The sequence below is a fragment of the Cocleimonas sp. KMM 6892 genome (assembly GCF_035798195.1).
In the GTDB taxonomy this organism is placed as follows: domain Bacteria; phylum Pseudomonadota; class Gammaproteobacteria; order Thiotrichales; family Thiotrichaceae; genus Cocleimonas; species Cocleimonas flava.
Window position 1 is genome coordinate 865,072 of record NZ_JAPFBV010000001.1, and the last position, 115,343, is coordinate 980,414.

General features: G+C 40.3%; 95 protein-coding genes (2 of these 95 only partly in view). 55 read left to right on the forward strand and 40 right to left on the reverse strand.

The window, feature by feature from the left end:
- On the forward strand, positions 1-550 hold the 3' portion of the coding sequence (locus OO007_RS03955; protein ID WP_131904710.1) for an aspartate/glutamate racemase family protein. Its footprint begins 167 nt before the window's first position; 550 of the gene's 717 nt are visible here — the last part of the coding sequence; the start codon falls outside the window, past its left edge; the stop codon is at positions 548-550.
- A 21-nt stretch (positions 551-571) separates the two neighbouring features.
- Complete coding sequence (locus OO007_RS03960; RefSeq protein WP_131904711.1) at positions 572-928, forward strand: DUF1304 domain-containing protein; 357 nt, start codon at positions 572-574, stop codon at positions 926-928.
- A 35-nt stretch (positions 929-963) separates the two neighbouring features.
- Here the strand turns inward: OO007_RS03960 and OO007_RS03965 are convergent, their stop codons facing one another.
- Positions 964-1,344 carry a YbaN family protein gene (locus OO007_RS03965; protein ID WP_325807830.1) on the reverse strand — a complete coding sequence of 127 codons (381 nt, stop codon included), beginning with the start codon at positions 1,342-1,344 and terminating at the stop codon, positions 964-966.
- A gap of 47 nt (positions 1,345-1,391) precedes the next feature.
- Positions 1,392-2,111 (reverse strand): glutamine amidotransferase-related protein, encoded by a 720-nt coding sequence (locus OO007_RS03970; protein ID WP_325807831.1) that lies wholly within the window; start codon positions 2,109-2,111, stop codon positions 1,392-1,394.
- A gap of 233 nt (positions 2,112-2,344) precedes the next feature.
- On the opposite strand from OO007_RS03970, the gene OO007_RS03975 reads away from it, so the two are divergent.
- The 3 genes from OO007_RS03975 to OO007_RS03985 all read left to right on the forward strand — a co-directional run bounded on the left by OO007_RS03975 (position 2,345) and on the right by OO007_RS03985 (position 7,086).
- Positions 2,345-3,076 carry a fimbrial biogenesis chaperone gene (locus OO007_RS03975; protein WP_325807832.1) on the forward strand — a complete coding sequence of 244 codons (732 nt, stop codon included), beginning with the start codon at positions 2,345-2,347 and terminating at the stop codon, positions 3,074-3,076.
- Positions 3,077-3,142: 66 nt separating this feature from the next.
- Complete coding sequence (locus tag OO007_RS03980; RefSeq protein ID WP_325807833.1) at positions 3,143-6,400, forward strand: hypothetical protein; 3,258 nt, start codon at positions 3,143-3,145, stop codon at positions 6,398-6,400.
- Positions 6,401-6,597: 197 nt separating this feature from the next.
- Positions 6,598-7,086 carry a hypothetical protein gene (locus OO007_RS03985; protein WP_325807834.1) on the forward strand — a complete coding sequence of 163 codons (489 nt, stop codon included), beginning with the start codon at positions 6,598-6,600 and terminating at the stop codon, positions 7,084-7,086.
- A 95-nt stretch (positions 7,087-7,181) separates the two neighbouring features.
- On the opposite strand, the gene OO007_RS03990 is transcribed toward OO007_RS03985, so the two are convergent.
- Positions 7,182-7,448 (reverse strand): YcgL domain-containing protein, encoded by a 267-nt coding sequence (locus OO007_RS03990; protein WP_131904717.1) that lies wholly within the window; start codon positions 7,446-7,448, stop codon positions 7,182-7,184.
- A complete protein-coding gene (locus tag OO007_RS03995) occupies positions 7,445-8,080 on the reverse strand; it encodes a hypothetical protein (protein ID WP_325807835.1) in 636 nt (211 codons plus the stop codon). The genes OO007_RS03990 and OO007_RS03995 overlap by 4 nt, the downstream gene beginning before the upstream one ends.
- Before the next feature lie 439 nt (positions 8,081-8,519).
- Between OO007_RS03995 and OO007_RS04000 the strand changes: the two genes are divergently transcribed.
- From OO007_RS04000 to hglS, 12 genes are all read left to right on the forward strand, one after another.
- Positions 8,520-9,287: a DeoR/GlpR family DNA-binding transcription regulator gene (locus OO007_RS04000; protein ID WP_131904719.1), complete on the forward strand. Its 768-nt coding sequence runs from the start codon at positions 8,520-8,522 to the stop codon at positions 9,285-9,287.
- A 140-nt stretch (positions 9,288-9,427) separates the two neighbouring features.
- Complete coding sequence (gene glpD, locus OO007_RS04005; protein WP_325807836.1) at positions 9,428-10,924, forward strand: glycerol-3-phosphate dehydrogenase; 1,497 nt, start codon at positions 9,428-9,430, stop codon at positions 10,922-10,924.
- A 40-nt stretch (positions 10,925-10,964) separates the two neighbouring features.
- Entirely contained in the window at positions 10,965-12,044 is a 1,080-nt protein-coding gene (locus OO007_RS04010; protein ID WP_325807837.1) for an ABC transporter ATP-binding protein, read from the forward strand.
- Positions 12,044-13,132, forward strand: a complete 1,089-nt coding sequence (locus tag OO007_RS04015) for an ABC transporter ATP-binding protein (protein ID WP_325807838.1) — start codon at positions 12,044-12,046, stop codon at positions 13,130-13,132. Before OO007_RS04010 ends, OO007_RS04015 begins: the two co-directional genes overlap by 1 nt.
- Positions 13,133-13,135: 3 nt before the next feature.
- Positions 13,136-14,017, forward strand: coding sequence for a carbohydrate ABC transporter permease (locus OO007_RS04020; protein ID WP_131904723.1), 882 nt, complete (start codon positions 13,136-13,138; stop codon positions 14,015-14,017).
- 2 nt (positions 14,018-14,019) lie between these two features.
- A complete protein-coding gene (locus OO007_RS04025) occupies positions 14,020-14,892 on the forward strand; it encodes a carbohydrate ABC transporter permease (RefSeq protein ID WP_279388021.1) in 873 nt (290 codons plus the stop codon).
- 23 nt (positions 14,893-14,915) lie between these two features.
- On the forward strand, positions 14,916-15,197 hold the full coding sequence (locus OO007_RS04030) for a DUF2160 domain-containing protein (protein WP_131904724.1): 282 nt from the start codon (positions 14,916-14,918) through the stop codon (positions 15,195-15,197).
- Positions 15,198-15,268: 71 nt separating this feature from the next.
- The gene (locus tag OO007_RS04035) at positions 15,269-16,990 is read left to right on the forward strand and encodes an ABC transporter substrate-binding protein (RefSeq protein WP_325807839.1); all 1,722 of its coding nucleotides are present in this window, start codon (positions 15,269-15,271) and stop codon (positions 16,988-16,990) included.
- Between the two features lie 129 nt (positions 16,991-17,119).
- On the forward strand, positions 17,120-18,634 hold the full coding sequence (gene glpK / locus OO007_RS04040; RefSeq protein WP_325807840.1) for a glycerol kinase GlpK: 1,515 nt from the start codon (positions 17,120-17,122) through the stop codon (positions 18,632-18,634).
- An 11-nt stretch (positions 18,635-18,645) separates the two neighbouring features.
- Complete coding sequence (locus OO007_RS04045; protein ID WP_325807841.1) at positions 18,646-19,407, forward strand: SDR family NAD(P)-dependent oxidoreductase; 762 nt, start codon at positions 18,646-18,648, stop codon at positions 19,405-19,407.
- Between the two features lie 132 nt (positions 19,408-19,539).
- Positions 19,540-21,048: a YifB family Mg chelatase-like AAA ATPase gene (locus OO007_RS04050; protein WP_325807842.1), complete on the forward strand. Its 1,509-nt coding sequence runs from the start codon at positions 19,540-19,542 to the stop codon at positions 21,046-21,048.
- Between the two features lie 104 nt (positions 21,049-21,152).
- On the forward strand, positions 21,153-22,493 hold the full coding sequence (hglS, locus tag OO007_RS04055) for a 2-oxoadipate dioxygenase/decarboxylase HglS (RefSeq protein ID WP_325807843.1): 1,341 nt from the start codon (positions 21,153-21,155) through the stop codon (positions 22,491-22,493).
- A 2-nt stretch (positions 22,494-22,495) separates the two neighbouring features.
- Here hglS and OO007_RS04060 read toward each other — a convergent pair whose 3' ends face one another.
- The 5 genes from OO007_RS04060 to nirB all read right to left on the reverse strand — a co-directional run bounded on the left by OO007_RS04060 (position 22,496) and on the right by nirB (position 30,565).
- Complete coding sequence (locus OO007_RS04060) at positions 22,496-25,495, reverse strand: FimV/HubP family polar landmark protein (protein WP_325807844.1); 3,000 nt, start codon at positions 25,493-25,495, stop codon at positions 22,496-22,498.
- 473 nt (positions 25,496-25,968) lie between these two features.
- Positions 25,969-27,222: a diaminopimelate decarboxylase gene (lysA, locus tag OO007_RS04065; RefSeq protein WP_131904731.1), complete on the reverse strand. Its 1,254-nt coding sequence runs from the start codon at positions 27,220-27,222 to the stop codon at positions 25,969-25,971.
- Between the two features lies 1 nt (position 27,223).
- Positions 27,224-27,409 (reverse strand): LPS translocon maturation chaperone LptM, encoded by a 186-nt coding sequence (lptM, locus tag OO007_RS04070; RefSeq protein ID WP_325807845.1) that lies wholly within the window; start codon positions 27,407-27,409, stop codon positions 27,224-27,226.
- 379 nt (positions 27,410-27,788) lie between these two features.
- Positions 27,789-28,106: a nitrite reductase small subunit NirD gene (nirD, locus tag OO007_RS04075; protein WP_131904733.1), complete on the reverse strand. Its 318-nt coding sequence runs from the start codon at positions 28,104-28,106 to the stop codon at positions 27,789-27,791.
- 23 nt (positions 28,107-28,129) lie between these two features.
- Positions 28,130-30,565, reverse strand: a complete 2,436-nt coding sequence (nirB, locus tag OO007_RS04080) for a nitrite reductase large subunit NirB (RefSeq protein ID WP_325808053.1) — start codon at positions 30,563-30,565, stop codon at positions 28,130-28,132.
- A 555-nt stretch (positions 30,566-31,120) separates the two neighbouring features.
- Between nirB and OO007_RS04085 the strand changes: the two genes are divergently transcribed.
- Positions 31,121-31,930, forward strand: a complete 810-nt coding sequence (locus OO007_RS04085) for a formate/nitrite transporter family protein (protein ID WP_325807846.1) — start codon at positions 31,121-31,123, stop codon at positions 31,928-31,930.
- Positions 31,931-32,077: 147 nt separating this feature from the next.
- Positions 32,078-33,805 carry a bifunctional protein-serine/threonine kinase/phosphatase gene (locus tag OO007_RS04090; RefSeq protein WP_325807847.1) on the forward strand — a complete coding sequence of 576 codons (1,728 nt, stop codon included), beginning with the start codon at positions 32,078-32,080 and terminating at the stop codon, positions 33,803-33,805.
- 325 nt (positions 33,806-34,130) lie between these two features.
- On the opposite strand, the gene cynS is transcribed toward OO007_RS04090, so the two are convergent.
- The 3 genes from cynS to OO007_RS04105 all read right to left on the reverse strand — a co-directional run bounded on the left by cynS (position 34,131) and on the right by OO007_RS04105 (position 38,504).
- The gene (gene cynS / locus OO007_RS04095; protein WP_442784327.1) at positions 34,131-34,574 is read right to left on the reverse strand and encodes a cyanase; all 444 of its coding nucleotides are present in this window, start codon (positions 34,572-34,574) and stop codon (positions 34,131-34,133) included.
- Between the two features lie 112 nt (positions 34,575-34,686).
- Positions 34,687-35,466 (reverse strand): PP2C family protein-serine/threonine phosphatase, encoded by a 780-nt coding sequence (locus OO007_RS04100; RefSeq protein WP_325807849.1) that lies wholly within the window; start codon positions 35,464-35,466, stop codon positions 34,687-34,689.
- 338 nt (positions 35,467-35,804) lie between these two features.
- Positions 35,805-38,504 carry a molybdopterin-dependent oxidoreductase gene (locus tag OO007_RS04105; protein ID WP_325807850.1) on the reverse strand — a complete coding sequence of 900 codons (2,700 nt, stop codon included), beginning with the start codon at positions 38,502-38,504 and terminating at the stop codon, positions 35,805-35,807.
- 394 nt (positions 38,505-38,898) lie between these two features.
- Here OO007_RS04105 and OO007_RS04110 point away from each other — a divergent pair, with 394 nt between their 5' ends.
- The 4 genes from OO007_RS04110 (at position 38,899) to OO007_RS04125 (ending at position 43,492) form a co-directional block, all read left to right on the forward strand.
- Positions 38,899-40,248, forward strand: coding sequence for a CmpA/NrtA family ABC transporter substrate-binding protein (locus OO007_RS04110; protein WP_442784329.1), 1,350 nt, complete (start codon positions 38,899-38,901; stop codon positions 40,246-40,248).
- A gap of 157 nt (positions 40,249-40,405) precedes the next feature.
- Entirely contained in the window at positions 40,406-41,308 is a 903-nt protein-coding gene (locus OO007_RS04115) for an ABC transporter permease (RefSeq protein ID WP_442784330.1), read from the forward strand.
- A 57-nt stretch (positions 41,309-41,365) separates the two neighbouring features.
- Complete coding sequence (locus tag OO007_RS04120) at positions 41,366-42,265, forward strand: ABC transporter ATP-binding protein (RefSeq protein ID WP_325807851.1); 900 nt, start codon at positions 41,366-41,368, stop codon at positions 42,263-42,265.
- A gap of 282 nt (positions 42,266-42,547) precedes the next feature.
- Positions 42,548-43,492 (forward strand): PDC sensor domain-containing protein, encoded by a 945-nt coding sequence (locus OO007_RS04125; protein WP_325807852.1) that lies wholly within the window; start codon positions 42,548-42,550, stop codon positions 43,490-43,492.
- Between the two features lie 687 nt (positions 43,493-44,179).
- Here the strand turns inward: OO007_RS04125 and OO007_RS04130 are convergent.
- Positions 44,180-45,463 (reverse strand): ammonium transporter, encoded by a 1,284-nt coding sequence (locus OO007_RS04130; protein ID WP_131904738.1) that lies wholly within the window; start codon positions 45,461-45,463, stop codon positions 44,180-44,182.
- Between the two features lie 68 nt (positions 45,464-45,531).
- Positions 45,532-45,870 carry a P-II family nitrogen regulator gene (gene glnK / locus OO007_RS04135; RefSeq protein WP_131904739.1) on the reverse strand — a complete coding sequence of 113 codons (339 nt, stop codon included), beginning with the start codon at positions 45,868-45,870 and terminating at the stop codon, positions 45,532-45,534.
- Positions 45,871-46,202: 332 nt separating this feature from the next.
- On the opposite strand from glnK, the gene glnL reads away from it, so the two are divergent.
- The 3 genes from glnL to OO007_RS04150 all read left to right on the forward strand — a co-directional run bounded on the left by glnL (position 46,203) and on the right by OO007_RS04150 (position 49,589).
- A complete protein-coding gene (gene glnL, locus OO007_RS04140; RefSeq protein WP_325807853.1) occupies positions 46,203-47,279 on the forward strand; it encodes a nitrogen regulation protein NR(II) in 1,077 nt (358 codons plus the stop codon).
- Positions 47,280-47,343: 64 nt separating this feature from the next.
- The gene (gene ntrC / locus OO007_RS04145; RefSeq protein ID WP_325807854.1) at positions 47,344-48,756 is read left to right on the forward strand and encodes a nitrogen regulation protein NR(I); all 1,413 of its coding nucleotides are present in this window, start codon (positions 47,344-47,346) and stop codon (positions 48,754-48,756) included.
- Positions 48,757-48,812: 56 nt separating this feature from the next.
- The gene (locus OO007_RS04150; RefSeq protein WP_207906943.1) at positions 48,813-49,589 is read left to right on the forward strand and encodes an alpha/beta hydrolase; all 777 of its coding nucleotides are present in this window, start codon (positions 48,813-48,815) and stop codon (positions 49,587-49,589) included.
- Between the two features lie 114 nt (positions 49,590-49,703).
- Here the strand turns inward: OO007_RS04150 and OO007_RS04155 are convergent, their stop codons facing one another.
- The 9 genes from OO007_RS04155 to urtA form a co-directional block, all read right to left on the reverse strand.
- On the reverse strand, positions 49,704-50,765 hold the full coding sequence (locus OO007_RS04155) for an AAA family ATPase (protein WP_325807855.1): 1,062 nt from the start codon (positions 50,763-50,765) through the stop codon (positions 49,704-49,706).
- Between the two features lie 44 nt (positions 50,766-50,809).
- On the reverse strand, positions 50,810-51,856 hold the full coding sequence (locus tag OO007_RS04160) for an aliphatic amidase (RefSeq protein ID WP_131904741.1): 1,047 nt from the start codon (positions 51,854-51,856) through the stop codon (positions 50,810-50,812).
- A 116-nt stretch (positions 51,857-51,972) separates the two neighbouring features.
- The gene (locus tag OO007_RS04165) at positions 51,973-52,326 is read right to left on the reverse strand and encodes a zinc ribbon domain-containing protein (protein WP_325807856.1); all 354 of its coding nucleotides are present in this window, start codon (positions 52,324-52,326) and stop codon (positions 51,973-51,975) included.
- A gap of 19 nt (positions 52,327-52,345) precedes the next feature.
- Positions 52,346-53,578, reverse strand: a complete 1,233-nt coding sequence (fmdA, locus tag OO007_RS04170) for a formamidase (RefSeq protein WP_131904743.1) — start codon at positions 53,576-53,578, stop codon at positions 52,346-52,348.
- A 74-nt stretch (positions 53,579-53,652) separates the two neighbouring features.
- Positions 53,653-54,342, reverse strand: a complete 690-nt coding sequence (gene urtE / locus OO007_RS04175) for an urea ABC transporter ATP-binding subunit UrtE (RefSeq protein WP_325807857.1) — start codon at positions 54,340-54,342, stop codon at positions 53,653-53,655.
- Positions 54,343-54,396: 54 nt separating this feature from the next.
- Entirely contained in the window at positions 54,397-55,143 is a 747-nt protein-coding gene (urtD, locus tag OO007_RS04180) for an urea ABC transporter ATP-binding protein UrtD (RefSeq protein WP_131904745.1), read from the reverse strand.
- Between the two features lie 57 nt (positions 55,144-55,200).
- Positions 55,201-56,352 (reverse strand): urea ABC transporter permease subunit UrtC, encoded by a 1,152-nt coding sequence (gene urtC, locus OO007_RS04185; RefSeq protein ID WP_131904746.1) that lies wholly within the window; start codon positions 56,350-56,352, stop codon positions 55,201-55,203.
- A gap of 50 nt (positions 56,353-56,402) precedes the next feature.
- Complete coding sequence (gene urtB / locus OO007_RS04190; RefSeq protein ID WP_325807858.1) at positions 56,403-57,326, reverse strand: urea ABC transporter permease subunit UrtB; 924 nt, start codon at positions 57,324-57,326, stop codon at positions 56,403-56,405.
- Positions 57,327-57,455: 129 nt separating this feature from the next.
- Positions 57,456-58,718, reverse strand: coding sequence for an urea ABC transporter substrate-binding protein (gene urtA, locus OO007_RS04195; protein ID WP_131904748.1), 1,263 nt, complete (start codon positions 58,716-58,718; stop codon positions 57,456-57,458).
- 235 nt (positions 58,719-58,953) lie between these two features.
- Between urtA and OO007_RS04200 the strand changes: the two genes are divergently transcribed.
- The 15 genes from OO007_RS04200 (at position 58,954) to OO007_RS04270 (ending at position 74,805) form a co-directional block, all read left to right on the forward strand.
- The gene (locus OO007_RS04200; RefSeq protein WP_325807859.1) at positions 58,954-62,364 is read left to right on the forward strand and encodes a hybrid sensor histidine kinase/response regulator; all 3,411 of its coding nucleotides are present in this window, start codon (positions 58,954-58,956) and stop codon (positions 62,362-62,364) included.
- Complete coding sequence (locus tag OO007_RS04205) at positions 62,361-63,269, forward strand: response regulator transcription factor (RefSeq protein ID WP_131904750.1); 909 nt, start codon at positions 62,361-62,363, stop codon at positions 63,267-63,269. The genes OO007_RS04200 and OO007_RS04205 overlap by 4 nt, the downstream gene beginning before the upstream one ends.
- A 264-nt stretch (positions 63,270-63,533) precedes the next feature.
- Entirely contained in the window at positions 63,534-63,746 is a 213-nt protein-coding gene (locus OO007_RS04210; RefSeq protein WP_325807860.1) for a hypothetical protein, read from the forward strand.
- A 3-nt stretch (positions 63,747-63,749) separates the two neighbouring features.
- Positions 63,750-64,640, forward strand: coding sequence for an urease accessory protein UreD (locus OO007_RS04215; RefSeq protein WP_325807861.1), 891 nt, complete (start codon positions 63,750-63,752; stop codon positions 64,638-64,640).
- Positions 64,641-64,764: 124 nt separating this feature from the next.
- Positions 64,765-65,067, forward strand: a complete 303-nt coding sequence (ureA, locus tag OO007_RS04220; RefSeq protein ID WP_131904752.1) for an urease subunit gamma — start codon at positions 64,765-64,767, stop codon at positions 65,065-65,067.
- Positions 65,068-65,085: 18 nt separating this feature from the next.
- Positions 65,086-65,391: an urease subunit beta gene (locus tag OO007_RS04225; RefSeq protein ID WP_131904753.1), complete on the forward strand. Its 306-nt coding sequence runs from the start codon at positions 65,086-65,088 to the stop codon at positions 65,389-65,391.
- 42 nt (positions 65,392-65,433) lie between these two features.
- Positions 65,434-67,137, forward strand: coding sequence for an urease subunit alpha (gene ureC, locus OO007_RS04230; protein ID WP_325807862.1), 1,704 nt, complete (start codon positions 65,434-65,436; stop codon positions 67,135-67,137).
- Positions 67,138-67,162: 25 nt separating this feature from the next.
- Complete coding sequence (ureE, locus tag OO007_RS04235) at positions 67,163-67,690, forward strand: urease accessory protein UreE (RefSeq protein ID WP_325807863.1); 528 nt, start codon at positions 67,163-67,165, stop codon at positions 67,688-67,690.
- On the forward strand, positions 67,659-68,360 hold the full coding sequence (locus OO007_RS04240; RefSeq protein WP_325807864.1) for an urease accessory protein UreF: 702 nt from the start codon (positions 67,659-67,661) through the stop codon (positions 68,358-68,360). The genes ureE and OO007_RS04240 overlap by 32 nt, the downstream gene beginning before the upstream one ends.
- A gap of 45 nt (positions 68,361-68,405) precedes the next feature.
- Positions 68,406-69,029: an urease accessory protein UreG gene (gene ureG, locus OO007_RS04245; protein ID WP_131904757.1), complete on the forward strand. Its 624-nt coding sequence runs from the start codon at positions 68,406-68,408 to the stop codon at positions 69,027-69,029.
- A 316-nt stretch (positions 69,030-69,345) separates the two neighbouring features.
- Positions 69,346-70,353: an ABC transporter substrate-binding protein gene (locus OO007_RS04250; RefSeq protein WP_325807865.1), complete on the forward strand. Its 1,008-nt coding sequence runs from the start codon at positions 69,346-69,348 to the stop codon at positions 70,351-70,353.
- A 136-nt stretch (positions 70,354-70,489) separates the two neighbouring features.
- The gene (locus OO007_RS04255) at positions 70,490-71,518 is read left to right on the forward strand and encodes an ABC transporter ATP-binding protein (RefSeq protein WP_325807866.1); all 1,029 of its coding nucleotides are present in this window, start codon (positions 70,490-70,492) and stop codon (positions 71,516-71,518) included.
- Complete coding sequence (locus OO007_RS04260; protein WP_325807867.1) at positions 71,515-73,176, forward strand: ABC transporter permease subunit; 1,662 nt, start codon at positions 71,515-71,517, stop codon at positions 73,174-73,176. The genes OO007_RS04255 and OO007_RS04260 overlap by 4 nt, the downstream gene beginning before the upstream one ends.
- Positions 73,176-73,952 (forward strand): DeoR/GlpR family DNA-binding transcription regulator, encoded by a 777-nt coding sequence (locus OO007_RS04265; RefSeq protein WP_325807868.1) that lies wholly within the window; start codon positions 73,176-73,178, stop codon positions 73,950-73,952. Before OO007_RS04260 ends, OO007_RS04265 begins: the two co-directional genes overlap by 1 nt.
- A gap of 46 nt (positions 73,953-73,998) precedes the next feature.
- Positions 73,999-74,805 (forward strand): inositol monophosphatase family protein, encoded by an 807-nt coding sequence (locus OO007_RS04270; protein WP_325807869.1) that lies wholly within the window; start codon positions 73,999-74,001, stop codon positions 74,803-74,805.
- 16 nt (positions 74,806-74,821) lie between these two features.
- Here the strand turns inward: OO007_RS04270 and OO007_RS04275 are convergent, their stop codons facing one another.
- The 5 genes from OO007_RS04275 to OO007_RS04295 form a co-directional block, all read right to left on the reverse strand.
- Positions 74,822-75,082, reverse strand: coding sequence for a hypothetical protein (locus tag OO007_RS04275; RefSeq protein ID WP_325807870.1), 261 nt, complete (start codon positions 75,080-75,082; stop codon positions 74,822-74,824).
- A gap of 198 nt (positions 75,083-75,280) precedes the next feature.
- Complete coding sequence (gene lepB / locus OO007_RS04280; RefSeq protein WP_131904764.1) at positions 75,281-75,967, reverse strand: signal peptidase I; 687 nt, start codon at positions 75,965-75,967, stop codon at positions 75,281-75,283.
- A gap of 49 nt (positions 75,968-76,016) precedes the next feature.
- On the reverse strand, positions 76,017-77,606 hold the full coding sequence (gene gshA / locus OO007_RS04285) for a glutamate--cysteine ligase (protein WP_325807871.1): 1,590 nt from the start codon (positions 77,604-77,606) through the stop codon (positions 76,017-76,019).
- Positions 77,607-77,730: 124 nt separating this feature from the next.
- Positions 77,731-78,459 carry a hypothetical protein gene (locus OO007_RS04290; protein ID WP_325807872.1) on the reverse strand — a complete coding sequence of 243 codons (729 nt, stop codon included), beginning with the start codon at positions 78,457-78,459 and terminating at the stop codon, positions 77,731-77,733.
- Positions 78,460-78,610: 151 nt separating this feature from the next.
- Positions 78,611-79,183, reverse strand: coding sequence for a LemA family protein (locus OO007_RS04295; RefSeq protein WP_131904767.1), 573 nt, complete (start codon positions 79,181-79,183; stop codon positions 78,611-78,613).
- A 297-nt stretch (positions 79,184-79,480) separates the two neighbouring features.
- Between OO007_RS04295 and OO007_RS04300 the strand changes: the two genes are divergently transcribed.
- A complete protein-coding gene (locus tag OO007_RS04300; RefSeq protein ID WP_325807873.1) occupies positions 79,481-81,964 on the forward strand; it encodes an immunoglobulin-like domain-containing protein in 2,484 nt (827 codons plus the stop codon).
- A gap of 51 nt (positions 81,965-82,015) precedes the next feature.
- On the opposite strand, the gene OO007_RS04305 is transcribed toward OO007_RS04300, so the two are convergent.
- Entirely contained in the window at positions 82,016-83,872 is a 1,857-nt protein-coding gene (locus OO007_RS04305; protein ID WP_325807874.1) for a thioredoxin domain-containing protein, read from the reverse strand.
- An 84-nt stretch (positions 83,873-83,956) separates the two neighbouring features.
- Here OO007_RS04305 and aroC point away from each other — a divergent pair, with 84 nt between their 5' ends.
- From aroC to OO007_RS04320, 3 genes are all read left to right on the forward strand, one after another.
- Entirely contained in the window at positions 83,957-85,057 is a 1,101-nt protein-coding gene (gene aroC / locus OO007_RS04310) for a chorismate synthase (protein ID WP_325807875.1), read from the forward strand.
- A gap of 266 nt (positions 85,058-85,323) precedes the next feature.
- Entirely contained in the window at positions 85,324-87,336 is a 2,013-nt protein-coding gene (locus tag OO007_RS04315) for a sodium-translocating pyrophosphatase (protein ID WP_325807876.1), read from the forward strand.
- 295 nt (positions 87,337-87,631) lie between these two features.
- Positions 87,632-88,219 (forward strand): DUF302 domain-containing protein, encoded by a 588-nt coding sequence (locus tag OO007_RS04320; protein WP_131904772.1) that lies wholly within the window; start codon positions 87,632-87,634, stop codon positions 88,217-88,219.
- A gap of 101 nt (positions 88,220-88,320) precedes the next feature.
- On the opposite strand, the gene OO007_RS04325 is transcribed toward OO007_RS04320, so the two are convergent.
- Positions 88,321-88,797 carry a hypothetical protein gene (locus OO007_RS04325; RefSeq protein ID WP_325807877.1) on the reverse strand — a complete coding sequence of 159 codons (477 nt, stop codon included), beginning with the start codon at positions 88,795-88,797 and terminating at the stop codon, positions 88,321-88,323.
- Between the two features lie 225 nt (positions 88,798-89,022).
- On the opposite strand from OO007_RS04325, the gene OO007_RS04330 reads away from it, so the two are divergent.
- Positions 89,023-90,864 carry a diguanylate cyclase gene (locus OO007_RS04330; RefSeq protein WP_325807878.1) on the forward strand — a complete coding sequence of 614 codons (1,842 nt, stop codon included), beginning with the start codon at positions 89,023-89,025 and terminating at the stop codon, positions 90,862-90,864.
- Positions 90,865-91,053: 189 nt separating this feature from the next.
- Positions 91,054-92,682, forward strand: coding sequence for an FMN-binding glutamate synthase family protein (locus OO007_RS04335; RefSeq protein WP_131904775.1), 1,629 nt, complete (start codon positions 91,054-91,056; stop codon positions 92,680-92,682).
- A gap of 109 nt (positions 92,683-92,791) precedes the next feature.
- Here OO007_RS04335 and OO007_RS04340 read toward each other — a convergent pair whose 3' ends face one another.
- The 3 genes from OO007_RS04340 to OO007_RS04350 all read right to left on the reverse strand — a co-directional run bounded on the left by OO007_RS04340 (position 92,792) and on the right by OO007_RS04350 (position 96,510).
- Positions 92,792-93,676, reverse strand: a complete 885-nt coding sequence (locus OO007_RS04340; RefSeq protein WP_325807879.1) for a DMT family transporter — start codon at positions 93,674-93,676, stop codon at positions 92,792-92,794.
- A gap of 77 nt (positions 93,677-93,753) precedes the next feature.
- The gene (locus OO007_RS04345) at positions 93,754-94,284 is read right to left on the reverse strand and encodes an acyl-CoA thioesterase (protein WP_131904777.1); all 531 of its coding nucleotides are present in this window, start codon (positions 94,282-94,284) and stop codon (positions 93,754-93,756) included.
- A 189-nt stretch (positions 94,285-94,473) separates the two neighbouring features.
- Positions 94,474-96,510: an NADH:flavin oxidoreductase gene (locus tag OO007_RS04350; protein WP_325807880.1), complete on the reverse strand. Its 2,037-nt coding sequence runs from the start codon at positions 96,508-96,510 to the stop codon at positions 94,474-94,476.
- Positions 96,511-96,689: 179 nt separating this feature from the next.
- Here OO007_RS04350 and OO007_RS04355 point away from each other — a divergent pair, with 179 nt between their 5' ends.
- Complete coding sequence (locus OO007_RS04355) at positions 96,690-97,592, forward strand: LysR substrate-binding domain-containing protein (protein WP_131904779.1); 903 nt, start codon at positions 96,690-96,692, stop codon at positions 97,590-97,592.
- Between the two features lie 65 nt (positions 97,593-97,657).
- On the opposite strand, the gene ybaK is transcribed toward OO007_RS04355, so the two are convergent.
- Complete coding sequence (ybaK, locus tag OO007_RS04360) at positions 97,658-98,128, reverse strand: Cys-tRNA(Pro) deacylase (RefSeq protein ID WP_325807881.1); 471 nt, start codon at positions 98,126-98,128, stop codon at positions 97,658-97,660.
- A gap of 24 nt (positions 98,129-98,152) precedes the next feature.
- A complete protein-coding gene (locus tag OO007_RS04365) occupies positions 98,153-99,862 on the reverse strand; it encodes a hypothetical protein (RefSeq protein WP_325807882.1) in 1,710 nt (569 codons plus the stop codon).
- Positions 99,863-99,973: 111 nt separating this feature from the next.
- Here OO007_RS04365 and OO007_RS04370 point away from each other — a divergent pair, with 111 nt between their 5' ends.
- The 6 genes from OO007_RS04370 (at position 99,974) to OO007_RS04395 (ending at position 108,295) form a co-directional block, all read left to right on the forward strand.
- Positions 99,974-102,382, forward strand: a complete 2,409-nt coding sequence (locus OO007_RS04370) for a DNA polymerase II (protein WP_325807883.1) — start codon at positions 99,974-99,976, stop codon at positions 102,380-102,382.
- A 516-nt stretch (positions 102,383-102,898) separates the two neighbouring features.
- Positions 102,899-104,458, forward strand: a complete 1,560-nt coding sequence (mmsA, locus tag OO007_RS04375; protein ID WP_325807884.1) for a CoA-acylating methylmalonate-semialdehyde dehydrogenase — start codon at positions 102,899-102,901, stop codon at positions 104,456-104,458.
- A 280-nt stretch (positions 104,459-104,738) separates the two neighbouring features.
- Positions 104,739-106,046, forward strand: a complete 1,308-nt coding sequence (locus tag OO007_RS04380; protein WP_131904784.1) for a TRAP transporter large permease — start codon at positions 104,739-104,741, stop codon at positions 106,044-106,046.
- A gap of 57 nt (positions 106,047-106,103) precedes the next feature.
- Positions 106,104-106,601 carry a TRAP transporter small permease subunit gene (locus OO007_RS04385; protein ID WP_325807885.1) on the forward strand — a complete coding sequence of 166 codons (498 nt, stop codon included), beginning with the start codon at positions 106,104-106,106 and terminating at the stop codon, positions 106,599-106,601.
- Between the two features lie 153 nt (positions 106,602-106,754).
- Positions 106,755-107,804 (forward strand): TRAP transporter substrate-binding protein, encoded by a 1,050-nt coding sequence (locus tag OO007_RS04390; RefSeq protein ID WP_131904786.1) that lies wholly within the window; start codon positions 106,755-106,757, stop codon positions 107,802-107,804.
- A gap of 89 nt (positions 107,805-107,893) precedes the next feature.
- Positions 107,894-108,295 carry a universal stress protein gene (locus OO007_RS04395; RefSeq protein WP_131904787.1) on the forward strand — a complete coding sequence of 134 codons (402 nt, stop codon included), beginning with the start codon at positions 107,894-107,896 and terminating at the stop codon, positions 108,293-108,295.
- Positions 108,296-108,864: 569 nt separating this feature from the next.
- Here OO007_RS04395 and OO007_RS04400 read toward each other — a convergent pair.
- The 5 genes from OO007_RS04400 to OO007_RS04420 form a co-directional block, all read right to left on the reverse strand.
- On the reverse strand, positions 108,865-110,796 hold the full coding sequence (locus OO007_RS04400; RefSeq protein WP_325807886.1) for an ABC transporter permease subunit: 1,932 nt from the start codon (positions 110,794-110,796) through the stop codon (positions 108,865-108,867).
- Positions 110,797-110,798: 2 nt separating this feature from the next.
- Positions 110,799-111,593, reverse strand: coding sequence for an ATP-binding cassette domain-containing protein (locus tag OO007_RS04405; RefSeq protein WP_131904789.1), 795 nt, complete (start codon positions 111,591-111,593; stop codon positions 110,799-110,801).
- A gap of 337 nt (positions 111,594-111,930) precedes the next feature.
- Positions 111,931-112,905, reverse strand: coding sequence for a taurine ABC transporter substrate-binding protein (locus OO007_RS04410; protein ID WP_207906947.1), 975 nt, complete (start codon positions 112,903-112,905; stop codon positions 111,931-111,933).
- A 479-nt stretch (positions 112,906-113,384) separates the two neighbouring features.
- Positions 113,385-113,648, reverse strand: coding sequence for a cupin domain-containing protein (locus OO007_RS04415; protein WP_325807887.1), 264 nt, complete (start codon positions 113,646-113,648; stop codon positions 113,385-113,387).
- Between the two features lie 61 nt (positions 113,649-113,709).
- The gene (locus OO007_RS04420) at positions 113,710-115,002 is read right to left on the reverse strand and encodes an NAD(P)/FAD-dependent oxidoreductase (RefSeq protein ID WP_131904791.1); all 1,293 of its coding nucleotides are present in this window, start codon (positions 115,000-115,002) and stop codon (positions 113,710-113,712) included.
- Positions 115,003-115,250: 248 nt separating this feature from the next.
- Here OO007_RS04420 and OO007_RS04425 point away from each other — a divergent pair, with 248 nt between their 5' ends.
- A protein-coding gene (locus OO007_RS04425; RefSeq protein ID WP_325807888.1) for a helix-turn-helix domain-containing protein crosses the window boundary here: on the forward strand, positions 115,251-115,343 show its 5' end (the start). Its footprint extends 747 nt past the window's final position; only the first 93 of its 840 coding nucleotides appear in the window; it begins with the start codon at positions 115,251-115,253; its stop codon lies beyond the right edge, outside the window.

Below are 115,343 nucleotides of genomic sequence, written 5' to 3' on the forward strand. Positions count from 1 at the left end.
ATGGGATGAAACAGCTGAAATACTAAAAGCTGCTGCTCAGGGATTAGAAAAAGCAGGTGCTGATTTTATACTGATATGTACCAACACAATGCACCTTGTTGCGCCGCAAATACAACAAGGTATTTCTATTCCGCTTTTACATATTGCTGATGCGACGGCAGAAGAAATTGTAAAACAAGGCCTTAATAAAGTTGCTCTCTTAGGCACTGGTTTTACCATGGAGCAGGATTTTTACAAAGGCCGTTTGATTAGGGAGTATGGCTTGGATGTGATGGTTCCAAACGAGCAAGATCAACAAATCATTCATCAAATTATTTACGATGAGTTATGTTTGGGAAATATCGCAGATTCATCAAGACAGGAATATTTGCGGATTATTGATTCCTTAGTCGAACAGGGTGCTGAAGCGATTATTCTTGGGTGTACTGAAATTACATTGCTAGTTAAACCGGAACATACAACTGCCCTACTTTTTGATACAACAAAAATTCATGCACTTAAAGCTGTTGAAAAGGCTTTGTTAGGCTATTGTAAGACTGACGTTAAATAAATTTTTCACTGAGTAGTCTTTATGCAAATGCTAGCCATAGGTTTTACCGCACTGGTAATCGTTCTACACATCTATTTTTTAGTCCTGGAAATGTTTCTATGGGATAAACCAATGGGCCGAAGAGTATTTGGTTTAACTCAGGAATTTGCTACCCAATCAAAAGCAATGGCGGCCAACCAGGGTTTATATAATGGTTTTTTAGCAGCTGGATTAATCTGGGGTTTAAGCCTCGGTGAAAGTGGGCGCTCTATTGTTATATTCTTTCTTACTTGTGTGATAGTTGCGGGAATATTTGGCGCACTGACAGTGAGTAAGAAGATTGTTGTGTTTCAGGCACTACCTGCGTTTATTGCTTTGGTATTTACTTTGTTGTTATAAAAACTGCTTTAAAGTAGGGGGGTGGCTTAAGTAAATTAGGGATCTTGTTTTGGTTGTTCAGGTCTTGTGACTAACCAGATAGCAATTACACTTAAGACAACAGCTACCCCTGCTCCGGCCATAAAGGCTGGCTTTGCAAAGAACTGAAACAAGATGTAGCTAATAGACATGCTAACAACGGCCGCTATTTTACCCTTTCTTGAAACCACGCCATGCAGCATGAAAGCTTCTATCTGAGAGCCATACTTAGCGTTGTCATACACTTTTTGCATGAGCTCAGGCGCACCGCGAGACCAGAGCCAAACGGCAATAATCCAAAATACAACTGTCGGAAGTAATGGCACAAACATCCCAAGAAAGCCAATAGCAAAGCTTAGCCAACCCAAAACTATATAGGTGTATTTTCTCAGTTTCATGTAGTTAGCGGGTTTATCCTAATGAAAGATAGATAGTAGATTGTTAATTATGCACGAGAGTTCTTAATAAAATCTACCATCCAGGAACCAACGGTTTTACCATCGACCTCTTTCTTTAATGACTCAATAGCGGCATTAGTGGTGTCTTCACCAATGCGATCTAATCGATTTGTAATTAAAGTTTCTAAATATTCTTTTGAAAATTCAGGGTGTCCTTGAAACGTAACAACAGAATTTAACTGAAACCCTGCAATGGGACAGAAGTCACTACCAGCAATTAATGTGGCGTCTTTCGGCATTTCCACTACTTGATCTTGATGACTAGCGCGCATAGACATTGATTCCAAAGGATTCTTCTTCATCCATTCTTGTTGGTTTTTAATTTGCCATTGGTGTACACCAACACCCCAACCTTTATCTGTCGCTCTTTCTACTTTACCGCCCAATGCTTCGGCAATGAGTTGATGACCGAAGCAAATACCAACTGTGGGTATTTGAGCCTGATATAGATCTCTCACTAAATCTTTGGCTTTATGAATCCAGGGAATATCTTCAAACGCACTAAACTTACTACCAGTAATTATGTAGCCGTCACACGCATTCAAATCTATAGGAAACTGATTAGCCGTTAAATCGTATACGCTGATTTCAATCTCATCATCTTGAGATAGAACTAAATCAGTAAACATATCCTGATAGTCACCATGATCTTTGATTAAATCATCTGCAACGTGATCGCATTGAAGTATTCCGATTCTGATTTCCATGTTTTATAACCTAGAGCAAGATTGAATTTTAAGGTCTGACGCCCCTCAAGCGTATCATAGAGTTAAACGAGAAATGAGTACAAGCCAACTAAGCTATTAAACAAAAGAAAAACTAGAAAAAATAAATATGGTTAAGCCTAGGTAAAGAAAACGCGTTGTATATTGATTTCAGTAACGTTTAGGATTGAGCGTGCTTAAGAAAAAATAACAATAATACAAGCCGGATGTAAACAATGAACAATATGGACAACAAAAATAACACCTTCCTGATTAAATCTATTATTAGTGTTTTCTTTTTACTCATGACTTTGAGTAGTCATGCACTACAGATGAATCCTTTATCGTTGGTGCTTAAGCCATCTGGCGGTGGCGCAAAACAATCTGTTAGAGTTTCTAACGAAAGTAACAAGCCTATCGCGGTTCAATTTAGTGTTACCACTAGACAACAAATCAATAATAAAGAAGTCAGAAAGCCTGCCGATAAGGATTTCATGATTTATCCTCCGCAAACAATTATTCCTGCTAACTCCACTCAAAGAGTCAGAGTTGAATGGTTGGGTCCCGGACAATTACCACGTGAACAAGCATATCGATTAATTGCAGAACAGGTTTATGTGTCACTCGAAGAGAAAAATACAACGGGTGTAAAGATGTTGATGACACTCGTAGGTGCTTTGTATGTTCAGCCAAATGGAACAAAAAGTAACTTAGTAGTTAAAGGTGTTCAGCGTCAGGGAAATAAGTTGGCGATTACTGTTGCAAACACAGGTAATAAGCACCAGCTGATGCGTTACGCTACATTGATTTTACGCAATGGTGGACAAACGATCCAACTCAAAGGCAATCAAATTTTGGGGCTGGAAGGCAATAATGTTCTAGGAGGAGCGACAAAGCGCTTTTTCATACCATTACCGAAGAATTTCAGGGATGGAGCGTGGAAAGCTGAAATTAAGTACCCTAAATAACAATTCATTAACTGATTCACCGCTATACAACGGCTCCTTATCGATAAACGCGTGAATTAATTAACAATGAACCAGCAAATCACCCATTGTAGCGTTATCAAAGTTACTTCATGGGTTGCTGGTTTTTTATTGTTTGTTTTCCCGGTTTTTTTACCATTTTTAACTGTATCAGCCGATGAAATATCAGATGCTGAAATTGCTGCCTTTTATCATCGTCTGACTTCTGCCGAGAAATCTTCAACTCAAGCAAAAACAAAAGCGTCTCCGCAACAAGTTACTGTTACTCAAAAAAGTAAGCCTCTTTTAAATAAAGAGATGCCATCGAAAAAGCGTAAACAAACACGTACTGCAGCGCCAAAAATCACTGATGATTTAAATAAAAATGACCCTGCTTTGATTGCTTTCTTTGAAAGTCTAAATATCGAAGAAGCTATTCCTGTAACAGAGACAGATGAATCAATAACACCTACTGTTATAAAGAAAACTGAATCAGTTTACGAAAAAACCATAAATAATCAGGCAGATAATCTTTATGTCGATATAGATGATAAAGGTAAAGCCACCCCCCCACTTATAGCCAATAAAATTATTAAAACTCCAGCTAGAGTTGAAGTACTCAGTAGTTCCAGGGAAGAGACCGTAACCACTAAAGCAGAAAGTACGCTTCCATCCTCTCAAAATACAAATACAACAGCCCTTTCAAGTCAGGGAGTAAGTGATGATAAACAAGAAACTTCTCCAAAATCTGCTAAAGCAAATGATTTAAATGCATTATTTGCAAAAGCATTTGGAAAAAAGATAGTCAGCACACCTAAAGAAGTCACAGCAGAATTGAGAGTGAATAATTCTACTAAGGGTGAATTAAAGCTATTTAGTAATGATCAAGGCGTGTTGGATAAAGTAGAAACAGAGCCATTACTTGTTTTACTCAAAGATGTATTGAAAGAGCATGTCTATTTTCGAGTAAACGAAAAACTGAAGACACAGAAGAAAACCCAGTTTGCTGTTTTAAGTGAAATGGGAATTGATGCCGAATATAACCCCACTAATTTAAGTCTCGATTTAAACATCAAGAATGAATTAAGAAGGCCCAATATTCTGTCCATGATCAGTAAAAAGAAAGCATCAGTCAGAAGCGAAAATAAAATTAAGGCGAATGAGATCAGTTCTTTTATTAATACTTACACAACTGTCGGCTTCAATTCTCAAAACGAAAGTGACACTGACTTCAAAATGAAACTGGAAGGTAGTTTGAATATTGGAGATAAAGTATTAGAAACAACCGTCGATGTACGTGATGAAGAATACACCTTTAGCAATACTACGCTGACGTTTGACCAACCTGAAAAATTAAAACGTTTCACCTTAGGCAATATATCTTCCGGTAATAGAAACTTTCAGGAAAACCTTTCGCTCAATGGCATCAGAGTCAGCAAAGAGTTCTTTATGGATCCTGAGTTGCAGATCAGACCACAGGCGAATGAATCACTGGTTCTTGATTCAGACTCGGAAGTTGAAGTATTCATAAACAATCAATTAATCCGTCGTTTTTACTTAAAAGAAGGGGTTTATTCTTTAGAAGATATTGGTCTATATAACGGTGCAAATAATATACGGGTTCGTATAAAAGATGAGTTTGGAAAAATCACAGTTAAAAGTAGTGAGCAGTTTTATGATTCTCATTTACTAAAATCGGGCCTGTCTCTGTATGCTTTCAGTGTCGGTTATTTGAGTAATGAAGAAGGTTACACTAACGATAGTTTAGAAGATGAATTGATCCTAAGTGGCTACTATCAAAAAGGTTTAACAAAAGACCTTACATTGAGCGTAGACGCTCAAATCACGCCTAATAGTTACTTATTGGGAACTGAAGTTTTAACATCTGTGGCTTTAGGCTCAATAAAGAACAGTTTTGCCGTCAGTGGCGGTGCTGATAATCAGGATACAGGTTATGCGACAAGCTTCGAGTTTAGACCCAATAAGAAAAGAGAATATATTAGTCTAGATACCTTACGCGAAGATATGCTCGGACTTGAACCACCGATAAATGACTTTCTGAATGGTTGGACAATTACGGGCGAATATCGAAGTGAAAACTTTTCACAAATTAATGAAGTGCAATTAGATACGGTTGATGAATTAGGCAATATCGTAGAAGTAAGCAATCAACGTCTAAAGTCGAATTTGCAAACGAACTTCAGTTTGAACTTAAGTGAAAAGTGGAATGGTTATTTAAACCTTGGAATATCCGATTACTATGATGCCGATGAAAATATCTATGCAAGCCTGAATACCACCAGGCGATTTGATAATGGTGTGTCTCTCAGTTTAGGTGCGCGATATGACAGTGAAGATGATTTTTCAATGAGCATGCAGCTCTCTGTTCCTTTATCACATAAATCAAGCCGTCGAAAAAAGAGTCTAGATGTATTAGTGAATACCAAAGACAGCACTCTAGAATCGAAATTAAGTGTAAAACCAACAAGTTTAGTGGGCACAAATAGTTTGGCAGGGTCTTTAGAACATTATCAAGATGATCATACAAGACAGCAGAATCTTAACCTTCAGTATAGACACAACAGGTTTGAATCTACATTCGCTGCACATAATAGATACAGTATTTCTGATAGTGATAACACGCAACAATTAACTGTTGGCTTTAATACCAGTTTAGCCTGTGTGGGTGGAAACTGCGCAACGTCTTATCCTATCAATGATAGTTTTGCATTGGTTACGGGGCCATCTAATCAGGAAGCCCCTATAGCAATAAATAACGGCAATAATCGTTTTAGATACTCGGAAGATAATGATACTGGTTTGCCCGATAACTATACGGCATTAATACCTGGTAAAGGTGATAGCGCAATTGTGCGTTTAGATTCTTATCGATATCAAAATATTAATATCGATGAAAGCACCCTACCTAATGGTTACGATACTGAGAAAACAGAATTTGAAGTATTGCCAAAATATCACCAAGGATTCTTGATTAAAGCAGGCGGAGAACCACAGACTATATTAGATGGGATGTTAGTTGATACTGCTAATAAACCATTAGGCTTTAAAGGTGGTCAATGGATACCTGTTAGTTCTGCTGTAAACAATGAAGCAAATGATGCTGGGACAATCGATGCAAATAATAAAGAAGCGAAGACTATTGCCTTCTTCTCTAATAAGGCAGGTAGATTTAGAGTCATCTCGATGCCCGCTGGAACATATAAGTTAGAATTATTCGATTATCCTGATATGAATGACATTCAGATTAGCGTTCCTGATTTGAAAGGAAAAGTTCATCAAGTCGGTAACTTAATTATAGATGAATAACCAAAACCCCACTGTATAGCCATTTTAACATTATGTTATAGACATACGGTAGAAAACTGAATGATATGTTCAGGAAACGTTCAGCTAAAAATGCATAAGATATATCCAAGGTCACAATATAAAAATTACTAGTTACCTTTTACAAACTAAAGCAACAAACCAAAACAAACCCTTTACAATAAAAAATAGGAAAAACAATGAAATTCACTAAGTCTATTCTTGCGTCTGCTGTTCTTTTAGCAACTAGCTCATTCGCTATTGCGGCAACAGATACTACAAATATCGAAATCAATGTAACTAAAGATGCGTATGTAAATCTAATTGGCACATTAGCTGGAAATACTTCTGTAGTTCTTGCTGAAGCAGATGTTAATGGTGCGACTACTACTCTTGGTACGCTAGGTACAGAAGCTAACACAACGGGTGGTTGTACTGTTGCAGTATCTTCGGTAAATGATTTCAAATTACAGCATGATACAGTTGCTGCTTTGTACCTACACGGTGCTTCTAATTACTCAGTAAGCTGGGCAGGTACTACATATACGGCAGGCGCTCCGAACGCTGCAACTTTAACTTCTTGTAACAATGCTTCAAGTGCTTTCAACATGACTTCACCTGCTATTTCTGGTGTAGTACAAGCTGGTACTTACTCTGATACTGTTACTTTAACTGTAACAACTCAGTAGTAGTTAAAAGTTATGATTTGAAGCAATAATTGCTTCAATGAAAAAAGCCGCATCGAAAGATAGCGGCTTTTTTGTGGAACAAAATTATGTCAGGATCAGTTTAGAGATTCATTGTTTCCAAAAAGCTCACTTTTGGCAGGGGGCATCTGTAAAAAATAGCCATTTTCTTTTAGTATTCTTAATACTTCTTCTGATTCTGCTTTTACTAATTTACGATCTTTGCTTAGGTCAAACTCAAAAGAGAATACGAGTTCACCTAATAATTTCATTAAAGACTCAGGCACATCATCGAAATTGTCTTTTTCAACGAGGTAGAGGTACATACCTTGTTTTTTATTACTGCGGTATACATAACAATTCATCGGTTTGCTTTCTTCACCATAAGCAATACTTGTTTAATTGTGGCAATCGGAATTTCATTTTCATACTCTCCTTCAACCACCACACTACTCGCACTTACTGCTTTAATTCGACCTTCAATCTCTTCATTTTGTTGATTGGTTATTTTGACTATACGGCCTTGTAATGTACTTATCTGATTAACGGGTACTGGGTCAAAGTGCATCGAATATAAGGCTTTGCTAGGTAGGCCAAGCATCTTGGATTCATCAATAGGGTTGTATTGTGTTCTTGGAGAAGTGAGGTTGTTCGAGGCATTACCGTTGTTTGTAACTATGCGCTGGGTATTATCTGCACTGCGTATTACAGTTTCTGCAGAAATATTGTTTCTTTGAGCAAGGTAATTATTAACAGTTTTATTGGCCCCCAGGATCCATGATCCACCCGCAAGAACTAATCCTACTAGACCCATCAGGAATTTTCCTCTTCCTTTATCCCAAAGTGAAGGCAGTGTAACTACGTTGAGCACAGGTAATGCTGCGATTACTCCCGTCACAAAATGGTGTTTAAAGCCGGTAACTATATAAGTGAGATAACTCACTAAAAATAGTAAAACGCCAATGCCTAAAATAATGGTAAGTACTAGTTCGATCAAAAGATGTTCCCCTTTTGGGCATTATTGTACATGTTCGAGATTAATGTTGCATATCGAATACCCTTAAAAAACGCTTATAAGTGGGGGGGTGCCTTTAAATTTTAATAAGGTCCTGAAAAACAAAGCATTTCGGTTTTCATTAAATATTTTTTGCATAATTTTCTTAAAAGAAAATTATGTTTTGGAAATGTTAAAGGGTTATTTAATATTTTGTTTGGCAGTTTTTATGATTGTGATACCCATAAAATATCTTCGTTTTACTTTCTCTTTTTAGCTTTAAAGATTAAATGTTTTTCAAAACTTTAATGTGTTTAGTCATTATGTATTGTAAATCAGTATCTTAAGACTGTTTTGACAAAGAGTGAAAATTTGCGTAATTTGTACAATCACAAAATATCGAAAAGTAGAGTAAAAATAATATAAAGGAACATGTGGATTTATGTTTATTAGTAAAAGGCAAAATAAAATTCTCGATATGCTAAAAAAACTGGATCAGGTTTCTGTTGAAGATCTGGTCGCTGAATTTAATGTGACTCCGCAAACTATTCGAAACGACCTTAACGAACTCGACAAAGCAAAAAAACTGGTGAGGGTTCATGGTGGAGCGAGACTGCTTAATAGTCGCGGCAATGTCGAGTATGAAGCAAGAAGACAGATCGCAGCATCACAGAAAGTACTGATTGGCAAAGCAGCGGCTGAAATGATTCCTGATAATGCCTCCCTCTTCATCAATATAGGAACCACTACTGAAGCATTCAGCGATGCGCTTGTTGATCATAAAGGCTTAATGGTCATAACCAATAATATCAATGTTGCCAGTAGGTTAAGGCTGTATTTGGAAAATGAAGTGATAATTACTGGCGGTGTAGTAAGATCATCAGATGGCGGAATTGTGGGTGAAGCTGCGGTTGATTTTATTGAGAACTTTAAAGTGGATTACGCCATTATTGGCTCTTCAGCAATAGACTCTGATGGTTCACTATTAGACTTTGATTTTCGAGAAGTAAAAGTAGCTCAAGCCATTATCAAAAATGCACGTCACGTTATATTGGTTGCAGATTCAACTAAACTTAAACGTAGCGCACCAGTGAGAATTGGTCACATCTCTCAAATAGATACATTCATTACAGATATCATTGACGATAATGAGTTTAGGGAGATTTGTGAAGAGTCCGAAGTAAAGGTAATCGAAGTAGAGGCGACCTAACGAGATTAGATAGCTTTCACAGTACTCAATAAGTCTTTTCTTGTAGCTTTCGTTTGACATTCGTTTTCTTTTCAAATATCTTTCCTATTCGTTGTTTCTGAAGCAATTTCAGAAAAAGTAAAAATACATAGGAGAATGTATTGTCTGACATAGATGATATTTTCGTCATTGGTGGCGGAATAAATGGATGTGGTATAGCTCGCGATGCAGTTGGCCGTGGTTATTCTGTGCGTCTAGCTGAAATGAACGATCTGGCAAGTGGTACATCTTCCTGGTCATCAAAACTCATTCATGGTGGTTTGCGTTATCTGGAGTATTACGAATTCAGATTGGTGCGAGAATCCTTAGGTGAACGTGAAGTGCTTTTGAAAATGGCACCACATATCATTTGGCCGATGCGTTTCGTTTTACCCCATCACAGTGATATGCGTCCAGCCTGGTTATTGCGACTAGGTTTATTTCTTTATGATCACATCGGTAAGCGCAAGTTATTGCCCGGCACTTCTCAAGTTAATTTAAAAACGTCTGTTATAGGAAAACCGTTAAAAAAAATATTTTCAAAAGGATTTGAGTACTCAGATTGTTGGGTCAATGATGCTCGTCTAGTCGTTTTGAATGCAAAAGACGCCCAAGATCGTGGCGCAAAAATAGAAACTCGCTCTAAAGTTGTCTATGCTTGTAGAGAGAAAGACTATTGGAACATTACGACAGAAGATGTTCGCACCGGGGATAGGAAACAGCATAAAGCTCGTTTGATAGTGAATGCTGCAGGACCCTGGGTAGATAAAGTGCTCGATGAAACGATGAGCAGCAACAACGCTAAAAATGTTCGACTGGTACAAGGAAGTCATATCGTTGTCCCAAAACTTCATAATCATGACAGAGCATATATATTTCAAAATAGCGACAATCGCATTATTTTTGCATTGCCTTACGAGAATGATTACACCCTGATAGGAACCACGGATCATGATTTCAAAGGTGATCCGATAAACGCCAAAATCACTGATTCTGAAGTTTCGTATTTATGTTCAGCAGCCAGTGAGTATTTCGAAAAACCGATCAAAATTGAAGATATCGTTTGGTCATATTCAGGTGTTCGCCCTCTTTATGACGATGGTGCAACAGAGGCACAAGAGGCGACACGAGATTATGTGTTACGTGTTGATGGCAAGGGTGATGAACCAAAAGTAGTCAATGTTTTTGGTGGAAAAATTACAACCTACCGCAGATTGGCAGAATCAATGCTCGAGAAAATTGAGGATTTGATCGGAAGTCGAAAAGAATCATGGACTGCTGATTCTTCACTACCCGGCGGTGATTTCGCAGTTTCTGACTATGATTTATTAGTAACAAAGCTAAAGGCTGAATTTCCTTTTATAGAAGAATCTTTGGCTCAAAGGTTGATTCGTTCTTATGGCACCAAAGCCTGGGTACTGATGGATGGTGCAGTAAAGCTTGAAGATATGGGACGAGACTTTGGTGGTTCGCTCACAGAACGAGAAGTCATGTATTTGATACAACACGAGTGGGCAGAAACCGCAGAAGATATTGTTTGGCGAAGATCCAAACTTGGTATTCGTCTAAGCGATCAGGAAGTAAAAGAATTAGATAGTTGGCTACAACAACACCAATAAAACAAGCTAATTAATAAGAAATAAAGTAGAGGAGCTGGAATTGTTAGAATTGCGTAATGTGAGTAAAAAGGTAGGAAATACCTTTCACATAAATGATGTGTCTTTGAAATTAGAGAAAGGCTCTTTGAATGTCCTTTTGGGCCCGACGTTGTCTGGCAAAACGTCATTGATGAGATTAATGGCGGGCCTCGATAAACCTACATCAGGCGATATTTTCATGGATGGCGTTAGCGTGGTTAAAACGCCTGTGCAAAAACGTAATATTGCAATGGTGTACCAACAGTTTATTAACTATCCAGCGTTTAGTGTATATGAAAATATAGCCTCACCTTTGCGTGTTGCAGGTATTGATAAAGTAACCATAGATAAAAAAGTTCGTGAAGCAGCAGAATTGATGAAACTGACCCCTTATCTTGATCGTGGTGTTCTGTATTTATCAGGTGGGCAGCAACAACGAACAGCACTGGCGAGAGCCTTGGTCAAAGATGCAGAGCTTGTTTTGCTTGATGAGCCTTTAGCTAATCTAGACTATAAACTTCGTGAAGAACTGCGAATAGAACTGCCTCGAATATTTGCTGAAACTGGCGCTATTTTTGTATACGCGACTACAGAGCCACAAGAAGCTTTATTATTGGGTGGCGATACTGCGACGTTACATGAAGGCCATATTACACAGTTTGGTCAGACTATTGATGTGCACAATAAACCATCAGATTTAGTCACAGCTCAAACCTTTTCTGATCCACCCATGAATGTGATTCCGATGCAAAAGCAGGGCGCACAATTCGTCTTTTCTCAAGGTAAGATTGACTGCCCTGAAGATCTATCTGGATTATCAGACGGTTCTTATAGTATTGGTATTCGCCCTCATCACTTATTGCTTAGTGAGCCTAAACAAACATCAGTGAAAGTTGTGGCACCCGTTTCTACTTCAGAAATTGCGGGGTCAGAGACGTTTGTACATGTGGCTTTTGATGACATTAAACTGGTGATACTCACACACGGTGTACACCGAGTAGATATCGGTGACCAAGTTCCGGTTTATATGGATCCAGCGAAATTTTTTATATTTGATGGAGAGAATAAACTTGTATCTGCTCCAAAGACGGGAGCAGCATAATGGCTCAAATTACACTTGATAAACTGGCGCACTCTTACTTGCCGAACCCAGAAACTGATCATGATTTTGCATTAAAAGAGCTTGATTATGCATGGGATGATGGTGGTGCTTATGCTCTTTTAGGACCTTCGGGGTGTGGTAAAACAACGCTCCTCAATATTATTTCAGGGCTTCTGGTTCCATCCAAAGGACAGATACTTTTTGATGGAAAAGATGTGACAAATCTACAGCCTGAGCAACGCAATATTGCACAAGTTTTTCAGTTTCCAGTGATCTATGACACGATGACTGTACGTCAAAATCTAGAGTTCCCATTAAAGAATCGTAATGTGCCAAATGATGAAATATCAAAGCGTGTTGCTGAGATGATAGACATTCTGGATTTAAGTGATAAAGCAGATAGAAAAGCACGTGGACTTACTGCTGACGAAAAACAAAAGATTTCACTGGGTCGAGGTCTAGTTCGTTACGACGTGAACGCTATTTTATTTGATGAGCCTTTGACTGTAATCGATCCACACATGAAATGGCAGCTTCGAACAAAGTTGAAAGATTTACATCGTCAGTTAGGTCATACCATGATTTACGTCACACACGATCAGACCGAAGCGTTGACCTTCGCTGATAAAGTTGTGGTTATGTATGAAGGTGATGTTGTTCAAATAGGAACCCCGGAAGAACTCTTTGATGAACCGAAGCATACCTTTGTTGGTTATTTTATTGGTTCACCAGGGATGAATATTTTACCTGTTGAGGTCAGTGGTAATCAGGCTAAATTAGGCAGTCATACTGTTACTCTAAAAGGTGCTTACCCAGATTTAACAGGGAAAATTGAGCTTGGCATTCGCCCTGAATTTTTATCCCTGACAAATTCAGAATCGGGAATTCCTGCACAAATTAATGGTGTTGAAGACATAGGCCGTTTCAAGATTGTACGAGCAAGCATTGAAGGCGTTGAATTAAATGTTGTACTAAATGAAGGGGAAAATATTCCTGCTGAGCCTAAATTAATATTCGAATCATCACGAATAAATATTTACCAAGATGATCATTTGGTTCGTTCTCTAGAAAATGGAAAAGGTATTTAGATCATGGATAAGACATATAACAACAAGGCCTGGTTACTAGTAATACCGGTATTCTTGCTGGTTGCCTTATCGGCAATTATTCCAATAATGACGGTGGTTAATTATTCTGTGCAAGATACCTTCGGCGGCAATAAGTTTTTCTGGGTAGGTACAGAATGGTTTACCGATGTCCTTAGATCAGAGCGTTTTCACGATGCTTTAGGCCGAAACCTCTTATTCTCATTTATTATTTTATGTATAGAGATTCCGTTAGGTATTTTGATTGCATTATCGATGCCTAAAAAAGGTATTTGGGTGCCTGTTTGTTTAGTTTTGATGGCCCTTCCATTACTTATCCCATGGAATGTAGTGGGAACAATCTGGCAAATTTTTGGACGAGCAGACATCGGTTTGCTTGGTCATACGATGGCAACATTAGGCATCGACTATAACTATTCAAGTAATGTTATCGATGCATGGGTAACCATTATTGTTATGGATGTATGGCATTGGACAAGTTTGGTTGTATTACTTTGCTATGCTGGTCTGGTTTCAATTCCAGAAGCTTATTATCAAGCGGCAAGAATTGATGGTGCTTCTAAGTGGTCTGTATTTCGTTACATTCAATTACCCAAAATGCAGGGCGTATTAATCATTGCATTTTTACTTCGATTTATGGATTCGTTCATGATCTATACCGAGCCTTTCGTTCTTACGGGCGGTGGTCCGGGTAACTCTACAACCTTTATGTCGATAGACCTTGTAAAACAAGCTATTGGTCAGTTTGATCTTGGGCCCGCTGCGGCAATGTCGCTTGTTTATCAATTAATCGTGTTGCTGGTTTGTTATGTCTTTTTCACTGTAATGAGCAATGTAGGAACCGACAAACCAGAGGTGGAGGAATAACCATGGAATCGACTACCAAAGAAACAACACTTTTGGTTGAAGGTGCGCTACGTCAGACCAATCAAATGAAAAAACCAAGAAATTTTAGGTGGTTTACTCCTTCGCTTTATATTTTCTTTTTGATGTTGCCGATTTATTGGCTGGTCAATATGAGTTTTAAAACGAATCAGGAAATTCTCTCAAAATTTACTTTGATTCCGGAAAATCCGACATTGAGTAATTATGTGGTAATTTTCAGCGATCCTTCCTGGTATAACGGCTACATAAATTCGATTATTTATGTGGTGATGAATACTGTAATTTCTATATCAGTCGCATTGCCTGCTGCCTATGCATTTTCCAGATATCGTTTTCTAGGCGATAAGCACATGTTCTTCTGGCTGTTATCGAATCGAATGGCTCCGGCAGCAGTTTTTGTACTTCCATTTTTTCAGCTTTATTCCTCTTTTGGTTTGATTGACACTCATATCGCTGTGGCTCTAGCTCATTGTCTTTTCAACGTTCCACTAGCTGTTTGGATTCTAGAAGGGTTCATGTCTGGTATACCAAAAGAAATTGATGAAACAGCTTATATTGATGGTTATTCATTTCCAAAATTCTTTATAAAAGTATTCACCCCATTAATTGCTTCTGGCATAGGCGTGGCTGCATTCTTCTGTTTCATGTTTTCATGGGTTGAGCTATTAATTGCAAGAACACTAACCACGGTCGATGCAAAACCAATCGCTGCCATTATGACAAGAACGGTTGGTGCTTCAGGGGTTGATTGGGGTGTTTTAGCGGCGGCAGGAGTACTAACCATTATTCCTGGTGCATTGGTTATTTACTTCGTTCGAAATTACATCGCCAAGGGCTTTGCCCTAGGCCGCGTTTAAACAATTAAAAGGAGTATCAAATAATGGATCTCTCTTGGATGGCATGGACCGGCCCGACAGCACTTTTCTGGTTAGGAATTGTGAGTTGCCTGGTCATCATGATGGTATGGGAATATTTTTCACCGGGTGGAAATCCACGGGTAGGAATATTACGATTTGAAACAACAAGAGGTGATCGTCTGTTCATATCGCTTCTTGGTAGTGCTTTTATCCACCTCGCTTGGCTAGGCTTTATCGGTCCTGGTTTGTGGTGGGCTCTCGGAATTTCATTTGTTTATGCCATTGGCGTATTTAAAACAGTATGAAGTCAAAATGGGAACGTACTCTATAAGTATGTCCCTTCAATCTACATAAAATCTTAAAGGAGGATTTTATTATGCGAAAACATTTACTAATATCTACGGCAGTAGCTGGTTTGATGTTAGGGATGAGTTCTGCACAAGCCGATATGGCTGCTGCAGATAAGTTTCTAACAGACGAAATCGCTGGCGTCTCAGTCTTGAATGCTGATGATCAGAAAGCAGAAATGAAATGGTTTATTGATGCTGCAAAACCGTTCAAAGACTTGGAAATCAAAGTTGTATCAGAAACTATTGCAACACATGAATATGAGTCGAAAGTTTTAGCACCTGCATTTACAGCAATTACAGGAATAAAAATCACTCATGATTTAATCGGTGAAGGGGATGTAGTTGAGAAGCTTCAAACTCAAATGCAATCAGGCGAGAATATTTACGATGCTTATGTAAATGACTCTGATTTGATTGGTACACACTGGCGTTATAAACAAGTACGTAACCTAACTGACTGGATGTCAGGTGATGGTAAGAGCGTTACTAGCCCAACACTTGATATTGCAGATTTCATCGGTACTTCTTTCACAACCGCCCCAGATGGAAAACTTTATCAACTTCCTACACAACAGTTCGCAAACCTTTACTGGTTCAGAGCTGACTGGTTTGACGATGAAAAGAACAAAGGCGATTTCAAAGCTAAATATGGCTACGATCTAGGTGTTCCAGTGAACTGGTCAGCGTATGAAGATATTGCTGAGTTTTTTACAGGACGTGACCTATCGCGTTTAGGCGTTGAAGGTAAAGTGTATGGCAATATGGACTACGGAAAGAAAGATCCATCACTTGGCTGGCGCTATACTGATGCCTGGATGTCAATGGCGGGTATGGGCGATGTAGGAGAGCCAAACGGACTTCCAGTTGATGAGTGGGGTATTCGTGTAAACGATAAGTCACAACCAACAGGTTCTTGTGTTGCACGTGGTGGCGCGACTAATTCACCTGCTGCTGTTTACGCAGTAACAAAAGCGATTGAATGGTTAAAGAAATATTCTCCGCCTGAAGCTGCTGGTATGACATTTGGTGAAGCTGGTCCAGTTCCTGCTCAAGGAAATGTTGCTCAACAAATGTTCTGGTATACAGCGTTTACTGCAGCGACTGTAAAACCTGATCTTCCTGTGATGAATGAAGATGGTACACCGAAATGGCGTATGGCACCTTCACCTCATGGAGCCTACTGGAAAGAAGGTACTAAGATTGGTTATCAGGATGCTGGTTCATGGACACTAATGGAATCTACTCCGGTTGATCGCGCTAAAGCTGCTTGGTTATATGCTCAGTTCGTGACATCTAAGACAGTTGACCTAAAGAAATCTGATGTTGGTTTAACGTTTATTCGTAACTCAACCATCAACTCAGATCACTTTACAAAACGTGCGGATAAATTAGGTGGTTTGGTTGAATTTTACCGCTCACCAGCGCGTGTACAATGGTCTCCGACTGGGACTAACGTTCCTGATTATCCTAAGCTAGCTCAGCTTTGGTGGCAGAATATCGGTGATGCAATGTCTGGATCTAAAACAGCGCAGGGTGCATTAGACGGCTTATGTGCTGCTCAGGAAAAAGTATTGTCTCGTCTAGAACGTGCAGGTGTTCAGGGTGAACTTGGTCCTAAGTTAAATGAGGAAAAAGGTGCTGAATACTGGCTTGCTCAACCTGGTGCTCCAAAGCCTAAATTAGCTAATGAGAAACCTCAAGGCGTTACCGTCTCTTATGCTGAACTTGTTAAGAGTTGGACACAATAGATGCTTTGCATATCTAGAAAGTTAGATTTGCACTCCTCCAGCATCGCTTTATAAAGGATGCAATTTGGACTTGGGGAAACCCAAGTCCTTTTTTATTATCTAGAATAATTATCTGGAAAAGGAGCTGTTATGACTTCTTATATTTTGGCTATCGACCAAGGTACAACATCCTCAAGAGCCATACTTTTTGATGAACAGTTTGATATTGTTTCGTCATCACAACAAGAATTTGCTCAACACTTTCCATCTTCTGGAATGGTAGAACATGACGCCGAGGAAATTTGGCATAGTGTTGTCGCCACTTGTAGAAAAGCAATTGCTGATGCGGGAATTAACGCTTCACAAATTGCAGGTATCGGAATCACTAACCAACGTGAAACCACCGTTATCTGGGATAAGTCTACGGGTAAACCCATACATCATGCGATTGTATGGCAAGACAGGCGAACCTCTAATTACTGTAATGAACTAAAAGCCAGTGGTCACGAAGAAACGGTTCGAGATAAAACAGGACTTCTTCTTGATCCTTATTTTTCTGCGACAAAAATTAACTGGTTGCTCGATCACGTAGATGGGGCAAGAAAAAAGGCAGAATACGGCAAACTACTTTTCGGCACCATAGACACCTATTTATTATGGCGCCTTACTGATGGTGCCTCACATAAAACAGATGCGACAAATGCTTCCCGTACCATGCTTTTTAATACGGCAACAAATGAATGGGATGATGCATTACTTAAAATATTTAATGTTCCGCGCCAGATACTTCCGACTGTGGAAGATTGCGCTGCGGAATTTGGCAACACCGTAACCGATTTATTTGGTGCATCTATTCCAGTATTAGGGATAGCAGGTGATCAACACGCTGCAGTTTTGGGTCAAGCTTGTTTCAGCCCGGGAATGATTAAATCGACCTATGGAACGGGTTGTTTCGTCATGTTAAATACCGGTGAACAACGTGCAGAATCCAAGAATCGATTGCTTTCAACCATCGCTTATAGAATTAACGGTAAAACAACCTATGCATTAGAAGGTTCGATCTTCATCGCGGGTGCTGCTGTCCAGTGGCTGCGTGATGGTCTGAAAATTATCGATGATGCGAGTCAAACGGGCGGGCTAGCCGCCGAGGCCGACAGAAGCCAGGATGTGATTATGGTTCCTGCTTTTGCGGGTTTGGGCGCGCCCTATTGGGAGCCTGATGTAAGAGGTGCAATATTCGGATTAACACGCAACACAGGGCCAAGAGAATTATCACGCGCTGCCTTAGAAGCGGTATGTTACCAAACACGTGATTTGGTTGATGCCATGAAAAAGGATTGGCAAGGGCAAAAGGAAGAAAGTGTACTCAGAGTTGATGGCGGTATGGTAGCAAGTGATTGGACGATGCAATACCTCGCAGATACCTTGGCGACGCCCATTGATAGGCCATCCATTTTAGAAACAACGGCGTTAGGCGCAGCATGGCTGGCAGGAATGAAGAGTGGAGTTTGGCCGGACATGGAAGGTTTTTCCAAATCGTGGAAACTTCAAAACCGTTTTGAGCCACGACTAGATGAAGCAAAACGTGAGCACAGATATAACAGCTGGCTAGCAGCTGTAGAGAGTACCATCTCTCAATCCAAAGCCAGTTCAAAAGAGATTTAAAGGACAGTTTGATGAATAATAATGGGTTTAGCAGTGATCTTTTAGTGGGAAAAACTGTTGTAATAACAGGTGCAGGGCGTGGTATAGGCTTGGCGATTGCTACGACAATGAAAGAATGTGGTGCAAAACTCATCGCTCATAGTGGACGTTCAGGGACGGCAAAATCGCTTGTTGATATTGCTGATTCTGTATTTGAAGCGGATATGACCGATGAAAATTCAGTGCGAGCTTTTATTGAGTTTGTAAAAGCCGAGACATCAACCATCGATGTATTAATCAATAATGCAGGAACCATGTTAGGTCGTTTTCCAGCAGACGAACTGACCAGCGAGCAATATCAGAATCTTGTTAATTTGAATCAAACTTCAGTGGTGCAAATTACCAGAGCGTTAATACCTTCATTGCGTCAATCCTCTGGTGCTTCAATCATAAATACGGTATCAATTTCTGCAACAACAGGCGGAAGTCCTGGTTCTTCTATTTACAGTGCAACCAAAGCATTTGTCAGTACTTACACAAAAGCACTGGCTCGCGAACTCGCTCCCGATAACATTAGAGCAAATGCGGTTTCTCCGGGAACGATTACTACGGACTTTCATAAACGTTATTCCAGTGAGGAAAAGTTAGAAGCGACTAGATTATCGATACCACTTCAGCGTCTGGGTTTACCCGAAGATTGTGCGCCTGCTTATGTGTTCTTATCTTCTGAAAAGTTATCAGGTTATATCACTGGGCAAGTGCTGGAAATTAACGGTGGTCAGTTGATTGCCTGATTCATGAGGCCTTATTTATTGAGGGCAATGGATTTATCGTTTCACTGATTGCCTCTTATCAGGGGGAAATAGAGGGCAGGGTTATATTTAGCTATAATTATCTTTCATAAAAAATAATAATGCTAAATTGCTATGAATCTTGCTGTAGTTTTTAGTCGTACTAATGATGGTATCGACGCTCCCTTGGTGACTGTAGAAGTCCATCTGAGTAATGGTCTTCCAGGTTTTGCGATCGTAGGTCTCCCAGAGCTGGCAGTTAAAGAGAGCAAGGATCGCGTAAGAGCGGCAATTATAAATTCCCGTTTCGAATTTCCAGCAAAAAGAATTACGGTCAATTTAGCGCCTGCAGATTTGCCAAAAGATGGGGGGCGTTTTGACTTGCCTATCGCTTTGGGAATTTTAGCGGCATCAGGGCAAATATCAGAGAGCGCCTTGGCAGATTATGAGTTTATCGGTGAACTAGCCTTAGGTGGTCAACTGCGCCCGGTAAAAGGTGTATTACCAACAGCCTATGCTGCCAGCGAAGCAGATAGAAAACTCTTTCTTCCTCAGGAAAATGCAAACGAAGCCAGTTTAATTAAAGACTTAGAAGTCTTTCCAGCAACTCATTTATTACAAATCTGCGCTCACTTGACCGATACTGAAAGATTATTGGCTCATGGAAACACCGAAATAAACAATGAAGTAACATACGCTAGTGATTTAAGCGAAGTAAAAGGTCAATTTCAAGCGAAACGGGCTTTAGAAATAGCTGCAGCTGGCAATCATAATTTACTGATGATTGGCCCGCCCGGAACAGGAAAAACGATGCTTGCTTCAAGGTTAGCAACCATACTTCCACCGATGTCAGAAAAGGAATCTTTAGAGTCAGCGGCAATCGCATCAATCAGCGATCAGGGTTTTGATTCTAGTCAGTGGGGGCTACGACCCATAAGAGATCCGCATCATACTTCTTCGGGTGTTGCATTGGTTGGTGGTGGAGCAAAAGTTCGCCCGGGAGAAATCTCATTAGCGCATAACGGCGTGTTGTTTCTTGATGAATTGGTGGAGTTTGATCGCAAGGTGCTTGATGTATTGCGTGAGCCTTTAGAGACAGGCTGTATAACCATCTCAAGGGCAGCAAGGCAAGCGACCTACCCTGCCCGTTTTCAGTTAATCACCGCGATGAATCCGTGTCCACAAGGTCGAGATTGCGATTTTAAAAGTAATTGCCACTGTTCCTTAGAGCAGCAGCGAAAACATCGCTCTAAGTTATCTGCACCATTTTTAGACAGGATAGATTTACAAATCGAAGTATTGAGATTACCGCGTGAAGATTTGCAAAGTCCGAGTACCGGTGAAACCAGCGCAACCGTTCGTGCGAGAGTTATCGCCGCGAGAAACAGACAGCTTCAACGACAACAAAAAGCCAATCACTTTCTAAGCAATAAAGAAATCGAGAAGTACTGTAAATTAAGCGAATCGGATGAAAACTTACTGGCTCAGGTTATGGAAAAATTTAAACTTTCGGCCCGTGCTTATCATCGTATTCTAAAAGTTGCACGAACCATTGCGGACATAGAAGGCAGTGAACATATTCAAACAACGCACCTAAGCGAAACCATTAGTTATCGAGCTATGGATCGCATGAACGGTGTTTAAGTTTTAATAAGAAATTAATATTTAAGCCACCCCCCTACTTTTAAGTAGGGGGTGGCATTAGATTTATACTAGACTCATATTCCGATTACAAAACGTTCGAGATTATGACTTCTTCTACTGTTCTATCTAAAGATAAAATTCGCCAGAGTTTTGCTGCTGCCATGTCTGATATGTACCAGCAGGAAGTACCTGAATACGGTCGATTGTTATCGTTAGTGAAGCAATCCAATAATAACTTCATCCAGCAAAACTCAATCACATTATCGTCGGATGAAGACGCTTTATTAGCCAAAGAACATCATGGCGCAATTCGTGTCGGAACAGCTGAAGAACTATCGGCGCTAAGACGTGTTTTCAATGTTATGGGTATGTTCCCTGTAGATTATTATGATTTGAGTGTGGCCGGAATTCCTGTTCATTCCACAGCTTTCAGAGCTTTAGAACCCGAACAGTTACTAATCAGTCCATTTCGTGTTTTTACTTCGCTACTGCGATTAGATTTAATTGCTGATGAAGCACTGCGTGAAGAAGCTCAACAGATACTTTCTACCAGAAATATAGTCACTGATGAATTAGTCGCCTTACTCGATAAATCAGAAAGTCAGGGTGGCTTAAACGAACAAGATGCTGCTGTGTTTGTTGCCGAGGCACTCGAAATATTTCGTTGGCATCAACAGGCAAATGTAAAGAAAGAACAATACGATGCATTGAATAATACACACCGACTAGTCGCTGATGTGGTGTCTTTCAAAGGTCCACATATCAATCATTTGACACCCAAGGTGTTGGATATTGATGAGATTCAAAGTGAGTTTAAGAATCAGGGTTTCAAAGCAAAAGCCGTTGTTGAAGGACCGCCGAATAGAGACTGTGATATTTTATTACGCCAAACGAGTTTTATCGCACTTGATGAAGCAGTCTCATTCACGGATGGAGAAACAGGCACACATACAGCAAGATTCGGAGAGGTAGAACAAAGAGGTATAGCATTAACACCGAAAGGGCGTGCGCTTTACGATGAGCTACTAAATCTTGCGCGTAGCAATAAAAGCGACAAGGAAGACCATGCAACAACTTTGCAAAATGCCTTCGCTGATTTTCCCGATAGTTATGAGGAATTAAGAAAGCAGGAACTGGCATATTTCAACTACTTTGATACCAAGCAACCTTGCTGCCTGGATAAGCAAAAACGTTCCTTGGAAGCGCTTATCGAAAGCGGAAATATTGATTTCAAGCCGATTAGATATGAAGACTTTTTGCCAGTAAGTGCAGCGGGGATTTTTACGTCTAACCTAGCGCAAGATAATGAGGCTGAAAATAAGATTCAACAAAGTCCAAATCAGGATAGCTTTGAAAAAGCATTGGGTACTCAAGTAGTCAATGCTTTTGATCTATACCAGAGTCAGCAACAAGCTTCTATTGAACGCGCATTAGCTGAATACTGATTTTATGTGGACTTTTCCGTGGGATCGGCCTTCAAGTCTTTAACTTTTCGTTTTAGTGAAGAGTTGATGTTGATGGATTTTTCCACACCATCCAGGCTTTTTAGTAAATCTGACATCATTTCATCAAAATCAGTCACATCAGATTCGGTGGCTGGTTTTGCGTCTTTGAAGTCGATTACATCATTTTTATCTAAGTCACTGTGCTTCGGTGCTGTGACTTTTTGTTCAGAGGCATTAAGTTCTGCAACTTTAGGTGTATCAAAGTCTAGAGTATCATCTGCTAGAGAATCGACGGTAAGCATATCAACAACGACTTTTGTGTCTTCTTCGTTTTTACTTTCGATGTAGTCATCGCAGATTTTTTCAATACTGAGCCACTCATTATCACCAATAGAAACTTCAGTTTTTGAGCTAGAGCTGGAATTAAGATCACTAAATAGTTCTGTGACTAAATGCTCACAGTGCTCAATCTCTTTTGTTTCCTTGGAGATTGATTCCTCTTTATGCACTTCATTTTCAGACATTTCAGTCTTAGTCACTTCATTTTCAATGATATCTAATTCAATTTCTTCTACGGTTTCTTTCACCGTTTCTTCCACAGTTTCTTGATCTGTAAATTCTTGAACCGGGTCGCTATATAACTCAGCGATAGAATTGTTTTCGATATCTTCTACATATTCTTTTATAGGATCTATTTCGGTTATCGAGTCTTGATGGGTAATATTACGTTCTTTCAATACATAATCATCAATACCTGGCGCAGGATAATATTTTGGCTCATCTAAATTAATCGCAGTGTAAGAATAAATTTCGCGGCGATATCTAATCAGTAACCAACCTAAAATCAACGCCATTGATAAATAAGCGAGATTTTTCGGTGAAGTTTTACCGGAGTAATCCTGTATTAAATTACTTAACATTTGATTAAAACCATCATCAGTTTCTGCAATAGATGATGGTTTTAATATACTTAATGCTGCCGCTTCTGCGGTAGACGAAGTAGTTTCTGGGTAAAGTTCATCTTCTATGATGATGTCTTCGGGGGCTAATTCCTGACTTTCTAGTATCCCTTGATTTTGTTCATTGCTGATTTTAAGTTTAATCAACGATGACTTTAAATCTACTAGCTGGCTGTCCTTTTCAAAAATGATGGCATCCTTTGTAGATAGCTCCGTCTTCATTTTCGATAAACCAGATTGAGCCTGATCAAGTTCTGATCTAAGTTCACGGATACGCTTTTCTAAATTTGATGTATCTAGACTTGTAATAGGTGAGACAACAGTTTCAGCATTATTATTAATACTCGTTGTTGCCAGCTTTTCTGTAACAGATTCGCTATTGGCGGCAATTTTACCCGCTAGCTTAGTCTGCATATTGATGACATTTGATTTTTCACTGCTTTTGCTGTCACCTGCTTTCTCAGGAGCATCGTTAACGGATGTGCTAGCAACAGAACTGTCAGATAATTTCTGAGTGTTTGTTACTTCATCTTTTGCTTGTATATCAATGTTAGCTTTAGCATCAGGCGTTGATGTAACTCCTTCGATAACGCTTAGTTCTGGTAACACTAATACAGAACCAACTTTCAGTTTTGTTATATTGTTTTCTTCAAAAGACTGAGGGTTTTCTGTATAAATCGCCTTCATCATTTTGGTGAAAGATACATTCTTGTAACCAATATCTTTTGCGATTTTTGTTAATGTGTCGCCTTCTTTAATTCGGTATTCATTTTCTTCTAGTACCCTTGTTTCAACAATACTTGTTGAATTTTGATTCGAGGTACTCAGAGATAGTTGATCAAGCGGCAGATCTGTTTTGGACTTTGTCACAGCAGTATTTTCGGTAGACGCCGTCTTTTCTGGTTCTATTTTGCTGGGTTTAACCTGTGTAGATTCTGAGCTGATTGCCACAGTAGTCACAGCAGGCGTTTCAACTTTTGGATTTTCCTCTGCTGGTGCAGATGCTACTTCGTTAAAAGAAGGAATTTTCAGTGTGGCACCTGCTTTTAACTGACTCTTGTTATTCTGGGAGAAAGCCTCGGGGTTAGCCGTAAATATAGCATTCATCATTTTGGTAAAAGATGTGTCTTTATCGACAAATTTTTGTGTGATTTTAGACAGACTATCGCCCTTAACAACTTTGTAGGTATCCTTAGAAAGCGTTACTTCTGAAACTTTAGGAGTTTTACCTTTAAATTCGATTTTCTTTGCAATGTTATTCAAACCAGTTAACTCTTTGTGTGAAGGCAAAGTTAAAACAACGCCTCTTTTAATCTTGTCGATATCCCCACGAATGAATGCCTTCGGGTTTTTATCAAAAATTGCACGCATCATTTTATTCAGCGAAATATCATTGGGTTTGTATTGTTTAGCAATTCGAGATAATGAATCACCTGACTTTATTTTGTGATTTTTTGCCTTATTGGTAACAACACTTGTCGATGAATAGGTGACAGGTAAGTCGTTATTGCTAATTTCACTTTCATTGCTTTGGTAGGTCGCGTCATTTATCGCTTCTAAGGATGAATCATTAGAAAATTCAAACAGCGTAGGTTGGCCCTGCGTTATTTGTGATTCAGCCTGGTAGCCCTGAGGATCAAGCAGAACGGTGTAATCTTGATAGAGAACACCTTCTGGTCCTTCTATTTCCAATACAAAATTTAAAAAGGGGAGCTGGATTGGAGAATTTGAGCTTATTTGAATAACAGGTTTATTCGATTGGTTGACGATGTGAAATTGTAAATTATTAAGAATGGGTAGCTTTTCAGCACCAATCTGATCAAATACATGCTCTGGAGCTAGCCGTACAGATAATTGACGAGTGCTTTCTACACTAGTAAATAAAAAAGGTATAGAGCCCTTAAATGGTTGATTAAGGTATGACGTCGCATTTATGTCTCCCAGATTTAAGCCGACCGAATTATTCGGCATGGCCTGGGCAATGCTAATTGTTGGCGTCGCAAATGCTACACAGCTTGCTAGCACAAGAGCTTTCTTCTTCACGCATTTTCCTTTTATTTTTTTTTATTATTACGTAAGGTATTTCTCGTACGCATCTTATATCTTTCTCGCACGATCTAATTTATTTCATCTGACGATATAAGGCGATTATTACGTGACAAACGGTATATGAGTTTTTTTATGGGGGTAATAAGTTAACTTAGTTAAGTTATCTATTTAATCACGAACGTGATAATGAAAAGAGTGACGCTAACAAAAAATAACTAATTAAATTAATAGCTTAAAATTTTAATTTTATTATTAGGTTTACGTTAAAGACCATGTTTATAGCAATTAGAGCTTGGTCTGTTTAACAAGAAGGCCCTATAAAAGCCGTTATAAATCAGCACTTTTTTATAACCCCCCTACTCACAAAGGATAAATTCTATTGAGTTTTAACAGAATAAAAAAGATATATCCTTCATAAGTAGGGGGGTGACAATGTTTAATTACTAGAATAATGCTCCAATAAACGATTATTCCTTGGGTAGCATGATTTCATTTTCAAACAGGCTTTCAATCGTTTCACGTTTTCTAATGACCGTGGATTGTTCGCCATCGACTAAAACTTCAGCAGCACGTGGTCGTGTATTGTAGTTTGAAGCCATGGTAAAACCGTAAGCACCAGCAGAACGTATTGCTAATAAATCTTCTTGTTCTAATGCCAAATCACGATCTTTACCGAGAAAGTCGCCGGTTTCACAAATAGGGCCAACAATATCGTAGGTTCTGGTTTCTGCAGAGCTATCTTCATTCACAGGAATAATTGCTTGCCATGCTTGATACAGAGAAGGTCGGATCAAGTCATTCATCGCGGCATCAACGATGGCAAAGTTCTTTTCTTCACCGTGTTTTAGGTATTCGACTTTAGTCAGTAATACAGCTGTATTTGCTGCAATCGCCCTACCCGGCTCGATAACGATTTCGTATTCTTTTAGTTTTTCATTGGTGAATAATTTTTCGGTGTATTCAGACGGCAATGGTGGCGTTTCATCTTTATAGCGCACACCCAAACCACCGCCTAAATCGAGATGTTTGATATCAATACCTTGTGCTTTTAAACGATCTGCTAAATCCAGCAAACGTTCAAGTGCATCCATAAATGGCGTAACATCAGTGAGTTGTGAACCGATATGGCAATCAATGCCAGTGACATTAATATTTTCCATCGCCGCAGCGCGAAGGTAAACTGCTTCAACAAGGCTGATATCGATACCAAACTTATTTTCTTTTAAGCCCGTTGATATATAAGGGTGAGTTTTTGCATCGACATCAGGATTCACACGAATCGAGATGCTAGCGATTTTATCCATGCTCGCAGCAACATCGTTAAGTCGTACTAATTCACCTTCTGATTCGACATTAAAACAGCGAATGCCGACTTCTAATGCGCGTTGCATTTCATCCGCACGTTTACCAACACCAGAAAATACTATTTTCTTAGGGTCTCCACCGGCTTTCAAAACGCGTTCTAATTCACCGACAGAAACAATGTCAAAGCCAGAACCCAAGCGCGCCAATAAATTTAAAATAGCAATATTTGAATTAGCTTTTACCGAATAGCAGATTAAATGTGGTTGCTCACCGAAAGCATCATTGAATGCGTGATAATGTCGTTCTAAGGTTGCTCTTGAATATACATAGCAAGGGGTTCCGTATTGTTTTGCAATATCGTCTAGTGCTACATCTTCGGCAAATAGTTGCCCATTTTTATAATTAAAAAAGTCCATATCAATGCTTCTTTGGTGATTGTTCTGAGTTAGGTGTTTTTGATTTAGCAGCAGAACTTTTGCTATCAGGTAAATACAAATCACCTTTGTTGCCACAGCCAGTGACTAAGCTGGAAACACTCAAGATGAATAATGCGAAAACCATTAGCGCGAATAGTTTTTGAGCCCAGCAAAAATTTTTTAGCATGGTAGTTCTGTTTCTAAATGTGTGAAAACGACGAAGTATACCAATTCTTTACATAAACGTTTTACAAAAACGTGTATTTACGCATTTACAAAAATATAAGAAAAAATGCCCGAAAGTGGGAGGGTGCCTTTGTTCTTTTGTTGTTGCTGTGGATGTGGATGGGCAATGGGCATGAGATCATTGTCTCTGTTATTAAACAGGTTTTTAATAACAGAGACATCAAGCAAGAGAGTATTATTAAGGTTTGCTAAGCCATTAACTATAATGACTTAGTATATCGAATAGAGGTAATTAACCCTGTTTAATCTTAAATTTTACTTTATTGCTAATAAAGCTATCCCAAGAAGTAACTAAGTAGGATATTTAGCTAACTGAAATATTAGCTGGAAGGACTCTTTAAAAATACTTTACCGTCTTCGACTTTCGTTTCATAAACATTAGTACAACCTTCATCTGCACCTAAAGCTTCACCAGAAACCAGACTTATTTTCCAGTTGTGTAAGGGGCAGGTGACAGAATCACCATGCATAATACCTTGTGAAAGAGGCCCTTGTTTATGAGGGCATTGATCTTTTATGGCAAACACGGTGTCTTCTTTGCCTCTGAATACAGCGATATTGACAGTGTCTGTTTCTACCACTCGCGAACCTAAAACAGGAATTTCTTCAAGGGCGACTATTTCTAACCAATTGTTCATATTTTTATCCTATGTCCCGTCGCTTACGCCGCTGTAATTTTAATTGATTTAAACTGATTTTCATCCACGCCATCTGCATGTTTCTTCCAAGGGTCAATCTGCGCAGGTTTTTGTGAAATGATGAAGCGCTCATAAAGTGCTTTTCTATTGGCCTCATCATCCAGAACAGCAGCTTTAATTTTGTCCAGACCAACACGTTCTATCCAGGGTGCTGTTCTCTCTAAGTAGTGTGCATCTTCACGATAGTATTGGCTGAAGGCGGCACAGTATTCGAGCACTTCTTCTTCGGTATCGAGTTTGATTAAGAAGTCCGTTACGCGAACTTTAATTCCACCATTACCACCGACATGAATTTCATAACCAGAATCAACACATACCACTCCAAAATCTTTGATGGTTGCTTCAGCACAATTACGTGGACAACCTGATACTGCCAGTTTGTATTTATGTGGCATCCAGGAACCCCAAGTGAGCTCTTCTAGTTTTACCCCTAAACCGGTTGAATCCTGAGTACCCATTCTGCACCAGGAATCTCCAACACAGGTTTTACAGGTTCGCATTGCTTTACCGTAAGCATGCCCGGAAACAAAACCAGCTTCGCTGAGATCTTTCCATACCAGTGGTAAATCTTCTTTTTTGATGCCGAACATATCAATACGCTGTCCACCTGTCACTTTCATTTCAGGGACTTTGAATTTTTCTGCCACATCAGCTATTGCGTGTAGATCTTTTGGCGTACACATACCGCCAAACATACGTGGAACCACAGAATACGTTCCGTCCTTCTGGATATTTCCATGTGCCCGTTCATTTATAAAGCGGGACTCAGGGTCGTTGTATTCAGGGTTTTCGCACAGTAGATAATAGTTGGTTGCCTGTCGACAAACCGCGCAACCATCTTCTGTTTTCCAGTTTAGTGTTTTGCGCACATCTTCATGATCTTTTAAGTGCATTTCTCGAATACCAGCACGAACTTCTTCATGGGTTAACTCGGTGCAACCACACAATGATTTCTTGCTGGGTGCTTGTGAATAATCACCACCCAAAGTATGAGCCAGCAAAGATTCAACCAAACCCGTACAAGAACCACATGATGCAGAAGCTTTGGTATGTGCGCGTACATCATCAAGAGTAAATAATTTCTTTTCTGTGATGGCATTAACGATTTCACTTTTACAAACGCCGTTACAACCACAAATTTCAGCATTATCTGCCATTGCAGCTACACGGGTTTCATCGCCGTGACCTGCATCGCCTAAGTGCGCTTGTCCGAATAAAATAGAGTCACGGAAATCGGAAATATTGGTCCCGTCTTTCATCATCTGGAAGTACCAGGTGCCGTCCATGGTATCGCCGTATAAACAGGCGCCAATAATAACATTGTCACGTAGTATTAATTTTTTGTAGGTGCCGCTGGCTACATCGCGAAATAATAATTCTTCGGTATCGTCGTCACCGATAAAGTCACCGGCTGAGAACAATGAAATGCCCGTTACTTTAAGCATCGTAGAAGTAACAGTGCCTTCGTAGCGACCATAACCTAATTCAGCAAGGTGATTAGCTGCAACTTTAGCTTGCTCAAATAATGGTGCAACCAAACCGTAGACTTGTCCACGATGCTGAACACACTCACCAATCGCGTAAATATTGGGGTCGAAAGTTTGCATCGTGTCGCTGACTACTATGCCGCGCTCACAGTGCAAGCCAGTCGATTTGGCAAGTTCGAAATTAGGTTTGATACCTACCGCCATAACTAGCAAATCAGCATCAACTTCTGAGCCATCACTGAAACGTAACCCTGTAACTCGTCCATCACCTAAAATTTCTTCAGAAGCATGAGACATTAAAAACTTCATGCCTTTTTCTTCGAGCGATGTTTTGAGCATTGTCGCCGCGTCTTTATCAAGCTGGCGATCCATTAGGCTGTCACCGATATGAACAACGGTAACATCCATGCCTTGTTTCATTAATCCGTTAGCCGCTTCAAGTCCTAATAAACCACCGCCTATTACGACAGCTTTCTTGTAATTGAGGGCGGCATCGACCATCGCATCGACATCTTTAACATCACGGAAACCAATTACGCCTTCTTTATCTGCACCTGGTAGAGGCAGCATGAATGACGTGGAACCCGTCGCTATTAATAATTTATCGTAGGATAATTCTGTGCCGTCTTCAGCAATAACCTTTTTAGCTACTCGGTCAATATCAGTAACTCTTTTCCCTTTTTCGAAACGGATATTGTTTTCCTGATACCAATTGTCATCGTTAAGCATGACCTCTTCGAGTGTTTTTTCATTCGCTAAAACAGGAGATAACATGATGCGGTTGTAGTTACCGTAAGGCTCATCACCAAATACAGTAATATTGTATTTTTCAGGTTCTAGCTTTAAGAGCTCCTCAATCGTGCGCATGCCGGCCATTCCGTTGCCGACTAATATAAGGTTTTGTTTAGCAATGTCACTCACAGGAAAAACTCCATTTAATGGTTGTTAATTAATAGATGAGCAAATAACGTGCCAAAGTTTTGTGAGATTATTGATTGGAAGCTTGCAGATAAAACATGAGTAGTTGAGATGGGCGAGACAACCTTGGAAACAAGGTTATACGACTAGATGGCTGTGATTTAAAAAAAGTAAATGAATAACACGTAATGCTTAAGCTAGTAATCGAGCTTTATTTTTTAAAAAGACTTTACGAAAAGCCCGCTAAAAGCAGAGTGGTTGATATTTTTTATGCTCAAAAAGCGCCCAGAATCAGTGCAAATTTAGAATGTGGCACTATAGATGTGCGCTTTAATGGTTTTCTATGCATTGATTTGTGTAGCAGAGTTTGATTTGAAAAATATGACTGTGGGTATAGTTTTAAATAATAGACTCATCAAGAATGCACCACTATCAAAGGCAAAGTTGATAAAAACACCTGCAAAACTTTTTACACGCAGTTTTAGTTGGCACTTATCTTGCTTTATATAAATTTGATTACTTTAAATTTAAACAAATAAAGGATGATTTATGGCTTATTTAGAACCTAGTGAATTCGTTACCAAGATGGTAGATGCTGGTGAACAGAAAATTTTCATGTCCACTAAAGATACGTTTATTCGTGCATTCATGGCGGGTGCAATACTTGCTCTAGCTGCATTTTTTGCCATAACAGTCACCGTAAAAACAGGTAATCCATTAGCTGGAGCTATATTGTTTCCAGTTGGTTTTATCATGCTTTACCTAATGAAATTTGACTTGCTCACAGGTGTTTTCACATTAGTACCTCTAGCAGTTATAGATAAACGTGCAGGGTGTACTGTTAGTGAATTATTTCGTAACTGGGGTTTAGTGTTTGTTGGTAACTTCTGTGGTGCTATCACCGTCGCATTCTTTGCATCCTTTATATTAACCTACGGCTATGCAATAGATGGTGGAGTTATAGCTGAAAAGGTAGGGCACATTGGTGAATCTCGTACTTTAGGTTATAAAGAGCACGGTGCAGGCGGTTGGTTCACAATTTTCATTCGTGGCATGCTGTGTAACTGGATGGTTTCGATGGGTGTTGTTGGTGCAATGATTTCAACATCTGCCGGTAGTAAAATGGCGGCCATGTGGATGCCAATCATGCTGTTCTTCTATATGGGCTTTGAACACTCAATTGTAAATATGTTCCTTTTCCCATTCTCAATGATTATGGGTGGTGAATTCACAATTGGTGATTACTTAATGTGGAATGAAATTCCAACGGTACTTGGTAACTTGGCAGGTGGTTTACTATTAGTTGGATTACCACTTTACTACACGCACGTTCGTACTAGTGCAGCTCGTAAAAGTTAAGTAGTAGATGAGATACAATAAAGCCTCGCCCTTCTTCGGTCGGGGCTTTTTTTTGCGTATTATTTTTGCGTCTATTTCGTAGCTGTTCTGTCAATGTATTTCGCAGATGTATATCTAGTTTGTGATAAGTATTCTGGTAAGTAATAAATGAAAAAAACACTCTCTATAAAATCTGGTCAATATTCTGACAAAGGCTTAAAAGAAGTTAACCAGGACTATTGCGGTATAGAAACCCCCGAAGTGCCTCAGCTCGATTCAAAAGGTATTGTGATTGCATTAGCTGATGGCATCAGTAGCAGCAATGTTAGTCAGGAAGCCAGTCAGGCCGCGATTGAGGGTTTTGTCAGTGATTATTACAGTACGTCCGATGCATGGAGTGTTAAGCGTTCTGGTTTAACCGTACTGAATGCCATTAACTCATGGCTATATTCACAAACAAGACAAAGCGAATTCCGTTATAACTTTAATAAAGGTTATGTCTGCACCTTTAGTGGCATAGTGATTAAATCCAGCACGGCTCACCTGTTTCACGTTGGTGACTCGCGTATTTATCGACTTCAAAATGACTCGGGATTAGAAGTGCTCACGCAAGAGCATCGCGTGAATGTTTCCAGTAAGGAGTCGTATTTAAAAAGTGCGCTCGGTATGAATCAACAACTCGATCTGGATTACAGCCGTTTTGACCTGGAGGAAGGGGATACCTTCTTGCTTATGACTGATGGAATCTTTGAATTCATTAGTGACCAAGAGATGGCAGAACTGTGTAAAACTTACAAAGATGATCTGCAACAGGCAGCCGAAAAAATAGCAGAAAAAGCGCTAGGTAACGGCAGCGACGATAACATCAGTATACAAATTGTCTGTGTTGATTCACTGCCTGAAAAAGAAGCATCCGAAGTGATCAAAGAAGCGGCTCAACTTCCTTTTCCTCCCCAGTTACAAGCGCGTATGCGTTTTGATGGCTATACGATTATTAGCAAACTTTACACCAGTGCCCGAAGTCATGTATTTCGAGCGGTAGATGACGAAACACAAGAACAGGTCGTTATCAAAGCACCATCAGTAGAATTAAGTGATGATAGCGATCACCTGGAACGACTGCTATTAGAAGAATGGATCGCGCGACGTATCAATAGCGCCCATGTTTTAAAGCCCACTAAACAAACACGCAAACGACACTTTTTTTATATCGTTCTGGAATACATAGAGGGTCAAACACTCGCGCAGTGGATGATTGATAACCCTAAACCACCAGTCGAAACTGTGCGCAACATTATTGAACAAATCGCTCAGGGTTTACGCGCCTTTCATAGGCTAGATATGCTCCATCAAGATATACGCCCAGAAAACATCATGATTGACACAACGGGTACGGTAAAAATAATAGATTTCGGCTCAACCAGTGTGGCAGGTATCGACGAAATGAAATCAGCAGATGAAGAACACGCGATATTAGGTACCGCACAATTCACGGCTCCGGAATATTTCCTTGGTGAATTCCCTACGGCGAAAGCAGATCAATTTTCACTCGCGGTTATTGCCTATCAAATGCTTTCTGGAAAATTGCCTTATGGAACTCAAGTGGCCAAAGCACGCTCGCGTTCTGCACAAAGAAGATTACATTATAAAAGCGTGATTGGTGATGATACCGATATACCACTCTGGATAGATTTCACCTTGCGTAGAGCGCTTAACCCAGACCCGCTCAAGCGTTACGATGTATTGAGTGAATTTGTGTACGATTTAAGGCACCCGAACAAAAACTTTATCAATCAAACAAAACCGCCACTAATGCAAAGAAACCCCACGGTTTTTTGGCAATCTGTTGCAGCGATACAGCTAGTGATTATTATTGCATTATTAGCGTTTAAATAGACTAATAAAAAAGAAAAAAGTGGCTAAAAGTATGGGGGTGCCATTAGTTAACAACTTAACTTTTTAACCAGCATGAACATTGTATGCCGACCATTGCTCATTAATTATACGACGGACTTTAGCGAGCTTATCGTTTTGTTGTCTAAAAACGAATAACTCATTTATTTGACTTGTCATTTCTGGCTCTTGGTGAGCCTAGAAAAGCCACCCCCCCACTTTTAGGCGGTTTTCTATTATCTATGGCAAAACTAGACTTTTAATAAGCCATTCGAACTAAAACTGTCGTTATAAAGTCGTCATAAATACTTTGCTACAAGCTTGGAATTTACCACGATTTATATTCTAAGAATTTACCGTTCATGGTAATTACTACGCGATCGCCCGCGGGGTTTTCTTCTTTGTCGATATGCATAGAAAAATCAATCGCGCTCATAATGCCATCGCCAAATTTTTCTTTGATTATTTCTTTAATCGTGTCTCCATATACTCCAACAATTTCGTAAAAGCGATAGACTACGGGGTCTGTCGGTACGACTTTATCCCAGCTTTTATGAGGAAAATCTTGTAGTGCTCCTGATACTTCAGTGCTTAAACCAAGAACTTCACATACTTTATCTGCAGGTTCTTTAGCTAAGCTGTTCATACCTAAACACGCTGAAGTTAAAAACACGGGTGATATAGAAACTTTCTCAGCAAGTTCTTCCCAACTAATCGCTGCGGATTTCTTGGCGGCAAAAATTTCTTCAGTCATTTCAATTTTTTTCATCATAAACTCCTTTAAATTATGGGCTAAGCTATTAACGTATGAATGAGGTGTTTATATTATTTACAAAACTAGATGTATTTTATCTATGGAATCAAATGGATTCTGGTGACTCAATTCATGGCAACTCATCAATTTTCACTAATTGCGCAGTAAGGCTATCCGAGCTTCCTACTTGATAAGCTTGTTCCACTAATAATTCTGCTGCCAAATCAAGATCATCGATATGCTCTTCGATAGTATCGATAATAAAATCATCACTGACATGTTCGTAAACACCGTCTGTTGTCATGAAAAACACGTCGTCTAGTTTCATGGGGGTGGTTTGATAATCGATATCCAGAATCGAATAAATGCCAAGCCCTCTATTGAGATAACTGATTTCATCCGATACTCGCAAGCAATGATCTGTTGTTAATTGTTCCAGTTTTCCTGCTCTCAATCGATAAATACGCGTATCACCGATATGTAGAATATGGGCGGTGGTAGATTTGAGAATTAGCGAGCTAAAGGTACACACATAGTCTTTGTCATTATCAGGGTGTCCATGAGTTTTCTGTGACTGTGCGTGCAACCATGAGTTAGTTGCTATAAGGACTTGTTCGGCAGAACGTTTTACTGCTGAGGATTTAGACGTGTCGTAATAATCATCTAAAAACCCAGCAACGCTTGTTTCACTGGCGATCTGGCTTATGTAACTATTATTAATACCGTCGGCTATAGCCAAAGCGATTCCTTTGGATGACAGTAAAGGTTCTTCGGGATAGTAAGATCCATGAAAATCCTGATTGATTTCTTTACGACCTTTATCTGAATATTCGCCTATTGATACGGTTAGTTTACCCGGCATTTTTGTATCCCATTTTTTATTTTCTGGTTTCTCTAATATTTGATTCATGGTTATTTTCTGCCAATTTTAAATTTACTTAAGAATTTGCAAAATGCATGCCAAGTTAATAAAAGTTAAAGCCTGTTAATTTTAATGCGAGTTATTTGTTTTAATTAAATTACTGATTAATATAGATTTAATAGGTCATGAACTGCCGTTTACAGTTTATGTTGAAGTCTTTATTTAGGTTTAATGATGGGGTTCAGCAAAAGAATCAGAGTGCTTGAGTGTAAAAGCCTATGTATTTGAAGATTCAAATAAAAAAAGGCCTGTAAGTAGGGGGGTGACAATTTTTAAAAGCGCATGATAGCGGTATTATGGTGCAATAGTGTTTTCTATCGCACCAGTTAGGCGCTAGCGAATGTGTTGCTCGCTAAAATACCGCGTAATTCTGGTAAACATGAGCCGCAGTTAGTGCCTGCCTGTAAACATTCACCTATTTGTTCTGGCGTGGTTAACTCTTTTTCATTTATCGCCTTTAGAATGGTTTTCTCTCCCACATTAAAGCAGGCGCAGACTGTTTTGCCTGCGTCTTCCTGATCAGCAGGAGGTTTACCGCTAAGTAAGCTGATACGCTCACTTCTTGATATTTCTTCTTTTTGAAAAAGGCTGATTAGCCAGTCACGTGGCGGTAGTTTTTCATTGGGGCCAATAAAGATGATATTGATTAATTTCGAGCCTCTAAACTGGGCTGCTCTATACGTGTGGTTAGATTTATCGAAGTATTCAATCCATTCATCTTCACTGATTGTGCCGAGCAGTTCTTTAGAGAACGCTGCCCAATTTGGGCCACAGTGATACCCTGCCATTTCATAACGCCAGAAACCACGTCCACGAGATTTAACCCAGTATTTGGCAAAACCAAGATCAAGATTGGTTGAGTTGTTAGACAGGATAAAGCCATGCCAGTTTCCCACATAGGGTTCTATATTGACGATACCGTGTTTTGATTCTGGCTGACCGGAAATAGGATCAACCACTGACGGGATTAAAGCGCCTACATTCGCGCGACTACTAAATTGGCCATTCCAATGTATGGGCAGGAATATACTGCCGCGTTGCTGTTTGTCAGAATATTGAACTCTGACAATCACGGATTTTTCCAGCGGTCCGTTTATCCGTGCAAGGCTGCGATCCGTTAATCCATATTGTGCCGCATCAAGCGGATTTACTTCCACAAAAGGCTCATGGATATGTGCAGATAAACGGGGCGATACACCTGTGCGTGTCATGGTATGCCAGTGATCACGAACTCGGCCTGTATTGAGTATCAGGTCAAATTCTTTGGTGGTGCTGAATGCGGGCGCCCTGGGTGTTACGCTAATAAAACGTGCTTTGCCATCGGGCGTATTAAATTTTCCATTCGAAAAAAGTCGCTTAGTCCCTGCTGGTGATTCTGCTGTTATTGGCCAGGGCTTGATAGGAAACGTTTCGTATTCCTGATTAGTGATATTCTGTAATTCACTAATGTTAAAAAAGCGATGAGCGTTTGCCTTATCGTCGTTTTCAAATGCTGATAATGCAGCATGTTCACGAAAGATATCCGCCGCTGATGCATAAGGAAAGTGTTCTGCATACCCCATACGATGGGCAACTTCAGTAATAATGTCCCAATCTGCTTTAGCTTGACCGGGAGCAGTTAAAAAAGAACGGCGACGAGAAATATGACGATCCGAATTGGTGACAGTGCCGTCATTTTCGCCCCATGTTAGAGCAGGTAACAAAATATCCGCAACTTTAGCGGTGTCTGTTTCTCTGACACAATCCGAAACAATGACTAACTCGCACTTTTTCAGCGCTGCTTTTACTTTTTCAGCATCAGGCATGCTGACAACAGGGTTCGTTGCCATTATCCAAACCGCTTTAACTTTGCCTTGATCGATGGCTTCGAATAAATCGACAGCTTTTAAGCCTTGTTTATTAGCGATAGTGGGCGAATTCCAGAAGCGTTGCACACGGTCACAATGCTCTGGGTTTTCAAGATCCATGTGAGCGGCGAGTTGATTGGCTAAACCGCCAACTTCTCTGCCACCCATGGCATTGGGTTGTCCGGTAAATGAAAAGGGTCCCATGCCTGGTCGGCCAATTCTTCCTGTGAAAAGGTGGCAGTTAATGATTGCATTACCTTTATCAACACCACTGGATGATTGATTAATACCCTGTGAAAAAACAGTGACAACTTTTTCGGTATTGGCAAACAGGTTATAAAACTCACTGACATCTTCTTCTGCAAGTGCGCATTGTTCAGCAACACTCGCAATACTGGGGGCTGATTCCTTTGCCGTCTGTAAAGCACCATCTATTCCACTGGTACAGTTTTCAGTAAAGAAGTTGTTTTCTATATCGAGTTCTTTTAAATAATTAAGTAATCCATTGAATAGAACCGCATCGGTTCCTGGTTTTAAAGAAAGTTGAATATCTGCAGCGCTAGTAGTTTGTGTTTCACGCGGATCAATATTGATGACTTTTAATTTAGGGTTGGCTTTTTTAGCACGCACTATTTGCTGAAATAAAATAGGGTGGCACCAGGCGGCATTGCTACCTGTTAATACAATTAAGTTGGCTTTATCTAAATCTTCAAAGCTACACGGTACGCAATCTTCACCAAATGCGCGTTTATATGCAGCAACCGCTGATGACATGCACAGTCGTGAATTGGTATCGATATTCGCAGAGCCAATGAAGCCCTTCATCAATTTATTGGCAACGTAGTAATCTTCGGTTAACAATTGCCCTGATACGTAAAAAGCGACAGCATCTGCACCATGTTCGTCAATTATTTCAGAAAAGCGCCCTGAAATAGTGCTAAGTGCTTGATCCCAGCTAACTTGTTCTCCTTTTATTTCAGGGTATAGCAATCTATCCTGTAGATAGGCCGTCTCCCCAAGCGCTGTTCCCTTAGAGCATAAGCGTCCGTAATTCGCAGGATGATCAGGATCTCCTTTAACTGATACCACACCTTGCTCATCCATTGAGGCTAATACACCACAACCTACACCACAGTAGGGGCAAGTAGTTTTAATACTTCCAGTTTGTAATACATTCATACAGATCGTTAAACCATTAAGTGTTTCATGCTTTTTATTTGCAACTTATATGCCAAAGGTATTTATGGCTGTAAGTAGGGGGGTGGCTTTGATGAAAATAAGAAATGCACTTGTATGATGCAATTCTAATGTTTGATGCCTTATTTTGAAGAAGAATATTCTACTGATAATAATTACTGATAGAAATTCGAGAACTTTTAATTTGAGTAATAGTGTTATATATCAGTAAGTTAATAGTTAATTCAGTTAGTCTTTGTTTATTTTTGGCATGGGCTTTGCAAAGGTTCTAATAATTATAGAAAAATAGTTATTGGAGTTTTAAGTGAAAATTAGCAGTAGCAAAAGTAAACCAAAACATAAATCAACATACAAAAGCATTCTTAAGAAGGTGACTTTGTCTATCAGTGTCGCTTTCACAATAAGTGCTGCACTAATCACACTTCCTGCTCATGCAGAAATAGGCGAACCTGAAAAAGAAGATTTGAAGTTCGGTTTCATCAAACTAACCGATATGGCTCCATTAGCGATTGCATACGAAAAAGGGTATTTCGAAGACGAAGGACTATACGTAAAGCTAGAAGCACAGGCGAACTGGAAAGTACTTCTAGATGGCGTTATCGATGGTCAATTAGATGGTGCGCATATGTTGGCTGGTCAGCCGCTTGCAGCAACCATCGGTTTTGGTACTAAAGCACATATTGTTACACCTTTTTCCATGGACTTGAATGGCAACGGTATTACGGTATCGAACGCTGTTTGGGAAGAAATGAAAAAACACGTTGAGTACAAAGATGAAAAGCCTGTTCATCCAATCAGTGCTGCTGCGTTAAAACCCGTTGTTGAATCTTACAAAGATAAAGGTAAGGCATTCAAAATGGGTATGGTATTTCCTGTATCTACACATAACTACGAACTACGTTACTGGCTAGCGGCGGGTGGTTTAAACCCTGGTTATTACGCACCTTCTAAGGGCGATATCAAAGGTCAACTACAAGCAGATGTTCAACTTTCAGTAACACCACCACCACAAATGCCAGCAACCATGGAAGCAGGCACAATCGATGGTTATTGCGTCGGTGAGCCATGGAACCAGCAAGCAGTATTCAAAGGCATTGGTGTTCCAGTTATAACTGACTACGAAATCTGGAAAGATAACCCGGAAAAAGTATTTGGTATGACGGATGAATTTACTAAAAAATACCCAAATACCACGGCAAGAATTGTTAAAGCAATGATTCGTGCGGCTAAATGGTTAGATGAAGACAACAACAAAAATAGAATGGAAGCAGTAAAGATTCTTGCTAAGCCAAACTATGTTGGTGCAGATGTTGACGTTATCGCTAACTCAATGACAGGTACATTTGAATACGAGAAAGGCGATAAGCGTGAAGTGCCTGATTTCAATGTGTTCTTCCGTTATAACGCAACTTACCCTTATTACTCAGATGCTATCTGGTACCTCACGCAAATGCGTCGCTGGGGACAGATTGATGAAAAGAAATCAGACACTTGGTATACCGATATGGCGAAGAAAGTGTACAAGCCAGAGTTATACAAAGTTGCTGCATTAGAATTAATTGCAGAAGGAAAAATTTCGAAAGAAGAGTTTCCTGATTTTGCGACTGAAACCGGATTTAAACCAGCTCAAAATGAATTTATCGATGGTCTTACTTACGACGGTAGCAAGCCAAATGACTATATTGAGTCATTTAAAATCGGCCTAAAAGGCGATGACAAAGGCTAACAAGTTCCTAGCGGTTCCCGCCCACTTTCTTTAGAGATTGTGTGGCGGGCTTTTTAGGCCAGGAAACAAGGAAGAGGATAAAGCAGTGAGTACGCAAAGCATAGAATCCAGAACATTTAGTAAAGCAGACTTTAAAGCATTTTTTGTCAGTTTTGCTGTGCCTATTTTAGGTGTTCTAATCTTTTTGATGCTATGGAGTTTATTAGCGCCAAAAGTTGTGACATCTTTGGGTGCAGTGCCAGGCCCAAAACAGGTTTACTCACAATTTGAAGCGTTAGTTGTTGAGCATAAAGATGAGCGCCAAAAGCAGGTCGCTTTTTATGAAAGACAAGAAACACGCAATGCCAAGAAGTTAGCAAAAGACCCAGAAGCAACCATTAAGGTTCGTAAATACGCGGGTAATCCAACGTTTTTTGATCAGATCATTACCAGTGTAGTGACTGTAATGGCAGGGTTTTTATTAGCCTCTTTGATCGCAATTCCCATTGGAATAGTCGCAGGGTTAAGTAAAACGGTTTATGCCGCTTTAAATCCATTGGTGCAAATATTTAAACCGGTTTCTCCACTCGCATGGTTGCCAATTGTAACCATGATCGTGAGTGCGACCTACGTTACATCCGATGATGCATGGTTTGATAAATCATTTTTAAACTCTGCAATTACGGTTCTACTTTGTTGCTTGTGGCCAACCATTATCAGTACTGCAGTTGGCGTTACCAATGTGAGTAAAGATTTGCAAAATGTCAGCCATGTCTTGCGCTTAAGCTGGTGGACGCATGTAAGAAAAATTGTTTTACCTTCAGCCATTCCAATGATTTTTACAGGTTTACGTTTGTCATTGGGTATTGCGTGGATGGTATTAATTGCGGCAGAAATGCTGTCGCAGAACCCTGGTTTAGGAAAGTTTGTTTGGGATGAATTCCAGAACGGCAGTTCTAATTCACTGGGTAGAATCATGGTAGCGGTCGTTGTGATAGGCCTGATAGGCTTTTTACTGGATCGAATCATGCTGTTTCTACAGAAAAAAGTGTCTTGGGATAAGTCGGTTGCATTACGTTAATAGAAGACGCCATGCGTGCATTAGTACGCTGATAACAGTCTGATAGGAGGTTTGATCATGGAAAAAATTCATCTTGAATTAACAGGCGTAAATATGGATTTTCCTACGCCTAATGGTTCGTTTAGAGCGTTAGAAAACGTCAATCTTAAGATCAAAAAAGGTGAGTTTGTCTCAATCATTGGTCATTCGGGTTGTGGTAAATCGACCGTTTTAAATGTCATCGCTGGGCTTTATCAAGCAACCGCTGGTGGCGTGATTTTAAACGGTAAAGAAGTGACTGTTCCAGGACCTGAGCGTGCGATGGTTTTTCAAAATCATTCTTTATTGCCATGGTTAACAGCCTACGAAAATGTTGAGCTTGCCGTTAAAACTATTTTTAAAGGCAAAAAAAGCAAAGCAGAAATGCGCGAATGGATTGAACACAATATGCAACTGGTGCATATGGAACATGCACTGGATAAGCGTCCCGATGAAATATCAGGTGGAATGAAGCAGCGCGTCGGTATCGCAAGAGCTTTAGCAATGGAACCTGAAGTTCTATTACTGGATGAACCTTTTGGTGCCTTAGACGCCTTAACACGCGCGCACTTACAAGATTCAGTGATGGAAATACAAGCCGATCTTGGTAACACCATGATGATGGTTACTCATGATGTTGATGAGGCAGTACTTTTGTCTGATCGTATAGTGATGATGACAAATGGACCTGCAGCAACCGTTGGCGAAATACTCGAGGTTAATTTACCGCAGCCACGTGACAGAATTAAGGTGTCTGAGAGTACCCAGTACAACCATTGTCGTCATGAAGTATTGCGTTTCTTGTATGAGAGACATGGAAAAAAAGCAGAAGAATTAACAGAAGATGAAACTATTGACGAGACTGTTGTCGATAGTTCAGAAAAATCGCCCGTTGTTGATTTCAAAGAAAGTCAGCAACCAAAGAATAAAGTAGCTTAGCAACCAACTAGCTACAAAATAATAATTACAATAAAGTGGACCGTCAGACTCTAGCGGGATCTGACTTGATGATCAGGAACGGAAGGTATTTATATTGGTTTGGTTTCTCCTCCTATGTAGCTTTTACCAAAATACCTTTTGTTCCTGATTTCTTTTTTGTAAAAAATGTAGAGCAAGCCCTTCTTCAAAGATAACGAAACATAAAAAACACTAAAAAAAACGCGTCAAAGTAGGGGGGTGGCTTTTATTTAAACCGTAACTGAAGCGAAGGGGATTAATGCAATGCATGCTCAACTCTTGGAAATAACCACTAAGCGCAAAGATCGTTTAGGGGCGCAGTTAAAATTTAAATTGCTGGCAATCGCTATGGATTGCGCAAAGTTCTGGGAATACCCGGAAGAAATCGACCAATATCTGATTCAGGCTGTGAGTAGAATTCCTCAATCAAAATTATTTTACGTGATTGATTTTCAAGGCTTACAGATAAGCTCTAATATTTTCCCCGACGGATCAACCAAACGACATGCACGCGGTCAGGATTTATCGAAGCGACCCTATACGCATAATATCCACAGTGAAAAAGGCTTTGCATTATCGCCAGTGTATTTAAGTAGTGTTGATCATAAGCCCAGCATCACTGCGACCCACCCTGTGTTTCATGAAAACGGAAATATATTAGGTTTTGTGGTCGCTGATTTTGATATTGATGACTTCCCTGATAATGACCTTAAAGTGAATCAAGAACAGTCCTGGCGGCAAATAAAAGGTGATCCTGCTATTCGCAAGAACCTGTTTCAGCAAGAGCGTGTTATCAGTGCAATGGATCAGAACCTGGATCAGGTGCATAAAATTATTACCAATTTAGTCTGCAACCGCGGGATTTTTCACGCGAAGCTGCATTATGGTAGTTCACGAGCAACATTGTGGGCTTACGAGCGGCCTTACGAATATCAGTTACACGTTCTGGATGAGATTATTAATCCTGATGTGTGTCTTGCTTATCCGTCGCATCCATATCCTACGGAATCTACCGTACCTGAGCACCAGGTAAAAATGGTATTGGATAGGCTAAAGGATCTTAGAAATGCCGATGAAACGGTCTATTTACGCTCAGGATCCATAAATGTGATCAATGGCATGGTAGGGCTCACGTTTTCTTGTGATGGCTCTCACTACATGACTGTTAAAGAGTTTCTAAGCAAAGCGGATAGTTTTTGGTTCGGCTAGCCTAAATTAATCTATTTCACCCTTTTGCCGTTTTTTAAATTGGCACCCCCCTACTTATAGGCAGTTTTTTGGTAACCCTTAAAACTGCTTTTTTATGCGTGCTTTCGGCTGGTTTTCTGTTTTTCCTCTATTGCTTCTCTGTCATCTCTTCATTTGATGGTGAATCAGTTTATCGCCGTATCTTCGGGGTAAAGTTAGCAGATGATCTTGACGGTTTTTAGTGATGCTGTGTTGAGATAAACAAAACATCCACCGCAAAAGAAATAAAAAAGTTGTTCAATCTAACAAGTGGTGGGATCGTTTTTTTAGGAAAATGGTGACTGTTTCACATTAATTTAAAATTTTTTTAAAAAAATATCAGCACTAAGATATTGATTATCCGATAAATCTATTTTTAATCTTTCTATACAAGATAATTTTCTTATTTTATTTGGAACTAATCAGAAATGTTACCGTCAAATGTTTATATGGAGGGACTTTCCTTACCTTCATATTGGTTCCAGAGAGGTCATGGTTGATACACTTCAGCTGCGCATATCTTCTCCCCATGGCTAATCTGGGACCGTTTTTTTACAATATTTTTATTTATAATAATTTCTTGTATAAAAATAACCCTCAAAAAAAAAGAGAGCCTAGGCTCTCTTTTTTTTTGTCTAATTAAAGACTGTTTTACTATTAAGTACGATCTTATTTACCAGTGAATTCTGGGTAAGCTTCCATACCACACTCACCAATATCAACACCTTCGTACTCTTCTTCTTCAGATACTCGAATACCCATAATCATCTTGATAACCATCCAGACGATGAATGAAGTAACAAATACCCAGACAAAGATAGTGATAGCACCCATGATCTGACCAAAGAAGCTAGCGCCATCATTCGTTAGAGGTACAGCAAGTAGTCCCCAAAGACCAACAACACCGTGAACAGAAATCGCACCAACTGGATCATCTATTTTCATTTTATCAAGCGTGATGATTGAGAATACAACGATAAGACCACCGATACCGCCGATGATAGTAGCCATTAATGGTGTAGGAGTAGAAGGCTCAGCAGTGATTGCTACAAGACCTGCTAATGCGCCGTTAAGTGCCATTGTTAAGTCAGCTTTACCGAACATTAAGCGTGCAACGATAAGTGCAACAATAACGCCACCAGCAGCAGCTGCATTTGTATTTAAGAATACCATTGCAACAGAGTTAGCATTTGCAACATCACCTAGCTTAAGTACAGAACCACCGTTAAATCCGAACCAACCCATCCAAAGGATGAATGTACCTAGTGTTGCTAAAGGTAAGTTAGAACCAGGGATTGGTGTGATTTTTCCATCTTTACCGTATTTGCCTTTTCTTGCGCCGAGTAAAATAACACCCGATAACGCAGCAGCAGCACCAGCCATGTGAACGATACCAGAACCAGCGAAGTCAGAGAATCCGAAGTCATCGCCTAGGCTATACATACCGAATACTGATTTTCCGCCCCAAGTCCAAGAACCTTCCATTGGGTAGATGAAAGCAGTCATTACTACAGCGAAAAGTAGGAAAGACCATAACTTCATACGCTCAGCAACTGCACCAGAAACGATAGACATTGCAGTTGCAACGAAAACTACCTGGAAGAAGAAGTCAGATGCGTTTGAGTAAACAGATCCGCCATCAAATTTAGCTTCTGCAGATTCAGCTAATACCGCAGCCGTTAAACCTTCAGCTGTTTTAGCGCCATCTAAAGCAATATCTTTAAGGAACATACCGCCGTCATACATAATCTCGTAACCTACAACTAAGTATGCAGTACAAGCGATAGCAAAAAGTGCGACGTTCTTGGTTAAAATTTCGGTTGTACTTTTCGATCGTACCAAACCTGCTTCTAGCATGGCAAAACCCGCTGCCATCCACATTACTAATGCGCCACATACCAAGAAGTAAAAGGTATCTAACGCATACTGTAATTCAAATATATTATTTTCCATTGTGAAATACTCCTGTTTCGTATTCTAAATAATTTAATTAAAAGGACTCTTTATTAAGAGGCTTTTGTTTAAAGTGCTTCGGGTCCAGTTTCACCCGTGCGAATACGAATGGTTTGTTCTATATCAGTGACGAAAATTTTGCCGTCTCCGATCTTTCCCGTATTTGCTGCTTTAGTGACTGACTCAATGACTTGATCAACGATGTCATCAGAAACAGCGGCTTCTATTTTTACCTTAGGTAGAAAATCAACAACGTATTCAGCACCACGATAAAGTTCTGTGTGGCCTTTCTGTCTGCCGAATCCTTTTACTTCTGTAACAGTGATTCCGGATATGCCAATTTCTGATAATGCTTCACGTACATCATCTAACTTGAAGGGTTTAACTATTGCAGTGATCAATTTCATTGCGTTCTTTCTCCATATTGATATTAAAAAGCAGTGTGCTTATGCGTACTTCGCAAAATACGTGCCAACTTTAAAAAAGGCGCTATCGGTGTTATTCAGTGGGGCTTAGGGCAACTAGAAGGAGGAAATTCGAGATAAAAGCACCAATAAGGTGCATTAGTGTGATAAAAAGCACCATAATAGTTTCGGGGAGATAAATAACTGCGAGTTTTGTTTATTTAAGCCCTTTTAGAAGTTGGCTCAAAGATTGCATTGTTAATTTAAATTCAAGATTTTTGTTAATTACATTAATAACTCTCAGATACATTACCTTTTAGTTTCAGGATAAAAAGTTGGCTAAAGATATACAGACTCAATTCTCACCAAATGAAATTAGCGACACTATTAGTATTGCGATAATCGTATTAGATGAGTCATTGCGAGTTCGCCAAATGAATGCTGCTGCTGAAAATTTATTTGGCCAGTCTAGAGAGCGCATTATCGATAAACCATTTTCCGTGATATTGCATGAAGACATCATGAGGGATCACCTTGATTTTGTGATTGAAAATGAGGAGCCGCAAGCGGTTCGTGGTCGCTATCTAAAAGGTCAGCAAAAGAAAGATATTATTGTTGATTGTGTTGCTACCCCGTTTATCAAAAATTCCAAGTTAAAAGGAATTGTACTCGAGCTGTATCGAACCGATTTTCAATTAAGAATCGCGCGTGAAGAGCAGTTATTAAGTCAGCAAGAAGCTACTCAAAGTTTAGTCAGGGGAATGGCACACGAAATTAAAAATCCTTTAGGAGGATTGCGTGGTGCTGCACAGCTACTCGATTCTGAGTTAGACAGTGAAGAGTTAAAAGAATACACCCGAATTATCATTTCTGAAGCAGACCGTTTGCAAAAATTAGTGGATCGACTATTGGGCTCAAGACAGCCAACCAAAAATCAATGGATCAACATTCACGAAGTTTTGGAGCGGGTTCGCCGGTTAGTTAAAGCGGATATACCTAAGGGTGTAAATTTACAATTTGATTACGACCCGAGTATTCCCGAGTTACAAGCAGATTTGGATAATTTGATTCAAATTGTTTTTAACATTGTAGGTAATGCCTTAAAAGCGGTCGGTGATTCAGGCAACATTTTATTTAGAACACGAATACTAAGAAATTACGTCATCAATAACAAACAGTATCGGTTAGCCCTAAAACTGGAAGTCATTGATGATGGTGGTGGCGTTCCGGAAAATATTCGTAACAAGCTATTCTTTCCCATGATTAGCGGTTCAGCCAATGGCACTGGGCTTGGTTTATCCATCGCCCAATCATTAGCGAATCGACATCATGGGGTGATTGAGTTTACATCGGAACCCGGCGAAACCTGTTTTACGCTGTTATTACCAATAGATAATTCAAAAGCAGATTAATCCACAGTAGCAATACGTAGTTACATTGAAATAAAACTGAAATTTTTAAAAGAGGCGAGACAAAGTGCCAACAAGAAAACCAGAAAAATTATGGATAGTAGATGACGACCAGTCCATTCGTTGGGTTTTACAAAAGGCGTTAGAAAAAGCGGGTATGGCCGTTCGTGCTTACGAATTTGCCAGTGATTTAATCCGCGACTTAAACGATGCTGATGTGGAAAATCCTGAAGCCGTTATTTCAGATATACGCATGCCTGGCATGAGCGGTTTTGAGTTGATTAAAGAAATTCACAGCCTTTATCCAGATTTGCCTGTGATTATAATGACGGCGCATTCGGATATGGATAGTGCAATGTCCGCATACGAAAGTGGTGCTTTTGAATACTTGCCAAAGCCTTTTGATATCAACGAGGCCACTGAACTCGCCAGACGTGCTTGCTCGATCAACAAAGTTAAAAGTGGGCAAGTTGCAGAAAATGCACCGTTAGATTCACCACAGGAAATTATTGGTCAGTCAGTAGCAATGCAGGAATTGTTCCGCTCGATAGGGCGACTCAGTAAAACCAGTATTTCAGTTTTGATCACGGGTGAGTCTGGAACCGGTAAAGAATTGGTGGCTAAAGCGTTGCATACCCACAGCCCCAGAGCGAATAGAACGTTTATCGCGATAAACACGGCTGCAATTCCTAAAGAGTTACTTGAATCTGAATTATTTGGGCATGAAAAAGGCTCATTCACTGGCGCACAAACACAGCGAATTGGGCGATTTGAGCAGGCCGATGGCGGCACGTTATTTCTCGATGAAATTGGGGATATGCCAGCTGAATTACAAACACGTTTACTTCGTGTTTTAGCGGATGGCGAATTTTATCGAGTCGGTGGCACTAAAGCGATTAAAGTGGATGTGCGCGTAGTGGCGGCAACCCATCAAAACTTAGAAGAGCACGTAAAAAATGGCACATTCCGTGAAGATTTATTCCATCGTCTCAACGTTATTCGATTGCAGATACCGGCATTAAGAGAGAGAGATGAAGATATTATCGTTCTATTGAATCACTTCCTGGCACAAGCCGCGATTGAACTGAACGCAGAGCAAAAACGATTGAGCAATGAAGTCAGTGATTACCTTCAAACCTTAGAATGGCCGGGTAATGTTCGTCAGTTAGAAAATGTCAGTCGCTGGTTAACCGTAATGGCAACGGGCAGTGAAATTACCATGGAGGATTTACCGCAAGAATTAAAGCAAAGCGATGAACAAAAGGCGAGCAACTGGGAAGCGTTGTTATTTCAAAATTTATTGCAAAGACTCAATCGTGGCGACACTCGAATTCTTGATGATGTTACCCCTAAATTTGAAACCATCGCATTGAATGCGGCATTACAAAAAACCGGTGGTAGAAAAAAAGATGCGGCTGAATTACTGGGTTGGGGTAGAAATACATTAACCAGAAAGTTAAAAGAACTGGATGCTTCTTAATTCTGTGAAAAATGATAAATTTTGATATTATGCAGCGCTTATTTTTAACATCTTTAATGAGTCATTTAGTTAAAAAAGCCACCCCCCCACTTATAGCGCTATTTTTTGCACAAGTTCTATTTAGTACGTTATTGGGTTATTCAGGACATATAGGAAGCGTAGAAGCCATGGAAAAATTACCAGCAGAAATCGTAAAAACCGCAGAAGAAACTGAATTCACAGTCATCTGGATGCACGGCTTAGGCGCAGACGGAAATGATTTTGTGCCAGTGATTCCTGAATTACGTTTACCGGCTTCGCTAAAAGTTAAATTTATTTTCCCACACGCGCCATCACGACCAGTAACATTAAATAATGGCATGTCGATGCCAGCGTGGTATGACTTGCTGTCATTAGACAGAAGTAAAAATGCCAATGAAGATGATATCTTAACCACGGTCACATGGATCAATAAAATGATTGATGATGAAATTGAAAGTGGCACACCTTCAGAAAAAATTCTGCTAGCTGGCTTCTCGCAAGGTGGCGTAATAGCACTTCACACTGGTTTGCGTTATCCGAAGAAACTGGGTGGAATCATGGCACTTTCTACTTACATTCCGTTTGCCGACAACTTGCTGGGTGAAGTCCCAGACGTGCAAAAGGGCATGGCTATTTTTGCTGCTCACGGTCAACAAGATCCGGTGATTCCATTCGCTAGCTGGCAAGATTATGTGCCGCAATTAGAAGCCAAAGGTTTTGATGTTGAAGCACACTCCTATCAAATGGAGCATTCCGTGAATATGGAAGAAATTAACGATATTTCTGCCTGGTTACAAAAAACACTCAAATAAACGAAGTGGTTGTTTTTCTAACTGGTAACAAAATAAGGAATAAAAAGTGCCCCAAAGGTGGGGGGTGGCTTTTTCATCGAATAGAACCTTGATTTACTGTTATTAGACAAGTGATCAAGTGTTGATATCCGGCGAAATACTAAATTTGTCATCTACATACTTGATGATGAATTGTGTTGATTGATCATCTTTGAGTATTTCTCTCGCCACTAACGGTTCCAGTTTCACTCTGATATGTTGTGCGAGATTGCGTGCGCCGTACTCTTCATCGTAATAAGTGTATAGCTGCTGTCTCGCGGTTTCATCTAATTCAAGAGTGGCGTTTTTGGCTTTTAGTCGTAGATTTAGTTTTTCAAGTTCCACATCCAGTATCTTATCTAGAAACTCATCGCTTAAATAATCATACGATAAAATTCTATCGATTCTGTTTAAAAATTCAGGATCAAATTTTTTCTGTAAGGCTTGCTTAAGATGGCTTTTTTCATCGATGGTATTGCTTCCAAACCATTTTTTTATGCCTTTGTTTTGTGCGGCGCGATGTGCATTTAATTCTTTAACGCCAATATTGCTGGTCATGAATATTAGGCAGTTACTAAAATCAATCTCATGCGTACCGGATGACAACACGAGATGACCGGTATCCAGCACATTCAATAGCGCGCGGATTACTTCTGTACTGGCTTTTTCAAGCTCATCGAATAACACAATACCGGGTTTGCTAAAGCTACCTTTGATAGCATCGCTATCAAATAAAGAATGCCCTTCTTTACTGCCAACATAACCTGGAGGAGCGCCCGTTAAAGAGGCGGCATAATGCTCTTGAGCGAGCGTATTCATATCTATCCGGCAAAAATTGTCGGTGCTGCCCAAGATACTTTTTGCAATAATTTTGACGGTTTCAGTTTTGCCGACACCTGTGGGGCCAAGAAATAGGTTAACCGCCAATGGACGATGTTTTATGCCGAAGTCTGCTTTCACCAGATATAACATTTCCTCTACTGAGGACAAAACATCATCTTGACCGATGATGTTTGTCCGTAGAGCATTCATAACGTCTTCAGGTTTGAAATGAAAGCGTGATTGTCGGGCTAAGGTATTATCCGTAGTAGGTTTTTCATACCTGGCCTTATCGATACTGGTCTGATTTGCTGACAATCTTTCGTTTATGAATGGCATGATCGACTCGATTTTTTTGCTCGAATATCTTAGTAACGTAAGCGTTATTCGCCGGCTGTTTTTTCTTTGCCATCAACGGGTAAATCACCGACAGGGCATTCTGCAACACCGATAGTTTTACGAGTCAGTGCTTCCACATCTTCTCGGGTTTTTTCGGCATCCAATACCCAGCTTCGGTAAAAATCAAATGGGCAATCAGCAACGCCTTTATCGCCATCGCCAGAGTTGTAAACACCGGTATAACCACGATGCAATAATTTAAAGAGATGGTTTTGAGATTGATCATTTGCACGAGCATCGCGAATCTGGCTAACAGATAACTGAGCGTATTGAACACCCATATCTTCTTCGCCACATTCACCTAATGTTCTTCCATCAAAGCCAATAAGTGCTGAGTGCCCAAAGTATGAATAAACACCATCAAAACCAGTCGCATTAGCAACGGCAACGTAACTATTATTTGCCCACGCCATAGACTTGGCCATCATCACTTGCTGTTCTTTAGCAGGGTACATATAGCCCTGACATCGAATGATTAATTCTGCGCCTTTCATGGCACAGTCACGCCAAATCTCTGGATAGTTGCCATCATCACAGATAATTAAGCTTATTTTCATGCCCTTAGGGCCTTCACTGACATACGTGGTATCACCTGGATACCAACCTTCAATAGGACACCATGGAATACATTTGCGGTATTTCTGTACGATTTCACCTTGATCATTTATCAACACTAAAGTGTTGTATGGGGCTTTATTAGGGTGATCTTCGTGTCTTTCTCCTGTTAGAGAAAATACGCCCCATGTATTTGCTTCTTTACATGCGGCACTGAATATTGCTGTTTCATCGCCCGGAATAGTGGCTGCTGTAGCCATCATTTCGTCTTTGTCGTACATGATGCCCATGGTGCTGTATTCAGGAAATATAACTAAATCCATTCCTGGAAGGCCTTGCTTCATGCCTTTGATCATTTCCGCAATATTGTGTGCATTCTCTAACACTTCTTCACGAGTATGTAATCTTGGCATTTTGTAATTTACTACAGCAACACCTACTGTATCTGCACTGCTGGAAACGTCACCGTGTCTCATGCGTATTCTCCGATATAAATATGATTAAAAAGCGTCGAAAAAGCTAGTTGGAAGTGTGTATAAACGTATATGTATTCCAACCAGCCCTAATCGATTATTGAGTTCTGACTACTGCTTTAATGACTGATCATCCAAGGTCGCATAGAAGGAAACATCTTGTTACCTTCAGCCGTATACATAAGGTTGCTCGCTCGTTTTTTGTTTTCGCAACCGCAACCACTTTTAAGCATTTCGGCATTTTCTGCGCGTGAATCAACCGTTGAATGTTGAGGCTCATGTTGAGCCTTCTCATTCTTTTCCATCGCTTGTTTTTTCTCTTTAGGCATTTCAAAAAGTGCAGGCGACATGATAATCACACGTGGTGATAACGTTTGACACTCAGGACAACAAGCTGGCTTTGCATGGTCTTCCATACTTGCAAGCTCATAGAACAAACCGTGTTCAGAACATTTATAATCGTAAACTGGCATTGTTATTCTCCTTTAGCTGTTAGTCTTCATCCGGTGCAATAGGCATATCAATACTGCCATCAAGGTATTTTGTTGGGCCATCTGCACTTGGATTAATGTCGAAATCAAAGATGTCGGTAGGCAACCACAGAGTGGCACAGGAGTTGGGCACATCGACCACACCACTGATATGGCCCTGCACTGGTGCAGTTCCCAGGAGTGAGTATGCTTGTGCGCCTGAGTAACCAAACTTTTTCAGGTATTCGATAGCATTCAAACAAGCCTGTCTGTAGGCAACCTGCACATCTAGGTAATGCTGTTCGCCTTCTTCATCGACAGAGATGCCTTCAAAGATTAGATAGTCTTCATATTTTGGAGCAATAGGACTTGGTTTGAAAATAGGGTTTTTAATACCGTAAGCTTCCATACCGTTTTTAACCAGATTTACACGCATGTGAATCCAGCCCGCCATTTCGATTGCACCACAGAATGTGATTTCGCCATCACCCTGACTGAAATGAAGGTCACCTACTGAAAGTCCGCCGCCTTTTACATAAACAGGGAAGTAAACTTTTGAGCCACGAGATAAATCTTTAATATCACAGTTACCGCCATGTTCACGTGGTGGTACGGTTCTAGCCGCTTCTGCAGCTGCTGCTTTAGCGTCGTCTTTAGACATACGTCCCATGTGTGCTGTATCCACATAAGGAAGTGTTGCTAGTGGTGGTACTCTGTCTGGGTCTGTCGCCACTAATGCTGATTCACGCTTATTCCACTCATCCAGTAGTTCCTGTGATGGCAGACAACCAATTAAGCCAGGGTGTATAAGACCTGCAAATTCTACGCCTGGGATATGACGTGAGCTGGTGAACATACCTTTAAAATCCCAGATAGATTTTTGTGCGTCTGGGTAATGCTCTGTTAAGAAGCCACCGCCATTTTGTTTCGAGAAGAAACCGTTAAAGCCCCATTGGCTATCATCAAAAGTCCCGATATCAAGTATATCTACAACTAACAAATCACCAGGTTCTGCACCTTCAACACCGACAGGACCAGATAGGAAATGTACTTGCGTTAAATCGACGTCTCGAACATCGGCAGCATCATCGTCATTTTTTATTTGTCCGCCAGTCCAGTCGATACATTCGATAATGAAATCATCGCCTGGTTTCACCGTTTCGACCATCGGAATATCTGGATGCCAACGATTATGAAGTTTGTCATTATCGTAAGCAGACTCGTTTAGGTTTACTTTAATAATTGTGTCTGTCATTTTAAACTCCTACTGTAATTACAGTGTTTGAAAATTTGTGGTTGTTGATAACGTTTAAATCTATCCAAATGGCTCTATACGGATAAATATTTCTTGATTTGCTCGGTGTTTACTTCATCTCTAAGATCCTCGTGTATAAAATTACCCTTATCGATAACGATGATGCGATCTGCGATTGCCATAGTGAAACTAAGCACCTGTTCTGAAACGATAATTGTGATATCACGCATCTTTTTAATTTCATTAAGAACGTTTGCGATATCTTTAATAATGGAGGGCTGAATACCTTCGGTAGGCTCATCTAGTAATAAGACTTTAGGGTTTGTGACAAGTGCTCTCGCAATAGCTAATTGTTGCTGCTGTCCACCAGAAAGGTTTCCACCTTTACGTTTTCGCATATCTTGTAATACAGGGAATAGGGCATAGATATCATCTGGGATTCTCTTTAATTTCGAGACTTCCATTCCTGTTTCTATATTTTCTTGAACGGTCAGTGAAGGAAAAATCATTCTGCCTTGAGGGACGTAGGCAATACCGTTTTCGACTCTTTTGTAACTGTCTGTATTCGTAACATTTACACCATCGATACTAATTTGACCGTCGGTGGAATCAAGAATGCCAATCAATGATTTAAACAGCGTGGTTTTACCCATTCCATTGCGGCCCATAATTGCTAATGTTTCATTTTTTGGGACAGTAAAATCCAGGCCATGTATGACCTCACTTTGACCGTAGCTAACTTTTAAGTTTGAGACGTCTAGCATCTGAATACCTTCGTTATTTGGTTAATAGTTGTTTGATTAATAGTTATTTAGGTCTTAGTGACCAAGATATACTTCAATAACTTTTGGATCGTTTTGTACTTCTTCCATATTCCCGGCGGCTAGTATTTTGCCTTGGTGTAAAACGGTTACCTTATGCGCTATACGCTCAACAAACTCCATGTCGTGTTCTATAACGAGAACAGAACGACCTTTACTAATTTTGTTCAAAAGTTCTGCGGTTTGTTCTCTCTCTTTTACACTCATGCCGGCCACAGGCTCATCGAGCATTAATAATTGAGGGTCCTGAATAAGTAACATGCCGATTTCAAGCCATTGCTTTTGGCCATGACTTAATAATCCAGCTTCAGTATCTAAGTCATCTTGCAGCATGATTTCACTGGCTGTTTGATTGATCTTTTCAAGAACTTCGGAGGATCGTTTAAACATCAATGAGCCAGCAACAGTTCGACCATAAGGGTAAGAAATTTCGAGGTTTTCCAGGACGGTTAAATTTTCATAAATCGATGGTGTTTGAAATTTACGTCCAACCCCCGCCCTTACAATTTCATGTTCAGACATTTTAGTAAGCTCCTCATTTAGGAACTTAATACTGCCCGAGGTTGATTTGGTTTTACCGCAAATCAAATCTAGAACGGTAGTCTTACCTGCTCCATTGGGTCCAATGACTACGTGGAGCTCATTTTGATCGAGATAAAAATTCAAGCTATCTACCGCTTTGAAACCATCAAATGAAACGGTGAGATCTTCTATTGCTAAAGTAAAATCAGTATTTGAATTCATTTATTACTCCAGAAAGTAATGTATAAAAAGTAATGTCAATCAGGGTGCACATGAGATTTAAGCTGCACTCTCATCAGACTTCTTTTCAACAATTTCGGGTGAGTCTTCTTTGGTTTTTTTAGATTTTGAAAATCTATCGGTAATGTAGTGTCCGTAGTCATCCCAAAGCCCTGCTAAACCATTCGGGAAGAACATAACGACAGAGATGAATAAGCCACCCATCAAAAACAGCCATAATTCAGGGAATGATTCAGAGAAGGCGGTCTTACCGAAGTTAATTAATAAGGTTCCGTAGACTGCACCTATGAGTGACATTCTGCCGCCAACTGCGGCAAAGATGACCATCTCAATCGAAGGAACGATGCCAACAAAAGAAGGGGACATGAAGCCCACCTGCAGTGTGAACATCGCGCCGCCGATCGATGAAATTAAGGCAGAAAAACAGAAGATGAATATTTTAAAATTGGAAACGTCGTAGCCAGAGAAACGCACACGATCTTCCTTATCTCTAATGGCTAACAGCAAGCTACCAAACTTACTCGTTAGAATAAGTCTTGAAAGTAAAATAACCCCTAACAGCAACGCTACATTGATGAAGTAGAAGATGTACTTTGCGCTATCAGTGGTGATGTCCCAGCCGTTTAAGGTACGTAAATCAGTAATACCATTAATACCGCCTGTATATCCTTGCTGACCCACAATTAATATTGTCAAAATAACCGCTATAACTTGCGTAATTATTGCAAAATAAACCCCACCAACACGGCGTTTAAACATTGCTGCACCGATAATATAAGCAAAAGCGGCAGGTAATATCAGGATGGCTAAAATGGTTAATGTAAGACTGTTGAAAGGCTCCCAAAACCAAGGTAGTGAAGTTAACTGGTTCCAATCCATGAAATCAGGAATACCAGGGGTAGATTGGATTTTAGTGTTCTCTACAGATGAAGCTTCAAGCTTCAAAAACATGGCCATGCCATAGCCACCTAAGCCAAAGAAAACACCTTGTCCTAAGCTTAATATTCCACCGTAACCCCAAAGAAGAACAAGGCTGACTGCAGGGAATGCATAAGTAAGGTATTTGCCCACTAAATTAAGACGAAAAATATCTAAAAATAAAGGGAAGATAACAAGTATCAAGGTCGCTAAGATCAGAAACCCTGTGAGACCTTTTTTGCCTCCCATCATTTTTTCATATACAAAGTTCATACTATCTCCAGAATAAATATAAGTTTTTCTATGGTTTATAGTTAATAGTTTTAACGACGAACCTTGCTCGCGAATAAGCCTTCAGGCTTAAACATTAAGATCAAGACAAGTGCAAATAAGGTGTATACCTTTGCCATTGATCCACTGATAAAGAATTCTAATATTGATTGTGCCTGAGCGATGCTAAAGGCCGATACGATTGTGCCGATCAAGCTTGCTGCACCACCAAATACAACTACCATAAATGTATCAACGATATACAAAGTGCCGGTTGTTGGGCCTGTTGAAGCTATGGTTGTAAAAGCTGCTCCTGCGATGCCTGCTATTCCACAACCTAACGCAAAGGTATATCTATCTACTTTTTTAGTATTTATACCGACAGCACCACTCATTACTCGATTTTGAGTAGTAGCTCTTACACGTAATCCCCAGCTTGATTTGTACAGTAAGTAGAAAACACCTAAAGTTACAACGGCAGTTAAAGCTAGAACAAACATGCCATTTAAAGGAATATCAATAGTCTCTGTTGGTTGGTAAGAACCTAATAACCAGTCAGGTAAAGTTGGGCTTACTTCTCGTGCTCCGAAAAGAGTTCGGAATGATTGCTGCATAATTAAGCTTAAACCCCAGGTTGCAAGGAGAGTATCTAGAGGTCTTTTGTATAGATGCCGTATCAAGACAAATTCAGCTAAGTAGCCTAAAACTCCTGCAACAAAGAAGGCGACCACGATTGCAAAAATAAAGTAATAAGGCATGAAACTAGGAAAATAAGTTTCTGTAAGTGAAGACATAAAATAGGTCGTATATGCGCCAACAGCCATGAATTCACCATGAGCCATGTTAATAACGCCCATTTGACCAAATATAATCGCCAGGCCAAGTGCCATTAATAGAAGTACGCTGAATAAACTAATACCAGCAAATCCTTGCATTGCGAATATAGAAACCAACTCGCTAGATGTGTAATCGCCCATTTGATAATCTCCGTATTAAATAGAACTTTTTTGTGTTGCAAATAATGCTTACTTGTAAATGGTCTATCGACTTTCTAAGAAGTGAGTAATGCGGGTTTATACCCACATTACTCTGTTTCAACTTAAAGCTTATTGATAACCAGCTGGGAATGGATCTGGTTCAATTAACTCAGATGTGTAAACAACTGTTGCTTGACCGTCTTTCTTCCATTGGCCAACACGAGCTTTACTCCATAAGTGATGGTTCTTATGTAATTTCACATAACCTTCTGGTGCAGTTGTTAATTCAATATCGCCTTTTTCAGACTCTGCTACGACTTTATCAACATCAAATGATCCCGCTCTTTCAACCGCAGCTTTCCATAACCAAGGACCTAAGTAAGCAGCTTGAGTTACATCACCTATTACACTATCGTCACCCCACATTTCCTTAAATGCAGCAACAAATTTCTTGTTGTTTTCGTTATCCTGGCTTTGGAAATACTTCATGATTGAGTAGAAACCTTCAAGGTTTTCACCACCGATACCCAATACTTCATCCTCTGTAACTGAGATTGTTAACAGTGTTTGTTTCTTAGAGGTGATACCTGCAGCTTTTAGCTGCTTGAACCATGCAACGTTACTTCCACCAACGACAGCTGCGTAGATAACGTCAGGCTTTTTCAAACGGATTTTGTTGATAACAGAACCGAATTGAGTATCGCCAAGAGGCTTGTATTCTTCACCAACAACTTTTCCACCTAACACTTTTTCAATGTGCTTACGCGCAATTTTCATTGAGGTTCTTGGCCAGATATAGTCAGAACCGATCAGGTAAAACGTTTTAGCTTTCTTTTCTTTTGCTACCCAGTTAAGTCCATCGAGGATTTGTTGAGTTGCTTCCTGACCTGTGTAGATAACGTTTTTAGACTGTTCCAGACCTTCGTAGAACGTTGGGTAGTAGAGAAGTCCATTTTCTTTTTCAAATACAGGTAAAACAGCCTTACGAGAAGCCGAAGTCCAGGCGCCAAATACTGCAGCTACTTTATCTTGAACTAATAATTTACGACTTTTTTCAGCAAATGTAGGCCAGTCACTAGCCCCATCTTCCTGAATCACTTCTATTTTGCGGCCTAAAATACCGCCCATATCGTTTATTTGTTTGATCGCAAGTTTTTCAGCTTCCTGAGCACCTGTTTCACTGATAGCCATTGTTCCAGTAAGTGAATGCAGTATTCCTACTGTTACTGTGTCATCCGTTACAGCTAAACCAGTAGTGCTTATTTCTGACGTTGGTGGTGTTGCCGCAATACAAGATGTAGATAAGAAAATAGCGGCAGGTAATGCCATAAATCCTTTTAATATATGTCGGCGCAATTCATTGTGCCTTTTGGAGAAACCTGAATACTTCATGTTTTTACCTCTTTAATAAAATGGAAGTTGCTTGACTGTCATTGTCCAGCGAAAGTATCCGTATCTAGAGGGTTTCTGTGAATTCGCCATTCGCACCAGTGAGGTACGTCATTTGACGCATATCCTTTGGCATGAAACTTGTATACCGATAGTAGAGGCTGTCTTTATATGATCCGAACTGGATTAAATAGGGATGTTAATCCTGATTAAATAGTTTGGTTTGAGTGACATTGGTATGAATGAACAGCATGTTTCAAAATTCAGAAGAAAATACAATCGTTTGGCTGCCAACCAGACGATGGAAGATTATGCGTTACGTTTTACCGCAAAAAGCGGACGTTTATGGTCGGTGTCACGTGTCTCTAACACTGCTTTGGGGGCTATCTCTTTTCTGGCGTTAGAAGCCATAGGTGGTGCGATTACTCTACGTTATGGTTTTGACAATACCGTGATCGCGGTGATGGTCGTTTCACTTATTATATTTCTTACAAGTTTGCCAATTAGCTATTATGCTGCGCGCTATGGTGTAGACATTGATTTACTTACCAGAGGGGCAGGTTTTGGCTATATTGGTTCAACCATAACCTCGCTAATTTATGCCTCTTTTACCTTTATTTTCTTTGCCATAGAAGCCGCAATAATGTCGCTGGCACTGGAAATGCTATTCGATATACCGCTTAGCATTGCTTATCTGCTGAGCTCATTAATGGTCATACCGCTAGCGACTCACGGAATAACCTTTATCAGTCGTTTTCAATTATGGAGTCAGCCACTTTGGTTGGTATTACAAATACTCCCATTTGTTTTTATTCTTTATTATGAATGGTCTGCTGTTGAAGACTGGACAAACTATAAAGGAACCCTGGAACAGCAACAGAATACTACCGGCTTTAATCTGATCTTTTTTGGTGCGGCATCAGGGGTCATATTCTCGCTTATCGCGCAGATAGGGGAGCAAGTTGATTTTTTACGGTTTTTACCAGAGAAGAATAAGACGAATAGTCGCCGTTGGTGGTTAGCTCTTATCTCTGCAGGACCTGGGTGGATTATAGTCGGAGCTATAAAAATTCTAGCTGGCTCATTTCTGGTGGTACTTGCTATAAACCACGGAATACCCGAAGAACTTGCTGATAATCCAACTCAAATGTACTTAATTGCGTTTAGTTTTTTAACAGACTCCCCAAACGTGGTTTTAGCACTAACCGGTATCTTCGTTATTATCAGCCAATTAAAAATTAACGTAACAAATGCTTATGCAGGGTCTATTGCCTGGTCAAACTTCTTCTCTCGTTTAACTCACAGTCATCCAGGACGAGTTGTCTGGCTGGTTTTCAACGTAACAATAGCTTTGCTACTAATGGAGCTGGGTATATATGAAGCGCTAGAGCATATACTCGGCGTTTACGCCAATGTGGCGGTAGCGTGGGTAGGAGCACTAGTCGCAGATTTAGTCATTAACAAACCACTTGGTTATAGCCCGAAGCACATAGAATTTAAGCGTGCTCATTTATACGATATTAATCCGGTTGGTTTTGGTGCAATGCTTATTGCTTCAGTTGCTGGTATCGTCTCTTATACTGGGGTATTTGGTGAATTAGCTCATGCTTTGTCACCTTATATTTCTTTGGTAACAGCATTTATAGTGTCCCCGATCATTGCAATCTATACCAAAGGAAAATACTACATAGCGCGTAAATCAAATCTACAAAAAACATCTACAAGAATATTAACTTGTACTGTTTGCCAAAATGATTTTGAGACAGAGGATATGACCTCATGCCCAGCTTACGGAGGAGCTATTTGTTCTTTATGCTGCTCATTAGACGGGCGCTGTCATGATCAATGTAAGGCTGGTGCAAGATTTAATGATCAACTGAAATTATTTATCAATAGCATTTTGCCGCATAATATTGCCGCTAAAATTGATAATAGATTGCTGCAATTTGTATTCTTGCTTAGTTTGATTTCTTCTTTGATAGCAACGGTTTTCTGGCTTGTTTATCAACAGGTTCCTAATGAGAATATAGAGGCAAACGAATTAATTACATCAGCGATGAAGAATGTATTTGTTCTGCTAATGATCATTGTAGGTGTATTAGTTTGGTTATTTGTATTAGCGACAGAAAGCCGACAATTTGCACTAGAAGAATCGCAACGCCAAACTCATTTGCTGAGCAAAGAGATAAAAGCTCACGGACAGACAGGACAAGCACTGCAAGAGGCAATGAAAACGGCAGATTCAGCCAATCTGGCCAAAAGCAGATACCTTATCGGTATCAGTCATGAATTAAGAAGCCCTTTAAATACAATACTAGGTTACACGCAATTATTAGAAAAAGATCAACGCTTGCTCGAAGATCAGGAAGCCAAGCTGACATTGATTCATCGTAGTGGCGAGCATCTAAACGATTTAATCGAAGGCATGCTGGATATATCCCGAATTGAAGCAGGTCGAATCGAATTGCGACGCGATCAACTGCCGTTAAAAATGTTAGTAGATGATTTGGCAGAGATGTTTAGCATGCAGGCGGATGCTAAAGATTTGACGTTTGTATATGACGTCACGAATCAGATCCCCGATGTTGTCATTGGCGATGAAAAACGCTTGAGACAAATACTCATCAACCTGCTTTCGAATGCAATAAAATACACCCAAAGTGGGGGGGTGACTTTTTCCGTTATCTATCGCAACCAGGTGGCTAAATTTATTATTTCAGATACCGGGGTGGGAATTGGAACGGAAGATAAAGAACTTATTTTTCAACCTTTTGAAAGAATCCGCACTCTTGATTCTCCACAAATTCCAGGTGTTGGTTTGGGACTAACGATTAGCAAATTTTTTGCCGAAATAATGGGGGGCGAAATCACCCTGCAAAGCGAACACGGCAAAGGTAGTAGTTTTCAATTATCCCTGATGTTGCCGAATGTTTCAGAGCCTACTTTACGCACCGAAGTTATCAGGCGCATAGCGTCTTATGAAGGTAGTAAAAAAACCATCATGGTGGTCGATGATGAACCTTCCCATCGTGGTCTAATCAGTGAAATTCTATCACCGCTTAATTTTGACGTTTTAGAGGCTTCTGACGCTTATAACTGTTTAGAAGGTTTGGAGGATAAAAACGTCGATTTGTTTCTGCTCGACATCTCTATGCCAGGCATGAATGGGTGGCAATTAGTGAAAGTTCTGCGAAATCGAGGCATAAAAACCCCCATTATTATGGTATCTGCTGATGCTTTTGAAAGCCCTGAAAACAATCCTAAAAATCAGGATGTTGATGCTGATAAGAGGCTGCACAATGATTATTTAATCAAACCTATTAATGATAATTTACTGCTGGATAAAATCGCCAATGTGTTGGGTTTAAGGTGGGCTTATGAAACCGAGAAAGCACTGCCTAAAAACAAAAAAACAGAACCTAAAGATAAGCCAGACTTAACAACTCTATTCAGCGGGATTAAAAAAAGTGATTGTCATGAACTTATCTCAATGGCGGAAATAGGGTATATACAAGGTATCGAAAAAATATTAACACGCATGGATAAATTAGAAAGTAATCAAGAACTTGTTAAACGGATTCGCAAATATGTGAAATGTTGTAAGTTTGCAAAAATTATTTCATTGGCTGAAAAAGGCTTAGATTCATGATTGAAAAAGAAACAAAAGGCATCGTATTAGTTGCCGATGATTCGGCGGAAGCGCTGGGTATGATCAATGAAGCATTGATCAATGAAGGTTATACAGTGCTGGTCGCAATGAATGGTGAACAAGCTATTTCAATAGCTAACCGCATGGTGCCCGACATTATTTTAATGGACATTATTATGCCGATAATGGATGGCGTAGAAGCCTGCAAAGAGCTAAAGAAAAATAGTGATTTAACGGATATACCCGTTATTTTTATGACGGGCTTAAGTGACAAAGATTATCTGTTCCAAAGCTTGGATGCGGGTGGGGTTGATTACATTAATAAACCCGTACAGTTCGATGAGTTACTAGCAAGAATCAAAGTACATTTAAGGAACTCAAAGTCGACACGAAGTGCTCACAAAGCACTGAATCAGATTGGTCAACTAGCATTTACCTGTGACGCAAACGCCAAAATAATATGGGCCACAAATACGGCGCAAAAACTTTTGGAAAGTGCCGGTATTAATACTGAAGAAAATTCTGAATTGATGTCTGAGCAAATCCGGTTTTGGCTATCCTCAAATCCAGAGAAGCATGGAAGTCTGTGGCTCAAAGATTTTGATAAGCCGATTCAGGTGTGTTTTCTAGGAAGACCAGCACCGGGCGAATACTTACTCAGGCTGACTAATGATGATGAAATCAGTACGCGCGAATTATTTTGCGAACGCTTCTCCGTCACAGAGAGAGAATCAGAAGTATTGTTTTGGCTGGTACGGGGGAAAACCAATCGAGAAATTGGCCAAATATTATCAATGAGTCCAAGAACGGTTAATAAGCATCTAGAACCGATATTTAGAAAATTAGGTGTAGAAAACAGAACCTCGGCGACAGCCGTGTGTTTACGTTTTTTGAGCCATCATTAATATCATCTAATAATTTTTGCACCACGAAGGTGCTAAAATCGTAGTTATTGCACCAAAACGATTAAATGTGACGCCGTTCTAACTCATCTAACTACCAAATTAGCTAATATTATTAGATCAACATTGGCATATAAACTGCATTAGGTGTTTAGAGTATTTCGTTCTGTCATGGTGTATTGAATTTTGCACCATAAAAAGCTGACATTTTCGGCAAACAGTACGTTAACTTTTAAGAGCCATTTAAAATGCGTGAGGATATATGCAATGACTAAATTATTTCTAACAGTAATTACTGTGTTTTTAAGCCTGGGCTTTTCGGTCACAGCATCTGCTCATTCAGGGCACGAAAACGCTTCTGTAATGCATTTGATGTTTCATGCTGTAATCACAGTAAGTATTTACCTGTCGCTAATGGCGGCTGGATTTTACGTAATTAAACGTTTACCTAAAGCGATAAAGCAACGAGTTAAGAAATAACAAGTGCCTGCAATTCAGCCATTAACAGAACAATCATCAAAGGCGCCCTCAATTAAGCCCCAGACAATACAGACGGATTCACAGGGCTGGAAGGCGCATTTGACTCTAGGGTTTGAGAAACGCTCTGGTAAATCTGTATTAGCCAGTCGAACGCAATGCGGACCTTTAACGGTACAACGCCCTTTCTACCCGGAAGGTGATGTTTGCCACTTGTACCTATTGCATCCACCGGGTGGTGTTGTTGGTGGAGATGAGCTGCATATCAATGTAGAAGCAGCTAAACAGGCTAATGCATTAATAACCACACCGGGTGCAACCAAGTTTTATCGTAATACAGGAAAATTGGCAAAACAGATTCAAATACTCACTGTTTTGAATGACTCATCACTGGAGTGGTTTCCTCAGGAAAATATATTTTTTGATGGAACCCACACGCAATTAACCACACGAATAGAACTAGAAGAATCAGCGCGTTTCATGGGGTGGGAAATTAATTGCTACGGAAGACCTGCGTCAAAAGAACTGTTCAATAACGGTAAGGTTGACACCAAACTTGAAATCACCAGAAATGGAGAACCGTTGTTACTCGATCGCTTAAAAATTATTAACAATGACGCATTACAAAGCCCCGCCAGTTTGGCCGGGTATCCTTGTTTCGGTACTTTTATTGCGACGCATGTTACGCCTCTATTACTCGAAAAAGCACGTGAGGCAATAACGGACATCGGTGGCGATCAACAAGTCGGCATTACATTGCTCGATGATATTTTAGTAGCGCGTTGCCTTGGGCAATATGCAGAACAAATTTCGACAATACTTAAATTAATCTGGATGGCTCTTCGACCTGAAGTGATGGGAAGAGATGCCTGCCATCCAAGGATATGGGCTACATAAATGCTTTTCCTATTTATCAATAGTGTTACTTCAACATTAAGAAAAAGTGCTCAAAGTGGGGGGGTGACTTTAATTCTAAAATTAAACACCTGTCCCAGTTACAGATTAAAAAGGTGGATTTAGAATGGATTTAACCCCCAGAGAAAAAGACAAACTGCTTATTTTTACCGCGGCTTTACTTGCAGAAAGACGCAAAGATCGTGGCGTAAAACTCAACTACCCAGAAGCGATTGCTTTTATCAGCGCTGCCATTATGGAAGGCGCTCGTGATGGCAGAACGGTTGCTGAATTAATGAGTTTTGGGCAAACGCTTCTTACGCGTGATGATGTCATGGAAGGGATTCCAGAAATGATTCATGACGTGCAGGTAGAAGCGACTTTTCCTGACGGCACCAAGCTGGTGACCGTGCATAACCCAATCGTATAGGACTAGAGGAGCTTTAGAATGATTCCCGGAGAAATGATCGTAGCTGCTGGTGACATTGAATTAAATGTCGGTAGAAATTCGGTAACGGTAGAAGTTGCTAATAGTGGAGATCGTCCTATTCAAGTGGGCTCGCATTATCACTTTTACGAAACAAACCATGCATTGCTCTTTGACCGTGAAAAAACCAGAGGTTTTAGACTGGATATTGCTGCAGGTACAGCAGTTCGTTTTGAGCCTGGGCAAACACGTTCGGTAACGCTTGTTGAATATGCGGGTGACCGCAAGATTTATGGTTTCAATGCCGAAGTTATGGGAGCGCTTTGATGATTAAAAACAGTGGACGACTAAATACAGTTGAGGACTCTAATGAGTAAGATAAGCCGACAAGCCTACGCAGAAATGTACGGACCTACGACGGGTGATCGTTTACGTTTAGGTGATACAGAACTCTGGCTGGAGGTCGAAAAAGATCTCACAACCTATGGTGATGAAGTGAAATTTGGTGGCGGAAAAGTTATCCGCGACGGCATGGGTCAAAGCCAGCGTGTATCGGCAGAAGTTGCCGATACAGTAATAACCAATGCCCTGATAGTAGATCATTGGGGAATAATAAAAGCAGATATAGGTATCAAGAACGGACGAATCTCAGGAATCGGCAAAGCCGGTAATCCTGATGTACAGCCGAATGTTGATATTATTGTAGGTCCGGGAACAGAAGCGATCGCAGGAGAAGGTTCAATAATCACTGCGGGTGGCATCGATGCACATATCCATTTCATTTGTCCGCAACAAATTGAAGAAGCACTAACGTCTGGCGTTACAACGATGCTGGGTGGAGGAACAGGACCAGCGACCGGAACCAACGCCACTACGTGTACCCCAGGCCCATGGAATATACACCGCATGTTAGAAGCTGCGGAAGAATTCCCGATGAACTTAGGGTTCATGGGTAAAGGGAATGCGAGTTTGCCAGAAGCATTGGATGAGCAAGTTGAAGCTGGTGTGATGGGTCTAAAACTGCATGAAGATTGGGGAACAACATCTGCTTCAATCGATACCTGTTTATCTGTTGCAGAACGTCACGATATACAAGTGGCGATACACACCGATACGCTCAATGAATCTGGATTTGTTGAAGACACGATTGCCGCTTTTAAAGAACGCACCATTCATACGTTTCATACGGAAGGTGCAGGCGGAGGTCACGCCCCTGATATCATCAAAGCATGTGGTGAACTAAATGTTTTACCATCATCAACAAATCCAACGCGTCCTTACACCATAAACACGGTTGATGAACATCTTGATATGCTGATGGTTTGTCATCACCTTGATCCAAGCATCGCTGAAGACGTGGCATTTGCAGAATCACGAATTCGCAGAGAAACGATTGCCGCTGAAGATATATTGCATGACTTGGGTGCGTTTTCAATGATTGCGTCTGATTCGCAAGCGATGGGACGCGTCGGAGAAGTTATAAGCCGCACATGGCAAACTGCACATAAAATGAAAGTACAACGCGGAAGTCTCGACGGTGATCCCGCACAAAATGACAATAATCGTATTAAGCGCTATATCGCTAAATATACGATTAACCCTGCACTTTCTCATGGAATGTCCCACGAAATAGGCTCGATTGAAGTCGGCAAACTTGCCGATATCGTTTTGTGGAAACCTGCTTTTTTTGCCACTAAACCCAGCATGATAATCAAAGGCGGAATGATTGCATCAGCGCCGATGGGTGATCCGAATGCGTCTATTCCAACACCTCAGCCTGTGCATTATCGTCCCATGTTTGGTGCCTATGGTGGAGCGCGTTTAGCCACAAGAATGACCTTCCTTTCTAAAGCGAGCATCGATGCAGGTATAACCGATCAGCTCAATTTAAAGAGTTTGATTGGTGAGACCAAAGGCTGCCGTACGGTGAAGAAAACCGACATGATCCACAACAGCTATATGCCAAAAATAGAAGTCGATTCACAAACCTATGAAGTACGTGCCGATGGTAATTTATTAACTTGCGAGCCAGCTGATGTGTTGCCGCTTGCGCAGCGTTACTTCTTGTTTTAATGACTCGTTTGAGTATAAAAAGTAAATGATTAAATTCGAAAAAAAGATAGATAAAACAGCCGCTACTGCAGAAACGACCTTAACGCTGGGAAAAGATCAGCGAGAAAAAAGCAGACTGAAAGTCACTCTGGATGATGGTCGCGATGGTGGTTTGTTTTTTGCCAAGGGCACCAGTTTTCAAGATGGAGATTTAATCATCAGCACCGATGGTGAAACGGTAGTGGAAATTAAAGCGGCGGCAGAAACAGTATCTACCGTGCATTGTGATGATCCATTGTTATTAGCAAAGGCGTGCTATCACCTCGGAAATCGACACATTCCACTGCAAATTGATGCGACCGAATTGCGCTATCAGCATGATCATGTTTTAGACGAAATGGTCAGAGGTTTAGGATTGGAAGTAACCACTGAGCAGGCACCTTTCGAACCAGAATCTGGTGCATACAGTGGCGGCGGGCATCACCATCATGCGGATGATCACGCGCATGATCATAGCCATAAGCATGATCAAAGCCACGATCATGACCATAACCACAGTCATTCTCATGACTGATTCACATCTAAGCCTGCTTAAGCTTTTACAACTCAGCAGTCCAACGCTTCCTGTAGGTGCATTTGCATACTCGCAAGGCCTGGAATCAGCGATTGATTCAGGGATCATTAAAGACAGTAAAGCACTTCGCGTGTGGTTAACAGATTCGCTTGAGTTGAGTCTGAAACATGTCGATCTGCCGATTTTTTTTCGTCTATACCATGCTTGGCAAAATGATGATTTGAATGCTGTGATGGAGTGGAATCAAATACTGCGTGCGCAAAGAGAAACAAATGAATTGCGCAGTGAGGATCATCACTTGGGACTTGCACTAGCAAGATTGCTAAAAGATCTGGATGTTACCGAAGCCAAAGCACTGCATAAAAGAAATGATCTTTGTTTCATCACATTATTCACCCTGGCGGCGAACAAATGGAACATAGATATCCAACAGGCGGCCAATGGTTTTGTCTGGTCGTGGTTGGATAATCAGATCGCTGCAGCGATTAAACTAGTGCCACTTGGTCAAACAGATGGACAGAAAGTGCTTTCTGATTTGCTGCCTAAAATCCCTAATATCGTTGAGCAGAGCACATTGATTGAAGATGATGATATTGGCGCATCGTTACCGATGATGGCAATTCTTAGTGCGCAGCATGAAACACAGTATTCAAGATTGTTCAGATCTTGAGTCATAAATTTTCTTGAAAGAATGAATAAATAAGGAAGAGTTTAAATGAGCAATGATCAAGTATTACGCGTCGGTGTTGGCGGCCCAGTAGGGTCAGGAAAAACAGCATTACTGCGTCAACTATGCAAAAGAATGCAGGACGATTACGACCTTGCCGTCGTCACTAATGATATTTACACCAAAGAAGATGCAGAGTTTTTACTGCGCCATAATGCGCTTGATGCCGATCGTATCATGGGCGTTGAAACAGGTGGTTGTCCACATACCGCGATTCGTGAGGATGCATCGATCAATTTGTCTGCTGTGGATACCATGTGTGATCGTTTCCCAGATCTTGATTTTGTGATTATCGAAAGCGGTGGAGATAACCTGAGTGCCACATTCAGCCCTGAATTGTCTGATCTAACAATCTATGTGATTGATGTTGCTGCTGGCGATAAAATTCCTCGAAAAGGTGGTCCTGGCATAACCAAGTCTGATCTATTAATTATCAATAAAACCGATTTAGCGCCGATGGTGGGTGCTTCTCTGGAAGTCATGGATCAAGACACCAAACGTATGCGTGGCGATAAACCTTATCTTTTTACCAACTTGAAAGATGGTGAAAATGTTGAGGCAGTTATCGACTTTATTGTTGATAAAGGGATGTTAAAGCCTGTTAGTGACTGATGTTCTTTTGATAACTACTTAGATCTGATAATAAAAAAAACGGCCTATAAGTAGGGGGGTGGCTATGGTGTTAGCTATCCCTATATCTCGTTAATTCTTAATGGTATTCCTTGTTTTTAAAGCCCTTGTAATTATTTTGAAAATCCAATAATATGTATTAAATACACAAAATAACACAAAAGCACATAATTACCCAATCATCCAACAATGAGTCTCTCTTGATTGGGTCATATTGGAGGAGATAAACGAGTTTAGTTTGAAATCTGCGAATTTCACTGGCTTACATGCACCTCAACAATGGAAATAGGGAAAAGATATGAAAAACATTCTGCTTAAACTTACTGCTTCGATGGTCTTATTTAGTGCTTCAACCGCTGCCTTATCTGAATCTCTTACGGTGTATAGTGCGCTCGAGGAAGAAGAAATTGCGGTTTATATGAAAGCTGCCAAGAAAGCGATGCCAGATGTAGATATAAACGTACTGCGCTTATCTACCGGTAAACTGGGGGCACGCTTACTCGCTGAAGCTGATAATCCACAAGCTGACGTGATCTGGGGTTGGGCTGTGACAGCCATGATGGATCCACAAGTTTTAAAATTACTCGAACCCGTTAAAGTTGCCGGTGTCGAAAAACTCGCTCCGGAGTTTCGTGATGCTGACAGCAAATGGTTTGCTCAAATGGGGTATATGGGAGCGTTCTGTGTAAATAAAGAACGCCTTGAAAAGAAAGGCTTAAAAATGCCAGAAAGCTGGGCAGATCTGGCTGACCCTAAATTTAAAGGTGAAGTGCTGATGCCTGATCCTAATTCATCAGGTACTGGCTATTTACACGTGAATGCAGTTTTGCAGTCACTAGGTCTGGAAAAAGGTTGGGCGCAACTTGAAGCGGTTGATCCAAACATGGCGCAATATACGTCATCTGGTTCAAAGCCTTGTAAAGCTGCAAGAACGGGTGAATATACCGTCGGTATTTCGTTAGCCTTTACAGCCATGAAATCAATCGAAGACGGCTATCCGCTAGCAATGGTATTTCCTAAAGGCGGCGTTGGTTATGAACTAGAAGCATCAGGGCTTTTAGCGAGTAGCGATAACAAAAAAGACGCAAAACGTTTTCTAGATTGGAGCATGTCAGAAAGCGCAATCACTATGTTTGGCCAGTATAAAGCATTAATCACTATGCCAGGTGTCACACAGTCAGAAGCTGCAAAAGCATCTGGTCTTCCTGCTGATTTAAGCACCATTCTTGCACCGGTTAATTTTGTTGAGTCAGCTGGTCGACAGACTGCAATCAAAGCGGAATGGCGAGAAAAGTTCGCACGCTAATCTAAAGAGCCTGCGAATAGATGCTTCTTTTAGCTATCTGTTCGTAGGCTATTTCTATTCGTATCATATTAATGATGTTTAGTATGGTATTCATGTAAATCACGTAAGTGACAATATTTCATGGAATGAATCATTCATGTATTTAACTGTGCGCAACGCAACCAAACTCTATGGGTCATTCACCGCTTTAGATGATGTATCTATATCCATTGAACAGGGTGAATTCGTCTGCCTTCTAGGGCCAAGCGGGTGTGGTAAAACCACCTTGTTACGACTCATCGCTGGTTTAACTGATATCGATAGTGGTGAAGTGACATTAGAGGGTGAGTCTTTGTCTGGACTTCCTGCACGCAAACGCGGATTTGGCATCGTTTTTCAGTCCTATTCTTTATTTCCTAATATGACGATTGCCGAAAATATCGGTTATGGATTAAAAATCAGGGACACTCCTGTTAATCAAATAAATACACGAGTTACTGAATTATTAGATTTGATAAAATTGCCACAGATTGCAGACAAATTTCCTGGTCAGCTTTCAGGCGGTCAGCAACAACGTGTTGCACTGGCGCGAGCGATTGCCGTTGATCCACGAGTTCTTTTACTCGATGAGCCACTTTCAGCACTGGACGCAAAAGTACGCGGAGATTTGCGCGATGAAATTTTACAATTGCAACGTGCATTAGGAATTCCCACGTTAATGGTGACTCACGATCAAGAGGAAGCACTAGCGCTGGCCGACAAAATCATTTGTATGAATCAAGGTGCAGTAGTGCAGGCGGGAACACCTAAAGAACTGTATCAAAAACCAGCAACACGATTTGTTGCTGATTTCATGGGAACAAGTAACCTCATCAAGACTGAAGTTATTAGAAGTTTTATGCCGGAATTACTCGGTATGCGACCCGAAGGCGATGATGAGCTTTATGATGCCTGTATTCGCCCAGAAGCAATCAAGATTGAACCTAACTTAAATGGCGATGCGCTAGTCAAATCCATCGGTTTTCTAGGTAACTTAAGTAAGATCAAACTAGAAAGTACGCTGGGTGATTTGATTGTAGAAGTACACGGCGCAATAGATCTCGAAGAAAATCAAAATGTATCGCTGCAGATAAATCCCGCTGATTGTAACTGGGTTCTCAATGATGTTGTAGAGACGGCCTCATGAAAGCAGTGTCCAGTAGAGGTTTTGATGGAGATAAACTGTTAACAATAACCTGTGTGGTTATTCCGCTGGTAGCGTTGGCACTATTTTTTCTTTATCCGATGTACATTGTTTTTATTCGTTCAATCACTTTGCCTGACGGTGGATTGGGCTTACAAAATTATATAGAAACACTTTCATCAACAGGTTTCTGGCGTGCCACTCGACACTCGATGTTAATGGGTTTGACGACCATGGTATTTAGTGTTCTTTTTGGGTTTATCATTGCGCTAGGGCTACATCGATGTTCATTTAAAGGTAAGTGGATAATACGCGCGGTCATTATCTTGCCGTTACTCGCACCCTCGCTGGTTCAAGCGCTTGGATTGATATTTCTGTTGGGTCGTAATGGTGTGATTAATCGCTTTTTTGGCCTTGAGTTAGACATCTATGGGTTCTGGGGCTTAACCATTGCAAATACCTTATATGCGCTTCCTCAGGTCGTTATGATTATTAGCGCTTCGTTAGTGTTACTGGATCAACGTTTATATGAAGCGGCAGAGATTATGGGAGCAAAACCATTACGACAGTTCCGAGATCTCACACTGCCTGCTATTTACTATGCTGTGCTCAACGCTGCTTTTGTCGTATTCATCATAACGATCACAGATTTTGGTAATGCGGCAGTTATAGGTGGAGATTATTCAGTGCTTGCAACTGAGATATATACACAAGTCATAGGATTACGAAATTTCAATATGGGCGCTGTCGTGGGTATTATGTTGCTGTTGCCTACGGTCATTTCCTATTATATTGAACGTAAAGCAATGCAGCGCCAGCAAGGCAAAACAAGTAGTAATATCCAGGCCTTCGTTCCCAAATTCATGCCTTATAGAGATATCCCGATGGCGGTTGCATGCTACTTAATCATCGGGGCTATACTTGCGGTGATTGGTATTGTGGTTTATGCGAGTTTTGTAAAACTTTGGCCTTACAATTTTGATTTTACGTTTAAACATTTTGATATAACGTTGGCGGGAGGATACTCCTCATTGTGGATAACGATTGCAATTTCATTAGGAGCAGCAATCGGTGGCACATTTTTAATTTTCATTCTGGCTTTTGGATTACTTCGTTTGCCACAGAAATTATCTCAGGCACTTCAAGTGTTAGCGGCAATGCCAGCAGCAGTTCCTGGAATAGTGTTAGGTCTTGCTTATATTCTAACTTTCAATTCTACGTCAACACCGCTTCATGTTTTGTATGGAACGGCCATATTGATTGCTGCAATTAATTTTTATCACTATCATACGCAAGCTTTTTTAACGGTGATGACAGGTTTTCGTCAGTTCCCTGCAGCACTTGAAGAAGCATCGAGTACTTTAGGTGCGGGTTTGGGAAGAACCGCAATAAGCGTCATTGTCCCTTTTATTGCTCCCATGTTAGTGTCAGTTTTTTTCTTTCTCTTTATGCGTTCTATGGTGACTTTATCTGCAGTTATCTTTCTAACAACTCCGCAGCTTGATGTGGCTGCTGTAACAATAATGCGACTCGATGATGCAGGGTTAACCTCTCAAGCAGCGGCTTTTTCTACCTGTGTCATGGCGGTTGTTTGTCTTTCTCTGGGTATTATGAAATTAATATTATCGATGCAATCAAAAAATAAAGTCGTGGCAGCATAATGTGGCCTAAAGAACGACATCAACGCATCCTTTCGCTGCTGAGTAACAATCAATTAGTAAGTGCGAATGATCTTGCAGAGTTTTTATCCGTTTCCCGGGAGACAGTTCGACGAGATCTGCTTGAGCTTGAGAATAGCGGCTTAATTGACCGGGTGCATGGTGGCGCTGTATTAGCAAACAAAGGTGATGAAGCCCCGTTTGAAAAACGTAAAAATGTTCAAACTCGAGCAAAACAGGATATAGCACGCAAAGCGGTTTCACTCATTAAGCCCGGTGAATCAATCATGGTGGATGCGGGTACTACGACCTCTGCTTTTGGGCATTATCTGGCAAAACTTGCAGGAATCATGGTTGTTACAAATTCAATCGATATTGCGCAAACGATCAAGGCTAGTGGCGCTGATATTGATCTTATTCTGTTGGGTGGACAGTTGACATCAGATGTACCGGCAACTTATGGCGAACTGACTTTGTCTGAAATCCAACGCTTTAATGTTAACTTGGCTTTTATTTCGCCAGTAGCCATCGATGCCGATAAAGGTGTTTTTTCTTATGCCTTAAAAGAGGCCGAAGTCGCTAAAGCCATGATATCTAAAGCCAGTAAAAGCGTGATTTTAAGCGACCATTCCAAGATTGGTGAAACTAACCGCGTGCGCTTCGCTGAAACGAATGAGATTAATTATTTGATAACAGATAACAAGGTAAAACCGGAGCAGTTAAAACCGTTTGAAAAAACCGGTGTTGAGATAATTTCTGAAAAATCGAATAAAGATTAAATTAAGTATTTTCTAAATGCTTAATTCAAAAAATTGGAGTGAGACTATGATTATGACAAGTTCAGATGATTACGACTACACACAAGTTTTAAGTGATTGTGAGATATGGGCTGAGGAAGCAGCAGTCTTGGCTCGCCAGTATTTTCGACAGCCAACCAAGGTCGATTTCAAAGAAGATGAAAGCCCGGTTACTGTCATTGATCAGCTCATTGAAAATGAAATTAAAAACGCAATCAGTTTAAAGTATCCAGACGATGGAATACTGGGCGAAGAAAGCGGAATAAAGGGCGAGATTGATGATAACTTATGGGTTATCGATCCAATCGATGGAACGCGCTCTTTCGTTTCAGGTAACCCTCTGTTTGGATTTTTGCTCGCCTATGTGAAATCTGGTGTACCAGTTGCAGGTGTTATTTCTATGCCGATGTTAAATGAAATATACAGTGGGGCTGTTGGTTTACCTGCTACTTGTAATGGCAAACCCATAAAAGTTTCGAATCAAACAAGTCTCGACGAGTGCGTGCTTTATATTAACGAAGGAGAAAAGCTGGTTGCTGGTCATCCGGAAAAGCTCTCACGTTTATTGAAAGTCGGAAAGGTCAGGCGATTTTCTTATGATTGCTACCCGCACGCATTACTTGCTCAGGGGCAAATTGATGCTGTTATCGATTACGATCTAAAGCCTTATGATTATTTTTCTTTGTCTGCGGTTATAGAAGCTGCGGGAGGTATTGTGACTGATTGGAAAGGGAAAAAACTGGATATGAATTCAAAAGGAGATGTTGTTTCAGCCGCAACTCCCGAACTGCATAAAGCACTGATAGATTTGCTCGATATATTAAAATTTAATTAATAGTCTAAAACGGTGATCACTGAACAACCATAACGATTCTGGCAAATTCATTAGTACTGGATTCAATGTGTTGCTGATAATTTATATTGTTTAAATGCTTTTTTAAATTATCTGCTTGAATTACGCAGTTTGAAGATGATTCATTGTAGAGGGCAGCATTCCCATCAGTGCTTATATGAAAATCGCATTTCGTTGGCTCTTTGACAACCACACTGATTCCAATTTTGCTTGTGTTTGACGCCCCCGCAAATACAAGTTGTGGGAAAGTGCCAATCATTAGACATAATAAAATCTTAGCATGAAGCATATTTCAAACCAGTGTGATAATTAGTGTTAATTATCCTGATTTGAAGTCAATCTTGATTGTTTGCTGGTCAGCGATTGCATGACAGTTAGTCAGTAAATCGCCTTCTGTCGTTGATAATAACCAACGTTGAATTAAAAAAAGTGCCCCAAAGTAGGGGGGGTGCCTTTTCTATTTAAGCATTTCCAAAAAGCGCTCAAAACGTGGTTTGTAGCTGTCTTTAGTGTTTAGTGATAGAAGTATGCGCGTTGCATGTCCTCGAAGTTCAGAACGTGGAACAAATCCGTAATAACGTGAATCAGCACTATTGTCACGATTGTCGCCCATAAAGAAATAATGATCTTCAGGGATGGTAATTTTTTCGAAATTCTTAAGAGGGTTGTATTCGGTAGGTTTTACCTGAACTACATGAGGCTCTAAATCACTGAGTGACTCAAGCGCATAAACACCTTCTTCTTTATCGATATCTCGTTGTGGCTCTAGTTTTTCGTCTCTTAAATTAGTGTATTGAGCAGCTTCATCATTAATGAAAAGTTGGTTATTTCGAACTTCAATGGTATCGCCTGGTAATCCCATTAAACGTTTTATCATGCGTTTGTCTGCTGCCGCTGAGGTAAATACAATAATTTCACCGCGCTTCGGTTCGCCAGTTCTCATTAGGGAAATATCCGTGAATGGGATCTGTAAATCGTAAGCCAGTTTATTTTCCCAAACGACATCACCTTCTAAGATTGTTGGCTTCATGGAGCCCGTTGGTACTGGATGCCAATCAGCAACCGCACCTCTGAATACAAACAGAAATATGATAAAAAATATGAAACCTTTGTTGTTTCTAATAATGGAAAATAGTTTATTCATAGTATGTGTTTAGTATTAATTTATGGGTGTAATGTAAGAAAGCTGCGAACTAGAGTTCATTGGCAAAGTATTTCTGTAAGAATGTATCAAAATCCAAGGTATCTTGCGATTCTAATTTCTTCTGCTCTTTGATTGATTTTTCTGCCATTAGTTCAATTTCAGACTGTGTTTCAGGCGTTAACTGTCTTTTAATAAAATAGTCACGATGCTCTTCCGATTGACGTTTTGCAAAGTGATAATAGCTTCCATCCCGATTCAGTACTTCATCAAGTACTTTGGCTGAAGGCGTTAAGCTGGGATCTTTAACCAGCTCCATTTGTTCTGATATTGCTTTGGCGTAACAAGACTCATCATGTGTACTATTGAGTAAGTTGGCAACACCAGACATTTCATCGAGTAATTGCGTTGCCCACTCTTTCAGTGTGATTTCTTCACCTTTATTACTTAAGGTTAATCCTGGTTTGCGACCTTGATGTGCAACAGTATGTTGATTGCTGTCAATTTCTTCAGCTTCTTTGGTACAGATTTCAGGACTTTCCTGCAATAGGCAAAACAGCATAAAAATTTCTAGGAAATAGAGCTGGGTATGTGTCAGTCCGGCGGGTTTGAATACATTGATATCAACAGAACGAAGTTCTACGTATTGAATACCTCTGCTTTCAAGCGCATCGGTAGGTTTTTCAAATCCCTTGAGTACTCTTTTAGGACGAACACTGCTGTAATATTCGTTTTCGATTTGCAGGATATTGGTATTTAACTGTAAATACTTATCCCCATCTTTGAGGCCAATTTTTTCGTAATCCTCAAAAGGTGTATTGATTGCACAACGAAGACTGGCAATGTAATTTTCGAGCGAGTTGTAATTAGCTTTGATGCCACTTTTGTCTTCTTTGCTGTTGGTGTAACCAACATCACCCATTCTTAATGAAGTACCCCATTTTTCATAATAAGTGTTTCCATTAAATTCGATCATGGATTCTGGTTTGGGTTGACCCGCAAGGAATGATTTACAGATTGCTGGTGAGGCACCAAATAAATAGGGAATGATCCATCCGTAACGCTGAATGTTTCGCGTCATCCCCATATATCTTTCATTGATAAATGCTTGCGGTTCTTGCTCCGAAGCACCTTCAATTTCTTGAAATGCAGGCCAGAAATCTACTGCCACTGAATAATTGAAGTGAATGCCGGCAATTACCTGCATAATTTTACCGTAGCGTTCAGCCAGGCCCTGACGGTAAATAGACTTCATTTTACCGGCGTTACTTGAGCCATATTGGGCAATATCGATATCTTGCTCGCCCCGAATCACGCAAGGCATACTGCTGGTCCAGAGTAATTCGTTATCAGACAAATGCTGATAAACAAATATTTCTATATTTAATAGAAAGTCGAGTGACTTGTAAGCCCTATCACATGGTGGCGTGATCAGCTCTAACATCGCTTCGCCGTAATCTGTCGTGATCCACGGGTTGGTTAAAGCAGAGCCAAGCACTTCAGGATGAGGAGTCGTCGAGATGGTTCCCTCAGGATTAACACGAAGGCTCTCTTTTTCTAATCCTGTCAGGGATTTTTTGAGTAATTTAGTTGCGCCAGTTGATTCGATCTTTTCTAAGCGCTGATTCAGTGTTTGGTACAAACCAATTCCTTATGATTCATGTGAGTGTTTTTAATAGCAGGATGTTAACAGGTTTTAACGAACTGTTATTAGATTTGGATGTAGATAATGGATGTTGATATTAGTACAACAATAACAATTATGTTTAATAAACTTGCATGGCTAATACATATATAGACAAAATCACCCATGTACATAAGTGAAAAACCAATGCACGTTTATAACGAACAACAAGTTCATCGGGGTGGATGCTACTTATAATGTAGGGACGTCCATCCTCTGGATTAGAAACCACATGAGTGGCGGGATTCTGATAGGTTTCTTCTAGTGCTAAATCTACCATTCTACTGGCTGCCTGCTTGGCAGTTTCTAATTCACCATCGTCGATTTTACCGTCTTTGTTTTTATCAAAATACTCTAGGAAACTAAAGTGATTGCGTTTCCACTCTGCAAGTTTGGATAGCATCAAATTGTTAATTTCAAAATCGTTGCGTTGCTTTTTTAAGGTATGCAATTGGCCAAGAACGTATATTTTTTCACCGGGATAAATTGCATTGTACGTGTGGTGGTTGTAAGTATATAGCGGGGTAATGATTTCAGCACCGCGAGGATTAACTGTACACCTGCCCTTTTCATCTCCTAAGATAAAACCCGCCCAGCTATCTATGGAATAGTTTCTAAACCATAGCATGGGAGGGAGTTCTGGATGAGGTCCTCTGACTACCTCTCCATCATATAAAGAGGCTTTACCTTCAAGCTCTACATAACCTTGTGCAGCTGAATTCAAAACGGTTTGCGAGGTGTCTTCTATTAGACGAATGCGTCTGTATAAAAGCAGAGAAAAAATCAGGCTCATTACTGAAAAAGCAGTCATTAGCACTGCTTTTTCGTATCGTTGAGTTTCGTCAAAAAGCAATAAACTTAAAAACACTAATGGATAAATGAACGAGCTAATTAGTACGAACAGCCGTCCTTTAAAGCGGGAAATCATTCTTTCTAAACTTTAATTTAAATGTGAATAAGAGTTAAATAAAGTTTGCAGCGATGTCTACATCTTGCAACTCGCTCATGTGGAACTCAAGTAAATCAAATTCTTTGAAGCTAAACATGTTAGCCACAATGTTATCTGGAAATTGTTGAATTCTTGTATTGCTTAATGCAGCAGTATCGTTATAAAACTCACGGCGGTCTGAGATGCTTTCTTCAAGCGTACTGATACGCGTTTGTAAACGTAAAAACGCATCGCTCGCTTTTAATTCAGGATAATCTTCCGCAACTGCAAATAATCCGTTTAGGCTGGCTTCTAGTTTCATTTCAGCAGGACCAAGTTGAGGAATATTCTTAGACTGCATCGCAGACTCGACCAGGTTACGTGCCTTGATAACTTTCTCTAAGGTTTCCTGTTCGTATTTCATGTGTTGCTTACATGTATCTATGAGTTTTGGTAACTCACTATTACGTTGTTTGAGCAATACGTCGATATTACTCCAGGATTTCTTCGTATTATTTTTAAGCGTAACCAGTTGATTAAAGATAGCGACACCCCAAAACAAAGGAGCTGCAAATAAACCAAGAAATATAATAAGACCGAGACTCATAACATTTACCTTTTATTTTTAGTATTAAAGCAATATTAGCAGAAACATAAAAAGGCGATGTTTTTTTAGATAAGTGGCTATTTAAGAAAAGCTTCTAAAAAAGTGTCTATAAGTAGGGGGGTGTAATTGTTTATTAAGAAACTTACTTATACAAGGTAATACCACTAGTCTGAATATAGGTGGTGTTTCTTGACAGAATTACGGTATAAAAACTAAACTAATCGTAATAAAAATAAGAAAACACCTGCTACAACAATAAAATAACTAACAACAAGAATTATAAAAAGGGTCCTTCTCATGTCAAAGTCAGTTAAATTCGTAAAAATTGTATCGCCTATTGCATTAGCAATCGCTCTTACTGCTTGTGGTGGCGGAGGCTCATCGTTTGGGGATGGCGACACTAGTTCATCAGGAGATGATTCTGCAGTAGTAATTGCAGATTCTATTGAGTTGAGTGTCAGTTCTAGACAACTTGCATCAGATGGTTCTTCTCCGATTACGATTACAGCTATCGCAAAAGATTCTAATAATACTGCAATAGATGACGCGGACATTACTTTCGCCGTTGATAAAGATGCAACCATTATTAAAAATGCAACAGTAACCACTACGACTGACTCTGTTGATGCAACCGATGATACAGAAACGACGGTCGTAACAGCTGGTTCGATTCAAACAGCGACATTAACACCAGGTTCTGCAACGAACCAGACATTAACTGTAACGGTATCATCTGGTAATACATCAAAATCGATTACTGTAGAGGTAATTGGTACAGAGGTAACGATCGACGGACCTCAGGCAATTACTCTGAATAAAGATAATCCCTTTGTACTGAAGTTGAAAGATAGTTCCAACAAAGCTATAGCGTATGAAGCAGTCGAACTTACTTCATTAGCAGGTAATACGATTAAAACGGATAGTAATTTCGAAACTGATTCAGCCGGTGAAATTGCATTTACTGTTACTGGTGACGCAAGTGGAACAGATACTATAACGGCTAATGTACTGGGTGCTAGCTTTGAAAAAAATATTGAAGTATCGAGTGATGAATTTTCATTATCGTCAGCTTCATCTGAAGAAATAAATATAAACACAAATGCTTCCATTGATTTTATCTGGACAAAAAATGGTGTTGCTCAATCAGGCAAAACAATAACGTTAAGTGCTACACGTGGTGATATCACTAGTCAAACCGCAGTTACAGATGCAGATGGTAAAGCTAAATTTTCAATTTCATCGTCTACTGCTGGTCAAACCGTAATTACTGCTACTACAGCTGATGGTTTATCTACAACATTAAACAGGGAGTTTGTTGCAACAACACCTGCTTATTTGAATACACAAGCAGATCCAACATTGGTATCTCCTAATGGAACTAGTACCATTACAGCTAAAATACGCGATACTAATGATAATCCTGTAAAAAATAAGATAATCGATTTCCGCTTAACCGATACCGTTGATGGTGTATTGAGTGGTTCAACTGCAATTACCGATTCTCTTGGACGTGCATCGGTATCTTATACGGCAGGAAACTCGTCAAGTGCAAAAGACGGGGTTGTTATTAAAACCTTTATTCAAGGTTACCCAGCTGTTGCGGAAGATGAGATTAAACTGACTGTTGGTGGTAATGCGCTTCGTATAGTGTTAGGAGATGACCATTTACTGGAAGCAGAAGATATTTTCTATAATAAACAGTTTGGCGTTATCGTGACAGATAGTGCTGGTAATCCTGTTGTAGGACAGGATGTATCATTCAAAATCGTTCCTAAATCTTATTACAAGGGAAGCTTGTGGGATACGGGTGATGGATGGAGTGGCGCATCTGTTTATGATCCAACTAACACTGTTATTATTCAAGGTGTAACAGCGAGTTGTGTATCAGAAGACTTTGACAATGATGGTAATTTAGATAGTGGTGAAGATATAAACTTTAATGGAACACTTGAGCCAACTCATGATGCAGCAGTCACTGGATCTGGTGTTACTGATGAAAACGGTAAAATAGTTGTTGAAGTAATTTATGCAAAGAATACTGCCTGGTGGTCTGAACAAAGAATCGAAGCGACAGTAACAGTTGATGGAACTGAGTTTATTGAATACACAGACTTTAGACTTCCTGTACTTGCTGCGGATGTAAATAGTAGTGATACGACACCACCGAATTTAAATAGCCCTTATGGTACATGGGGTGGTTGTACTGATGATCCAGATGGAATTGCTCCACCATTACCTTCAGGAAATCTCACATTAGTTGTAGTAAACCCAATAACTGGCGCAGAGGTTAGCGAATTAGAAAACGACGTTTGGTACTCAATTAGCGGAGATGGAGAAATCCTTGATGCAAGTACTTACAGTCTAAATTCTAGTGTTGTGACTATCGAAACTGGTCCAAATAACTCATTCAGACTAATAGATAATAACACCGCTGTTGATAATAATGGGTACTACATTAATTTAACAATTAATGGTGTTGAGAAGATTTTCTTCTACAGAGATGATGCGGCGATAGTTCCAGAGCCTGTAGTTTCTACAGATACAACGGGGCCTGTTATCTACATTACAGGTGTTAACCCTGAGACTGTAGCGCAAAACGGTACTTATACAGATGCTGGTGCCACAGCGGTTGATGATGTTGATGGTGCTGTCACTGCAACTGCAATCTCTGGGTTACCAGTAGATACAAGCATACTTGGTTCTCATACGATTATATATAGAGCGGTGGATGCTGCAGGCAATGCTACTACTAGCACTAGAACGGTAACTGTAACGCCATAGATATTGTTCTTACATGTTAATATTAAAGCCCTCTATTTGAGGGCTTTTTTTTTAATTCAAATGTGCTAATGCTAATAAAGATGCGTAAGAAAAAATATCAACTTCTAATGATCGAGTGACCATTTTTAGAGTGTGTTTAATTTTTTTGTCTAACTCTTTATTCTTACTTAGGAGGCTCGCCTCCAATAACAGTGCTTCTGCAGAAATAATGGCACTATCAGGTAGATGTGCTTGGTTGGTCCCTTCAGGTAAAAGACTATCTGGATCTTCAATCCATAAATTATTAATGTAAAACTTTTCCCAAGCTACGTTTGCTATCTCTAGTCCTATTTTTTTAGCTTCATCATCCTTATTAGCCATTCCCCATTTCATTAAACCCCAAGAGACAGCGGCATAATCATAGAAAGTTCCTGTCATGTTATTCGCGGCAGAACGACGAAGCTCTTTACCATCCCATAAACTGATAAGAAATTCGGATAAATCTTTTCCACTACTCTTTATTGAGGTGTCATATTGAGATCCTCGGGCAAATGCAGCCAGTGTTAGCCCATTCATTCCTGACAGTAGTTTTATATCACGTGGAATTTCTCTGGTTTTATTTCGGTGTTGTTTTAGTTTAAACTTAAGGTTCTTGAGCTTTTTAGAGGTTTCGCTATAACTGAGGCCAAGTTTGCTGGCTAATTCATTAACACTCATTTTTTGTCTGGGTAAGTTGCCTGCTGGTAGTTCTGCTGCTCGATTTAGACCCCAGAAATGAGTCGTTACTAATAGCTCTTCGGGCGTTAATATTTTCTTCAGTTCTTCTTGCTGCCATAAGTAATAACCTCCTTCTTCATTTTTTGAATCTACTGCTGAAAGACTTGCTATATAGGCATTTTTTTCACCTCGCATCTCGTTTTGTAAAAAATACAACGTCTCTAGTGCAATATCTCTGTAGTTAGAATTTTGATAATAATCTGCCGCATCAAAATACAGTAGAGTCATTAATGCATTGGTATAGAGCATCTTTTCAAAATGTGGTGTTTCCCAATCTGGATCAATTGTGTAACGGTAAAAGCCACCTGCTACTTCATCATGAAGACCTAGCTGTGACATCTTTTGAAGTGTTAAATTTAAAAACTCGTCTGCTTCTTTATCTTTTTGTTTTTTATTCAGTTTTAGCAAAGCCCATAGTTGAGGTATTTGAGGAAACTTTCTGTCTTGTCCAAAGCCCCCTTGCAATGTGTCAGCGTATTCCATAGCTTCATCAACGTATTTATCTGCCAATTGTGAAATATCTCCGCTAACAGTTCTCTCTTGCTTTTCTAGCATTGACACTAAAGTCTGGCTCATTTCTTTGGCTTTTTTGGAAAGAGCAGGCTGTTCTGTTTTCCATTTTTTATCCAATTGATTAAGCACATTAGAGAAATGATTTCTTGGAAGATAAGTTGCTCCAACGAGAGGGTAACCATCTGGTGTAATGAATACATTAAGTGGCCAACCAGCCGTCCCATTAGTGACTTGAACAAATTCGATTAAGCGCTTATCCAGAACAGGATTTAATTCGCGATCAACTTTTACCGAGATATAGTTTTTATTGAGTTTTAAGGCAATACCTTTATCTGAATAACTTTCGCGTTGCATCACATGGCACCAGTGACAGGCAAAATATCCAACGGATACAAGCAATAGCTTGTTTTCCTTTTTTGCTTTATCCAAGGCAGGCTTACCCCATTCCATCCAGTTAACGGGATCGTTTCCATGAAGGGCTAGATAAGGGGAGGAGTGGTTTTTTAATTGATTCGCACTCGTAGTAAATGCAGAAATAATAAGTAGTAGTGTTAGCAACTGCTTCATGTTTTCGTCCTTGAAATCATAAAAAGTAAACTCGATCATATCATTACGTACAGCACGCGTTTCTAGTTGCATTGTCTGATATATATAGCCACCAAGCCCCTTACAAACGTATAATATGTAGAAACACATCAAAAAATATCGGATATAATCGCAAGCATGTCAGGAAATACTTACGGAAAATTATTTACAGTGACCTCATTTGGTGAGAGTCATGGCCCAGCGATCGGCTGTATCGTTGACGGATGCCCTCCAGGAATGGAGCTTTCAGAAGCCGACTTGCAAGATGATTTAGATCGTCGCAAACCGGGCACTAGTCGTCACACAACACAGCGCCGTGAATCGGATGAAGTGCAAATTTTATCTGGTGTCTTTGAGGGTAAAACCACGGGGGTACCGATTGCATTATTGATCAACAATACCGATCAACGCTCTAAAGATTATTCTAATATCATGGATCAGTTTCGTCCTGGTCATGCTGATTACACCTACTATAAAAAGTATGGCTTACGCGATTATCGTGGTGGTGGTCGATCATCGGCGCGTGAAACTGCAATGCGAGTGGCAGCAGGCGGAATCGCTAAAAAATATTTGAGAGAAAGATACGGTATCGAAATTAAAGGTTATCTGTCTCAGTTAGGCCCTATCAAAATAGAATCTGTAGACTGGAATGAAATACCTAATAATCCATTTTTCTCGCCGGATGCTAGCAAAGTTCCTGAAATGGAAGCCTATATGGATGCGCTTCGTAAAGAAGGCGAATCTATAGGTGCCAAAATAACGACAGTTGCTACTGGCGTTCCACCAGGATTAGGCGAACCCATTTTTGATCGTTTAGATGCTGAAATCGCTCATTCTATGATGAGCATTAACGCCTCTAAAGGCGTAGAAATAGGTGCCGGTTTTGATTCAATCACTCAAAAAGGCACAGAGCATCGCGATGAAATCATGATCGATGGCTTTGATGGTAACAGTGCCGGTGGAACCTTAGGCGGTATTTCTTCTGGACAGGATATTGTCGTTCATACTGCGTTTAAACCGACATCGAGTATTCGTTTGCCAGGTAAAAGTGTAAATATTAAAGGTGAGCCAATCGAAGTCGTCACGAAAGGGCGCCATGATCCTTGCGTAGGTATTCGTGCAACACCAATTTGTGAAGCGCAACTTGCAATGACATTGATGGATCACGTGTTAAGACATCGCGCACAAAACTTAGACGTTAAGACAGACTTCGCGGATATTCCTGCTTCAAATAAATAGAGTTTTATCGTTACCTAAGACTCTAATTAATTCAAAATACACCCCCCTACTTTGAGGGGCTTTTTATAATAAGTCCCTCAAAGTAGGGAGGGTATCTCTTATTGTTCCAACTCATTTCCTATTCAGTACAGCAGTGAATTTCTTATTTTTAAGGAATTTATGTGTTTGTAATCAGCAAAAAAGCACTTTTCAAACTAAGATATAACTTATCCATCTATTAATTTTTGTTATTTCACTGTGTGTCATTGCTGAAAATAGGAGGCAAAATGAGTTTAAGCGCGTTATTTCCCATGTTCTTGGGTGTGTTTGGTCTAGGTGGGGCTTTTTATTTATATAAAGAAGTAAAAAAATACCCCGGTGGCGAAGATAAAATAGCAAGAATAGCTGAGCAAATTCATCTTGGTGCTATGGTCTTCATGCGACGAGAGTACAAGATCCTCGGTATTTTTTGTGCTGTTGTTTTATTTCTGATTTTAATTTCAGACTTGGGTTGGAAGACCGCACTTTCTTTTTTGATTGGTGCCTTCACATCTGCTTTAGCAGGTTATATAGGGATGTACACCGCTACCCAGGCTAATGTAAGGACAGCGGTGGCAGCTTCAACAGAAGGCGTCAGTAGTGCTCTGACTGTTGCATTCTTTGGTGGTTCTATCATGGGACTCACTGTTGCTTCTATGGGCTTGCTGGGGCTTGGTTTCCTGTATTTAATCTTTGGTGGTAATCCGGAAACTGCGCATGTTATTCATGGCTTTGGAATGGGTGCTTCCAGTGTTGCTTTGTTCTCACGTGTCGGTGGTGGAATATTTACAAAAAGCGCTGATGTAGGTGCAGACTTGGTAGGCAAAATAGAAGCAGGAATACCAGAAGATGATCCAAGAAATCCAGGTGTAATAGCCGATAACGTTGGTGACAACGTAGGCGATGTGGCTGGTATGGGATCAGATATATTCGAATCTTATTGTGGCTCAATTATCGCAACCATTGCCTTAGCTTCTACAATGGGGGCAACAACCTTAACCCAATTGAACGCATCGCAAGATCAACTAATGTTCTTACCGTTAGTGCTCGCTTCATTTGGTTTGATTTGTTCTATGATCGGAATATTTATCGTAAAACAATCTGCCAATAAATCTCCTGAAGTGGCGTTGCGGACGGGTACGATAGGATCTTCAGTCCTTTTTATTTTTATCGCTTTACTATTAATTGCTGTGATGGGTATCAGTTTAAAGGTTTGGGGTTCTGTGCTCGTGGGAGCAGTCGGAGGAATTATTATTGGTTTGGTAACCGAATACTATACATCGGGTTCACCTGTCCTAAAAGTTGCAAAAGCAGGTGAAACGGGGCCTGCAACGGTTATGATTGCCGGATTATCTGTAGGGATGCAGTCCGTGGTCATCCCTGTGTTAACTATTTGTGGGATTATTTTAATCTCTAGTAACTTATCCGGACTTTATGGTGTCGCAATATCGGCTGTCGGCATGTTAGCTACAGTGGGTATTACCATGGCAATTGATGCTTATGGGCCGGTTGCAGATAATGCAGGCGGTATTGCTGAAATGGGCGGTATGGGTAAAGAAACTCGTGAGATTACAGATTCCCTAGATGAATTGGGTAATACTACAGCAGCCATTGGTAAAGGTTTCGCTATAGGCGCTGCAGCACTAGCAGCATTGGCTATTATTTCTGCATTTATTGAAACCATTTCACATCATCAGCAAGACTTTTCCTTACAGATAAATGATCCTTTGGTGTTAGCAGGCATGTTTCTTGGAGGAATTTTCCCCTTCTTGATTAGCGCGATCACCATGAATGCGGTGGGTGAAGCGGCTTTTGATATGATCAAAGAGATTCGACGTCAATTTCGTGATATTCCGGGTTTACTGGAAGGCACGGCAGAGCCGGATACTGAGCGATGTGTTGATATTGCAACGACAGCCGCCTTGAAACGTATGGTTCTTCCCGGGATTTTGGCAGTGTTTTCTCCCGTGGTAGTAGGGTTTTTACTTGGTCCAGAAGCACTTGGCGGCATGTTAGGTGGTGCTTTAATTTGCTGTGTATTATTGGCCTTAACGATGGCCAATGCAGGCGGTGTTTGGGACAATGCGAAAAAACATGTGGAGAAAGGAAATTTAGGCGGTAAAGGTTCTGAAACTCATAAGGCAGTGGTAGTTGGGGATACAGTTGGCGACCCGTTTAAAGACACATCAGGTCCCGCAATGAATATCCTGATCAATGTCATGGCTATCGTTTCTTTGGTAATTGCGCCTTTATTGGTCTAATTTTTCGTTACTTCGCTTCATTTATCTACATTTAGTATCCAATGGGTAATATTACCCATTGGCGCTATTTTCATTACACTATCACTCATCTAATGCTTCTGAGATTATTAGAATAATGCTATGTAAAATGACTGGCCAATTGTTAAAACGTTAGTCTAATGAAGTTAAGATAAACAGTGACAGTGAGTGCCTAATGTTTAAGCATTTGCCTCTAATAACAAATAATAATTTATAATTTCCTTTCCCTATATTTAATCACTATAGGAAATGGGTGGTAGAAACTAGGAGAATTAAAATGGGATTTATAAGAAATATATTAGCAATCATTGGGCTAGTCGCTTTGATTGGTGGTGGCTATGCATACAGTAAGTTTGGCGGGGAAATTAATGAGCTAAACAAACTCACACCCGAAGCTAAAACCCTTTATATGAACATGTGGCAGAAGCTTAAGAAATCAGGCAACTCAGCTGAGTCCACAGTATGGAAGAGACAGCTAGATGAGGGTGTAACGCCAGAAGATGCTGCTGAAGCAATGAGCTCAGTCGCCACAGAAGTCAATATCAAAGCTGTAGGAGTTCTTCCTCTATCAAAAGAAGTTGAAGCTAAAACAGGCGAGAAGCAACGACTGTTAACGATTTACCAGTATTGTAATCCGCTTACCGCAGTAAAAATGATTGAGTATTCTGATGCCTTTTCAGCTTATTTGCCTTGTCGTATCGCAATGGTTGAAGATAAAGAAGGTAAGTTCTGGTTGTATTCACTCGATATGGATTTAATGATTCATGGAGGAAAAACATTGCCAGACGAGCTTTTGCAGGAAGCGAATAAAGTTAAAGACGTGATGTTAAAATTAATGGAAGCAGGCGCAACCGGTGATTTTTAATCATTAGAAAAAATGATAAATTCAGTGGTGACTATTTAGCTCCAAAAGTGATCGAACGAATAGTCAAACGATCTTATAAGCAGATGAACGAATAAAGGCAGTTATGAATTGCCTTTATTCGTTGCGAGATACTTACTCAATAATGCAAATAAAAATAATATTTGAGATAAATACCAACTGTAAAAACCTAATCCAAATTCTTTAATGAAAGTCTTTTCAGAATGATTTCCGGTAAATAGGCCAGTAGGTATTTCTGAGAACGTAAATGTTTCAGAAGCTATAACCAGGGCAAGTAAACTCAATAAGATAGCCAGTCGAGGGCGGGCTTCAAACAAAAGTAACGCCAGAATATTTAATGGATTCGCATACCAGGCAAATTGAAATACTACTATGCCTATCCATCCCAAAATAAAAACCCATGCGCCTATAACATTTCCATCAGACGTAAAAAAGGTAGATAAAAATAAAGAAACAACAAAACTGAGCCCACTAAGAAATAAGAACACTTTCGGTAATAGTTCTGAAATACTTATATTTATCTGAGAGTTATAAGAATTTAAGGTATGTTTATGAGTCATTGGCTAACAATATTCTATTGCTTATCAAATAACCTGTTTATTACTCTAAATGGCGCTTTAAAGCCGATAGTTAACAGTAATACATGAACCTTTTGTCTGCTTACTTTTGTTTAGTTAGTGACAATAATTTACAATGTCACTATATAAAAATAAGAAAAAACATCAATTAGTTATATGCATCAGTTCTTAACTCGTTCAATAAATCGATTGGTAATGGGAAGCTTTGTGTTCGTCCTGTTGTTACCTCTAGGGTTTATTATTTCCAGCCTCAGTCAGCACTCGTGGGATAGTGCTCAGAATGAGTTGAAGGAAAAACATTTGCTGATCGCAAAAAACATGACGCTACCCGTGAGTCAATATTTCTCGTCTTACCAAAAGAATTTAAATACCTTTGTAAACTCAACCAACCTTTCAACGAAAAATATTAATGGGATAAAAGCTCTGACAGATAAGTATGTCAATACTTTAGATAACTTCGTCGCAATATCATTTCTATCTATAGAAGATGGTTCATCCGTTGTTTCTGTTAAAGACGAATATAAAATTAGATCAACTGGATCGCTTAACTCTTTTCCTTATCACCAGACAGAAAATAAATACAGAAAATATGACACCGTAAATTCTATATCTTCTGTTCTAAATAGTTCGGTATCCAACAAGCCAGTAGTGTTGATGAAGCATCATATTATCGGCAAAGACTTAAATAAAATAGGAACAATCTTCGTCGAACTTGATTTGGCACCTGTACGTGAAATGTGTAACAAGATTCAGTTTGGTGAAAAAGGTCATTGCGTCATTGTAGACCAGCTAGGTCAAGTGGTAGCTCATCCTAGTAAAGAATTAGAGCAACAAATTCGCGATATTTCATCCATCGGCATTATGGATAAGATGAAAGATTCTATGAATGGGCTTTGGACATTCCATTCTCCTTATCTTGATGAAGATGTTGTGGTTGGATACAGCACAATAGAAAAACTAGGTTGGGGTGTAATGATACTTCAGCCAGAATCAGAGTTGGTCTCTCCATTTAAAGAAGTCATAAATACCGTATTAACGTGGTTAGCAGTGGGCATTATTATTTCGTTGTTAGTTGCTTATATACTGGCTCAACAGATCACTAAACCATTGAACTCTCTGGTTGTTAAATCTAAAGAAATTGGCACAAGATCAGATAACTTTAACTTGGGTAAGATTCCCAAAAACAGCCCTATTGAAGTATCAGAACTCTGGAATGCATTGTCTGCATTAGTAAGTAGATTGCATAAATCAAATAGAGAAGTGCGAAAACTTAACTACTCATTGAGTAAGGATATCGAGAAAGCTACAGCTAAACTTCGCGCAACCAATAGATATTTGTATAAGATGAGCAGTAATGATCACTTAACCAAGATTGCAAATAGACGTTTCTTCGAAGATTCAGTAAATAAAATCATTGCACGAAAAGGCAAAGAGAATGTGGGTATTATCGTCATTGACGTTGATAAATTTAAGTTTATCAATGATGAATATGGTCACGAAGCGGGCGATTTAGCACTAAAACACATTGCTACGATCATGAAAGAAAGCACGCGTAGTAAAGATATTCCTGCTAGATTGGGTGGTGATGAATTCGTCGTCTATATCAATAACTGTACTGACGATATAATGGTCAAAATTGCAGAAAACTTACGTAAGAATGTACAAGACCAACCTATTTTATGGGAAGGCACAAGTATTCCATTATCACTCTCTGTAGGTACAGTAAATTGCCCTGCTATGGTCGCTAAATCGCTCGATCAACTTCTTAAGTTTGCCGATGAAGCGATGTATGAATCTAAAGAAGCAGGAAGAAACCATGTTTCCAGCTATGTTTTCCCAGGGAATGCATTAAAATCAAAAGAAGTTAATAAAAAACCGCTTCCAGTGAATAAAACTTTAGATAAAGAAGCAGAGTTACAAAAGAAAGAATTAGAAGCGTTGCTGGACGACTTACCTCATAAGCCTGAAGACCTCACAGACGAGATCTTATCCGTTGGCGCAGAAAAGAAGAAAGAGAAACCTAAAAATATCTGGATAACCGCAAAATAAATAAAAGTGAGTTAAACCTTCTGTTTCATTGATCAAGTTTTAAAAAGAAATTAATTAAAGGCTGTTTATATAACAGCCTTTTTTATGCGTAGTGAATTCTAAACTAAACGCTAAAAGTAAAGACACTTTAAAATTCAACTACTAATATAAGGATGATATTCTTTATATATTTTTCTTAAGGTTTTTAATATGACAGTCCGTACAGGATTCATAATAAGCTCAATTGTAGTCTCCCTTTTCATTCTCCTGTTTTCATTTATTTGGAAACCTATTCTTTGGCTTTTCCTCATTGTTTTGCCAATTATTTTAGTAGGCATTAGGGATATGAGTCAGAAGACTTCTACGTTATTAAGAATATATCCTTTTATAGGGCACCTCCGATACTTTATGGAATATATCCGCCCTGAGATTCAACAATACTTTATTGAAGATGAAACTAACGGAAAACCAATAAGTAGAGAATTCCGTGCTTTAGTTTATCAACGCGCAAAAGGGGTTAGAGATACTCGTGCATTTGGTACTGTGTTTGATGTTTATGAGCAAGGTTATGAATGGATCAACCACTCTCTTCAGCCACACGTAATAGAAGATAAAAACCCACGAGTGATCTTTGGTGCAAAAAATTGTAGCAAGCCATATTCAGCATCGCCCTTAAATATATCAGCGATGAGCTACGGCGCTTTGAGTAAGAACGCAATCATGGCGCTGAACAAAGGCGCGAAGATAGATAATTTTGCACATAATACTGGCGAGGGTGGCGTTAGCCCTTATCACCTTAAGCATGGGGGTGATTTAATCTGGCAAATAGGCACTGGTTATTTTGGTTGCAGAAATAATGCCACTGGTGGTTTTGATGAGGAAAAATTTATCAAAATGGCCTCTCGTGAAGAAATTAAAATGATTGAGATAAAGTTATCTCAAGGTGCAAAACCTGGTCATGGCGGCATATTGCCAGCGGCAAAATTAACACAGGAAATTGTGGATATTCGCGGTGTTGAAATGGGTAAAGACGTTGTTTCTCCTCCTGCACATACCGCTTTTTCATCACCTGAAGGCTTACTCGAATTTGTTGCAAACTTACGCGAAAAAAGCGGCGGGAAACCCGTTGGCTTTAAGTTATGCATCGGACATAAAGCTGAATTTCTGGCTATCTGTAAAGCGATGAAAAAGACCGGACTAACACCTGATTTCGTAACTGTAGACGGTTCTGAAGGTGGTACCGGCGCAGCGCCAATAGAAATGGCAAACTCTGTCGGAATGCCCTTAAGGGACGCCCTTAGTTTTGTTCATAATGCCTTAATCGGCACTGGAGTCAGGGATGACATTAGAATCATAGCGGCAGGCAAAGTGATTTCAGCATTCCACATGATGCGGGTATTAGCGTTAGGAGCAGATACCATAAACTCAGCTCGTGGCATGATGTTCGCGCTTGGTTGTATTCAATCCAGACATTGTAATACCGATAAATGCCCAACCGGAATTGCAACCCAAGAGCCCGTTCGTTATGAAGCCCTAGATGTTACTGATAAAGGCCAGAGAGTAGCAAATTACCACCATTCGATGGTGAAACACATCGTGGAGTTACTTGAAGTCGCTGGAATTAATCACACTGAAGAAGTGATGCCCTGGCATATTAATCGACGTGCGAGTGCCACTGAAATTAAAAGTTATTACGATATTTATGAAACACTGGAAGAAGGGTGTTTATTATCTAAGAAGACTATTCCTGAAAAATGGCAAAGAAGTTGGGATATGGCGAATGCCGATACCTGGGAGTTAAATCCGGTCGTTAAAAAGAAGCCTGCATTAGCTGATTAACACTGTTGAATGATATTTTAATGCAGATCAAGATGCTGCTTTTAAGATTAGCCACCCCCCCCTACTTTGAGGGGGATTTTCTGTCGTTATAAATTAACCGTTCTGTGTATCAACCAGTTTCCTTTACTAGGTTTTTAGACGTACCCTGTTTACTACGAAGCAGGGTGTAAAGACCACTGCTAACAACCACCGCACTGCCTACTAAAGTCATGAAACTGGGCTGTTCAGAGAACACCAGCATTCCCAGAATCAAAGCAAAGACTAAACGGATATAACGAAAGGGCGTGACTACCGATACTTCGCCAGTACGCATGGCAATGGTTAACGAATAGTATGCAATCACCCCAAAGACTATCGCACCTAAAATTTGTAATGCGGGGAATAGGCTTGGTATTACTGCTCCACCGCTAATGCTTAACATAACTATGCCGATAGGAATTAACACAAAAAAACCATAAATGCCTAGTTGAGTATTTGACAGTCCCTTGGGTGCTGCGCGTGTTGTCAGGTCTCGCCCTGCAAATCCCAATGTGCCTAGAACGGCTAGAATAGATGCGGTTTCAAAGCCTTCCAGTCCGGGTTGTAAAATCATCAACACGCCAATGAAACCCACTATGATTGCGGTCCAGCGTCGCCAGCCCACTTTTTCTCCAAAGAAAATGGCAGCGCCGGTCACAACCACTAAAGGTGTCGCTTGCAGGATGGCCGAGGCACTAGAAAGCGGTGTGAAAACAATCGCTAAGGTATAAAAGACCCGCCCAGAAACTTCGAAGAAGGTTCGTAGTAAGATAGGTTTAGATTTAATCGCGGGATTGATGATGACTTCATTGCGGCGTAGCGTTAAAGCGATAAACGCAAAGGTACCGCCAATACCAAAAAAGATTAAAATTTCACCAACAGGCACAGATTCCGAAGCCACCTTGATAAACATGTCTTCAAAGGTGAAACACGCCATTGCGAGCACCATGAAGAGGCTTCCTCTTAAATTATCCAAAATAGACTCTAATTAATACAAACTGTGAGTATAGTCATTGGCTAAATAAAATAAGCTATTAATTTTTGTAGCTATGGCTATTGCGACGAAGGCCAGGGGCGCTGGCTTTCAGCTTCTATCCATGCCGCAACCCAATCAGGTACATCAGCAAATGTATCTTCCGTACCCAATGCCGCAAGAACCTCTGGGGCAGGAACCAGTCCATCTTTAGAGGTCACACAGACTTTCATCAATGCAGAAGAGCAGATCTGATCTTTGCGATGCGTTTCCTGCAAAAAGTAAATCCATCGGCCATCATGACAAATCATTTTAGAAGTCATGGTGAATTTGTGCATAAAAGGAATTCGTCGACGGTAACGAATACTCGCACCACCCACCGCTACTCCCCAGCCTTGTTTTTTCATCAGGCCAACGAAACCAACGCGCTGTGAATAATCCCAACGACCTAATTCCATATAATTGAAGTAGCGTGCATTATTTAATTCGCCAAACATGTCAACATCCAGAAATCCAGCACGAAGGTGCAACACACTCTCATCTTCAAGTGCTAGTTTCGGACGGTATTTAGCTTTAACAACGGTAATAATGAGTTTAATAAAAGGATACATATTGGATATTAGATTTGTTATTTAGTGCTTGAATATAGCAGTCATTGATTAAAATGCATGATATATATCGAGTTAAATACCTAATGTTAATACACAAAATGACACCCCCCTACTTATGAGGCCTATTTTTAGCAGAGCCTGATAAGTAAGGGGCAGGTGTTCTCATCCTTCTCGTTAACAAAACGCCAATTAAATGTCTTTCATCAAACGCAGTGCATCGTAAATTGCGGCGTGCGTATTACGTGCAGATACCGCATCACCAATTCTAAATAACTGAAACGATCCTTCAGGGTTCTCTTTGAAATCCTGCTGTTTACCTTCGATCAAGGCATCATAATTAACAGCGCCAAGGTTGGAAGAAAGAGGCTTGAGATCAAAATACAAATCTTCCATCGGCAGTGTTCCATGATTTATGATCACTTGGTCGTAGAATTTATCTTCTCTAAGGTCGCTATAATCGGTGCCAATAATGGCTTTTAGTTGATCCCCTTCCTGCATAACATCCATCAGTCTTCGGGTAACAGTGAAGGTCACGTCTTTATCTTGAAGGCTACGCATATAAGGCACCAGATTCATTGCCATGACTTCGGGTGCAAAACTTCTGTCAGGCGTCATGATTTCAACTTTAGCGCCGGTGTTAGCGATAACTTCGGCAGCTTGCAAACCAGGGTGATCACCCGCGTCGTCAAAGATAAGCACATTCTTCCCCGGAGCTTCATGCCCAGAAATAATATCCCAGCTGGATGAAACCAAATGGTTACCTGTTTCTAATACTTCAGTATCTGGCCAACCGCCTGTAGCGATGATGACTACATCAGGGTTTTCTGCATTTACCTCGTCGGCTTCTGCATAGGTATTGAATTTAAACTCGACACCTAAGTCCTTACACTGTTGCATGCGCCAGTCGATAATACCGATCATATCCTGACGACGTTTAGATAACGCTGTGAGAAGCACTTGTCCACCCGCTTCAGCAGCAGCTTCGAGAACAGTCACTGTATGTCCGCGTTCGCCAGCAACGCGTGCCGCTTCTAGACCTGCAGGGCCAGCGCCAACAATAACAACTTTCTTTTGCGTAGTGGCTTTTGGAATATCATGTGGCATGGTTAGCTCACGACCCGTCGCCGCGTTATGCATACACAATGCATCACCTGCCTGATAGATACGGTCCAGGCAGTAATTAGCGCCAACGCAAGGGCGAATATCGTGTTCGCGCCCCTGTGTAATCTTACGCAAAATATGCGGATCAGCGATATGAGCACGGGTCATACCAACCATATCTAACAGACCTTCCGAGATAGCATGTCGGGCTGTTGCAATATCGGGAATTTTCGCAGCATGAAACGTTGGCATGCCTGTTTCTTTTCTGACTTGCCCCGCAAAATCTAAATGCGGAGAACTAGGCATTCCCTGAATCGGAATGAGATCGGTTAAGCCAGCATCGTGGTTGATACGTCCACGCACTACATTGAGAAAATCCACCATGCCACTGTCACGGAATAGTTTAGATATTTCGATGCCATCTTCGGGTGTTAAACCTTGCTTGTGGACTTCATCAGCGGTGTAACGCATACCGACTAAAAAATCTGGGCCTACACGCTCACGTATTGCTTCCAGTACTTCCATGGTGAAGCGAACCCGATTTTTTAAATCACCACCATAAGGGGCGTCCAAAGAGTTAGTGATCGGGGACCAGAACTGATCCATCAAGTGTCCATAAGCTTGCAGTTCGATGCCATCCATACCGCCCGCTTTCATGCGTTCGGCGGCATCTGCATAATCTTTAATCAGGCGCGTAATATCCCAATCTTCAATTCTTTTGGGAAAGGCTCTATGTGATGGTTCGCGGCGGTGTGATGATGATATCGCTGGCAACCAGTCACCTTTGCCCCAACCGGTGCGACGTCCTAAATGGGTTAACTGAATCATTACTGCACAATCGTGTTCATGGCAGGCATCTGTTAGTTGTTGAATCCAAGGTACGACTTCATCTTTATACGCCAGAATATTATTAAATACCGGCGGGCTGTCTTTGGATACTGCAGCCGATCCCGCTGTCATGGTTAATGCAACACCAGCTTTGGCGCGCTCAGCATGATAGGCCGCATAACGTTCTTTGGGCATGCCATCTTCAGGATAAGCAGGCTCATGGCTGGTAATCATGATGCGATTTTTTAAGGTTAAATGTTTTAACTGATAAGGCTGTAAAAGTGGATCGTTAGTCAAAGGTTTATCCTCGGTGTAGTCGGTTGTTTACTTAATTATCAAAAAATGGCCTAAAAGTAGGGGGGTGTGTTTTGGTTTCTTCATTAGTTAAAGTCATGTCAAAAATTTCTACTAGAATAGTGAGATTAATATACCAGCTACTAATATGATGGAGAACGTCTCTCGTTTTCATAAATGACATGAAAAAAATTAATATCAATCTGCTCAACAATAAGTCTTTACTGGCATTTCATATTGCAGCTAAAACCAGCAGCTTTACCCGTGCTGCAGAAACGCTTAATGTCGGCCAGCCTGCGATAAGCCATGCGGTTAGGCAATTAGAGTCCATTCTCGATACCACCTTGTTCAAGCGCCAGCATGACGGTGTAAAGCTGACCAGTGAAGGTGAAGTGCTCGCTCATTATTTGAGTAAAGGGTTTGGTTCTATACAACAAGGGCTGGAAGCTTTGATGGTTGAAAACCAGTATGAGATTACGCTGCATATCTCAACTTCATTAGCGAGCCACTGGTTGATGCCACGTATTGCTAAATTTAAACAGAGCCATCCGAATATCCAGTTACGCTGTATTACGCAAGATACCGATAACGAAGTACAGAATGGTGGTTTTGATTTATGTTTTCCACTGGGGCAAGTTAGCTGGGACGGTTTCGAACGCTACAAGTTTGTCGATGAGGTGATAACGCCTGTTTGTAGCCCTGCGTATTTAAAAACTTCACCACCATTAAGCAAAATCGAACACTTGGCGGATCATGCCTTAATCCACCTTGAGGAGCGTTATACACATCGCTTTGATTGGCAGGATTTATTTGAAGATGCAAACCTGAACTACAGTAATTCCAAAGCAGAAGAGAGCTTCAATGATTACTCGGTTGTGGTGCAAGCGGTTTTAGAAGGGCAAGGTATAGCACTGGGGTGGAAGCATTTGATAGACCCACTCATTCAGCAGGGAAAATTGATTGCGCCATTGGATCTTGAAATCAAAACATATCACCCTTTTTATATAATTATCCCTAAGAATAAAGCAAAAAATCAGGCGGTTATGCTGTTGAGAGATTGGTTGTTGGCGGAGATAGCGAGTTAGAAAGTATGAATAAGAATCGGGTCTGAATAATACCGTCCAAAGTAGGGGGGTGCCTTTTTAATAATTTAGGCTTTTATATTTGCTGTTTTGGCATTACAAAGCTTAATTAAATCGCCTGGGGCTAATTCTATTTCCAGACCTCGTTTACCTGCACTGACATAAATCGTTCCAAAGCCAGTAGCAGTTTCATCTAGAACAAAGGGTAAGCGTTTTTTCTGCCCGAGTGGGCTGATGCCACCCAGAATATAACCTGTCGCTTTTTCAGCTTCTGCCGGATCAGCCATTGATGCTTTCTTAAAGCCCAGTGCTTTAGCCGCAGATTTTAAATTGAGTTGATTACTAACGGGAACAATCGCAACCGCAAGTTGATTTGAATCAGTTGATGCAATCAGCAATGTTTTGAAAACCCGATTGGGGGAAATATCGAGTAAATTCGCGGCTTCCTCCCCATAGGAAGAAGCCTGCGAATCATGCGAGTATTCATGTAATGTATACTGAATACCTGCTTTCTTGGCTGCATCGACTGCTGGAGTCATTTGCAATGATCTCTCTTTACAGCCTTATTTGTCATACATAAGGTGGTAGTTAATCACTAAGCCGCGTTTATCTGCACTGGTTTCAGATAAGAATTTGCCAGACATACCGCCGACTGATTCCATCATTTCCACATCTTTGTTATCAGGCATCGCCTTTTTCATAATGCTGGCAATTTTTTCCATATAACGTTTGCCATCGATACCCGAGAAAGAGATTTGTGGTTTGTCATTTTTATATTCAACCAAAGAAGGCTTATCGTTGCCGACCATAATGTTTAATGACTTGTCACTTTTGCTTAAGTAGATATCCGGAACCGGTTGACCTCGGCTAGGAATAAGTCCATCAGGCAGTTTTACAGCAGATCCATCATCAGGAATTTTTAAAGACATTAGTGGCGGAGCCATCATGCCAACCATAGAAAGCAAGCCTTTAGGGTCGTCTGTTCCTAATGAAATATAAGCATCAATCTTTTTAGGTTGCATGCTGTCATCCAGCTCAACATCAGAGACTGAAGCATAAATAGATTTGAATTGAGACAGCCCCATATTCATTACCATCGCCATGCCACCCATACCTTTACGGATTTCTTGTGGTTTGATTGAAGTACATTTATTTGCTTCGCCTGCTGCGATCAAGAAGCTTGAGTAATCCGTAAGTGCATCACGTAGCTTTTTGAAGTCGATATTCACACCGAATTCGAAGATGGAACCATCAGCACGTTGCGGAATATTGCTTGGGTTCGCTAGCGTTTGCAGGCTGGTGCTCACTGCCGGAGAGGTCTTCATCAATAATTCGTACTTCATAGACGCCGCTTTTAATTCTTTAGTACCCAGTAGAATTTCAGGCATATTGTCTACGTGTTGCTCGACAACCGCTAAACAACCTTCTAATTCTTTATCATCAACTTCACCTTTCATGCTTTCCGCAATCAATGGTTTCGATTTGTTGAAAACACTCTTTAAGTTGACGAAGCCGTCGCCATAACCTTTGTAGTCATTGTCTTTTAAGAATGTATCCCACTTAGTAACGCTGTAAGATTCTTTAGGATCCGCTTTGCCAGTAAGATGAGAAATCATCGCTTCTTTCTTATCAGGTGTAAATGCAGATACTGCAATCTGGTTTTCCAGGAAGACTAAAGCTATTGCCATCTCACCCGTTGGGTTCGTTGACGTAAAGCAGTCTAGATCGCCACATTTAATGAATTCTACTTTGTAGCCGGATTTTTCTTCAGCGCGTTTGATCATAGCCATTAGCTTTTCTTTGCTGGCATAGCTAATGCGCATCACAGGCATCATGTCATAACCATAAACCATGCTATTGGCTTTCTTCGAAAGACCTGTTTCTTCAAACTTATCTTTAGCGAGTAAGTCACTATAGTCTGCCATTAGTGCGTTGAAGAACTTCTCAGCATCAGGACTCTCTTTTTCTTCGCTCTCGGCTTTATCATCAGCATCTGATTTAGCCTGCGCTTTTGAGAACATGGCAAGCATGTCTTTACCACGCTTTAAATGGTATTCCATGACTTCTTCAGGGATAGCATTTTTATTCGCCAGTAAATAAGACGTATCAGCGGGAACATGTGCCAACATGCTTTCAAAGCCAGCTCCACTTTTTGATCCACCGAATAAGTTTGAGAAAAAACCATCAGCGTGTACAGCCGTTGTAGAAACAGCCACCAGTGAAACTGCCAGGGCAAGTGTAGAGCCTGAGAGTGCTTTGTTAAATAATTTCAATGTGAGTACCTTCGCGTTTATAGTTGTGAATATGCTTTGTTATGTTTTTACTGATTAAAACAGTTAATAACAGCGCAGTTTATCAAAGTTTATTACGTTAAAATGTGGAATATGTACAAAAAACAAAAATTATTGGGCTTCATTTTAAGCAGGCAATGGCGCGACACTGCGGATGGAATCAACCTAAGTTTTTGGGTGAGTACTGAACAGGGCCCTGTACATATCTTGATAGATAGACAGCAAGCCGTTTGTTTTGTTCGACGCTCTAATGCTTTAAAAGTAGATGCTTCGGTTCAACGCAAACCACTTGAGTTGAAAACTTTCGATCACGAAGCGGTAGATGGTCTATATTTCCCGCAGCAACGCCAGCTGAATACATTGCGTGAGCATCTCGCTTACAATAAGCAGCAATTACTAGAGTCTGAAATTAAACCCACCGAACGCTATCTGATGGAGCGCTTTATCACCGCTTCTGTTGAAATTAGTGGTGACGCGATTCAGCGCGAAGGGTATCTCGAATTCATAAACCCAGTGATGAAACCCGCAGAATATGAGCCTGAATTCAACGTGGTTTCACTGGATATCGAAACAGAAGACCTCAGAGGAAAGCTGTATTCCATTGCCGTAACGAGCAACGATGTTGAAGTAGTCTTTATGAATAAAGACGAACCAGAAAGGCACAAGGGAAATGGAAATATTCACTGGTGTTACAGTGAAAGAGATGTGCTACAACAGTTTTTCCAATGGATGAAACAGCACGATCCTGATGTCATCATCGGCTGGAATGTCGTGGCATTCGATCTGGATTTTCTGCAATGGAAATGTAAGCAATTGCACTTGCCATTTGATATTGGCAGAGGGAATAAAAGAGACAGCAAAAATGCTGGCGGAGCATCGAGTTATCAAAATTCAGCCATACTCACGCCACAAGTCAGCGGCCAACTGTACATTGCCCGAATACCCGGTAGAGTTGTTCTAGATGGAATCACCTGTTTACGAGGTGCATTTTATTCGTTTGAAAGCTTTGCTCTGGATCATGTCGCCGAACAACTATTGGGTCGTAAAAAGCTGATTAGTGAAGATAAAAATAGCGCTCAAAGTGGGGGGGTGCCATTAGATAAATTAAACGAGATACGTCGTCAATATCAAGAAGACCCCGTCGCTTTGGCTGAATACAACCTGGAAGATTGTCGATTAGTTGCCGATATTTTTGAGAAAACTGACATGCTCAGCTTTTCCATTCAGCGCGCAAAAATGACGGGACTGGCGATCGATCGACAGGGTGGCTCGACGGCGGCGTTTGATAATCTCTATTTACCCAGATTGCATCGACAAGGCTATGTGGCATCAGATATCGGGAGCCAACTTAATACCAAGACTAGTCCCGGTGGCTATGTGATGGATTCATTGCCGGGTTTGTATGAGAATGTGCTGGTACTGGATTTTAAAAGCCTGTACCCGAGCATTATCAGAACCTTCAAAATTGATCCGATGGGACTCGCTGAAGGGCTTTCGCAACATCACTTAGATGACACTATCCCCGGTTTTTTAGAGGCAGAATTCTCACGCGAAAAACACATATTGCCCGATATTGTTACCCGACTTTGGCAGCAACGTGACGAGGCAAAAAAAGAAGACAATAAGCCCTTATCGTATGCGATTAAAATCATCATGAATTCCTTTTACGGTGTTCTGGGCTCGTCTGGTTGTCGTTTTTTTAATCCACAACTCGCCAGTAGCATCACCATGCGCGGTCATGAAATTATACAAACCAGCAAAGAGCTCATTGAGCAGCAAGGCTATTCTGTCATTTATGGGGACACCGATTCCGTCTTTGTATTACTGGGTGAGGGGAAAGAGAGAAGTGAATGCCAGACTATCGGAGTGCAATTACAAACAATCTTGAATGTCTGGTGGAAACAGCATTTGCAGGATGAGTTTGACATCGAGTCTAACCTGGAAATTGAATTCGAAACACATTACCTACGCTTCTTAATGCCCACTATTCGAGGTGCTGAAACGGGCAGTAAAAAACGCTACGCTGGAATGATTCAAACTGGCGCGGATGAAAATTCAGAGAAGTTAATGGTCTTTAAAGGCTTAGAAACAGTGCGTACAGACTGGACGCCTTTGGCACGAGAATTTCAACAGGAATTATATAAACGCATCTTCAATAATCAGCCCTATGAAGACTATATTTCAGAAACACACGATGCTTTGATTAATGGTGAATTAAATCATAAATTAACTTATACCAAGCGTTTACGCAGACCACTGGAAAGTTATACCAGCACTCAGCCACCACAGGTTAAAGCGGCGCGAAAAATGAAAAATCCCGGCAGAAAAATCCAATATGTCATCACTTTGAATGGTCCAGAACCGATCGAAAGTTTAGATTCTATTCCGGATTATCAGCATTATGTGGACAAACAATTGGCACCTGTAGCGGATAGTATTTTGTATTTTTTAGACACAACATTCGAAAAAATCACAGCGCGCCAGCTTGACGTATTTGGTTAAAAAAAACGCCTCTAAGTAGGGGGGTGGCTTAAATAAATCACAGCTAATTGACCTTTTCTTATAAGCAGAAAGTCTCATTTTTGAAGTGAATTTCAGGATTATGTAAGCGATTTCATGCTTTTTTAGGTCAATTATTCGTCTAATTTATTTAATTACGATGATGTTTATCTAAGCAGTCATCATTATTTTTTTCAGTATTTCTTTTTAGATTTTACTTTGTTTATTTCCAAAAAATTACCCTATACCCCGCGTTATTGCTGATTCTAGTCTTAGGTGAACACACACGGAGGTCGCTATCTAGCTCACTTTTTTCCACTGGCACTATAAGTTTCTTGCAACTGGCTTCAAGTAAACTCTGAATCTTGTCTATAGTTATTACTAGGACACAAATTTATTACTAAAATATTAAGGAAATGCCTCTCTGGTCCATTTGGTAAAGAAAGTTGGTTCTACTGCTCAGTGTTTTCAAGCTTTAGACTTTTTGTTTCTAAAAACAACGATGCGAGAGAGAGGATGATGATGGTTGATACAATTCGAATTAAAAACTTTATTGATGGCGAATGGGTAACGGATGAGAATGAAACAATCCTGCCACTTTATAATCCATCGACAGGTGAACAGATCGGAGAGGTTCCTGTTGCGAGTCAGGCGACTGTTGAAGCAGCCGTCAAATCATCCCACGAAGCTTTTTTGACGTGGCGAAAAGTGCCTATCGGAAAACGCGTGGGATATCTTTTTGCACTTCGTGAGGCAATGAAGAACAACCACGAAGCATTGGCTGAATCGATTGCTATCGACCAGGCTAAACATATCAGTGAAGCACGTGGTGAAGTGCAGAGGGTAATCGAGATAGTTGAAATGTCTTGCAACGCACCTTCGCTTTTGCAGGGAGAGATGCTGGATCAGATTGCAGATGGCATCAACGGACGTGTAACCCGTCAGCCACTAGGTGTTTTTTGTGGCATCGCGCCTTTTAATTTTCCAGCGTTAGTGTTTGGCTGGTTTATTCCTTTTGCGATTGCTGCAGGTAACACATTTGTGTTTAAACCTTCGATGGAATCGCCGCTGTTCATGCAGAAAATGGCGCAGTTATTGAACGATATTGGCCTACCAAAAGGTGTTGTGAATATTGTTTATGGCGAAAGAGAAGTTGCTGAAACCTGGTATAAGATGCCCGAAGTCGTGGGTGTATGTCTGGTTGGTTCTTCCCCAACCGCTAAGAGTATTGCAGAAGCATGCGGTCGAGTTGGCAAGAAAACCATGCTACTCGGCGGAGCTAAAAATTATCTGGTAGCACTGGAAGATGCGCAGATCGACTTATTGATCAACAATATTGTGCAATCTGGATATGGCTCAGCAGGACAAAGATGTCTAGCCAGCTCGATTATTGCGCTTATGCCTGATCTCTACGACAAAGTGATCGAACGTTTGACCGAAGCTACCAAGAAGATTGTTGTGGGTGATGCCATGAACGAAGACGTCTTCATGGGTCCCGTTATTTCATCACAGGCCAAGCAAAGAATCGAGAATTTCATTCAAAGCGGCATTGATGCTGGTGCAAGGTTAGTCCTTGATGGTCGCAATCCTGATTTGCCGGAGGCCAATAAAGACGGCTATTTTGTTGGGCCAACGATTTTTGCTGATGTTACGCCTTGTATGGAAATCGTACAGGAAGAGATCTTCGGGCCAGTATTATCGGTGATGAAGATTAAGGATATGGATGATGCGCTTGATCTTATCCGCAAGCAATCAACAGGCAATGGCGCCTGTCTGTTTACCCAGAATATGTATCTGGCTGAAAAATTCATGAATGAAGCGGATGTCGGCATGGTCGGCATCAATGTGGGTGTTTGTGCGCCTCATCCTTATATGCCCTTTGGTGGCATCAAGGATTCACTGATTGGAAATAACAAGGTACAAGGAAAAGACGGCTTTGATTTCTTTACCCAGAACAAAGTGTCAACTATCAGGGTAGCTCCACCACAGAATCTGTCTGCAGAACAGTCGTCAGGTGGGGAGCAAAAAGTTACGGAGTCAGCTGGCAAAGGCAACGTCAGAAGTTGTATCGCCTCATAAAAAGAGACTCTGACTATATAACTGAAAATTACGTCGTTAACAGTTAAGTGCAAAAAATTAAGTGTCTGTAGTTTTCACTTTGGGAAAATTACAGACACCTTTAACAAGTTTAACGTTAGTGAAAGTAATCAGAAATATATAAAGCAGCGAGAAAAGATGTAGAGCAGAAGTAGTAGATGTAGCGATGAAACACTTAGCTTAAGTGTGCAGCTCAGCATTAAAATATTTAAATTAATAGAGCGGGAGAAGTCTTCATGATTATAAAAATGGATGGGTTGTTATGAGTATAGAAATTATCACCTTACTTTATTTCTTATGTTTATTTGTAGCGCTATTTCTTGGCTTGCCTGTGGCGCTTGGCCTAGGTGGTACGGCGGTTATTTTTGCTGCTATCTTTGTCCCACGATCATTGTTAACCATCCCCAGTGCTTTCTACTCCACACCATGGAATAACGTCTTGGTGACTGTCCCGCTGTTTCTATTTATGGGGAGTCTGATACGATTTTCGGGGATAGCCGAAGCGGCCTATGATGCGGTTTATAAATTAATAGGTCATGTCGCAGGTGGTTTAGCCATGGGAACCGTGCAGGTCTGTACAATATTTGCGGCGATTACCGGTATTACTCCTCCAGCAACCATCACGATGGGGCAAATCGCCTATCCATCGATGATCAAATATAACTACAGCAGAGATATAGCCATCGGCTCGATTGGCGCGGGTGGTGCATTGGGTGCTCTGATCCCGCCAAGTGTTCCTTTTATTTTCTATGGTCTGCTGGCTAAGGTTTCCATTGGTGCATTGTTTCTTGGCGGAATAATACCGGGCTTAATGCTCGCATTGTTTTATATGACCTACATTGGCATTCGCTGTCGTTTACAGCCACATATGGGGCCACCAACACCTGCGGATGAACAATTTACCCGAGGCGAGAAACTACAGTCATTAGTCAGCATTTGGCCTTTCATGTTATTGATTGTCATTGTGCTGGGAGCAATTTGGGGTGGAATAGCAACACCTTCAGAAGCTGCTGCTTTTGGTGCCACAGGCGCATTCGTTATCAACCTGATTTACGGAAAATTAACCTGGGAAGTATTGAGAGAGTCCTTAACAGCGACCGTGAAACTAAGCGGTATGGGGTTATGGATTTTGATTGCCTCCAATATCTATCTGAATGTTTTCAATTCACTTGGCAGTCAGGACCTTGTAACAGAGTTAGTTTTGAGTATGCCGGGTGGCGAAAACGGCGTTTTGCTGATGATGATGGCAATTATCCTGATACTTGGAATGGTAATGGATGACTGGGCAATAATCATGCTGTGTACACCATTATTCATCCCGATTATTGACTCTTTGGGTATCGATAAGCTTTGGTTTGGTGTTCTGTTCATCGTGAATATCCAGATTGCATACCTAACTCCACCCTTTGGATTTGTTCTGTTCTGGTTAAAAAGTGTTTTGCCCGCCGATGTCAGTATGGGCGATGTATACAGGTCGGTGTGGCCATTTATAGCGCTGCAATTTCTTGGATTGATGCTGATTTTCTTCTTCCCCGCTATTGCTACATGGCTACCGGAACTTTTGAAATAAGCAGGAGCTAGAGAAACATTTTTTATAAATTAAATAAATTACGATCAAGAGGCTAGTATGAAATTGTGGAACACAATAGAAAAGGCGATTGACTTCATTGCTGAAATGATGGGTCGCATTGGTTGGTTACTGATTATTTATCTGATGGTACTTGGTGTTACTGACGTATTTCTACGATATGTTTTAAACGCTCCTTCCCTCTGGATTTCGACCTCGTTGCAAATTGCGATGGTGCTATTGGCCTGTGTGGGAGGTATCTATGCATTAAATGATAATGCATTCGTAAAGCTGGATCTTTTTTATGCCAACTTTTCACCCAAGAAAAAAGCCGTGTGCGACATTATCACCGTCGTTTTCACAATATTGTTTCTCGGGGTACTTATATGGAAAGGCTATCAGGCGGCGAAGATGTCTGTAATGCTAAACCAACACACTCCAACCAGTATTCCGCTCCCTATTTATCCCCTGAAAATATTCTTTCCAATTACAGGAATAATTATGCTTCTGGTTGTCATTAAAAAATTGGTAAACGATATACGAACTCTGAGGTCATAAGGAGTGGGAGACTTAATTCGTCGTAAGCCTTTTTGAGGTAAGCGTCTGAATGTGGCCCCTGCATACTCAGGGGCGTAATTGAGTTCAATAAGTAAGTTGGAAGATACGTATTGAGCGAATGTAATTTTTTTAACACTACAGAGGTGCAGAACTATGAAAAAAGTCATAACGATGATATCCGCTGCCTTATATGCTACGGGTTTACTCGCAGTATCAGGAGCGGCAATAGCAGACAGTGGAAAACCAGACAAGGTAACCAAATGGGTTTTTCAGCCCTGTTTTGATTCATCCGATGCCGGATGGGGAAGCGGTGTTATTCCTTGGGTTAAAGCAGTAGAGGAAGCAACCGAAGGTACTGTTAAAATCAAGGTGGAGCCATCTGGCGCTATCACCAGTGGGTCTGAATCATTCGGTGGAACTGCTGCAGGTTTAATCGACGGAACTGCTTGTTGGGGTTCTGTCTACAGTGGAGATATGCCAGAAGGTATGTTGGCGTTTGGCTTGGCAATGGGTGCTAGCAGTACTGAGCAAGCGTGGGAAGTGACGTTTGGCGATCCTAAGTACAAAATTGGCGATATCATTCAGGAAGCGGCAAAAAAGCGTAACCTAAGATGGGTTGGTTGGACAAACCAGGGACCTAACGCCATGTTTACTAAAACTCCCGTTAGAAAAATGGAAGATTTAAAAGGCATGAAGATGCGTGCTGGTGGTCCTCAGGCAATATTCCACACAGCCATGGGTGGCTCACCTGTTTCAATGGGTGGCGGTGAAATATATACCGCAATTAAACTAGGCACCATCGACGGCACTTACTGGGATACGGGCGGAATTGATGATATGTCATTCCACGAAGTGATCAAATATGCAGCTCAGCCAGGTTGGGCTCCCGCTCAGCATCAGGAAATATTCTTGAACCTGGATAGATATAACGAGTTGAATGATTGGCAGAGAGAGAAAATCGACGGAATCTTCAAAAGCACTTATTTTGAAACAAGCAAACTCCATGCAGATGGCGTGGCTGGAGCATTGAAGGTTCTTGAAGATGCAGGCGGTGAAGTCATTAATTTCTCTCCTGATGAAGTTAAGAGAATGCGTGACAAGTCAATTGCTGAAGTTTGGCCTAAAGTTGCAGAAAGATCAGAAGGTAATGCAAAAGGCGTTGAAATCATGAAGCAATACCTTAAGGATAAGGGCGAGCTTTAATTTCTTTTCAAACTTGTCCATAAGTTTGCAGGCCTGAGTTAAATCAGGCCTGTTTCCTTAGACTCAAATTGAGTAATGTTGGAGTTAATATGTACAATAAAATATTGATTGCGAGTGCCTTGAATCAAGGCTTTAGTGATAGGGCCTTAGCAGCAGCTAAATTATTGGTTTCTGAAAACGGTAAAATTATCGTTGCGCATGTTATAGAGCCTGTAAATAATGTTGTTCAATCGTTTGTTTCTAAAGATGTCGAATCCAAAGCATACGAAAAGATTAAGGATTTGATGGCAGAGCGCTGTCATGATGAAGCGGTTGAGTCTGAGATACTACACGGTCAGGCAGGACGTGAAATTTCAAAATATGCCAATAAAATTGAAGCGGATTGCATCATTATCGGTTCTCACAAGCCTGGATTAGAAGACTTTTTTCTTGGTTCCACATCCGCACGCGTAGTTCGCTACTCTAAGTGTTCGGTACACGTATTACGTTAAGAAATTCTTAGCTCGCTATTCTGGCCGGCTAATGTTTATAAGCTATTGTTAGGTTTAGTACCTAATCAGTCATAGCTTAAAATCCAATCATTCTTAGATGTGATTCTCCATAAAGTGAGAATCACATTTATCTATTTATTATATCTATCCATTTATTTAACGCCTTAAAACAAATCTTACTTCTACAGGTTTTTATTTCAGTAGAAGTAAAAAATAAACGATAGACTCAAATACAAAACACCTAAAAAAAATGCCTATAAGTAGGGGGGTGATTTAAAATAAATTAGCTTACAACACACATCTATGGGTCCAGAGCCGATTGAAGTAAGGGTTTTATTCTAGGCATAACAACATGATCTGTCCGATTAAAAAAATGCCTAGCTCTGCATAAATTCTATTTACGTTTTTAAAAAACAAAAACGTAATATTATTCAAAGTGGGGAGGTGGCTTTTAGTAAATCACCCAGATTCAGTCAAAGAATATTTAGACATAAAAAAAGGCGAACCTTAAAGTTCGCCTTTTTTATTCGTAAAATTACAGTGACTAAATACTGTAATGATTACTCTTTCTAACCTTTACCTCTCCATGGGATAAATTTATCAATCACCCAGCGCATCATGAGGTCGAATAACAATCCGAGTAGTCCAAGGATGATAATCGTGGTCCAGATAATCTCATAGTCAGATTGCTTACGTGCCACATTCTCTACGAAACCGATACCGGTTGTACCTGCCAACATTTCGGCAGCAACCAAGGTCCCCCAACAAACACCGATCGCAATTCGAATACCCGTAAGAATTTCTGGTAGCGAATTAGGCAATATTACTTTGCGTAGGATTTGTCGGTTAGTCGCGCCTAATGAATGAGCTGCATGAATCTTGGAAAGGTGTGTACCTGTCGCCCCTGTTCTTGCTGAGATAACCATAATGGCGAAAGCAACCATGAATAATAGGAAAATCTTACCGTCATCTCCAATTCCGAAAATGGTTAAGATCAAAGGTGCCCACGCAAGTGGCGGTACCGGACGATAAAGCTCGATTAATGGATCGAAGAAACCCTTCGAGAATCGCGACAGCCCCATAAATAATCCCAAAGGTACACCGAGAATAATACCGAAGAATAAACCGGCTAACACTCTCAGTAATGAATCCCAAACGTGGCCGGATGGCATCGGCACTTTAAACGACTCAAAATTACCTGTCGCAAAGTCTCTTACCTTGCTTTTAAAGTTTGGTGTGACGATTCCGTTGGTGTCATGTCTAGGGTAATCACCAGGTACTAATGAAGCGATGAAATCTGGAATAATAAAATCAACCATTTCACCAAATGGCTTCATTTTGTACCACAACAGTGGGTAACCCTTATAGCCGATTTCCGGGTTAGAGATTCGAGCAAACGTACGTAGCGTGTCAGATGGTTTTGGTAACCAACGACCTGAACCTTGTTCACTACATGAGCTGCTACCTGCTCGGATTTCTCCGCCAGGCATCATCAAAATATCGTAGTATCTCAATCCGCCTTGCTGGCTTTTTTGCTCGTTATCAAGTTTAACCAGTGCATTTTGTATATTGTTTAACGCATCAGGTGGGAAAATATTACCATCGTCTACTCGTCTTAGAACTCGTGTTAAACCTTTTACAAAATCAGCACGATTCGCGATTAATAGTTCGTCGGTACCCGGTGATGCTTTCACCAATGTATCTAGTGAAGCAATTTGTCCCTTTAGTTTTTCGACTTGTGCGAGGAAATTACTATTATTATTTCTAATTTTAGAAAAATCAGAAGTAATGGTTTTCATTTCTTTTGCAGCAGCATCAAATTTATAACCACGAGGACTTGCAGGTGCGGCAGGAATTTCATTGCCAGAATCACCCCATCGTGGGTTCTTTTCTGCGGCGGCTATCTGCTCAGCCGTTGGATCACCAGGGTAATTTTGATCAGCCAGTTTTGCCGTTAAACCGTCAATTCTACCTACAATTTCTTTAAACTTGGCATCAGTGGCAGAGTCAAGATATTCAGGAGAGGTCATCCCTATGATGGCTTTGCGCATTAAATCTATGGTTTCTTTCGCTTGAGACTTTTCAGCATCAGAGAAGCCCAGTCTTTCGACTTGATCAGCCAATTCGTTTAATTGCTTATTTTCACGAACTAGGAGACTTGTCCCCTTAAGGAAACCATCATCCAAAGGGAAGGTAGAACGAATAGGATTGATCGCAGAAGACAGCTTACCCACCTGACACAGCTCATTTGCTGCTTTTGGATTAAACGCCCTTGCTGCATCCCAGGAGAAGTAAATCCACACAATCAAAATAGCACTTACACCGGTCATAACCCAATGCCAGCCACCTAGTGCGCGTTCTGGATTACCAAACACAGCGTCTGACTTTTCGGTGCGAATTAAATTACGCCCGTATAAAATCGCCCATATAACCGTCGCAATCAAAGCAATAAAAATGGTGCCTACAATGAAACCCCGGTATTCAAATAAGAACTCAAACATAATTACACCTGCCCCATTATTTCTTCTTCCATATCCCAGATCATGGTAAGAATCTCTTCGCGAGTTTCTATAAATTCCTCACTGTTTTTGATATCTCTGGTGTCTTCAGTGACGCCCCTTTCAGCAAACGGCAAGTTGTATTCTTTATGCAATCTTCCTGGCCTTGGTGCCATTACAAATAACCTCTCACCTAGTAGCAGTGCCTCCTCTACTGAGTGAGTAATAATCATGATTGTCTTGCCTGTTTCTTTCCAGATTTTCAAAACCAGTGATTGCATCTTTTCACGTGTCAACGCATCCAGTGCGCCTAGTGGCTCATCCATCAGGATTAAATCAGGGTCATTGATAAGGCAGCGTGCTAATGCAATTCGTTGTTGCATACCACCTGATAATTGATAAGTAGGAATATCTCCGAAGCCTGCTAGACCAACAATGTCTAACCATTCATCGACCATCTTTTTGCTTTTTTTAGGGTCTGTGCCTTTCATACGAAGACCGAAGTCGACATTTTCTGAAACGGTTAACCATTCAAACAATGCACCCTGTTGGAAAACCATGCCTCTGTTAACACCGGGGCCTTTTATCTCTTCATCACCAAGATATACCGCGCCACCCGTTGGGTGGTTGAATCCTGCAATTATGTTTAATAGAGTCGTTTTACCACAGCCTGATGGGCCTAGTACCGATAAAAGTTCTCCGCTTTTTAACGTGAAGTTGACGTTGTTAAGTGCATGTACTTGGCCTCCAGTATCAACATCAAAAACCATACTCAGGTCTTTTGCTACAAGATCACTCATATTCCTTCCTTAGTTTATTTATTTCGCTTCACGATTAATTGTTGATTTAATTTAATCGCTACTCATTATTGTCTCAATTAATAGTAGCCTAGCTTTAAAAATCATATTTCCTGTAAAAATGGAAATTTCCTTATATCTTTTTGTTAAGTGTTATTTTGCAGGAAATATTATTGTTTCAATTTTTACCATAAGAATATAAATTTTTATGTAAAAGCATAGCTAATGCATCATGTTTGCTATCTTTTGATGCTTGTTCTGATTTTGTTCTAAATTTTGTTACAAAAAAAACGGTAGATAAATTTATCTACCGTTTTTAGTAATATCTTAAAAATCCATATTACTTAAGGAAAGATGTGTCTACTACTGTAGAGTAATCTTCTTTAGCTGGAGCAGCTTCTGTAGCAAACATTTTTCCCATGAAAGGAAGAACACTAGCAACTTTGCCATCTTTGCTGAAGTACTCAGACATTTGCTCTTCTACACTAGGAAAACTGAATCCTGCCATCTGCTTTTTAGTTTTCTCTACAGATAAACCAGCATCACCAGCAATAATCGCTAGCTTAGATTGGTCTTTTGCAAAGTCTGCGTTCGCTTGTGCTGTTACTTCCATAAACGTTTTTACAGCTTCTGGGTTTTCCTGAGCAAATTTCTCTGTAACAGATACGATATCAAAACTCGTGATTCCTGCTTCAGTCTTCTCAGGGATGGTTAGCATAGACTTACCCACTTCTTTCATCTTGGATAATGAGTTCTCACCGAAGCCACATGCCATTGCAACGGCACCATCAACTAAAGATACTGCAGCATCAGCTGGTTCCTGATCGACTAGTGTTACTTTTTTGATGTCAACACCCAGAGTACTCAGTGTCAAACGCATTTCATAGTCAGACATTGTGTTTAATGGTACTGCTATTGATTTGCCTTCTAGCTCTGTTGCGTTTTCTTTTGAAATACCAGACTTGGTACTTACAACACAGTCACCACCAGCGCCGTAAGCAACAGCCACACCAATCAGTTTGATAGGTGCATTTGCATTAACAGCATTTACAAATGGAGTTAAGCCTTGGCTAAATGCGATATCGATATCACCAGATAACATAGCTTCTGTCATTGCTGTACCTGTGGCGAAGTTAACCCAGTTTACTTTTTCGCCTAATGCTTTGTCGTATGTTTTCTCAACCTTCGCTATTTGATTGGGTGTTGCCCACTCTAGAAAGTAAGCGACATTCACATCAGCGCTTGCGGATGTTGCCATTGATGCAGACAATGCAACAATCGATAAAGAACCCAGGATTTTTTTCATTGATTTCATTTTATAACCTCAAATTTAGACTTCACAATATATTAATATTAGCCATACGCTCTTAATCAAAAAGCATCCGACATCAAACGTTAAACTCTAACTCCTCCAAGTATAGAACTTACTTTTTTCTACATTTAGTAGTGTTAAATACAAAATGCATCAATTGAGTATAGTTAAAAATTTTTAAAAATCTTTTCTTTTTAATGACTTAAGTAGTACTTATCAATAGCTTAAGTACTGCTTATTAATTACATTAGTATTACTCATATTTGTTTAAAATATTCACATCTATTGTATTTTTGTAGAATCTAGGTACCACCCTTTACTTAATACACCCCCCTACTTATAGGGGTTTTTTTGATCATTTTTTAGGGCTTATTAAACGGTTAAGTGTGGATAATTCTTTGTTTTTAATAAAAATAGTATGTTTAATTTTATCTCTCTCTTTCTCCTCTCCTTCTTCTCACTTATGATTTTTTAACGATCAATTAATCGTAAAATCTAAAATGTTTTTTAATCGTTTCATGCACTTGCCAGTGAACAATTTGCCCTGACTCGACAGTCACAAGATTTCCTGCAGAAATATCTACATTGATGCCTGTATCGGTAGATAAACTAGCCTTTCCTTCAATTATGTAAAAAGACTCTGTTTTTTGTTGATCATGATCAAAGGTGCAGGGTTCCTTTTCCCATACTTCCCATTGCTTTATTTCTTCTAATTTTTTCGGGTCTGGTTTTTCTATTTTAATCATATTAATAATCTGTCTAGTCTGATGAGTTAATGTCAATTTAGCTGGCTTAAAAATTACGCGATTATGAAAATTTCACTTCTAACGCGTCTCTCATTTCAAAATACTTGGTGGTTACACTGACTCCGACTTCATGGAATCGGTGAAACGCAAAAGATTTATAAGGCGTGGTCGGCATCGCTAAATCCTGCTGTTCTTTACCTAATACTCGTTCAGATAAAATTCTACCTATAACTGTTCCCATTGCTACACCTCGACCATTACAGCCTAAGCCAGCGAGTATACCTGGCGCAGGTTCGTGCAAATGAGGCAACAGGTCTTTCGTATGTGCAATACGCCCGCCCCAATAAAATTCTATATCTTCAGGTTTAAATTGGGGGAAGACTGTTTTAAAAGCATTGTGGATTCGATCTCTATCTGTACCTACACAGAGTTCTGACGACCCTAAACTGCCTAGTAGAATGCGATTACGATTATCCTTGCGGCCGTAGTAAATCACCCTGCGAGTATCAGCAATGGTATGTCCTTCAGGCAATACTTGAGCGTATTCTTCATCCGTTAATTCACGCGTAGCAGCTTGTACACTGATTAGCGGGATAATGGTTTGCTTCAAGCCTTTCAAGGTATCGTCAGTATAACCATTGGTACAAAAGACCACCCATTCGCTATCAATCGTTGCGGTATCGGTTGTTAATTGCCATTTATCACCCTTACGTTCTACCTTGGATACTTTGCTGTCAGAGTAGATTTGCGCACCATGTTCCATGGCTACACGTGCTAATTCACGCGTATAAGAAAGGGGGTGAATCGAGCCGCCAGATTCAACACGTGTTGCATATGAATAGGCTGTAGATCCGGAAAGCTGGTTTAGTTGTTCCCCTTCCACACTATCTATATCTAAACCCATGTCAGACCAGTTTTTAGCCATTTTTTCCAGTTCAGGAATTGATGAGCGACTGTGTGCGGCCCTTAGCCAGCCCTTTCTCACGGAGTCACATTTCAAATCATGTTTGTCGATAAGGTCAAAGACTTCATCTGCTGAATGAATATAATTGTTTAGTACTCTATTGCCGAAAACATCGCCTAGTTGTTCGATGATTTCACTGGGTTGAGCATGTGCTAGTGGGTTAACTTGTCCGCCCGATCTACCTGAAGCACCCCAGCCTGGTTCGTGCATATCTAATACGATCACATTGACACCTTTCTGAGCGAGTTCTAATGCTGTGCGTAACCCTGTAAAACCAGCACCTACAATAGTAACGTCTGCTTTTACAGCGCCCTTTAATGGTTCCGGTCTAGTGAGTTTTACTGCTGTATGTTGCCAAAGGCTTTGATCAGCATCTTTAAATTTAAGCATTATTTCATGTACATCTTGAGTAATTGATATTCAGTGTAGCAGTAACAAAAGCGTTTGGCGGTGGTTTGATTTGGTCTGTTTGTCGCTACTAAGCGTAAAAAATGAAGCTACTACAATGCATTGATCTATTTACTGTTGTGATCACCTCAAATACGTTGAATTTAAAGGGTATAGCTGAATTTAGTGTAGTTATTTTTAAATTAATAACCTATGCTTAAACGCGATTTAAAGGTGGTTAATGCGTATATATGAGCAATCAAACTGATTCAGAAAATTTTGCAGTAAACTTAAAATTCCTATGTGGCTTCTACAGTTCGATATCAGAAGTATGCCGCAGGCTT

Coding starts and splice junctions, on each gene's coding strand:
- OO007_RS04385 (WP_325807885.1), top strand. CDS start 106,104: ATGAAATTGTGGAACACAATAGAAAAGGCGATTGACTTCATTGCTGAA.
- OO007_RS04240 (WP_325807864.1), top strand. CDS start 67,659: ATGACCATAACCACAGTCATTCTCATGACTGATTCACATCTAAGCCTG.
- OO007_RS04025 (WP_279388021.1), top strand. CDS start 14,020: ATGGAATCGACTACCAAAGAAACAACACTTTTGGTTGAAGGTGCGCTA.
- OO007_RS04030 (WP_131904724.1), top strand. CDS start 14,916: ATGGATCTCTCTTGGATGGCATGGACCGGCCCGACAGCACTTTTCTGG.
- OO007_RS04250 (WP_325807865.1), top strand. CDS start 69,346: ATGAAAAACATTCTGCTTAAACTTACTGCTTCGATGGTCTTATTTAGT.
- OO007_RS03960 (WP_131904711.1), top strand. CDS start 572: ATGCAAATGCTAGCCATAGGTTTTACCGCACTGGTAATCGTTCTACAC.
- OO007_RS04100 (WP_325807849.1), bottom strand. CDS start 35,466: ATGAATCAAATATTAGAGAAACCAGAAAATAAAAAATGGGATACAAAA.
- urtB (WP_325807858.1), bottom strand. CDS start 57,326: ATGGGCGATTACACATCTAGCGAGTTGGTTTCTATATTCGCAATGCAA.
- OO007_RS04380 (WP_131904784.1), top strand. CDS start 104,739: ATGAGTATAGAAATTATCACCTTACTTTATTTCTTATGTTTATTTGTA.
- OO007_RS04390 (WP_131904786.1), top strand. CDS start 106,755: ATGAAAAAAGTCATAACGATGATATCCGCTGCCTTATATGCTACGGGT.
- OO007_RS04415 (WP_325807887.1), bottom strand. CDS start 113,648: ATGATTAAAATAGAAAAACCAGACCCGAAAAAATTAGAAGAAATAAAG.
- OO007_RS04320 (WP_131904772.1), top strand. CDS start 87,632: ATGGGATTTATAAGAAATATATTAGCAATCATTGGGCTAGTCGCTTTG.
- OO007_RS04105 (WP_325807850.1), bottom strand. CDS start 38,504: ATGAATGTATTACAAACTGGAAGTATTAAAACTACTTGCCCCTACTGT.
- OO007_RS04000 (WP_131904719.1), top strand. CDS start 8,520: ATGTTTATTAGTAAAAGGCAAAATAAAATTCTCGATATGCTAAAAAAA.
- urtE (WP_325807857.1), bottom strand. CDS start 54,342: ATGCTAGACGTCTCAAACTTAAAAGTTAGCTACGGTCAAAGTGAGGTC.
- OO007_RS04020 (WP_131904723.1), top strand. CDS start 13,136: ATGGATAAGACATATAACAACAAGGCCTGGTTACTAGTAATACCGGTA.
- OO007_RS04130 (WP_131904738.1), bottom strand. CDS start 45,463: ATGGAAAATAATATATTTGAATTACAGTATGCGTTAGATACCTTTTAC.
- ureG (WP_131904757.1), top strand. CDS start 68,406: ATGAGCAATGATCAAGTATTACGCGTCGGTGTTGGCGGCCCAGTAGGG.
- OO007_RS04200 (WP_325807859.1), top strand. CDS start 58,954: ATGAATGAACAGCATGTTTCAAAATTCAGAAGAAAATACAATCGTTTG.
- lepB (WP_131904764.1), bottom strand. CDS start 75,967: ATGAATAAACTATTTTCCATTATTAGAAACAACAAAGGTTTCATATTT.
- OO007_RS04035 (WP_325807839.1), top strand. CDS start 15,269: ATGCGAAAACATTTACTAATATCTACGGCAGTAGCTGGTTTGATGTTA.
- OO007_RS04270 (WP_325807869.1), top strand. CDS start 73,999: ATGATTATGACAAGTTCAGATGATTACGACTACACACAAGTTTTAAGT.
- OO007_RS04045 (WP_325807841.1), top strand. CDS start 18,646: ATGAATAATAATGGGTTTAGCAGTGATCTTTTAGTGGGAAAAACTGTT.
- OO007_RS03985 (WP_325807834.1), top strand. CDS start 6,598: ATGAAATTCACTAAGTCTATTCTTGCGTCTGCTGTTCTTTTAGCAACT.
- ureA (WP_131904752.1), top strand. CDS start 64,765: ATGGATTTAACCCCCAGAGAAAAAGACAAACTGCTTATTTTTACCGCG.
- OO007_RS04300 (WP_325807873.1), top strand. CDS start 79,481: ATGTCAAAGTCAGTTAAATTCGTAAAAATTGTATCGCCTATTGCATTA.
- OO007_RS04155 (WP_325807855.1), bottom strand. CDS start 50,765: ATGCCATTCATAAACGAAAGATTGTCAGCAAATCAGACCAGTATCGAT.
- urtC (WP_131904746.1), bottom strand. CDS start 56,352: ATGAACTTTGTATATGAAAAAATGATGGGAGGCAAAAAAGGTCTCACA.
- aroC (WP_325807875.1), top strand. CDS start 83,957: ATGTCAGGAAATACTTACGGAAAATTATTTACAGTGACCTCATTTGGT.
- OO007_RS04225 (WP_131904753.1), top strand. CDS start 65,086: ATGATTCCCGGAGAAATGATCGTAGCTGCTGGTGACATTGAATTAAAT.
- OO007_RS04315 (WP_325807876.1), top strand. CDS start 85,324: ATGAGTTTAAGCGCGTTATTTCCCATGTTCTTGGGTGTGTTTGGTCTA.
- OO007_RS04400 (WP_325807886.1), bottom strand. CDS start 110,796: ATGTTTGAGTTCTTATTTGAATACCGGGGTTTCATTGTAGGCACCATT.
- OO007_RS04295 (WP_131904767.1), bottom strand. CDS start 79,183: ATGAGTCTCGGTCTTATTATATTTCTTGGTTTATTTGCAGCTCCTTTG.
- urtD (WP_131904745.1), bottom strand. CDS start 55,143: ATGAATTCAAATACTGATTTTACTTTAGCAATAGAAGATCTCACCGTT.
- glpK (WP_325807840.1), top strand. CDS start 17,120: ATGACTTCTTATATTTTGGCTATCGACCAAGGTACAACATCCTCAAGA.
- OO007_RS04255 (WP_325807866.1), top strand. CDS start 70,490: ATGTATTTAACTGTGCGCAACGCAACCAAACTCTATGGGTCATTCACC.
- mmsA (WP_325807884.1), top strand. CDS start 102,899: ATGATGGTTGATACAATTCGAATTAAAAACTTTATTGATGGCGAATGG.
- lptM (WP_325807845.1), bottom strand. CDS start 27,409: ATGCTAAAAAATTTTTGCTGGGCTCAAAAACTATTCGCGCTAATGGTT.
- OO007_RS04265 (WP_325807868.1), top strand. CDS start 73,176: ATGTGGCCTAAAGAACGACATCAACGCATCCTTTCGCTGCTGAGTAAC.
- fmdA (WP_131904743.1), bottom strand. CDS start 53,578: ATGACAGACACAATTATTAAAGTAAACCTAAACGAGTCTGCTTACGAT.
- OO007_RS04275 (WP_325807870.1), bottom strand. CDS start 75,082: ATGATTGGCACTTTCCCACAACTTGTATTTGCGGGGGCGTCAAACACA.
- OO007_RS03975 (WP_325807832.1), top strand. CDS start 2,345: ATGAACAATATGGACAACAAAAATAACACCTTCCTGATTAAATCTATT.
- OO007_RS04410 (WP_207906947.1), bottom strand. CDS start 112,905: ATGAAATCAATGAAAAAAATCCTGGGTTCTTTATCGATTGTTGCATTG.
- OO007_RS04150 (WP_207906943.1), top strand. CDS start 48,813: ATGAGTCATTTAGTTAAAAAAGCCACCCCCCCACTTATAGCGCTATTT.
- OO007_RS04210 (WP_325807860.1), top strand. CDS start 63,534: ATGACTAAATTATTTCTAACAGTAATTACTGTGTTTTTAAGCCTGGGC.
- OO007_RS04085 (WP_325807846.1), top strand. CDS start 31,121: ATGGCTTATTTAGAACCTAGTGAATTCGTTACCAAGATGGTAGATGCT.
- OO007_RS04305 (WP_325807874.1), bottom strand. CDS start 83,872: ATGCAACTAGAAACGCGTGCTGTACGTAATGATATGATCGAGTTTACT.
- OO007_RS04335 (WP_131904775.1), top strand. CDS start 91,054: ATGACAGTCCGTACAGGATTCATAATAAGCTCAATTGTAGTCTCCCTT.
- lysA (WP_131904731.1), bottom strand. CDS start 27,222: ATGGACTTTTTTAATTATAAAAATGGGCAACTATTTGCCGAAGATGTA.
- urtA (WP_131904748.1), bottom strand. CDS start 58,718: ATGAAGTATTCAGGTTTCTCCAAAAGGCACAATGAATTGCGCCGACAT.
- OO007_RS04120 (WP_325807851.1), top strand. CDS start 41,366: ATGGAAAAAATTCATCTTGAATTAACAGGCGTAAATATGGATTTTCCT.
- OO007_RS03970 (WP_325807831.1), bottom strand. CDS start 2,111: ATGGAAATCAGAATCGGAATACTTCAATGCGATCACGTTGCAGATGAT.
- OO007_RS04015 (WP_325807838.1), top strand. CDS start 12,044: ATGGCTCAAATTACACTTGATAAACTGGCGCACTCTTACTTGCCGAAC.
- OO007_RS03980 (WP_325807833.1), top strand. CDS start 3,143: ATGAACCAGCAAATCACCCATTGTAGCGTTATCAAAGTTACTTCATGG.
- OO007_RS04260 (WP_325807867.1), top strand. CDS start 71,515: ATGAAAGCAGTGTCCAGTAGAGGTTTTGATGGAGATAAACTGTTAACA.
- ybaK (WP_325807881.1), bottom strand. CDS start 98,128: ATGACTCCAGCAGTCGATGCAGCCAAGAAAGCAGGTATTCAGTATACA.
- OO007_RS04355 (WP_131904779.1), top strand. CDS start 96,690: ATGAAAAAAATTAATATCAATCTGCTCAACAATAAGTCTTTACTGGCA.
- OO007_RS04165 (WP_325807856.1), bottom strand. CDS start 52,326: ATGCCAGTTTACGATTATAAATGTTCTGAACACGGTTTGTTCTATGAG.
- OO007_RS04050 (WP_325807842.1), top strand. CDS start 19,540: ATGAATCTTGCTGTAGTTTTTAGTCGTACTAATGATGGTATCGACGCT.
- OO007_RS04405 (WP_131904789.1), bottom strand. CDS start 111,593: ATGAGTGATCTTGTAGCAAAAGACCTGAGTATGGTTTTTGATGTTGAT.
- OO007_RS04345 (WP_131904777.1), bottom strand. CDS start 94,284: ATGTATCCTTTTATTAAACTCATTATTACCGTTGTTAAAGCTAAATAC.
- OO007_RS04090 (WP_325807847.1), top strand. CDS start 32,078: ATGAAAAAAACACTCTCTATAAAATCTGGTCAATATTCTGACAAAGGC.
- OO007_RS04160 (WP_131904741.1), bottom strand. CDS start 51,856: ATGAGACACGGTGACGTTTCCAGCAGTGCAGATACAGTAGGTGTTGCT.
- OO007_RS04420 (WP_131904791.1), bottom strand. CDS start 115,002: ATGCTTAAATTTAAAGATGCTGATCAAAGCCTTTGGCAACATACAGCA.
- OO007_RS04205 (WP_131904750.1), top strand. CDS start 62,361: ATGATTGAAAAAGAAACAAAAGGCATCGTATTAGTTGCCGATGATTCG.
- OO007_RS04125 (WP_325807852.1), top strand. CDS start 42,548: ATGCATGCTCAACTCTTGGAAATAACCACTAAGCGCAAAGATCGTTTA.
- hglS (WP_325807843.1), top strand. CDS start 21,153: ATGACTTCTTCTACTGTTCTATCTAAAGATAAAATTCGCCAGAGTTTT.
- OO007_RS04395 (WP_131904787.1), top strand. CDS start 107,894: ATGTACAATAAAATATTGATTGCGAGTGCCTTGAATCAAGGCTTTAGT.
- OO007_RS04325 (WP_325807877.1), bottom strand. CDS start 88,797: ATGACTCATAAACATACCTTAAATTCTTATAACTCTCAGATAAATATA.
- OO007_RS03965 (WP_325807830.1), bottom strand. CDS start 1,344: ATGAAACTGAGAAAATACACCTATATAGTTTTGGGTTGGCTAAGCTTT.
- OO007_RS03990 (WP_131904717.1), bottom strand. CDS start 7,448: ATGAATTGTTATGTATACCGCAGTAATAAAAAACAAGGTATGTACCTC.
- OO007_RS04290 (WP_325807872.1), bottom strand. CDS start 78,459: ATGACTGCTTTTTCAGTAATGAGCCTGATTTTTTCTCTGCTTTTATAC.
- ureE (WP_325807863.1), top strand. CDS start 67,163: ATGATTAAATTCGAAAAAAAGATAGATAAAACAGCCGCTACTGCAGAA.
- OO007_RS04370 (WP_325807883.1), top strand. CDS start 99,974: ATGTACAAAAAACAAAAATTATTGGGCTTCATTTTAAGCAGGCAATGG.
- cynS (WP_442784327.1), bottom strand. CDS start 34,574: ATGATGAAAAAAATTGAAATGACTGAAGAAATTTTTGCCGCCAAGAAA.
- ureC (WP_325807862.1), top strand. CDS start 65,434: ATGAGTAAGATAAGCCGACAAGCCTACGCAGAAATGTACGGACCTACG.
- glnK (WP_131904739.1), bottom strand. CDS start 45,870: ATGAAATTGATCACTGCAATAGTTAAACCCTTCAAGTTAGATGATGTA.
- nirD (WP_131904733.1), bottom strand. CDS start 28,106: ATGAACAATTGGTTAGAAATAGTCGCCCTTGAAGAAATTCCTGTTTTA.